This window comes from Bacillus cereus group sp. BfR-BA-01522 (assembly GCF_022662635.1).
Taxonomy (GTDB): domain Bacteria; phylum Bacillota; class Bacilli; order Bacillales; family Bacillaceae_G; genus Bacillus_A; species Bacillus_A cytotoxicus.
This window is the reverse complement of the sequence record NZ_JAKUDY010000002.1, coordinates 173,014-288,356: the sequence shown is the minus strand read 5'-3', so window position 1 is coordinate 288,356 and position 115,343 is coordinate 173,014. Positions and strand designations below refer to the sequence as shown.

The window sequence follows — 115,343 nt, the reverse complement described above, 5'->3', positions numbered from 1 at the left end:
AAAAACAGATGTATTATCCCTCAATGAACGTAGACAACGAGAGAAAGATATTGAAAACATCATATACCATTCTGAATCAACCATATATGATGTATTACAATCAGTATTACGAGAAGCTAATATTAATTTCAGCGATAAAGGAAAAGCAACTGCAACATATTGGTTTTCATATGTAAAACGAAAATCATCAAAAAGTAAAGCATCTAGCGCCTCAACGAAACAAGAAATACGCATGCTTTTTAACACTTCAATATTATTAAGTAAATTAACAGATTTAAAGGAAATTTTCACTTATACAGATAATGAATTAAATTTGGCAGTATTCAATTCAACCATAAACAAAACTGTACAAATCGAAATGTATAAATTTTTAAGACAACTATTTGAAACAAGAGAGATTGCGGGTTTATCTACTAATTATAAATTTAGTAAACTCAATAATATTTATAAGAAACCCAAACGTATACAAAGAGAAAAAACTATTTATTCACTCGAAGAATATATTAGTTTAATGGATTATACAAAAGATATTATAAAACATAAAAAACGAGCTATAGAAGATATTCGATTGCAAATCCAAAAAGAACTACATTTACACAGGGATTCTTCCTGGTTATATGTATTACTGCATTTGAACAATGCATGGCGACATTATGATGTAACCTCTTTTCCAAGAATAGACTTACGACAAACACAACTTGGAAATATGGAAACAATGGAGGCATTAGAGTGGATAGAACAGAATAGTTTAAGTGAACACGATGTTATAACTATTGTTAATCAAGTAAAAGCTATGTCTTTCGTACATTCAAAAACAAAGAAAAAACGTCATTTCTTTTGTTCATATGAACTTATGGCTGCCTTTGCGCATTCTACTGTATTATGTGAACTTCGCTGTCAGATTTGTCAACCTTTATCAGAAGTTCTAATTGATTTTAATAATCGCAAAAGAGATTTTACTGATAGACAAAGAAATGCTTTCTTCGAAAGTCATAACGATAATTTTATCTTTAAATCTAGACAAATGAATCGCACATTGATTAGCTACGTTTATAGTGTGATTAAAAAGACGACCAAACGCAATCCTTTGGAAATTACCAAATTCATACGGAGTCATAGTAACGAAGAAACAACGAACATTTATATTGATATACCACAAGAACAAATGGACTTCATAACAAAACAACTATTTGATCTCGGTCACTTTGGCTATGCATATGATGCTTTAAGTGAATTGATACTACAGGAACCTATTGATAACAGAGAAGAGCGAACTCACACTTCTCTAGCACTAAAAGAAGTATTTGGTGATGTACATCATATTGAACAAGTGGCCCGCTATTTAAATAGATTAAGTGAAGAACAACAAATTGTTTACAAAGTTATCAAAGGACTTTCGCTTGAAAAAAGAAAAGATATATACGATTCCATAAAGCTAGGACAACAACCCTCGAAAAAGGAATATTTCCAATGTATTTATCAAATCTGTAAATTTCCAAATCGAGATTGCGAAAAATGCCAGTTTGCGGTTCCAAATTTCTATGCATTGTCACAATTAGAAGAAGAATTCCAATTAAATTTCAGCGAATTTAAAGAACTATTTAATACAACAACTAAACAGGGTGAAAAAATTCGTCTTTCTAATACCTTATACAATTATCTATATTTAATAGAATCTGCTGTAAAAAATTTGGAAAGGACGAAGTATCTTCTTTCTTTAAAAATGGATTAGAAGAGTTTAAAAAAGATTTACAATCAATTCCTAATATCAAAGAGTATGTAACTATTCAACGTTAAGGTAGGCGATAAGCATGTCTGTAATAGAAGACAAAGCAATTGAAGAATCCCTTGAAGAATTCAATGATTTCCAGTTCAATGTAGATAATATGATTCAACAAGCAATTGAAATTTTAGAAGAGCAAAAGTCGAAAGGATTACTGATTGAAGGTACTTTCGAAAATGATGAGTGGCGCTTTATATGCGACACTCGTCATTCGAGTGTTTACTTTAATTTTGCAACTATGAGAGAAAGAATGATGTTCTGGAATGTAGATTCTATTCTTATCATTCAAGCTTTAAAATGTTGGATTGTTACTTTAATTCCCTATCGTTCCTTAGAATCCCTTAATAAATACCATAAATATGTTGAGAACTTTCTTACGCTATCTCATGCATGTAGCGAAGATTTATTAGAACAAACTAGCAATCACCTTCTTTATGAATACGATGATAGAACACGGTGGAATCTATGTATTCCTACCCTCAATTTCATTGATTTTTATGAAGAAATTGACGTTAAGCAAACTTATAAAAAAATACTTGTAGACATAAAAAAAGATATTGATATTCAGAAGGTTGGCGGAATGGTTCGAAAACTCCCTCCATCAAACGATGTATTAACATTTTCGTGGGTAATTGAAAGCTTCTTTAAAGAAATATCCAAAGAAGCGAAACATTTTTTTAGATACTATCCAATTTACTTGTGGTGGACACTAAGCAATTTGATTCCTATGCGCCCAACAGAATTTTGTGATATAGATAGAAATGCACTAAGCGCAGAAAATGGTAGACACTATATACGATTGCCTCGCTTAAAACAAAAGGCAAACCATCATAAAATTCAAATCATCGATAAAATCTCTATACCCCAAAAGTTGTATCAAGAAATAGAAAGTTACATCACAATGACAAATGCTTTCGGCCCATCAAAAACGTTAATTTCAGATGCATCCATTGGGATAAAAAGAAAACTTAACCATCCTGAATATTTCAAAAAGAGGTTCAGATATGATCATCTTAAATTTCTTTTAAATGACTTTTATGACCAAATTATAGAAAATGTGTACTAAGTAGAATATACTCATAGAATTCGTCTTGGAGATACACGTCATTTTGCGTTTTTAAATTTAATGCGACAGGGTTATCATCCCATTGAAATCGCTCGTTTGGGAGGGCATACTTCTGTTCAATCACAATATCATTATCAACAGCATATGGAATACTGGGTAGACGTTGAAATCCTTCAATTGATGCAAAAATTTAAATTTCAACAAGAAGTAAATAAGGAAAATCCTTCTGTTCCTGGTTCATATCATAACTACTTAGATGATGATTTTGTGCGAGAAAAAGTACTAAAAATTAATGATACGGGCTTTGAAATGGAGCTTGAAACAGGTTATTGTACAGACCAAAATGTCTTTTGCCAAGTAGATAAATGCTATTTTTGTGATTATTGGAAAATTAGTCCTGAAGAATTCCTATCAAAAAAAGAACAAATAGAACATGAACTACAACAGTGTAAAAACGAAGTAAGTGCACTTATAAAGACATTGAACAATTTATATAGCATAGCTTTAAACGAATCCTTTGAAGATGATTTTTCAGAATTCAACCAAGAATTTAATAGAGATTTACTCGTTACTAAAAATCAATTAGATACAAGTGTCCATAAAATGTTAAGTTTTTCATCCAAATTAGCAAATACGGTGAAGGGAACGAAATAAAAAATGAAACAAAGACGAGGCAGACCTAAAAAAACATTTCCTGCAGAACTCATACAAGATATCATCTATCGTTATACTAAAGAAAGAAAAGTTACTGGAAAAATAGCGTATATGGATGTATACCGTTATTCCAAAGAGTTGTTTGAAAATGGCGAGATTGAACACAACATTGGAGAGTTTTTTTGGCGTAAAGGTGAAGGACGCGACACAATTGACAAGACAAATCAAGTCATGCAACACCACATTCCTAATGAAGTTCAAGAAGATGAGTCCATTATTAACACAAATGATATCGTAAATAAGTTTTTCACAGAAAAAAATTCTGATAAAACTAAAATAATTGGAGCTTTAAAAATGAATGAATTAAAGCTCCAACAATATATTAAAAAGTGCAAGAAGTTGGAGAAAGAATTACTTGAAACAAAATTAGCTTTGGTACAAGCAAAAGAACAAAATAAAGACCTTAAAGATAATATAGAATCCTACCAAGACACCTTATTCCAATGGATGGAATTAAGCATGAACAAAGATATTCCACTAACAAATTTATTAACGGTAGGTAAAACACGAACACCAATCGCTGAAGAATTGTTAAAAAGTATGCTATCAGATAATCCTGTTGAGATTTTTAGTAAAATGAACGAACTCAAGAAAAATACTTCATTACGAGAAGTAAAGCAAAGTGAAGTAGTACCTTTAAATCCTCCAAAACAAAAAGAAGAAAGCATTTTGGATGATTTTGATTTCTAAATAGTTCTCCCCACCTATTCATAAATTGGTGGGGAGAACTATTTTTATTATTAATTTTGTTTTTTTAAATCCGTCAATCTCTGATAAATATGACCGAACTTTTTTTCTTCTCCCGCCGCTTTCGGTTCATAATATATCGTATTTTTTAATTCATTAGGCAAATACTCTTGCTTTACCCATCCATTTGGATAATTATGAGGATATAAATACCCTTGACCATGCCCTAGTTTTTCTGCACCTTGATAATGAGCATCTTTTAGATGTGCAGGTATGTCACCTGTACGCCCTTTTTTCACATCATCAATTGCTTTGTCCAAAGCTTTATAAGCTGAATTTGATTTAGGAGATAAACACAATTCAATTGTTACAACGGATAAAGGTATTCTTCCCTCAGGCAACCCTATTCGCTCTACTGATTCTATTGCAGGTAAAACCCTTGCACAGAGTTCGGGATTAGCTAACCCAATATCCTCATACGCCATAACAAGTAATCTCCTACAAATAGAAACCAAGTCTCCCCCTTCTAACAATCTTGCCAAATAATGAAGGGCTGCATTTACATCACTACCTCTGACACTTTTTTGAAAGCTGGATAGTAAATTATAAAAAATATCCCCTTTTTTATCATGAGAGAACCCTTTATTTTGAATACATTGTTTCACGGTATCTTCTGTCACAATAATTTTGTTATTTTCATCTTTTTCAGAACCAAATACAATATCTTCCAACAAATTAAGTGCAGAACGCGCATCTCCTGTTGTTTGAGCAATTAACGTTAGTAGCTCATCGGATATAGTAATATTCATTTTCCCTAAACCGTTTCCTTGATCTTCTAACGCCCTTCTTAATAGTTTTAGAATAGAAGACGGAGACAAAGTTTTTAATTGCTTTACTTGTCCAATTCTTGATAAAATCGCACCTCTCACACTATGATAAGGATTTTCTGTTGTTGCCCCAATTAGGGTAAATACCCCCTCCTCTAATGCCTTGAGCAGTGAGTCTTGCTGTGTACGATTTAACAAATGAATCTCATCTATAAAACAAATCGCATTACGAGTTAATCTTGCTTCTTCGATAACGGCTTCTATTTCTTTTTTTCCAGCACTAATGGCATTTAGTGCATAAAATTCTTTCTTTGCTGTATTTGCAATTGCAAAAGCGAGAGACGTTTTCCCTGTGCCTGGCGGCCCATAGAAAAGAAGGGATGGAATATGTCCATTTTGAAGCATACGGTATAAGGCTGTTTTGGGACCTATTACATCGTCTTGTCCAACTACTTCATCGATTGTTCGTGGTCTCATTCTATGTGATAAAGGTTCATTGTAAAACATTATATATATCTCCCCTTTAGTTTAAAGAACACTATTAAATTAATTATGTCTTTAATAAATTTATCATAAAGTAGAATGCGTGAAAAATTTATTAAATCCTTATTTAAGGCTAATCAAAGTTAAAAAACGAAAAAGACCTCTTCATATGCTTTTGTTCAAAACATATGAAGAGGACCTTTTTAGTTATTTTTTATGCTAATAACTTGTCCACTTCTTCTTTTGTTATCTTATTGTGTACGCATAAATCTTTAATTACTTTTAATGCCCATTTTTTCTTTTGTTCTTCTTGGCTTTCGCCCACTTGGCTAATCCTTTTTCTGCTACATAAAGATCAATTAACTTCGGAAAAGTTATACCATAAATAGCTCCTATAAAAAATGGTCTATCATCATCTATACCAATCATTTCTTCCTTTTCATTCGTATATAATGACCGATCAACATCTAATATACACTGACCTTCTGAATTAAAACGGAAAATCAATGTTAAAGAACCTATTTTACATTTTACACCCATTAAATAAACGTCATTATTACAGCCTAAACCCGACAAGGCGGTCAAAGACTCCGTTAATAAATCTGACCCCTCGTTACTGCTGTCATAAGAACTTCGATCTCCCAATAAAGAAAGTGCAGAAACATCCACAAGTTGCATGTTTACATCATTTTGTGAGTTTGTGTCAGTAAATTTAGCAAGAACAGATTCTTTTTTACCTAAAAGCCAATAAAAAAATTGACTACCAAAAGAAAATGGAGGAACCTTCTTATAAGTTATTTTCCCCCACGCCTCTATTTTATTACCTCGCTTTTGCCCCATTAGTACCGATCTAATACGACTCTCATTTGAAGCAGCGACTTCAAGTGTACAATATAACTGGTAACACATATACTGTGTTACTGGGTTGGTCGTCCTGCATGACTAGGAGGGACTTTTTATGTCTCTTAATGAAGAGGACAATTTTCTAGAAGAAGACGAGGATGAAGGAATTGAATTAAAAACAATCCCGATTGCAGAATATGTAAAACTGAGACGTGAACAACGAAAAAAAGAACAACAAGTATTTGAAGACAAACTAAAAGTCCTCCAAGAAAAAACAGATAGACTCAAACGAGAATTAGGATACAAAGATTAATATTAAAGGATTTAATATAATCCAGATAGTTCGCTTAATTTCAAGCGGGCTTATTTTCTCTGAAAGGAAAGTTTAAAATTTATGTTAAAACAAAATTAATATTGGGAATAGTCGTACTTATAATTCTCTTTAATAACAAATAACTTACTAAAAAGGAGATAGAAAGATATGTTAATACATAAGATTGATGAAGAAGTTACATTACGAACGTTTAATGAAAGTGACGCTGAAGAATTTTACAACTTAATTATTAGTTCAAAATCATATTTAAAGGAATGGCTTGGGTGGCTCGACTACATTGAAAAAGCAGAAGATGCTGCTCAAAATATTAAAACGAGACTAAAAGAATTTGCAGAAAACGGAGGATACCCAAAATCTTTCGCCATTATTTATAAAGGAAAAATCGCAGGAACAATAGGTTTTAATGACATCCATAAGACTAATAAAATTGGCATTGTCGGTTATTGGTTAGGAGAAGAATTTCAAGGTAAAGGTATTATGGCAAAAGCTTTGAAGTCTTTAATTGATTATGGATTCAAGGAACTTGGACTCAACAAAATTGAGATTAGTGTTGCTGTTGAAAACAAAAAAAGTAGAGCACTTCCTGAACGATTTGGATTTGTAGAAGAAGGTAAAATAAGACAAGCAGAGTGGTTGTATAACCATTATGTAGACCACGTTATTTATGGTCTTTTGGCTACGGAATGGAAATAGCTATTTAAGCGACTGAGACTTGTTTTAAAAACAAATAATAATACAATGAAAAACGCTTGGTAATCTCCAAGCGTTTTTATTACATTTAATTTCTGTTTTTTAACCAATATTCTTCATTTATTGTATAAGAAATTTCTAACTTTCTTTATCCTTTATAAAATGTATAAACCTTGGAAAGGTTACCTTTGATTCCGTTCACGCCTGTCCATTCCTTATATTTATTAGGTGTATCAAACTTTGAAATAAAGGTTTCTAATGATTGATTATTTTTTAGTGCTTCCCTAGATTTCTCAGTTAAAAATGTCAAATACTCAGACAATGTATATAACAATCCTTTGTTCCCAACGTTTCCGTGACCTGGTACAAAAGTTTCAATATCCATTTCCTCTACTTTTTCTAAAATAGAGCTAAATTCTTTAGGATTATAAATGGGTAAATGTAATTCCTCTGTTACTAAATCACCCATAAAGGCAATTTTTTCTTTGGGTAAATACATAAATGTATCACTAGGAGTATGCCCTCCGCCCAAACAGTATAATTCTACGCTTCTTTTCGAACCTTCTATAATCAGCTTTTCTTCAAAAATAACTGATGGCAGAACGATTTTCATACGAGGTAAGTCATCCAACACTTTTGACATTTCGTTAAATTGATTTGTCAGGCTATCTTTAATTATAATGTCCTGATTTTCCTCTATTTGATTTCTTAAACTATCTAAATAGCTTTCCATCTCTTCTATTTCTTTTTCTAAATCACCAATTTCATTTTTTTCTTTGCATAATTTCTTTGTTGTAGAAGTGGATATGATAGTAGCATCTGTAAATGCTTGATTTCCAAAAACATGATCCCCGTGAAAATGACTGTTTATTAAATATTTTATCTTTTTCCCTGTAATATCTTCAGCTTGTCTTCTTAATTCATAACCAGCAGAAGGAGTCGTAAATGAATCGAACACTAATAATTCGTCTCCCAAATCAACTACTCCCGCATTACTCCAAGCACCTTGACCTGGTTTTGAAATAGCAGCATATACTCCGTCGCATAAAAAATTCAAAGTAAAAAAATCGGTTTCTTTTATTAAACGAGTCACCTGTGTTTCCCCCTCTGTGAATATTTATCTTTTTAAAACAAGCATATATCTTTTCCATAATCTTGATTTTATTTTAACACAAATTTCCTATTTCCCTTTCAAAAAACAAGTTCACTCCATCTATAAAACTAATGCGGAAGTTATTTACGAAACTTACTTGCAAACGAAGACTTTACTGGCTTCTTATCGATTGGAAGAATATTCGGCCCTTCTTCCTCTTCTCTCTCTTTAAACCCTTCTAGAAAAACCGTAGGGTCGCTAAATGCCTGTTTCATGGCATAGTCCGTCTTTTGATTCACTTCTTCATTAGCGTGACACTTTAACGTCCTATATTGTGAACTAAAAATAAATGTACTATAGTACAAAAAAATACAGTCTAATTTTATCGGGCCATAATTTTATCCGTCGGAATTTGGATAAAAACCATACACCCCTTTTAAAACAACATTTAATAATTTCATCCACATAAAATAAGTTATACAAAGGTACACCGTCTAGATAAGGCGAAACAAGACTTTCTCTTACCGCATTTAGAAAGCGGGCTCCTTACTTTAATCGGCGCCACAACGAGCAATCCATTTCACGCCATTAACTCAGCGATTCGAAGCCGCTGTCAAATCTTTGAACTACATGCACTGACAGAAGATGATATTTTAACCGGATTAAAACGGGCACTAGCTGATAAAGAAAAAGGGCTCGGAGAATATCATGTAACAGTTACAGATGAAGCAATCCGCCACTTTGCAAGCGCTTCTGGCGGAGATATGCGCTCGGCCTATAATGCACTTGAACTTGCTGTTTTATCAAGCTTTGCAACAGATGAGCAAGCAGTCGAAATTACATTAGAGATTGCAGAAGAATGTTTACAGAAAAAAAGCTTTGTTCACGATAAAGATGGAGACGCTCATTATGACGTCTTATCAGCTTTTCAAAAATCAGTGCGCGGAAGTGATGTCAATGCCGCTCTTCATTACTTAGCTCGTCTAATTGAAGCAGGCGATTTACAAAGCATTTGCAGAAGACTTCTTATTATGGCATATGAGGATATTGGACTTGCTAGCCCGCAAGCTGGCCCTCGAACTTTGGCGGCCATTGAATCGGCGGAACGAGTTGGATTTCCAGAAGCCCGCATTCCACTTGCTAATGCTGTTATTGAACTTTGCTTATCACCAAAATCAAACTCAGCTTATAAAGCGCTTGATGCAGCACTCCACGATTTACGAAATGGACAAACTGGTGATATTCCAAACCACTTAAAAGATAGTCACTATAAAGGAGCTGAATCTTTAGGAAGAGGTATCGGTTATTTATATCCGCATGATTATCCAAACGGATGGATTGAGCAACAATACTTACCTGACAAAATAAAAAATAAGCAGTACTATCGACCAAAAACAACAGGAAAATTCGAACAGGCACTCTCGACTGTTTATGAAAGATTACAGAATTCGCATAAAACAAAGTCTAAAGGGTAATCTAAGCGAAAACGACATCATAATGGAGGTTTCGCTTATGAAAACGCGCCAAGATGCATGGACGAAAGAAAATGATTTCCTGTTAGCAGGAACCGATTGACGGTATTTTGCATAGCACCGTTAAAAACATTTGACGAAACAACAAACAAGCTACTCAAAACCTCCACTGCTTGTAGCTTCCAATTGAAGCAAGAAATATAAAGTGAAGGCTATTACGGACAGTAAAAACAACGAAAAGAGAAGGAATTAATTTGCTCCTCCTCTTTTCAAATCTCATCCTTATAAATCTATTAAAGCTGAACCCTTTCATTTGTCCATATTTTTATTTATGATTTCTCTTACGGAACAATAAAAATAACATTACAAACATCAACATAACACCGCTCGTATAAAATATTGTCGTCCCAGTACCGCCAGTATTGGGAATTGTCCAATCATCCTTCGTATTTTCTACTGTTATTTTTTGTGTTCCTTCCGTTTCTGTAACTTCTATCTCAATCGAATCCCTAAGCAACATGTAACCGTCCGGTGCTTTTATTTCTTTAATCATATATTTTCCAAGTGCCAATTGTTTAGAAATAGCCTTACCTTTTTCATCTGTCGTTAATATACCAACTTCTATCCCGTCTTTATTTAAAATTTGAAACATAGCCCCTTTTAATTTCATACTTGAATCCTCGGCATCCACTTTCTCAATCTCAATCTGTCCTACTGAATCAGGGGCTTTTTTATTTTTCACTATCATTTCTACTGTCTCTTTTTGTTTTACTGTTACTATTACTTTATCTTTTGATAATTCGTAGCCCACTGGTGCTTCTATTTCAACGATTTTGTATTCACCTATCGGTAAATCTTTTGATATTGCTTCCCCTTTTTCATCCGTCTCTAATTTTTCTACTACTTTTTCGTTCCCGTCTACAAGATTAAACTTCGCTCCTGCCAATGTTTTATCTACATTGTCCGTATCGGCTTTCTTCAGTTTCACTCTACCTACCGGATCGGGGGCTTTTTTATTTTTCACCACCATTTCTACTGTCTCTTTTTGTTTTACTGTTACTATTACTTTATCTTTTGATAATTCGTAGCCCGATGGTGCTTCTATTTCAACGATTTTGTATTCACCTATCGGTAAATCTTTTGATATTGCTTCCCCTTTTTCATCCGTCTCTAATTTTTCTACTACTTTTTCGTTCCCGTCTACAAGATTAAACTTCGCTCCTGCCAATGTTTTATCTACATTGTCCGTATCGACTTTCTTCAGTTTCACTCTACCTACTGAATCAGGAGCTTTTTTATTTTTCACCATCATTTCTACTGTCTCTTTTTGCTTTACTGTTACCGTTACTTTATCTTTTAATAATTCATAGCCCGCTGGCGCTTCTGTTTCAACAATTTTGTATTCACCTATCGGTAAATCTTTTGATATTGCTTCTCCTTTTTCATCCGTCTCTAATTTTTCTACTACTTTTTCGTTCCCATCTACAATATTAAACTTTGCTCCCGCCAATCTCTTATCGATATTTTTCGTATCGACTTTCTTTATTTTCACTTTTCCTGTGCCATGCTTGTTCCAGTTCTTCCAGTTTAATTGAAAGTTATGCCCTTCAAACCCACCTCTTTGATGTAGTTCACCCACAAATATTTGTCCATTGATGGAACCACCTTTCGCTTCTAGCACTGCATTTGGAGCAAATACACTTCCGACAACACCATAACCATCTGTTGTAATCTTTTTGGCATTAGGAAATGCCCAAATAACTTTCTCATACAGCTTATTAAACGGTGAATGAGGATTATAAGGTTGTGAAGTCTGTACTACATCGGTAGCTGTCCCAACATTGTTTGTATCATACAATATTGACCCGTTTTTAAAAGCAATCTCTGTTGCATCAGAATACATAACAATAAAATCTTTATTATCAGCATTCGGTAAATATACATCTCTCACCTCTAAACTTGATTTCCCTGTCATTTCTGATGAAACATATATATTTGGATTCTTCATATCTTCCCCAATACCATAACTCATTTTTGGTACCGGGTTATTTGTTTTGTATTGACTTGCGTCCCTATTGACCTGATCAACTATATTACGAAACTCATTAAATTTCGCATCAATTTCTGATTTTTCTTTATAAACAATACGATTATAAGATTGTAATATGTTATTTAAATCAGCCTCTTTTGTCATTACAACGATTCCGTGTTGAACTATAAAAGATTCTCCTCTAGATTTTTTCATTTTCCCTGACAATAACAAGGATGGATATCCTTCGTCAATCCATCTTTCACCAACTATGTTACCCCCTCCAGTTGCAGCACCTACAACGGTATAACCTGACGCATCCATATCACCTTGAATTGCTATCGCTCCCTCAATATCTCCACCTATCGCACTATGATTACCAAAAACGACTGCATTATAATGAGAGATATTACCTAACCCTTTTAATTCTACTGTAGATGCTTGTACTTCTTTCGGTAAATATATTACAAGATTCACACATGTAAGTAAAAAAACCATAAAATGAATACTTATCTTCTTCAATTGTGGTCTCAATTTCCCTGTCTCCACCTTCACGTTATTCTTTTTTAAAATTTTGTAAATTGAGCATATAGACAAGATTATGTTTTATCTACTTATTCTTCTCTTATAAATTGCGAATAGAGATGTACATAACAGTATGATTGGAACAATGATTATCCACTTATCGAACCATTTCCCATTACTCATTTCTTGTCGCTCTTTTTCTTTTTGACTATACTCTACACGCTCACCTCGAATAAGCAATCTATGTGTATTTGATCCATACGGCGTACATGTAACTAACGTTGTATAATCTTGATTTTCTGCAATTAGTAAATCATCCGTTTCATGTGGTAACACTACTTTTATTTGATCTACTTCATAAGCAAGAATATTATTTAAGGAATGAATATAGAAAAGATCTCCTTCAACTAACTTATCTAAATCTGTAAATAACTTTGCAGACGGTAAACCACGATGCCCCGTTAAAACAGTGTGCGTACTTTTCCCACCTACTGGGAGCGAAGATCTATCTAAATGACCTACCCCACGGCTTAATACTTCCTCAGAAGTTCCTTGATAGATTGGCAATTTTTCATCGATTTTAGGTATTTCAATATATCCCATTACATCGCCCAAATTTAAAGCATCTGCGTACGATTTTTGATTACTTTTTTGTTCTTCAGCAAACGGATCTGAGAATGTTTGCGTAGAGTTTTGAACTTGTTTGTTATACTCAGCTGCTTCCATTTTCCTACGTTCAATTTCTTTCTTTTGCAATGATTTTATTTTCTTATCATAAGAGTTAATCTCAGAATAATGTGCCCTCGTCGCCAACCAATTACTGATAGTAGGATATAGGAAAATGCTAAGGCCTAATACAAAAACTCCAAAAACAATATTTCGCTTCATAGTTCTCCCCTCTATACGTACTGAAATGTCGAAAAGAGGAAAGCAAATCGCTTCTCCTCTTTTTACATTACGTGGTCAAACCTCTCTAAAAACTTAATTATTCGCAGATTTTTTTCTAAAGAAAGCAAATACTGCCACAGCCATTAGCACAAGGCCTAGTACAGTAAAAATAGCTGTGCCCATGCCTCCTGTTGCCGGAAGAATCCAGCCGCTTTTATTATTTTCCACAGTTAATTTAATCGATTGTTTATTTTCATTAACAGTCACATCAATTGGTTCCTTTAATAATTGATAAGAACCTGTTGTACCATCTTCTTTTGTATATGTTGGTGCTTTCGTTTCAACAATTTGGTAGTCTCCATACGGAAGGTTACTCCATATAATGATACCATTTTTATCTGATACACCTTTTACTTCTCTTCCTTCTACAATGACTACCTTTCCATCGTTATCTCTTAATTCAAACTCAGCACCTTGTAATTTTTTACTATTAGCCCCATCAATTTTTGTTAACTCAATCGTTCCAGTTGTCGGAACAACAATTACTGGTTTAGATTCCTTATCGCCCGTCACATCGTTTTTGTTCGTAAACCCAATGGTCGCTTTATTCAGAATTTCCGTCCCAGCTTTTACACCTTCTTTTATTTGTGATTTAATTTGTAAATGAAGTTCTTTTTTCTTATGTAACTTTACAAAGTCTTTCACAGTAGCTATCACTTTTTGACCTTCCACAACTACTTCTACAACATTTGAATCTACTTCTTTTCCATCGATTTTCACAACTGGCTTACCTTGAATCACTAAACGATTGTCTAACACGTCTGTTACAACGTACTGTTTATACTCTTTAATATCTTCTGGAATTAATGTTTTAATATCATAATTGTAATCTGTTAGTGGGTTAATTGGTAAAGCTTCTAAGTTTCCATTAATCTTTTTGTCAATTGTTGGCTCTTCATAGTTTTTCACCGCTACTTTTACTACTTCACCGGAAGTAATTGTTCCATCTTCATTAATTGTTCCAGAGTTTGCAATTAAAAACTTATATTTTGTTGGATCATTCATATATCCTTCTGGCGCTTTTGTTTCTTGAAAATAGTATTTTCCATACTCTAAGCCTTGTACGCGAATATAACCATTCTCATCTGTTACTAAGCCCTTTTTAAATTCTGTTCCATCCTCTTTAAATAAAGAGAATTCCGCCTGTGCTAGCGCTTTATTGCCTGCGCCTGTCTTCGTTAATTCTACTGCACCGCGCTTAATTTCATTCTTTGGATACATATGAACATCATAGTTTAATACATTTCCATCTTTATTTGTCAGCGGAATATCGACTGTATACGTATTTGGGTTTAAGTTAACATGCGGAGGCCCTGCTACTTCTTTCACTTCATAACGTCCTAATGGAAGCTCTTTTAATACCGCTTCTCCTTTTTCATTCGTTGTTACTTTAACCGGAGTTGCAGTCTCTACAGGTTTCACTGCTTCTTTCACAATCTTTCCATCACTCGAAATTTTCTCAAAGGATGCCACTTGTTTCACCTCAAACGTTACACCTTTTAATGGCTTGGCATCTTTCGGCACATCTTGCTTCGCAGAACCATCCCCTTCAGCCCCTGCTATTTTGTCTTTCTCTTGTTCATACTTATGAATTGTTAAAGAGCCTTTTGTTTTTGAAGCTGCATTTGCAAATAAGCTAGGCAATGTAGAAAACATTAGTACAAAGACTAAAATCATACTCAATAATTTTTTCATTTCTCTTTTCCCCTTTGCTACTTCTATCATTTTTTCAATCTATTTACCGCTATTCTTCTTAGAAAAATTAACAATGGTACTACAAGTATCAGTATTGAACAGATAACATAAAACATAGTTGTTCCAATATCCCCAATGTTTACAATTCCCCAGTTACTCTTCTTATTTTTTACTATTACATTTTCTGCCCAAATCAGATTCCTCAGTAATCTTTATTTTTATATAAATATATCCATACACTTTTTATGAATTATTGTAAAAACAAACGCTATCTCATATATCTTTGTTCCTTGTGTTATATCTCAATTCATTCCTTCGAAAATTATCCATTGACATCTCTCCCTTTTTTCCATTTGTAAGATCATATACTTTTCAAATCTAAATAGTTTTCTTGGCAGATAACATCAACAACTATGAAACAAATATAATAATTCTCAGCTTTTACGCTACCTTCAATAGCTGTTACTCACCTATTAAATAATATGTGCTATTTTTGAGAAATTATGGTATTATTCTTAGAAGTTTGGTATTTTTACTAAAAAATACCTTTTTGTTACATGTAATGACATTTACAATGCTTTATGATCAAATAAGTAATTGTCATTACGCATCTAGTACATACAACTGTAAGGAGGAAAAGAAAATGACTAAATCAATCAATCTAGTCGATATAGAATACACTTGCAATGTATTTTTTCAATCTTTCAAAATCCCAGTTTGTTTTTTAGATACTAACAAAAATATTCTTCTTAAATTTACATCACAAAATCTTTCTAACCCTCTCTATACCTCAAAGGAGGAAGAATTATATACACTTTATCAGAAAGGTGATCCATATAATGTTCCTATCTTCAGAACCACTCAATATCTAGAGCATTTCATTTTAATTCACATAAGGAACGATTACATAGTTAATGGTACGGTTATTATTGGCCCTGCAACGCATATACATTTTTCAGACGAGATAATTGACAACATGCTAAAAGATTTGAATTCCTCTACAAGTCCCAAAAAACTAAAGAACTACTTTCTTTCATTACCAGTCAAAGATAAATGGTTCTTAGTGAATATAGCATGTCTATGTTATAACTTAATCTATAAAAAGAGATTAGATACAAATACCTTTTTAAATAAGAACAACTCACTTGATGAGATAAATACAAATATCTTCAATAAATATTCATATATTCCAATAAAAAAGATGACTGAATCTATTAATTTTAATTTTTCATTAGAACAACGGTTACTTGTGGCTATCAAAGATGGGGATAAAGAATCATGTCTCAAATATTATGATGCATATTCACAAGAAACAATTAAATCCATGTCTTCACTTAATCAGTTGCGATACCAAAAAAATAAAGGGATTTCTTCCATCACACTTGTTGCTAAATATGCGATAAAGGGTGGTCTTCCTTCTGGAATCGCTCGTACACTTGGTGAGATGTATATACAAAATATTGAAAAATCAAAAGATATAAAAACCATTGATAAATTGCTAAAAGTTGCTCTGTGTACATTTGCAGATCGTGTAAAGGAACATAAAGCGCAGCACCATTCAAAAGCTATCACTACTTGTCAAAACTATATTTTTAAAAATATTTACCAAAAAATATCTGTTAAGCAACTTGCTCGTATGGTCAATATGAATCCAAATTACTTATCTATATTATTCAAAGAAGAAGTCGGAATCTCATTAAATGAATATATTCAACGCGAGCGCGTAGAAGAAGCAAAAAAATTACTAACTTTAACGGATTATTCTTTATCCGACATTTGTGCTTGGCTCAATTTTAGTGACCAAAGCTACTTTACTAAAGTTTTTAAAAAGTTCACTAATAAAACACCTGGAAAATATCGAAAACACTTCACCATAATATAAAACAAATAAAAATAGTAATTAATATAAGTGAAAACAGTTCAAAATACATCTATGAATGATCAGAAGTATTACATGTACCATCCTTACATTTGTTTAATAATATAAAACGTAATACAAATTTTATTTACAAGAGGTACAAGTAAATAGCAAAATATGCAAACTAGTATAAAAGCAAACTAAAAGGGTAATCTAAGCGAAAACGACATCATAATGGAGGTTTCACTTATGAAAACGCGCCAAGATGCATGGACGAAAGAAGATGATTTCCTGTTAGCAGAAACCGTATTACGACATATTCGTAGCGGAAGTACACAGTTGAAAGCGTTTGATGAAGTTGGAGATCAGTTAAACCGAACGTCCGCAGCGTGCGGATTTAGATGGAATGCAGAAGTTCGACAAAATTATGAAGAGGCCATACAACTTGCAAAAAAACAAAGAAAAGAATTAAAACGTTCGGAAGCTAGAATAGAAAAAGAAAAATATCTCAAAACAAAAGAAGAAAAGCAACTTAAAATCACTTACAATGCAAGATGTCATTTCATTTTTACAAAATATAGAACAACATCAACCTTCACTTACAAAGTTACAAAATGAAAATAAAATATTGCAAACAAAGCTTACTTCTTTACAAAAAATAAATGATGAGCTTGAAACAAAATTAGTTGCTCTAACAAAGCAACAACAAACGATTGAGAAAGATTACGCAATGCTTGTAAGAATTATGGATCGCGCACGTCATCTCGTTTCAAAAGATCAACAAACAGAACAAATCGCCCCTATTTTTAAAACGGATCAAAATGGAGATTTAGATATTATATGTTCGGCCGAAAACTAAAAGCCTCCCCGCCATTTACTATGAGGTGGGGAGACTTTCTTATTTGCTGAAAAAAATCATAAATATGATTTTTAATCGCAACTATATCTATCCTTGTTTCTCTTTAATCTTGCCCTACACGCTTCACTTCGATATTTTTGATGCGTTCGCGTACAACGTGACTAGCCATAATTAGACCTGCTACAGATGGTACGAATGCGTTAGAAGAAGGTGGTAATTTCGCTTTACGAATTTTTGCATTTTCATCTGGAACAATCTCTTTACGTACATCCTCACGAATGACAATTGGATTTTCATCAGAAAATACAACTTTCACACCTTTTTTAATCCCTTCTTTACGAAGTTTCGTACGAATTACTTTCGCAATTGGATCCGTATGCGTTTTTGAAATATCTGCGATACGGAAACGAGTTGGATCCATTTTATTCGCCGCGCCCATACTTGAGATTATCTTAATTTTACGACGTAAACATTGCTTAATTAAATGAATCTTGTACGTAATCGTATCGGAAGCATCTACGACAAAATCTAATCCATATTGAAAGAAATCTTCATACGTTTCTTCCGTATAAAACATTTCTAATGCGATAACTTCACAGTCTGGATTAATATCAGCGATGCGTTCTTTCATTAGTTCTACCTTTGAACGTCCTACAGTAGAAACTAATGCATGAATTTGACGGTTTACGTTTGTAATATCAACAACGTCTTTATCTACTAATACAAGACGTCCTACACCAGAGCGAGCTAACGCTTCAGCTGCAAATGACCCTACGCCGCCAATCCCTAGAATACCGACTGTACTATTTTTTAATATTTCAAGTCCTTCTTTTCCAAAGGCTAATTCATTTCGTGAAAATTGATGTAACATTCAGCTCTACACTCCTATTACAAAAATGGTCTACCATGAAGTATTCTAGCGTTTTTCCGACTATTTGTATAGAAAAAGTTACACAATCTTTAAAAATACATATTGAAATAGACTGGCCATCTAACAAACATGCGAATGCCATCAAAATTTTGTTTACTCTAAAAAAGCTAGACGGAGTTAGTATACCCCATCTAGCTTCATTCTTATTTCTATTCTTTTACATTCAATTTCAAATGTAACTCTTCCAGCTGCGCTCCAGCAACCGGGCTTGGCGCATCTGTTAATAAGCAGCTTGCACTTGCTGTTTTTGGGAACGCGATTGTATCGCGAAGGTTTGTACGACCAGCAAGTAACATCACTAGACGGTCTAAACCTAATGCGATTCCGCCATGTGGTGGTGTACCATATTCAAACGCTTCTAATAGGAAACCGAACTGCTCTCGCGCCTCTTCTTGTGTGAATCCAAGTGCTTTGAACATTTTTTCTTGTACATCACGCTCGTAAATACGAAGGGATCCACCGCCAAGTTCATAACCATTTAATACAAGGTCGTACGCTTGTGCACGCGCTTTTTCAGGCGCTGTTTCTAATAGCTCAACATCTTCACGGAACGGCATTGTGAATGGATGGTGCGCCGCAAAGTAACGATTTGCTTCCTCATCATATTCAAGAAGCGGCCAATCTGTTACCCATAAGAAATTGAATTTATTTTCGTCAATTAGTTCCAGCTCTTTACCTAAGCGTAAACGAAGTGCACCTAAGCTATCTGCCACAACACTTTTCTTATCAGCTACGAATAGTAATAAATCGCCCGCAGAAGCTTCTAATGTAGTCATTATTACATTTGCTTCTTCCTCATTAAAGAACTTCGCAATCGGTCCTTTTAAGCCATCTTCTTCCACTTTTAACCAAGCTAAACCTTTTGCACCGTATACTTTTACAAATTCAGTTAATGCATCGATATCTTTACGAGAATATTTGCTTGCTGCACCTTTTGCATTAATCGCTTTTACTTGTCCACCATTTTCTACAGCACCTGTAAATACTTTAAAACCGCAGCCCGCTGCAAATTCAGATAAATCCGTTAGTTCCATTTCAAAGCGTGTATCTGGTTTATCAGAGCCATAGCGAGCCATCGCATCAGCATATGTCATACGAGGGAATGGTACGCTAATTTCTACCCCTTTTACATCCTTCATCACTTTCGTCATCATGCGTTCCATCATGTCTAAAATTTCTTCTTGCGTTAAGAAGGAAGCTTCGATATCGATTTGTGTAAATTCTGGTTGACGATCCGCACGTAAATCTTCATCACGGAAACAACGTGCTACTTGATAATAGCGCTCAAATCCACCGACCATAAGAAGCTGTTTAAATAGTTGCGGAGATTGTGGTAATGCATAAAACTCACCGTCATGTACACGACTTGGTACTAAATAGTCTCGAGCACCTTCTGGTGTACTCTTTGTTAAAATTGGTGTTTCCACCTCTAAAAATTCTTCTGTATCTAAGAAATTGCGAATTGTTTTCGTTACATCGTGACGCATTTTGAATGTATTGTACATAACAGGACGACGCAAATCTAAATAACGATATTTTAAACGAACATCTTCTGATGCATCTGTATCATCTGCAATAATAATCGGAGTTGTTTTCGCTGCATTTAAGACCGTTACTTTCGTCGCTTGCACTTCAATTTGGCCAGTTGCCATATTTTCATTAATTGCACCAGCTCCGCGCGCAACAACTGTACCTTCTACATGTAATACGTATTCACCACGAATTGTTTCTGCTACTTCTAACGCTTCTTTTGATGTTTCTGGACTAAAGACAACTTGTACAATACCTGTACGGTCACGTAAGTCGATAAAGATTAGCCCACCTAAATCGCGGCGCTTTTGTACCCAACCTTTTAATTGAACGGTTTGTCCAATTGCTTCTACTGTTACTCTTCCACATGCATGTGTTCTTTCAGCCATTACAAGTTCCCCCTATATTAATTTCTCTGCGATATATGAAGCAAATACATCTAATGCTACTTCTTCTTGCTCGCCTGTCGCCATATCCTTCAAATTAATCACACCTTTATCTAGCTCATCTTCACCTAATACCGCTACATATTTCGCATTTAGACGATCCGCTGATTTAAATTGTGCTTTCATTTTACGATTTAAATAATCTTTTTCAACTGATAGGCCAGATTTACGAAGGTCAAAAGCAACTTTTGCAGCATGATCCTTCGCCTTATCACCAAGTGCAACAACGTAACAATCAATTGTATTTTCAATTGGCAACTCGATATTTTCAGCTTTTAGTGCCATAATTAAACGTTCAATACTCATCGCAAAACCGATACCAGGCATTTCTGGGCCACCGATTTCTTGAACAAGTCCATTATAACGTCCACCACCACTTAATGTTGTAATGGCACCAAATCCTTCCGCTTCACTCATAATTTCAAAAACAGTGTGTTGATAATAATCTAAACCACGCACTAAGTTTGGATCTTTTTCAAATGGAACGCCCATCATTGTTAATAGCTCTTGAACCTTTTCATAATATGCCGTTGATTCTTCGTTTAAATAATCTGTAATAGATGGTGCTGTATTCATTAATTCATGATCACGATCTCTCTTACAGTCTAAAATACGAAGTGGGTTTTTCTCTAAACGAGATTGGCAATCGGAACAAAACTCACCGATGCGCGGTTTAAAGTGAGCGATTAACGCTTCTCGATGCGCTTGACGGCTCGCTGGATCTCCTAAGCTATTTAATACAACTTTAATATTTTTTAAACCCATACCGCGGTAAAATTCTACCGCAAGTGCAATTACTTCGGCATCAATTGCAGGATCGTTACTACCGATTGCTTCAATACCGAATTGGACGAATTGACGATAACGACCTGCTTGCGGTCTTTCATAACGGAACATTTGACCGATATAGTATAATTTCGTTGGCTGTGTTGCATCACCGAACATTTTATTTTCAACATAAGAACGCACAACAGGTGCAGTACCTTCTGGACGAAGTGTTAAACTGCGGTCTCCGCGATCTTGGAATGTGTACATTTCTTTTTGAACAATATCTGTTGTATCACCAACGCCGCGTAAAAACAGCTCTGTATGTTCAAAAATTGGTGTACGAATTTCTTTATAATTGTAACGACGGCAAATTTCGCGCGCTTGTCCTTCGATATATTGCCATAATTCTACACTACCTGGAAGAATATCTTGCGTTCCGCGTGGGATTTGAATAGACATATTCAGTTCCTCCTCAAATTATTTTAATCTTAATAAAAATAAAAAAACTCTCGACTCTACTGATTATCCAGTAGGGACGAGAGTATAATACCCGTGGTGCCACCCTAATTGAAGCAACGTATGCTTCCACTTTTTTTAATAACGCTTAAAGTTTGCGTTCAACTCTACTAAGCATACGCCTTTCAAGCTAAAACCTCCAGAGTGTCATTCAATAAGTCATCATGTAGAAATGCTTTCAGCCTAAGACATTTCCTCTCTTTCCATGTGTATCTCATTTACTCTTCTCGATCAACGGTTCTGTCCATATGTAAATATAAAATTACTATACGTTTGTTAAGAACGATTGTCAAGTGCTCTAGGAACGTTCCAATTGCTTCTTTAAACGTCTTACATCTTGAAGGGAAATCCCAAACTCAGAAGCAAGCTCCATCCCAGTATTCGTTTGTTCTTTTGAAATAAAATCATGGAAACTCACATTAAATAATTGATTTGCACCATTTGTAACAGAATGTCCCTTTTCATTCATACGCATATATGTATCCCTCACATTCAATATGGATGTATTTATGTTTTATTGTTCCATATTGATTGGATGGTTATACGTATAAAGGAATCACGTTATTCCATGTCACTTTTATATAAGTAATCTGCTCTTTGAAACATAAAAAATGTTACAACACTTGCTGCTATTACAAATATTACCCAAGTACTGTAACTTAAGGCTACGAGAGTAACTCCTACTGCATGTAAAAAAAGAGCCAAGCTGAACCACAAGAAAAATTTAGAATCTTTGAATATAGACCAATTCATACACTTTCTCCCCCTGACCACACATATATTCGAATATTTTTACTATTGCTTACATTATACTATATCATTAATTTATTGCTTCCAAACAAACATTAGCGTTCGATTCACAACAATAATGATAGCCAGTATTTCTTCTGCTCGAAATCCCCAATCTCCTACAACTCCAAGAATACATAACTTCATCATGAAATATAGGGCGATATTAAATACTGGCAGTACCCAAATCTATCTCCTACTTTTGCTTTCCCTTCTACCATAGAAAGTAAACTCATTCTACACACTTATTCAATATATGGACTAATGCCTCTGGATTTGTTTCCATTATCCAATGTCCACCAGATTCAATGGAAAAAACATTCCATTTTCTATCTCTTGCTTTTTTTGCTGACGCTAAGAAGATAGGTGTCATTGGCCAATACTCTGGATGATCCTGTATTTCTACGTATATATGCGGTATATGTTGAACAATAGGATTTTTTATTTCAACAGCTTGTGTAAAAGCCAACAATGACATAGCTGATTTTCTTTCATCGAATGTATTTCTAGGTAGAACACGCCATCCTTCCCCGTATGCTTTTACTTCTTCTATAAAGTGTGCAGCCATTTTTGATCCAGAAATGTCCATGACAGAATCACCGTCGTCCGGAATCATTGCATCCACATATACCATTTTCTTAATAAATTCTGGAATTACTTCCGCCACACCTGTAATCACCATACCAGAATAACTATGCCCCACTAAAATTACGTCTTTTAACTCCTCGTATCGAATGACATTAACAATATCTTGAATATATGTATTTAATCCGATACTAGGTTGCATAAGATGTGTTCGTTCTCCAAGCCCCGTTAATGTAGGAGTATATACACGATGGCCATCTTTCCTTAAAAGTGCAGCCACTTTCCCCCAGACATAACTACCATCCCATGCACCATGAACAAGTACAAACGTTTCCATCAAATTCTCCTCCCATAATCCCCCAAAATATATTATGTATTTTCACAAATATCATAACAATAATTAGAAAAATATACCATTAAAAGAAATTATAAAAAAAGAGAGGCTCACATACTCCTCTCTTCTTCCAAAACACTATTTACTTTCTACAATTAAGGTCACCGGACCATCGTTTACTAAAGAAACGTCCATCATTGCTCCGAATTTACCTGTTTCTACGTGCAGCCCTTGTTTACGAATTTCTTCGTTAAAGAAATCGTATAAGCGCTCTGCATAGTCAGGTTTCGCAGCATTCATAAAGTTTGGGCGTCTTCCTTTACGACAATCCCCGTATAATGTAAATTGCGAGATGGATAAAACTTGTCCTTTTACATCGAGTATAGAATGGTTCATTTTGCCGTTCTCATCTTCAAAAATACGTAAGTTCGCAATTTTTTCAGCAATGTAAGCTGCATCTTGTTCTGTATCTTCATGCGTAATGCCAACTAGTAATGTTAAGCCAAACGGAATTTGTCCCACAATCTCACCATCTACTGTGACGGACGCTTCCTTTGATCGCTGTAAGACAACTCTCATATGTTATACACTCCCTATTAATGCATCATACGGCGTACTGCATAAATTTCTGGAACTTGTTTAATACGCTCTACTACCTTTTTCAAATGTTGTAAGTTACGAATGGAAATCGACATGTTAATGGTTGCCATTTTATTGCGGTCACTTCGACCCGAAACAGCCGAAATGTAAGTTTTCGTCTCTGTAACAGCTTGTAGCACCTCATTTAACAAGCCGCGACGATCGTAACCAGAAATTTCAATATCAACATTATACTCAATTTCTTTTTCAGGACTACCTTCCCACTCGACCTCTAATAAACGCTCTTTCGCTTCTTCCGTGTGCACATTCACGCAGTCACGACGATGAATAGAGACACCGCGGCCTTTCGTAATATATCCGATAATATCGTCACCGGGAACTGGGTTACAACATTTTGATAAACGAATTAATAAATTATCTGCACCACTTACTTTTACACCAGAGTCCCATTTTCGAATTTTCATTGGTTTACGAACTTCTTTAACCTCAACAATATCTTGCTCTTCTTCACGTTGTTTGCGGAACTTGTCCGTTAATCGCGTTACAATTTGCGCAGCTGTAATCCCGTTGTATCCTACCGCTGCAAACATATCTTCTTCATTAGCAAAATTAAATTTCTCCGCAACGCGTTTTAAATTATCTGGTGCGAGTACTTCTTTCATTTCAAACTCTGAGCTACGCACTTCTTTTTCAACAAGTTCGCGTCCTTTGTCAATATTCTCTTCACGACGTTGCTTTTTGAAAAATTGACGAATCTTATTTTTCGCATGAGAAGTTTGTGCAAGTTTTACCCAATCTTGACTTGGTCCATATGAATGTTTAGAGGTTAAAATTTCAATAATGTCACCTGTTTTTAACTTATAATCAAGAGTGACCATTTTACCATTTACTTTTGCGCCAATGGTCTTATTACCGATTTCTGAATGAACACGGTATGCAAAATCAATTGGAACCGAACCCATTGGCAATTCCATTACATCACCTTTTGGTGTAAAGACAAACACCATATCGGAAAATAAATCAATCTTTAATGACTCCATAAACTCTTCCGCATTAGAAGCTTCGTTTTGCCATTCTAATATTTGTCTAAACCATGTTAATTTTTTCTCAAGCGTTCCTGTCGCTGCTGCTTTTCCTTCTTTATATGCCCAGTGTGCCGCAATTCCATATTCAGCAATTTCATGCATTTCCTTCGTACGAATTTGCACTTCAAGTGGATCGCCCTTTGGACCGATGACAGTTGTATGCAACGATTGATATAGGTTTGCTTTTGGCATTGCGATATAATCTTTAAAACGTCCTGGCATCGGTTTCCAGCACGTATGAATAATTCCTAATACCGCATAGCAATCCTTAATACTATTGACAACAACACGCACAGCTAACAAATCATAAATTTCATTAAACTGTTTATTTTGAAGTGCCATTTTACGATAAATGCTATAAATATGTTTCGGTCTTCCTGAAATATCTGGATGAATAGAAACCTCATTTAATTTCTCTTGAATACTTGTCATAACCTCATCTAAATATTCTTCACGTTCCGCGCGTTTTCGCTTCATCAAATTCACAATACGATAATATTGTTGTGGATTTAAATAACGAAGTGATGTATCTTCAAGCTCCCATTTAATCGTATTGATTCCGAGCCTATGTGCTAAAGGTGCAAAAATTTCTAACGTTTCATTTGCAATGCGACGCTGCTTTTCTTGAGGCAAATGCTTAAGCGTACGCATATTATGAAGCCGGTCAGCTAATTTAATTAAAATGACACGAATATCTTGCGCCATTGCAATAAACATTTTGCGATGGTTCTCTGCCTGTTGCTGTTCATGAGACTTATATTTAATTTTCCCAAGTTTTGTAACACCATCAACAAGCATTGCAATTTCTTTACTAAATTCCCGTTCAATATCCTCTAATGTAACTTCTGTATCTTCTACTACATCATGTAAAAATCCAGCTGATACTGTAGAGGGATCCATGTGTAAATCAACTAAAATACCTGCAACTTGAATCGGATGAATAATATATGGTTCGCCCGATTTTCTATACTGTTCGCTATGTGCATCACGTGCATATTCATAGGCACGCGCCACCAGTTCTATATCATCGTCCGCTAAATATTGTCCCGCTTTTTCGAGTACCTGTTCGGCTGTTAGTACTTGCTCATTTGCCATCGAATCACCTTTTATTGAAAATTGTCTTTCCCTTGTCAGTAGAATAAATTTTATTCTATCATTATAACCTAATGATTGTGAATTGTGAAAAGGAAAAGATTTTACTGATATTTCGCCATACTTTTTTATACAATTATACAAAAGTACCCGCTCCTCTCCAAGAGATTCACGGGTACTTTTTATCGCCGTAACTTCACCTATCTTATCATTAGTATTTTTCTAATACTAATACATCGTAACCTTCTAATTTTTCACGACCTTCTAAATAAGTAAGCTCTACTAAAAATGCAATACCAGCTACAATTCCACCAAGTTCTTCAACAAGTTGAATCGTTGCTTCAATTGTTCCGCCTGTAGCTAATAAATCATCTGTAATTAATACTCGTTGACCTGGCTTAATAGCATCTTTATGAATTGTTAGAACATCTTTACCATACTCTTTACCGTAATCAACTTTAATGATTTCTCGTGGTAATTTCCCTAATTTACGAACAGGCGCAAATCCTACTTCTAACGCATAAGAAACTGGGCAACCAATAATAAACCCACGCGCTTCTGGTCCTACTACAAGATCAATATTTCTTTCTTTTGCATAAGCAACGATTTCATCTGTTGCCGCTTTATATGCTTTCCCATTGTTCATTAAAGGTGTAATATCTTTAAATACAATTCCTTCTTTTGGATAATCTGGTACAATTGCGATATGTTGCTTAAAATCCATATTTCTGAATCCTCCTCAGATATGAAAGGCTTGTAAATAGCAAACCCCTTATCTTAACTGTTCTATTTCTTTATGATTACGAATCGTTTCAAACCATGTGTACAGCTGTTGATATGTGCTATATACTAATTCTTTTTCAAGTTGTAAATGGTTCATTTTCTCACGATATGTGTTCGATTCAGTTAAATCACGCTTTTGAATTTGTTCGGCCATAAAAATGACACCGTCTTTTATTGTAACAAATTCTAACTCAAAAAACACCTGTGTCATGAAATTTACTGTATCTTTTGACCACCCTTTATGACGGCATAGTTGCTCGCCATATTGCCTTAAAGAAAATGGGGCTTTTTGATGTAAGAAAGAGTAATACCATTTAAAGTGTTCTCTCGTTGGAACTGTGCTAAACAAATGATTATTTTCTTGATAAAATAACGTATAAATACGAGCCGGGAAGCCAACTTGAAATATATTTCGCAACTCTTCTATCCCTTTTGGTAAGTCAAGTAAAACAATATACTCACCATCTAAACGAGTGACTGCTGATGCATGCACAAGTTGCTCTTTATAACCTTCTAAAGAAAATTTATTCAATACATCTTCAGAAAAATACACTATAATTATTTTTTCTTTTGGAAGTTCTGCTAAATTCACTTCTACATTACGCATGCTGCGCCAATCAAATAGTTGCCACGCTTCTACTGCGATATCTTGCATCATTAACTGCGGTTTCTTAAAATTATTCCATTCGTTAATAGATACTTCTCCTACAACAGAAACTTTCGCAACTGGAGAAATCTCTTTTGCATAGGCACCAAATCCAAAACCAATTGTATCTAGCGTAGCTTGTCCATCCCGAAGAGCCATTTTTAAATGAGAGCCATCTGATCCGATTGCGCGAATACTTTCTAAATCAGCATCTTTCACTGCGATACATGGTTTTGGATTTCCAACACCAAATGGTGCCAACTTCTGCATATCTTCAATTGCTGAAAGAGTGACATCCTCTACTTTACAAACGGCATCTATAGTTGTAATCGGAATAAAATCTTCCTCTACTAAGACTGCATTCGCTTGTTCATTCAAACGGCGTCTCAGTTCATCTACATCATTCATATGAAGCGTCATCCCTGCTGCCATTGGATGACCTCCAAAATGAGGTAATAAATCTCTACAATCCGATAAATTAGCAAACAAATCAAACCCTTCAATACTGCGCGCAGATCCCTTGGCAATTTGTTTCTCAGAATCAATACTTAACACAATCGTCGGACGATAAAAACGTTCTACCAATTTAGAAGCAACAATTCCAATTACCCCCGGGTTCCAGCCTTCTTTCGCAAGAACAAGCACTTTATTCTCCTCTGGTGGATATTTACATTCCACCTCAATAATTGCTTCCTCGGTAATTTGTTTCACAATATCTTTTCGTAGTTTGTTTAATTCATCAATTTCTTCTGCCAGCTCTTTTGCTTCTTCTGGATCTTCTGATAGCAGAAGATGAACTGCCGGAGCAGCATCTTCTAAACGTCCAACCGCATTAATACGAGGCGCCAACAAAAAACCAATACTTTCTTCTGTAATTTCACTTTGCGAGACATTCGCCACTTTAAAAAGTGCTTTTAAGCCGATGTTTTTTGTCATTCGCATATGTTTTAATCCGCGCTGTACAATTAATCTATTCTCACCATGAAGTGATACTAAGTCAGCTACTGTACCAATAACAGCAATTTCTAGCAAATGCTCCGGAACACGCCCTAGCAACGCATGCGCTACTTTAAAAGCAACACCAACCCCTGCTAAATAGTGAAACGGATATACACCACCCTCAAGCTTCGGATGAATAATCGCAAGTGCTTCTGGCAGTTCTGGCGGTGGCTCATGATGATCTGTAATAATTAAATCAATTCCAAGCTCTTTTGCCACTTGCGCCTCATGTACTGCTGCTATTCCTGTATCAACCGTAATAATTAAAGAAAAACCGGCTTGGTGCGCCCAACGAAACGCCTCTTCATTTGGTCCATATCCTTCCGTAAAACGGTTTGGAATATAAAATTCCACATCTGCTCCTAATTCTTGAAGCGCTAAAAATAGTACGGTCGTACTACTGACTCCGTCTGCATCATAGTCACCAAATATTAAAATCTGCTCTCCATTTTGGATCGCCTGTTTCACACGCTCTACTGTCCGATCCATGCCTTCTAATAAAAATGGATCATGAAATTCTTGCTCTGCTGTATTAAAAAAATCCATAATCTTATCTTCTGTATCTAAACCTCTACCGAGGAATAAAGAAACAACAAGTGGTGATAATTGCAATTTACTTGCTAATTCCCTCACCAGTTCTTCATTATATGTTTTTTCTTTCCAACGCGTTTTCGGTTGTAACACGAAATCACCCCTTAACCTGTTCATTATACAAGACAGATTAAGGGGTGACAATATCATTCACCATTCCACAACATTCGTATTAATCTGGCGAATACGGATTAATATGAACAAACACATTTTGGACATTATCTTGCTTCATTAATACTTCTTTTACACATTTCCCAATACGATGCCCTTCTTCCACTGTAATATATGGGTCAACAGACACTTTAATATCAACAATTACATAATGTCCATGCTCACGCGCATATAGAGAACCTATTTTCTTCACGCCTTCTATTTGAAGAACTGCTTCCCTTAATGGAATGACATGTTCTTCATGCAGAACATGATCAAGTGTCGTATGAATCGCCTCTCCACCAATATCCCATGCCATCTTTACAACAAATAATGAGACAAATAGCCCTGCAACAGGATCAGCATACACAAGCCAACTAGCATCTATTTGATTTCCAATAATTGCTGCACAAATTCCGATTAAAGCTGTAATTGAAGAAAACACATCTGAACGGTGTTCATATGCATTTGCAATAATTGCATCACTATTTACCCGTTTCCCTAACCGATACTTATATTGAAACATCCCTTCCTTAACAACAATAGAAAGGATAACAGCAAAAATGGCAATCCCTTTCGGCGGATCAAGTTCCTCAGTAAAAGCTTTAATCGAAGATATAGCAATTTCAATTCCAACAATAAATAATAAAACGGCAACAATAATCGCTGAGATCGATTCCGCTTTCCCATGACCATAAGGATGATCTTCATCAGGCGGTTGCTTAGCTGCACGCAGCCCAAAAAAGACAGCCAACGAACCAACTACATCCGATGCTGAATGAACTGCATCTGCTAAAAGCGCTTTACTATTTCCCATATAGCCGATTACTGCTTTCACAATCGCTAGCACAATATTCCCAACGATTCCGACAATAGCTCCAAACTCCGCCTGTTTAAAACGTTCATCTTTTTCCATAACTGAAGTCCCTTCTTTTCTCAAAAATACCTTTTCATTGTAGCAAAAATGCTAACAATAGTATCACTCCCTTCTCGTTTATCCATTACTACTTTCATAAGAAAGAGCATCACTTAATCCTATTCCAACAGTTTCCTAACCTAAAGAAGAAAGCTTCTCTTCAGACCCCAATTGGTTCTACTTCCTTTAGCTAGGTACATAAAAGGAAATATCTCTTTATTGTATCCATAGACGAAAAAAGAGATGCCTCGAAAGAGACATCATCTTTTATTTTTCTCATTTTAAACTTGTGGTTTAGATTCTTCTGCTACTATCTTTTTCTTTCCTTTTTTCAAACGGCGCTTTTCAAGCATAAGCCAAATTTGGGATGCAACGAAAACAGAAGAATACGTACCTACAACTAATCCTATCATTAATGCAAACGAGAAGTTTCGTAACGATTCACTACCGAAAATCATCAGTGCAATCACAGGGAATAGCACAGTTAATACTGTATTAATAGAACGACCAATTGTTTGACGAATACTCGCGTTTACAATTTCTTCTAGATCTTTTGAATCGCGAATACGTTTTTTCTGTTTGTATAACTCACGGTTTCTGTCAAATGTAACAATCGAGTCATTGATAGAATAACCAATAATGGTTAAGACAGCTGCAATAAATGTTAAATCTACTTCCAAACGGAAAATACTAAACACCACAATCATTACAAATGCATCATGGAGTAATGCAGCGACAGCAGATACCGCATATGTAAATCGGAAACGAATGCTTACATATAGTATGATAACCGCTGAAGCAATCAGAACTGCGATGAAGGCATTTTGTGCAATTTCCTTCCCGATTGTTGGCGAAACTGTGCTTACATTTGGTTCTGTACCATATTTATCATGGAAGAATGTTTTCGCTTTTGCGATTTCCTCTTTTGATAAAACACCAATTGTACGAACAGCGAATCCTTTATTGTCATCACCTGTTGGTACAATATCTTCTTCTTTCACATCAATTTTCAATTCATGTAAATCCTTATAAACTTGAGAAACACTAATTGTTTGTTTTGATTGCAAGTCCATACGTGTACCACTTGCAAAGTCAATACCTAAGTTCAGTTTGAAAATTGGTAGTATAATTGCTCCTGCAATAACAACTACAATTGAGAATAATAAAAATTTGTGACCGATACTTACAAAGTTAATGCGGTCAAATTTTGTTGGTGCATGCTCAACGCCTTTTGACAATGGAATAATTTCTTTTTGTTTCACACCAAAGTAAGCTGGTTTTTTATCAAAATAACGGCTCTTCACAAGTAATCCTAGTAAGAAACGAGTACCGAATACGTTCGTAATAAAACCAACAAAAATACTTACAATCAAACTTGTTGCAAACCCTTGTACAGAGCTTGTACCATATACAAATAGCACGCCGGCTGCTGCAAGGGTTGTAATATTTGCATCCAAAATTGTCGCTAAGGAACGATGGTTACCTGAGCGATATGCTGACATCATGGATTTACCAATTCGCAATTCTTCCTTCAATCTCTCGTACGTAATAATATTCGCATCAACAGCGATACCAACCCCGAGCACTAAAGCCGCAATACCTGGCAATGTAAGAACAGCATGCATCCAGTTAAAGACAAGAAGCGTCATAAAAATATACAGCCCTAGCATAATCACTGCGATAAATCCTGGTAAACGATAGAATACAAGCATGAATAAGAAAATAAGAGCTATGCCAATCACACTAGCAAAAATTGTTTCTTCTAATGCTTGTTGACCAAATTTCGCCCCAACAGATGTTGAATACATTTCTTTTAAATCAACAGGAAGTGCCCCTGCATTTAATAAAGATGAAAGCTGCTTTGCACTTTCAACTGTAAAGTTTCCACCTACAATAGAAACTTCCGTTTGATTAAATACTTGATTTACTGTTGCTGCTGATAAAAATTTTGGATTTGGTTTTGTAGATTCCGCTTTATAAGAATCCTTACCTTCTTCAAAGTCAAGCCAAATTACCATCAAGTTTGTTGGTGGTGGCATTTTAGAAATTTTTTCTGTTACTTCGCGGAATTTGTCAGCACTTTTTAATGTAAGTCCAACGCTTGGTCGTCCTTGTTCATCAAATGTTTGCTTTGCTCCTCCGCCTTTTAAATCTGCCCCATCCATAAGAAGATTATCATTCACATCACGGAATGTTAACTTTGCTTGGGTAGATAAAATTTCACGTGCTTTTTGTTGATCTTTTACACCAGCAAGCTGAACACGAATTCGATCTTTTCCTTCGATTTGAATGTTCGGCTCACTTACACCAAGAACATTGACGCGGTTATTCAAAGCACCTACTGTACTCACAAGTGCATCGTGATCAATTTTATCCCCTTTCTTTGCTGGTTTTACTTGATACAAGATTTCAAAACCACCGCGAAGGTCTAACCCAAGACTAATGCCTTTTGTTATGTTTTTTCCTGTCGCACCAATAATCCCACCGATTAATAAAACAGTGAGGAAAAAGGCGACAATTCTTGTACTACGCTTTGCCATATGTACCTTCTTTCTGCTACTAACATCATAAAGAAATGTAATCTTATATGGAATAATATTCACATATATATTTGTCCAGTTAGTAGACTTCCTTTCTGTAAATTTTTCAATGTTTGACTAGCTCATCGCTAGTATATTAGGTAACGTTTCATTCGATTGAAGAATAATATCACCTACATATATCAATGATTGTGTCTATATCCTACCTCCTTTTATATAAAATCTTAGACAATAATAAACTCCTCTTTATCAATACCTATCATTATACTGCAAAAGGAAGAACAAACCAATTGCAGTCAGTTATTTATTTTCATACTCTTCAAATGACGAAAGCGGTGCTTGATATGCTTCCACAGTTAAATACGTCATATACTCATTTGCAGTTAGCGTTAATATATCATTTACTAATTCATATAATCTAACATTGCTATCTACCTTTTTCCATTTTTTAAATTTCAAGTACTTCCAAATATCTTCTATTGTGACTTGATCATACCCGATCATTCGGAACTCTTCTATCTTACTTTGTAAAACGACTTGTAACTGTCCGCGGTAAGCTTCTACAATATCTTCTTTTTCCAATTTACATCACATCTCCTTCTTATCTCAGCACGAAAAGTCGCTTAAGATCCCGCTCTAATGGACAGCAATAACTGCATTTAATCATTTTATTTCTTTCTATTCTTCTTAAATGCTTGTCATTCTTGTCTCATACGTGCATATAAATTATTGTAAATCATTCCATTGATTTTGAGAAGGTAGGAGAAAAAGATCATGACAAGACAAAGCTTTTTACGAGGTGCATTTATTTTAATGCTAGCTGGCTTGATTACAAAAATCCTTGGGTTTATTAACCGTATTGTAATGGCACGCATTTTAGGGGAAGAAGGTGTCGGTCTTTATATGATGGCTGTCCCTACTTTCATCTTAGCCATTGTTTTAACACAAATCGGCCTTCCCGTTGCTATTGCAAAATTCGTTGCAGAAGCGGAGGCAATGAATGACCGGCAAAAGGTCAAAAGAATTTTAACCGTATCATTAGCAGTCACATCTGTTATTAGCATTATTTTAACGATTGCTATCATGCTGCTCACACCTATTTTAGCTGAAACACTTTTAACTGATGAAAGAACCTATTATCCGTTAATGGCTATTTTACCTGTCGTTCCTGTCATTGCTGTTTCATCTGTGTTGCGAGGGTATTTCCAAGGAAAACAAAATATGAAGCCAGGTGCTTATGCACAAGTACTAGAACAAGTGGTTCGCATCACAATTATCGCTATCTGCATTCGGCTATTTTTACCTTATGGCGTTGAATATGCAGCAGCAGGTGCTATGCTCTCAGCTGTCCTTGGTGAGGTTGCTTCTTTATTATTTCTACTCACATTATTCCAGCATGAAAAACATATTTCCATACGCAACGGTTTTCTAAACACTGTGAAAGAGAGTAAACATACGTTTCATTCGCTTATGGAAATTGCACTGCCAACGACAGGAAGTCGCTTAATTGGATCGATTTCTTATTTTTTTGAGCCGATTGTCGTCATGCAAAGTTTGGCAATTGCTGGTGTTGCCGCTTCCGTCGCCACACAGCAATACGGCATCTTAAATGGCTATGCCTTCCCCCTCCTATCGCTACCTGCATTCATTACATACGCCCTTTCTACAGCACTCGTACCATCTATTAGCGAAGCGATGGCGAAAAGGCAACATCAGTTAGTAGAATATCGCCTGCAACAAGCATTGCGAATTTCTTTAATTACAGGCGGTTGGTCTGTCATTATTCTTTATGTATTTGCTTCACCCGTATTAACTCTTATGTATGGTTCTGACAGTGCCACTGCATTTATACGACTACTTGCACCTTGTTTTTTATTTCATTACTTTCAAAGCCCGCTCACATCCGTTTTACAAGCTTTAAACTTAGCTAAAGCTGCGATGATGAATACATTTGTTGGTGCGATTGTAAAATTACTTGTTATCTTTATTCTCGCCTCAAGACCAGAATTTCAAATGATGGGAGTTGCACTTGCTATTGCTGCTAATATTATTACAGTAACATTTCTTCATTATGCGACCGTCTTAAAAAAAATTACATTCACCATTTATTTAAAAGACTATCTTTATGGGGGAATTGCCATCCTAGCCGCAGGTACGTTTGGATTTTATCTTCATAACCATGTTGTATTTTCTCAATCACTCGGCATACAAACATTATGGGAAATTACATTAACTACACTCATCTACATCGTTCTCCTGCTCATCTTTAAGCTCATTCGGAAAGAAGAATTACGAAGAATCCCTTTCCTTCGTAAACTATTTATATAGCAAGAATGCTCTCTATGTACAAGAAACTAGTCTAACTTATCAAATTTTGAAATATGTTTGTATTAAAAAGGGGGCATGCACAATGGATGGATCAAAAAAGTTCTCTATCGCCATCGGAGCTGGCATTATCACAATCTTGATTCTTGCTTCTATAACAAGCATGATAATCGCTCTTTTATTAAAGTTCACAAATATTAACGAAGGAACATTAGCAATTACAATTTTTATACTCGCTCTTCTTTCTATGCTCATTGCTGGTTTTATTGCTGGCAAAAAAGCGCAAGGGAGAGGGTGGCTAGTCGGGGTTACAACTGGATTTACTTTTACAATTCTCGTATTTCTCGTTCATTACTTAGGTTTCTCCCAAACTTTATCTAACTCTCAGCTTCTCTACCAGCTTGCTTTAATAGGAGCTAGCACACTTGGAGGGATCTTAGGAGTGAATACGGCAAAGCAAAAATAAAAACAAAAAATATGCGCTCATCATACATGGAAATAACGGATTACCATAACGAAGAAAAGCCCTGCGTCTGCAGGGCCTTTTATCCAGAACGTATTCCGTCTAACAAAAAAAACTTCCGTATGCAACTAGATTATTTGTAAAATTTCATGTGATTTTCTAATGCCGGGAATTCTTTTTCTCCAGCTGGTGCTACCGGTTTACCTAATGACATTTACGCAATGATTTCCCAGATTTCTGGGACATTCCATTCTTTTTTCACTTCATCATCAATTAATGGATTATATTGCTGTAATGTTGCACCGAATCCTTCGATTTCTAATAGTGTCCAAATTACAAATTGTAACATACCTAATGATTGCTCAGATCATCTTGGGAAATTCTCTTTAATATGATGCAAATTGTTCTTGAAGCCCTTCTACTACTTTGCTGTCTTCAAAGAATAAAACTGTTCCATAACCACTTTTACATGCATTCATTTTTCTTCATTTGAACCAAAGTTATTTTTAGGAACAATTTTTCGTAATGTTTCTTTTGTCATATCCCATAAATTATCATGTTGTTCTCCTAATACAACAACATGGCACTTTGAGCGTTGAAAGCTGACGGTGTATGCTTTACAACATGCTGAATTACCTGTTGAATTTTTTCATCAGAAACTACTTGTTCTTTACTAATTCCATAAAACCCATAGAGAAAAGAAATCCTCTCCGCAGGCTTGTTATGGAAAAAATTAAGAACCTCTCTTTTGCTTCCTATATGGATTTAAAATTAGCCACGTCCAGCTTGGAATGATGGATATAAAGTCATTCCGCCATCAGCAAACAATGTAATTCCTGTTACATAACTTGCTTGCGAGGAAGCAAGCCATGCTGCTACCGCCGCAATTTCTTCTGGCTTTCCGATGTATCCCATTGGAATCATACTTTCAACATCTGCACGTTTTTCTGGGTCCGCAAATTTTTCCGCATTAATTGGCGTATTGATTGCGCCCGGTCCAATATTGTTTACACGAATTCCTTTTGGTGCATATTCTAACGCTAATGTTTCAGTCATTAACTTCATACCACCTTTACTTGCCGCATAATGTACAAATAATGGCCATGGAATTTTCTCATGAACACTAGACATGTTAATCACGCTACCTTTAATATCATTTTCAACAAAATATTTAATTGCTTCTCGACTTCCTAAAAAAGTACCTGTTAAATTTGTTTCGATAACTCGATTCCAATCACTTAATGACATTTTATGTGAATCTACCGGATTTTCAATACCAGCATTATTAATCATGACATCTAGTGTACCAAACTCTTTCACAGCTGTCTGAACTAGATTGATTACATCTGCTTCTACCGTGACATCTCCTTTTACCGCGATAGCTTCTCCGCCTGCCTTTTGTATTTTTTCTACGATTTCTTGTGCTTCCGCTTCATTCGAACGATAATTCACTACAACTTTCGCTTTTTCCTCTCCAAAGCGAATCGACATCGCTTTTCCTATTCCTTTTGATGCACCTGTAATAACAACAACTTTTCCTTTTAAATCTGGATACATACCATCGTCCTCCTTTTATCCTACAATACGAGTTGTGATAATAAAGATGGTTTTAATAATCATTGCAATGAATTGAAGTCTTGCTTTCTTCTCACCTAAAGTTGAGATTACAATTCCCATTTCGGAAAAGCTTGTTACAACCTCTACAAGCGGTTATGAAATAAACAAAAACATATCGATTCTATTTTGTCCCAATTCAAGCTTTTTATAGCCGATTTAGAAACGTACGAACCCGCCTCCCCTACTTCCCGAATAGTCAACTTGCTCTCTATTCTCCAAATATACGATTCATCAGCATTTACCTTTTCAAGTCACGGTTGTAATTGTACCGATATAAAATTTATTAAAAGTACAAATCGCCTTCTGTTGAAAAATCAGTCTAATTCTCTTACTTCAAATGACAATAATAATCGTTCAACCTGTTTTCTATAAGGTTCCTATTGTTCAGGTAACATGAATTGCTCTTCCATCGCTTTTTATTACATATAATTCTGAATTTTCAAAAATACAAACCCTTTCTCAACTATGTATCTAGGCAAACAAGGTGACACATTAGGGTTGTAGGCTAAACACTACATATGTTTATATCTTCTACAAAATTAATTTACTTCAAATTCGAGATAATATAATAATAGGTCATTTGGGTTGGCAACATGTTGACACGAACTATTTATCGACCTTTTTTAGAAAAGTAATGACTGAAAATGATACATCACATCAAATGAAAAAGTAACAACATTTCTTGTACAAAACGCCTATATTATATACAGATACGCTTCTCATAAGTAAAAAAACATAAACAATGCAAAATTAAAAGGGTTGCAAAGATAATGTATCCTTATCATTATGTACCTTAGAAACAATGACATCCACAGTTCCCAGCACCTTACCATCGTTAAACATAAAGTAAAACTTTAATCAGTGAAAGCTTTCTTCATCCTCACTAATTATGAGCCCTTACCAATCAGTCTGTTAGTCTCCCCCCTATCTTCCTTGTTTCTAGATGGGCGTCTAACTGCCTAAAATAGCGGGATAAATAGTAAATCTGTAACTTTAGCAAAAAAAAAGAGCCTATTTAGGATAAAATAGGCTCTTTTCCAAGCTGTGCAAAACTTTTCATGATTATTTCTTTACAACTTCACGAACTGCATTGCGATCAAACGTTAAGTGTGAACCACCAGATTTAATCACAATTGTCGTATCGTCTACTGACTCAATGGTACCGTGTAAACCACCGATTGTTACGATTGCATCACCTTTTTTTAGCTCGCTTTGCATTTGAGCTACTGCCTTTTGGCGTTTTTGTTGCGGGCGAATTAATAAGAAATAGAAAATCGCAAACATCGCAACAATCATGACAATATTCATCATACCAGGACTCATTTTTGTTCCTCCTTTAATATTATGTATTAAAAGTTTTTAGCATTCGGTTTATTAAAGCCATACTGTTCAAAGAACTCTTCGCGGAAATCGCCAAGACGATCTTCACGAATGGCTTGTCTCACCTGCTCCATTAAGTTTAACAGAAAATGCAGATTGTGATAAGATGTTAAACGAATTCCGAACGTTTCATCACATTTCATTAAGTGACGAATGTATGCACGAGAATAATTTTTACATGTGTAACAATCACAATTTGGATCAAGTGGACCAAAGTCTCTTGCAAATTTCGCATTTTTCACAACGAGACGACCTTGACTTGTCATACAAGTACCATTTCGAGCAATGCGAGTTGGCAGTACACAGTCAAACATGTCAATACCGCGAATTGCACCATCAATTAATGAATCAGGAGAACCGACTCCCATTAAATAACGAGGTTTATTTTCTGGAAGAAGCGGTGTTGTAAACTCAAGGACACGATTCATGATATCTTTCGGCTCCCCTACTGATAAACCACCTACAGCGTAACCAGGGAAGTCCATTGAAACAAGGTCTTTAGCACTTTGGCGACGAAGCTCTTCAAACTCCCCCCCCTGTACAATACCGAATAACCCTTGATCTTCCGGGCGCTGATGCGCGTTTAAACAACGCTCTGCCCAACGGCTTGTACGCTCTACAGACTTTTTCATATATTCAAAAGTAGCCGGGAATGGTGGGCATTCATCAAATGCCATCATAATATCTGAACCTAAAGCATTTTGAATTTCCATCGCTTTTTCTGGCGATAAAAATAGCTTGTCGCCATTTAAATGATTGCGGAAATACACACCTTCTTCTTCAATACGACGGAAGTCACTTAAACTAAATACTTGGAATCCACCAGAATCCGTTAAAATAGCACGATCCCAGTTCATAAATTTATGCAGTCCACCTGCTTCACGTACAATTTCATGACCTGGACGCAGCCATAGATGATACGTATTACTTAAAATAATGCCAGAATCCATCGCTTTTAATTCTTCTGGTGACATTGTTTTCACTGTTGCTAATGTACCAACTGGCATAAAGGTCGGTGTATCAAAAGATCCATGTGGCGTATGCACACGACCTAAACGTGCGCCCGTTTGTTTACATTTCTTAATAAATTCGTAACGAATTGCTGTCATACATTTACTCCTTCTTTATTTCATTCTCTCTTTAGCATGAGATGCAAGGAACATCGCATCACCAAAACTAAAGAAGCGGTATTTTTCTTTCACTGCTTCATTATAGGCATGAAGTACATTTTCTCTACCTGCAAATGCACTCACAAGCATAATTAATGTTGATTTTGGTAAATGGAAATTTGTAATTAAACCATCAATTGCTTTAAATTCATAACCTGGATACATAAAGATATCCGTCCATCCAGATGCACCGCAAAGTTTACCATCATGCTCTGTAGCAATTGTTTCAAGTGTACGTGTTGATGTCGTACCAACTGTAATAATACGGCCACCATTTACTTTCACGTCATTTAATAAGTCAGCCGTTTCCTGCGACATATGATAATACTCAGCATGCATATGATGATCTTCAATTTTATCAGTCGAAACTGGTCTAAATGTTCCAAGACCAACATGAAGTGTAATGAATGCTAATTTCACACCTTTTTGTTGCAATTTCTCCAGCAACTCTTCTGTAAAATGCAGACCCGCTGTTGGTGCTGCTGCAGAACCAATTTCCTTCGCATATACAGTTTGGTAACGATCGCGGTCTTCTAATGTTTCTTTAATATAAGGGGGAAGTGGCATTTCTCCCAGTTCATCTAAAATCTCATAAAAAATACCGTCATAAGAGAATTCAAGCTGACGACCGCCTTGATCAGCAGTTCCTACACATGTTGCTTTTAGTTTTCCTTCGCCAAAAGAAATAACAGTTCCTTCTTTCACACGTTTCGCCGGTTTTACAAGTGTTTCCCACGTATCTCCCTCTTCTTGTTTTAAAAGAAGCACCTCAATATGTGCACCTGTATCTTCTTTTACACCATGCAAACGAGCAGGCATAACTTTGGTTTCATTTAAAACTAAACAATCTCCCTCATGTAAATACGCTAAAATATCGCTAAAATGCTTATGCTCGATATCACCTGTTTCACGATCTAACACCATTAACCTTGATGTTTCACGCTTTTCAAGCGGCGTTTGCGCAATAAGTTCTTCTGGTAAATGAAAATCAAACAGATTAATATCCATAACTATATCCACCTATTTCTATTTAAGTCGATTTATTATATACATAATAAAAGATAATACAATACTTAACACAATACATGTAATGATCGGAAAATAAAAGGTAACATTTCCCTTTTTCACAAAAATATCGCCTGGAAGCCTTCCGATAAACTTCCAAGCTAATCCAATCACAATGAGAAGAATACCAGCTGTTATAAGAAGTTTTGACATATCTGTCATATTTTTGGCATCTCCATTCCGAAATGTTGGTATGCAAGTGGCGTAACAATTCTTCCTCGTGGCGTACGCTGTAAGAATCCAATTTGCAGTAAATATGGCTCATATACATCTTCAATTGTATGAGATTCTTCACCAATTGTCGCTGAAACTGTCTCTAATCCAACTGGACCACCGCGGAATTTTTCAATAATACCAAGTAGGAATTTATGGTCAATGTGATCCAGACCTAATTTATCTACTTGCAAGAGCTCTAATGCCATTTGTGTAATTTCCATTGCGATTGTTCCATCGCCTCTTACTTGTGCGAAATCACGTACGCGTCTTAAAAGACGGTTCGCGATACGCGGTGTACCACGAGCACGTCTTGCAATTTCTAAAGCAGCTAAAGAATCAATTTCCACTTCAAACACTTCTGCTGTTCTTTCTACAATCGCTGATAATTGATCTACTGTATAATACTCCAGTCTTGATAATACCCCAAAACGATCACGAAGCGGCGCTGATAGTGCTCCCGCACGCGTTGTTGCACCTACTAATGTAAAAGGTGGCAAGTCAAGCCTTACTGACCGTGCAGTCGGCCCTTTACCAATGACAATATCAAGACAAAAGTCCTCCATTGCTGGATATAAAACTTCCTCAATTGATCTATGCAAACGATGAATCTCATCAATAAATAGTACATCACCAGGCTGAAGAGCCGTTAACACTGCTGCTAAATCTCCTGGCCTTTCAATTGCTGGACCTGATGTCGTTCGAATATTAACTCCCATTTCGTTTGCGATAATATTAGCAAGCGTTGTTTTCCCAAGTCCCGGTGGTCCATATAATAAGACGTGATCCAATGTTTCCTCACGCATTTTTGCAGCCTCAATAAATACCTCTAAATTATGTTTTGCCTTATCTTGGCCAATATATTGACGGAGTGTCTGTGGCCGCAACGAATATTCTAAGTCTGCATCTTCATATGCAGATTCCCCTGACAGGAGACGTTCGTCCATTCTACTCACCTCTTACCATTTAGTAAAAGACTAAGCGCCTTTTTAATATACTGATCCGTCGTCAATGACTCTTTTAATAACTCTGGCAAGACGCGATTGATTTCGCGTTCTGCATAACCAAGTGCACGGAGCGCTTCAAGCGCCTCATCCAGTTCAGTTGATGAACCTTTTTTCTCATCAAAGCGCTCTTCGTCTGAGAATAAATCCACGAATACATCTGGTACAACATCAGCTAATTTTCCTTTTAAATCTAAAATCATTTGACGCGCCGTTTTCTTTCCAACACCTGGAAACTTCACTAAAAACCTCTCATCTTCGTTCTCAATCGCTTGTACAACCTGCCCTGTTTGACCTGAGGCTAAAATGGCAAGCGCACCTTTTGGCCCAATTCCCGATACACCCAAAAGTTTTGTGAATAGTAAACGCTCTTCACGTGTCTTAAAACCGTAAAGTGCCATTATATCTTCTCTTACATAGTGATATGTGTATACCCGAATTTCTTGCTTACTTCTTTGGAATACATATGGGTTTGGCGTAAAAATTTGGTAGCCAATTCCATTATGGTCAAGAACGATATATTCCGGTCCTACGTACTCTACATAACCTGTAACATACTCAAACAAAATACGATCTCTCCCTCTCAAATCATGTATTCCATTTTAACATACTTAGCAATAGAAAAGCGAGACTACCCCAACAAATGTTCTCTATTTTAAATTTCTCTTTTTTATATTGACAGATTGCTATCATGCAATTACTATTACATAGTCGATAATGATTATCAATATTAAATAAAGGAGCTACATGACGATGAAGCATAAACTATTTATTTTATTTACTCTCATCTTTGTTGTCTTAGCCACTGTCGGCTGTTCTTCTAAAAAAGAAGAAACTCGTGCGACAGAGCAAAAAACGAAAGTTGTGAAACACGCAAAAGGCGAGGCTACAATTCCAGTAAATCCAAAAAGAATCGTTGACTTATCTGGATCATCTGAAGAACTATTACTACTTGGACATAAACCAGTTGGTACGGCGAATACATATAAGGATAAAATCCAAGGTCATTTGCAAGAAAAACTAAAAGGTGTAAAAGCAGTTGGATGGTATTGGGCTCCTAAAGTTGATTTAGAAGCAGTTACTGCTTTAAAACCAGATTTAATTATTTTAAACAATCGTCAATTAAAAATTTATGACCAACTAGCAAAGATTGCACCAACAGTCGTTTTAGAAACAAACTTAGAAAACTGGCGCGATAAATTTAAAGAAGTCGGTAAATTATTTGACGAAGAGAAAAAAGCAACTCAGTGGATTGTCAACTACGATAAAAAAGCCGCTTCTTTATCTAAACAAATTAAAGAGAAAACAAAAGATGAAAACTTTATGTTCCTTGCTATAACACCACAAAATTTCCGTGTGTATGGCAATTTTGGATATGGAGATATTCTCTTTAACGATTTAAAACTTCCTGCAACAAAAGGAACAGATTTAAAACAAACAATGGCACAAGTATCATTAGAAGGACTTGTTGCATTCCAACCTGATCAAATGTTTATCGTAAACTTTGGTGGCGAAGCAGATAAAGTTTACGAGGATTATAAAAACAGTGCTATTTGGAAAGATAACAAAGCAGTTAAAAATAATCACGTTTATGAAGTAAGCAATGAAGTCTTTAACACAAAAGCATTCAATCCAATTGGAAAAGATATGTTAATTGATGAAATTGCAAAACAAATTTTAGATAAAAATAAATAAAACAAACTAGCAACTCATTTCGAGTTGCTAGTTTGTTTTTGCATATTGCTTCATCTTCTCCATCGTCTTCACAAAACGTTCTTTTGATTTAATCCGAATGCCTCGCTTTAACTTTGCCCGTTCATAACTTTTTAATTTTTTCATATCAATTTGAAAAAACGAGTGAATTGCATTATCGTTTTTTGGTACACCATTAAAAATTTGTAATATCCCCTCATCTGACACTCCAAAATAACCGCTCGTCTTCAATAAAGGTGAAATATCGTCTATTTTCTTTTGCAATATAATTTGTACATCATCACGATCTACAAGTTGCCAATCTTTATATCGCTGCAAAAGCTGTTCTAAATTCGCTACTTTTTCCGTAAGAATTTCCTCACTCACTTCTCCGTCCAAATACATACGTTCTAGTAACACTGTCACTTGAGGTTCTTTTTCCGTTACATTTGGCGTCGTAACTGCAGCTCTAACATTCGATTCGTAAGATAAACAAAATAGAACAAGCAAGACTTGAACTGCAATCATGATAAATTTCATTTCTGTTCACCTCTTCCGAGCAAAATAAAGTAAAACTTCCCATTCTAGTTTCTCCGGAAATGAGAGTTTTATCCAATGCCCTTATATAAGGTTGAACAGCACTTGTTCCTATTTATCGAAAATTCATATCTTTTGGCCGCATTATCGATATGATTTCATTTATTTTCAAAATAAAAAAGACGCCTGAAATTAGCAGGCGTCTTGATGCGTTTTACGGCGAGAGACCAGGCGGCCACATCCGCGTGTTTAGCACTTAAGCATATCTCTCGTCTTACGTAAATTAGCTCATCGCTTTGTTAATATAACATTAATACAACATAAACACAAGCTAAATATGAAAGATATACATTGCATATATAAAATAAAACTTTAATCAGCAGGGGTTTGCTTTATCCCTGTCCTCACCAATCGAGCTGTTACGGGCTAAGAGTTCCTCCGGTCTTCCTTGCTTCACTTTGAATCTTACTACCCTAAAATAGAGAGGAAGGCATAAGCCCCCCTCTTTTTTCGTTATCGCACCGTACCAGTTAGACTAGCTCGAATATCGCGGAATAAATCTGTAATATCACGATTTAACTCATTCGTAACTGTTCCATTTCGCAAACGTGTATTCATTGTATTTACACGATCAAACATATCGTTTCTAACCGTCACGTACACGTTACGAGTTCTTACATCATCGACAACAGCTCGACGAATTTCATTTGCCATTGCCGTTTCATTTGTTACTGTATGACGCGGTTTCACAGCGATTACTACATCATTTCCATATACAACAGTAGAAACTCGATCCACATTATTCATACGCTTAACACGATTCGTAATTCTTTCAGCTGTTTTTCCATCATTGTTCATGTATGAATTATTCATTGTAATGTTACGAGTTGGATGAGGGTTTACAATTTGACCATGATAATTTACATCTCGATAATAGTTATACCCTACATCATTACGACGATCATATACACGATCTGTAATTCTATTTCCGTTTCTATACGTTACATAATCTGTATATCGATCTGTGCGCGTTACATTATCTCTATATGGATTTGTACCATAATAAGATGTACGTTCGTAATTATCATTCACATTACGCTCATCCATCGCATTATTATTAGGTGTACCACATGCTGCTAACGCACTGGTAACTAACAAAGAAGCGGCAATTACTTTCACTTTTTTATTCAATCCAAAAACCCCCCTTGTTAGAATGAACTTTTCTCTCGAAAAGCTCCTTCTTATCATGAGTAACAACGGAGGTTTTTACACTGTTAATATTTCACTAAGAATCCATTAAAACGTTTTACTCTTCTTCTTCAATTGGACTTCCAAACATATCAGGCGGATCTGGTTGATAATACATCGTACCTGGCTGTGGTGCATACGCAGTCTGATGTGGCTGATAATATAAAGGACTTGCCGATTGTGGTTCCCCCGGTTGAGGGCTATACAAAATTCTTCCCTCATCACATCCGCAGTCCTCTTCTTCTGACATAGATGGTGGCATATTGTTCTCCATTGGCATCGATGTATATTGTGGTGCTATAGGTGTAAATTGTGGATACGACATATTATAATGCAGATTTTGATACTGCTGGTATGGATACTGCTGTGGCATCAGCTGTGGATGATAAGGCATTGGTTGCGACATGATATTTGGCGGTTGATTATTTTCCATCATCGGCATAATGTTTGGCATTGGACTATTTTCCGTCATCGGCATAATGTTTGGCATTGGATTATTTTCCGCCATCGGCATGATGTTTGGCATCGGATTATTTTCCGCCATCGGCATAATGTTTGGCATCGGATTATTTTCCGCCATCGGCATAATGTTTGGCATCGGATTATTTTCCGTCATCGGCATAATGTTTGGCATTGGACTATTTTCCGTCATCGGCATAATGTTTGGCATTGGATTATTTTCCGCCATCGGCATGATATTTGGCATTGGATTATTTTCCGCCATCGGCATAATGTTTGGCATTGGATTATTTTCCGCCATCGGCATGATATTTGGCATTGGATTATTTTCCGTCATCGGCATAATGTTTGGCATTGGATTATTTTCCGTCATCGGCATAATGTTTGGCATTGGATTATTTTCCGTCATCGGCATAATGTTTGGCATTGGATTATTTTCCATCATCGGCATGATTGGTGGCTGAATATTATCCATAATTGGCATTGTGATAGTTGGTGGTAAAATTTGCGGAATCACCTTTTTATCTTTTGCTACATTTGGCGATGCAATATTCCCCATATTTTCTTTTTTCACTTGTGATGATACGTTATTCTCTATATTTTCTTTTTTCACTTGTGGTGCTGCGATATTCTCTATATTTTCTTTTTTCACTTGTGATGATACGCTATTCTCTATATTTTCTTTTTTCACTTGTGGTGCTGCGATATTCCCCATATTTTCTTTTTTCACTTGTGGTGCTGCGATATTCTCTGTATTTTCTTTTTTCACTTGTGGTGCTGCGATATTCTCTGTATTTTCTTTTTTCACTTGTGGTGCTGCGATATTCTCTGCATTTTCTTTTTTCACTTGTGGTGCTTTCATATGATTTGGTTTCACTTTATGAATTTGAGGAGTAATCAATTCACTCCCCTTTTTAATTATATCTGAAATTTTATATTCCTTGGCAGGTTTAATAGGCGGCTGCGGTGGTTGTGGTAATATATTTATTGAAAATTTCGTACTTTCTTTCGCAGCTTTTTGCCCTTTCTCTTCAATAACAGGCGGTTTTTCAATCACTACTGGCTTTTCAATTGACTTCTCCTTTTGGATTGCCGCTTCCTTCTGAATCGGTGCTTCTTTTTGAGGCTTTATTTGCATTTCTTTTTGCGTTTGCTGCATAGCTGGTTGTTGCGTAATTGGAGCAGATTCATATGTGATTTCTTCTTCCTCTTCTATAGTAAGTGGCGTTGGTGTTGCCGCGAACTCTTTTTGTTGTACTTCTTTGACATACTCTTTCGGAGGGACTGAACCAGCACCCGCATTTTTCTTTACATGAACGCTACCTGATGGTACTTTAATCTTCATACCTGGCATAATAAGATCCGGGTTACTAAGTTGTGTATTTGCTATTTTTAACGTTTCCAAATCCACTCCGTACTTTTTCGCAATCTTCCAAAGGGTATCCCCTTTTTGCACGATATGAATCTTCAAATTTTCCCCCTCCTGTATATCTTATCTATGAATCAAAACACTTTGGAATGACTCCTCTCTACTAAGCATACCTAATGATTGATACGTTGATAAATACTGCTTTCTAGTTCGGCTGTTCTTCAAAGTGATACACTCTCTAGTTGCACAAATAAACAAAAAAAGCACAATGATTCTCTCAACACAATGTATGTCATTTGCCTCATAATTATGATTATATGCAGGAAAAAAGCAACGGGAACCCCGCTACTTTTAAACGCGCTCTAACATACGATTTAATGCCAACACTGCATCTTTTGTTACTTGCTTATCCACTTGAATTACATTCACCTGTTCACCACGTTCTATTGATTCTAGCGCCCAAAGTAAATGTGGTAAATCAATACGATTCATCGTTAAACATGGACACATAAAAGGATTTAGTGAAATAATCTCCTTATCAGAATGTTTTTGAATCAGCCGATTTACTAAATTCATTTCTGTACCAATGGCCCACTTACTACTAGATGGTGCTTGTTCAATCGTATCAATAATATATTTTGTCGATCCCGCATAATCAGAAGCTTGAACCACTTCATAACAACACTCTGGATGAACGATAATATTCATATTAGGATGACTTTTGCGCAAGCTCTCAATATTCTTCACTGTAAAGTTTTGATGCACGGAACAATGACCTTTCCACAAAATCACCTTTATATCCTCTAGATTCCCGCTATATTCTAATGAGTCTGTATTCGGATTCCAAACAGCCATTTGATTAAGTTCAATCCCTAAATCGTACGCTGTATTTCTTCCCAAATGCTGATCTGGTAAAAAAACTAATCGTTCTTTCTGCGTAAATGCCCAAGATACCATTTTTTTTGCATTCGAAGACGTAACGGTTGCCCCGCCATTTCGACCGCAAAAAGCTTTAATTGCTGCCGTCGAGTTTACATATGTTAACGGAATCATTGTATCTCCAAATAATGTTGTAAGCTCTCGCCACGCTCGTTCTGTTTGTTCAATATCCGCCATATCTGCCATCGAACAGCCGGCTCGCATATCAGGCAATATTACAACTTGCTCGTCCGTCGTTAACATATCCGCTGTTTCTGCCATAAAATGCACACCGCAAAATACGATATATTTTGCCTCTTTATTGCGCGCTGCAACTTGTGCAAGTTGCAATGAATCCCCTATAGCATCTGAAAACTGCACCACTTCATCCTTTTGATAATGATGACATGGGATACATAACATTTTTCCCATTTTTTCTTTAATTTCACGAACACGCTTTTCCATATCTTCCGTTGACATCGTGTAATAACGCGCTGGTAACATCGTTTCAATTGGCTGTACTTTTTCTAAAATACTCATATACGTCTCTCTCCCTCTAAGTCACTTTTCTTACGATTCAATATTGAAACTAATATCGAGTGCTTTCACTGAATGCGTTAATGCTCCAAGTGAAATATAATCCACCCCTGTTTTTCCGTATTTCGATAAATCTTCAATTTTAATTCCACCTGAAGCTTCCGTAACAATAGCGCTTGGCACAATCTTTGAAAACTCTCGAATCTCATCTGGCGTACGATTATCGAACATAATAATATCCACACCAGCAGCTACAGCCTCTCTCACTTGCTCCTCAGTTTCTGTTTCCACTTCTACTTTCACCATATGCCCTAATTTTTCTTTCACTGATGTAACAGCTTTTGTAATAGAACCAGCAAAAGCAATATGATTGTCTTTAATCATGACCCCATCATATAAACCGAAGCGATGGTTAAATCCACCTCCACACACGACTGCATACTTATCAAACATACGTAGTCCAGGCATTGTCTTTCTCGTATCACAAATGCGTGTATGACTACTATCTAAAGCAAGAACCGCCTTACGTGTCATCGTTGCTATTCCGCTCATACGCTGGATGACATTTAATATAACGCGCTCTGCCGTTAATAGTGATGCAATTGGCCCTTGCACAGTTGCTATTATTTCGCCTTTCTCTACAAGATCCCCATCTTTTTTATGAAGCTCAACTGCAATTCTTTCATCAATTAATTGAAATCCTGCTTCGATTACTGAACGTCCCGCAAAGACCCCTGCTTCTTTTATAAGAAATGTTCCTTTTGCCTCTAAATAATCTGGAAAGATACACTGAGATGTTATATCCCATTCCCCTATATCTTCTAGAAAAAATTGTTTTAATGCTTCCTGTACTTTTAATATGTTCATTATCTTCTCTCCCTCATGCAAACGTGCTTGTCATTTTATTAACATCATTTCTTTTGCTACTGCACTTCTTTTTGGATCATCACTGCGATAATGTCCACCTATGCTTTCTTTCCTTTGCAAAGCCGCATCTACCATTAGCCAGCAAACTGTTAACATATTGACAATCGTAATTTCTTCATTTGTAAGAGCCTCGTATTGTAATACAAAATGAGGCGCACCATAATGCTCAAACCATTTTTTCGCTTGCAATAACCCTTGCTCTGTACGCACAATTCCAACATACCTCATCATCTGTTCTTGTATTTCTCTTTTGGTTGGTAAATATAAGATTTGATGACTTTGATCCCGCTCTGCTCTATCAAACTTTTCCCTTGTTACCGAATTGTGTAAAATATGCTGTCCAATTCTTTTCCCAAATACAAGACCCTCAAGCAACGAATTGCTCGCTAGTCGGTTTGCACCATGAACACCATTACAAGCAGTTTCTCCTATAGCATATAGACGTGGAATGGATGTTTCCCCATCACAGTTTGTTTTGACACCCCCCATATGAAAATGTGCACCCGGTACAACTGGAATTCGATTTTGTTTTAGATTCACACCATGTATCCGACATAATGAAGAAACAGTTGGAAAACGGTCTTCAAAATGTTGAATAGATGAAATATCTAAATATACTTCTTCACCAACGAGAAGCTGACTATGGATCGCACGGGCTACTACATCACGCGGTGCTAAATCTTGCTGCGGATGTATTCCGGTCATGAAATGTTCTCCTTTCCCATTTACAAGAATAGCTCCTTCGCCTCGTACAGCTTCAGAAACAAGTCCACAGCACCTACCATCTACATGTAACATCGTAGGGTGAAACTGCATAAACTCTAAATCTTGAAGCTCACCACCAGCTCGATATACCATTGCAATTCCATCACCTGTTATCGTTTCATCATTGGAAGTAAACGTGTATAATCCCCCTATGCCTCCTGTTGCTAATACTGTATATTCAGCAAAATAACGATGCATATGTCCTTTTTGATCACGTGTTAAAACGCCTCTACACGTCCCATTTTCTATGATGAAATCGAGTACTCTTTCTTGTTCTATCACTGTAACATGCGGTGTTATTTCTTGAATGAAATGCTCTAATAAATATTTCCCTGTCGTATCTCCTCCCGCATGTAAAATCCGTCGTTTTCGATGCGCACCTTCTTTCCCGAGGTGGAGTCCCTTTTCATCGCCATCAAACTGCATACCAGCTGCAAGGAGCTCGTGAATTTCTTTTGGTCCATTCTCCACTAAGTAACGCACAGCTTCTGTATTGTTATAATGACAACCTGCTTTTAACGTATCTTCATAATGATGATTTGGATTGTCATATGTAGCAATTGCTGCAGCAATTCCTCCTTGCGCTAAATATGTATTGTTATTGCGACGCGTTTTCTTTGTAAGGATTATCACATTTTTTTTACGACAAATCTCTTTTGCAACACGGAATGCCGCAATGCCACTTCCAATAATTAAAACATCTGCACTTGGCATAATTATTGCCTCCTAATTTACACATTACAATTGTCTTGACACCTATATTTACATAATTTTAAAATAATGACAAGAGTTTTTTCGAAGTTATTCATAACAACGTGGATGGATACTTTTTACATAAATACAAAGTATGTGTAATCCTGCCATGGAGAGGACGAAATATGATGATATATCTTGATTATGCAGCAACAACACCTATGAGTAAGGAAGCGATTGAAACGTATGCAAAGGCGGCAGAACAATATTTTGGAAATGAACAAAGTTTACATGATATTGGTGGAACATCTTCTTCTCTACTACAAGTTTGTAGAAAGTCATTTGCACAAATGATTCACGGTAAAGAGCAGGGAGTCTTTTTTACAAGTGGTGGTTCAGAATCCAACTATTTGGCGATTCATTCGCTCTTAAAGGCGCGAGAAGGAAAACATATTATTACAACTCCTATAGAACACGCATCCATTCGGAATTATTTTCAAAGTTTAAAACAACAAGGGTATACCATTACAGAAATTCCTGTTGATTCATATGGAATGATTGACATGTATGCTTTGGAAAATTCCATCACAGAAAATACTGTACTAGCAAGCATTCAACACGGAAACTCTGAAATTGGAACTGTTCAGCCGATAGCTGAAATAGGAAAACTTTTAAAGAAACATCATGTTATATTTCATACAGATTGTGTACAAACATTCGGCAAACTCCCAATCGATGTAACAGAGATGCAAATAGATAGCCTTTCTGTTTCAGCACATAAAATCTATGGACCAAAAGGAGTCGGCGCTTGCTATATAAACCCACAAATTCGCTGGGAACCATTGTTCAAAGGGACAACCCATGAAAAAGGATTTCGTCCTGGTACGGTCAATGTTCCTGGTGTCGCTGCCTTTTTAACAGCAGCAGAGCATATCTTACAGAACCGAGCTAAAACACAAGAACATTTTAAACAGTTGCGCTCTTACTTCGTGAATCAATTAAAATCACTTTCTCTAGAAATTCAAGTAGAGGGACATTCTACTGCTTGTTTACAACATATTGTTGGGGTTACAATAAAAGGAATAGAAGGTCAGTACACAATGTTAGAGTGTAATCGTCACAAAATTGCAATTTCAACTGGAAGCGCCTGTCAAATCGGTAAATATGAACCTTCACAAACAATGCTCGCCCTTGGGAAAACAGCTGAAGAGGCCAAACAATATGTACGTTTTTCATTTGGGCATCAGACAACAAAACAACAACTTGATGCGACCACCCATGCATTAGAGACAATTGGAAATCATTTTTATAGAGGTGTTAAATCATAATGAAACAAAATGAACAGAAGAAGATTTTAGGAGAAGAAAGAAGGCAGCTTATCTTACAATGGCTTTTCGCTGCTAATAAACCGTTATCTGGAAGTGAATTATCAAAGAAAACAAATGTTAGCAGACAAGTGATTGTCCAAGATATTTCCTTGCTAAAAGCACGAAATGAACCGATTATTGCAACTGCACAAGGATACTTATATTTAAAGCCACATGCAAAACAACAAGCCCTTGAACGCGTTATCGTCTGTCAACATAAGCCAGAAGAAGTACGTCAAGAGCTTACTATGCTTGTTGATCATGGTGTAACAATTAAAGATGTAAAAGTAGAGCACCCTGTATATGGAGATTTAACAGCTTCTATTATGGTAAGCAATCGCTTTGATGTTGAACAATACTTACAAAAGATTCAAGAGACAAATGCCTCTTACCTCTCACAATTAACAGATGGAGTTCACTTGCATACTATTGAGGCAGACTCTAAAGAAAAATTAGATGCAGCTTGTGACGCACTAAATAGAGCCGGATTTCTTGTTTATTCATAAAAAGCACAGAGGCTTGTATGATCCTCTGTGCTTTTTTACAAAAAATGATATATATTAACACTAGCGAACAAAGGAGAAATGATATATATGGTGATGGAACTTGTTCACTTTAGCATAGGAAAACCGAAGCAAATGAAGTACGGTGAAAATAAAGAAATGGTGACAGGTATATGTAAGGAACTTACAGAAGAAGCGTTTCTTTCGAAAGATGGCTTCCGCGGTGATGATGTAGCTAATTTACGTTATCACGGTGGTCCTGATCGCGCTGTTTGTGTTTATCCATACGAGCATTACAAGCAATGGGAAACAGAATTTCAAATACCCTTTCCCTCTTCTGCATTTGGTGAAAACATTACCGTCACAAATATGTTAGAGCGTGACGTTTGTATTGGGGATACATATCAATTAGGCGATGCTATTATTCAAGTTACACAAGCTAGAATACCATGTAGTACAATTTCAAAACGGCTCGGGCTTCCTGGTATCTTACCCCGTATTGTAGAAACCGGTTATACCGGTTATTTATGCCGCGTTCTTCAGGAAGGTGTCGTACGACAAGATTCCAAAATTTCATTACTTAAGCCTCATCCAAGTCGCGTCTCTGTTTTATTCACCAACGACATTTACTTTCATAACCGACAAGATAGAGCCGGAATCGAAAAAATCCTTGCTGTTCCCGAACTAGCGAATGTTTGGCGTGAACAGTTAACAGATCGTCTTGCGAAGTTAAAGTAAGCTAAAAAAACGCTTTTTAAGCGTTTTTTTAGCTAGATTGGCAATTCCCACCTTTAACAGGTGGGATTTTTATTAGTCTATCACCAAATGTATGATCCAATGAAGTTATATCGGCGATTTTCAAAATATATCAGCGATTAGAAGGGAAATATCGATTTACCGACAAATATCGACAGTCCATCCCTCACCTCTTACAACCAATAAGAAGAATAGCTCCCTAACACCGTGACTGAAAATCCAAGCGCTTCCAGCTCCATTGTTACACTTGGCAATAATACGTCATCATATGCTCGATCTACATCGATTAAGAAAAAGTAATTTCCAAGCCCTGTTTTCATTGGACGAGATTCAATTTTAGATAGGTTTAAATTCCTCCATGCAAAGGCTGATAAAACTTGATACAGTGCTCCTGCATAATCAGCAGGTAACGTTATCATAAGGGTCGTTTTTTTTCCGCGATGTTCTCCGTTGCTTGGAAGTGATGCCTTCTTTTTCTTATGCAACACAATAAAGCGAGTATGATTATTTTTATGCGTATGTATATTGTGCCGCACAATTGTTAATCCATATTTTTCAGCAGCTGCTTCATTTGCAATAGCTGCGATTTTTTCTTCTGGGTGTTCTTTCACATATTGCGCCGCTGCACTCGTAGAAGTCATATCTCGAACTGTTATTCCTTTTAATTTTTCATTTAAAAATTTATGACATTGTGCAATAGCATGTGGATGGGAGCATACAGCATATACATCTTTCCATGTTTCTTCATAATTTGGATGCACAAGTAAATGTTGCTGAATCGGTACGGTAATTTCTCCTACAATAAAGAGCGGCTGCTCATGTACAAGATAGTCAATGGTAATATTAACAGAACCTTCTATCGCGTTTTCTAGTGGCACAACAGCGCAATCTACATTTTCATTTGCTGCTGCATCCATACAATCTGGAATTGTTCTATATGGTATATGCTCTGCTTCTGGAAAAAAACGACTCACCGCCATATTTGTAAATGTTGCTTCTGGTCCTAAATATCCTACTCGAATCATCGTCTTTTCCCCTCTTTTTCGTTTTCTTACTGTTATACCATACTTTTTTATATTCTTCTATGTAAATTTTGAATATTTAAAAAAGACTAGCATTCGCTAGTCTAAATGTTTCCTATATTCTCTTTGAGCGAAAAAGAAATACATGATGCATGCAGCGATATAAAATAGAATAAACAAGCCTACTTTTCTTAATGAACCATCCATAAAAATCGTATTATGAAACGTATATAACGCAACCGCACTATGCATACTTCCTACTATAATTGGCGCAAAAAATAGCATACATAATTGCCAACGGGAAATTCTCCATACTTCTTCTTTCGTCATTCCAAGTTTAGAGAGTGCCCCGTATTCTTTACGATCTGATGCAATATTATGAAACCATTTAAAATATACGATGCTACATGAAGTAAGAAAGAATAATATACTAATGAATGAGCCTACAAATAGAGTAATGTCGCCGAAAGCTTTCATATTCACATATAACTCCATATTACTTCGAAATGCATTATTATCATCTTGTTTCATATGTTTCCGTAAATCTTCATTTAATTCTTTCGTATTTTCGATATTTGGTAATGTATAGCCTCTATATATCATTTTTTCAGAATCAGGAACCTTATTTGCTATACCGTCAAAGTCTTCATCATGCATGACGAAGAACAGACCATTAATTTGTGAAGGGTGATAGTTAAATTGTATCCCTTCCTTCTGACCGTTAAATACGAATGAATATGTTTGGTTCATTACTTGTAATTGAATCTCTTTTTGATCATACATATTCGGATGATTGTATTTATTATAATAAACAAGTGTAACGGATCCTTTTTTAGGATGATACGTTTTCTGTCCTTGTTTTCTTGCCTCTTGATTGTATTCACTTTCCTTCATCAGCGTTGCTATTTCTGTTTCTCCCTTACTAGACTGAAAGGATGCATATACTCCAACAAAACTCATAGATTGAAAATCATCATATCCATATTGGTGCAATAATTGTTCAACCATACCTTCCGCAAAGACTTCATGAGAAGAAGTACCTTTTTCTATGTAAGAAAATGAGTGTACACCCCCGCCCCGCCACATATCTTGCATACCAGAAAAATATAAGAACACCGTACCTGTTGCCGTAACTACAAACGTCGTTGCCATTGACATTAGAAAGAAAAAACGACCATTTTCCTTCATTCGATGTGACAATTGATTCACTATAAATAAATACGGATATGTATACATAATCTTTTTATTTCGTTTTATCAATTCTAATATTTGAGCAGTGCCGTGTGTAAAAGAAAAATACGTTCCGAAAAAGACAAGTATAGACACAGGAAAAAAATAGAATGCTATCGTTGGCATCGTAGTTTGTAATGCTAACGCATATCCTATCCCTAAGCAAATAAGCCCGAATATACAAAGCCGCATTGATGTTTTCTTCTCTTTTTTATCCGTGCGAAATTCTTTTAATAACCGAATGATTTTTATATTCCATATACGTAAAGCACTTATAAAAGATAAGACAACAAATACGACCATATATGCAATAAACGTTCCCCCAATTGCTCTCACGTCAAATATGATAGGGAGTTCTTTCGGAAGCCCCAGTAACATACTAAATACCATAAAGAAGAGCTTTAAAAAGATTATACCAAGCCCAATGCCGAAAATATTAGCAAATACCCCAATCAACATTTGCTCGGTCATAATTACTCCAATTACGTTAGATTTCGTTGCCCCCATTAACATATATAATCCTAATTCTTTCTTACGTGCCTCTATGAAAATAGAAGTAGAGTACAAAATAAATATGATAAAAAAAGAAATAATTATAATATTACATATAATAAGTCCCCAGCGTACGTTTTGATACCACATCGTCTCTTTCATATACGGATGTACAATAACAGACATGTATGCAAAAGATGCAAATATCGCAAAACAACTACTTAAGAAAAACACTTTATAATTACGCCAATTTCCTTTTATATTTTGCAGCGCTAGTTGCTGAATGTTCATCTATCGTCCTCCTGTAACTTACTACATAGGCAAAAAGCTAGAGGTTTCTCTAGCTTTGCACGTGTTTCAAATATCCTCTTTGCGCGATTATAAAGTAAATCGCAGAAGCTAAAATGTATGAACCAATTACAATCGCACCTGATTTCCATAAATCAATATAAAGCATTTTCCCTAACGTATGAAGAGCAAATCCACTATGAATTGCACCAATTAAAATTGGAATAAAGAAGATAACGCCCATTTGTCGAATTGCAATTTTACGAATTTCTTTATCTGTCATACCAATTCTCTTTAACGATTTAAACTGAATACGATCTTGCTCTTTATCATTAAACCACTTAAAGTATGTCATGCTACAAGCGAAGAAGAAGAACAGTACTGCTACAAAGAAACCGATGAACATTGTAATTGCTCCACCTTCTCTTATATTTTTATAAGCAAACACTGAGTTTTTCAATTCTCCTTGCTTTTCTGGCGCAATTTCCTTTTTTAAATCTAATACAAGATCTTCTGTATTTTTCCAATCTTCAATATAATAACCATAATATTTCGTCTTTTCTTCATCTGGTACAAGCTTTTCATATTTCTCAAAATCTTGATCATTCACAATGAGATATTCACTATCATTAAAAACAGAAAATGAAGTTGGGCTATTTAACTGAACAGACTGTTTTTGTCCGTTAATTGTAAATTCATACGGTTTCGTACGATCTATCTTCATCATATCGTTCGCCATATCCATTATGACCATCGTTGCACTACCTGGTGCATTATGAACTTCTCTAACTTGCTCTCTCTTTTGTTTACGTACTTCCGCGTTATATTCTTTTTCTGAAATAATCGTCATCGGTACTTTATGTTCTTTGTTAAACATCGTTACTTTCTGTGTTGCCGGTAGTTTTACGTAGGTTACTTTTCGTGCCTCTTCAAACCCATGTTTTTTTACAAGCTCTTGTACTTTTTCATCATTAATAAGGCTATGCGTATTTAATCCTTTTTCCTCATACGAAATAGCATGCGGGGTACTAGTTACTGTCTTATAACTCATATCCTCAAAATATACGTAAAGCGTACCAACTGCTGAAGATACAACCGCCGTAATAATAGAAATTACAAATAGAAAACGAGCATTATCTTTCATTTTATAAATAAGATTGCTAAGTACGAACATATTTGGATATGTATAAAAAGATTGTTTTCGTTTTTGCAACGCTTTTAATACAACTGTACTTCCTTGTGTAAATAGTAAATACGTTCCGCCAATTGTCAGTCCTACAACCGGTAAAAAGAGAATGATAAAATTCAGAACCGTTACTTGGAAGCTAAGTACATATGCAGTAATAATACACCCTATACCAACTACACATAACCATGTAAATGCAAACGGCTCTACTTTTTGTTTTCTTGCTTCTCTTAATAAATCAATAATTTGCAAGCGCCCTACTGTCCAAACACTAAACAATGATAATATTAAAAATAGAATAAAGTATACACCCGCTGTAATCACAACTGCTTTACTATTCCATACGAGTGGAAGTGTTTTATCTATTTTTAATAATACGCTTAATGCTTGAAAAAATAATTTTGAACAAAGCATTCCAATCCCAATACCTATTACAATTGCGATACTACCTAACATAAGTTGCTCTAATATAATCATTCGGCCTAGTTGGGATTTTGTTCCACCTATTAATGTTAATAGACCAAATTCTTTTTTTCTTGCTCGTAAAAATGTTGAATTTGCATATAAAATAAAGAGTGCTGAGAAAATGACTACAATATAGTTCATCGATTCTAACCCTTTTGTAATCATCGTTCTCATACTAATATTACCGCCTACGACATCTGGATGATAAATAAAGGAAGCATACATGAAAAATACGATAATCGATAAACAACTACTTATAAGAAACGCTTTATAATTACGCCAATTTCCTTTTACGTTATTAAGCGCGAGCTGGCGAAAGTTCATGATATTCTCCTCCTAGCATCGCGAGTACGTCTAGAATTTCTTGGAAAAAGGCTTGTTTCGTTCTTCCTTTATGTATTTCTGAGAAAATCTCTCCATCACGTATGAAAAGGATACGTTCACAATAACTAGCAGCTACTGGATCATGCGTTACCATTGCAATCGTTACTTTCTTGTGCTCATGTAAATCTTGCAATGCACTCATTAATGATTTCGCTGACTTCGAATCTAAGTTTCCAGTTGGCTCATCTGCTAAAATTAACGTCGGTTCATGAATGATTGCTCTCGCAGCCGCTGCACGCTGTTGTTGTCCGCCTGATACTTCATATACTTTTTTATTTAAAATTTCTTCGATGCTTAAAAACTTCGCAATTTCAAGTACTTTTGCATCAATTTCATTTACGGATTTCTTCGCCATTACAAGTGGTAAAATAATATTTTCTTTAATCGATAACGTATCAAGTAAGTTAAAATCTTGGAAGATGAATCCTAAATGTGTACGGCGAAATTCTGCTAACTTTGCAGCACGCATTTGATTAATTTCTTCCCCATTTACAAGCACATGACCTGAAGTTTGCTTATCAATTGTCGCTAATAAATTTAAAAGCGTTGTTTTCCCGCTTCCTGAAGGACCCATAATCCCTACAAATTCGCCTTCTTCTATTTTAAAATTTATATCATTTAAAGCAGTCGTCGCTACTGAGCCTTTCGATTGGTACACCTTCGTTACCCCTTTTACTTCAAGAACACTCATTTCTAATCCCCCTATATGTTTTCTTCTTACATTTACTATAAGAAAAAGAAGAAAAAAAAACGAGTGATTTCCCTTACAAAACATTTTGTTATCTTACAGTTTTGTCATTTTTCTCATTAATGTATGATATTCTTCATCTTTTGCAAATTTGAACGTAAATGTCGTTCCTTCCCCTTCAGCAGATTGCACATAAATACCATGATGCAAATTATCACAAATTTCCTTCGTAATATATAAACCCATCCCAGTCGCTTCTCTCGTTTTCCGTCCATTTATTCCCGTAAAGAATGGATCAAATATGCGCTTCACGTCTTGCTCTGGAATACCGATTCCATTGTCTTTAATATGTAATAACACCTTTTGATTTTTCTCTTCAATTTGAAATTGAATTTCTTTTTTCTCTACTTCTGAAATTTTTGTATATTTCATTGCATTTAAAACAATTTGACCTATAGCAATGCTTAGCCATTTTCTATCAGATGCAATCATACAGGTATCTTCCTCAAACATCACTTTCGGAAATACAGACGATTGAATGAAGGATTTTCGATTTTCATTAATAATACCTCGCACGACCTCTATAACATTTACTACTTCTACTTTATAATCTTTCGCAAACTGTTCTAGCCTTTCCATATGTAACGCTAAATCTAAACCATTTAGTATGCGGTTATTTTCCTCACGAATACTTTCAACTGTTGCTCTCGCTTCACGATGCTCTTTACCAAACTTCTGCAACAATAATTCAATAACAGATACTGGTGTTTTCATTTGATGAATCCATTGGTTCATAAATATCATTTGCTGCTCTTCTTTCGCATGCTGTTTATGAACTTCATTCATATATTGCTGTCTGAGCAAAGTAAAGGCTTCAACGACCATCTCTTGCTCTGACGTATAAGATTCATCAATAAGTAAAGAATCATGTAATGTATTTCCGCCAGCAACATATTTTTCAATTCTCTTTAAAAACACACTTCGTTTTCGATAATCGTAAATGAGGTATACAGTAAACACAACAGTACCTAATAAAAGCCCATATAACCACGTACTCCAGTCAATTGATCTTTTTTCTAACAGACTTTGCAACTGCAATACGAGTCCAAATAAACAAAGGCTTACAATATAAGATAAAATTAAAGAAAAGCGATCTATTAGGTACGTTTTAACCTTCATGTCCTTCGCTCCACTCTGTAAGAAGCGCATAACCATATCCACGTTTCGTTACAATTGCATTTTTAATGCCTAACTCCTCTAATTTCTTCCTTACTCGCTTTACATTTACTGTTAATGTATTATCATCAACAAAAGCTACTTCATCCCATAGAGCTTCTAACAACTCTTCACGCGTTACATATTGATTTGCTTGTTTCATTAAACACTCTAATAAGTAAAATTCATTTTTTGTCAGTTCCGTTTGTTGCCCCTGCCACTCTATAATGTGCTGAGATGGGAATAACAACAGTCCATTTACACCTAAACAATCATTCTCTGCCGCAGAAGCATACTCCCCATACCCACGGCGAAGTGCACTTTTTACCTTTGCCATGACGATATCTAAATGAAATGGCTTTGTAATATAATCATCCCCGCCATTCTCAATCGCCATTACTTGATCCATTTCTCCTGTTCTCGCAGAAACGAAAATAATCGGTGCATTCGATACACTGCGGATTTGCCGACACCAATAGAAGCCATCAAAATAAGGTAAATTAATATCCAGTAATACAAGATGTGGATTTACTTTTACAAACTCATCTTTTATATGACGTAAATCATTTGCTCTAAATGATTGATAGTCATATCTTTTTAAATGTTCCTCTAATATTCCCGCAATTTTCTCATCATCTTCTACAATTAATATTTTATACATGTTCTTTTTCTCCCCATAAAAGAATTGTTCTAAAATTACTCCTTTTTCCATTATAAATTGAAAATTTATTTGGTGGGGATTTTTTCCTTTATAAATCTTACTATCGCAATAAAAAAAGACTGCCATATTTCGGCAGTCTTAGTCGATAAATTCAAATTCATATTCAAGAATTTTTACAATATCTCCATCTTTTGCACCACGTGCACGAAGCGCTTCATCAATACCCATTCCGCGCATTTGACGAGCGAAACGACGTACAGATTCATCACGTGAGAAGTCTGTCATTTTGAATGTTTTCTCGATATCATAACCAGAGATAACAAACGTGCCATCACTTTCACGTGTAATTTCAAATTTAACACCTTCCGTCTCAAATTTGTACATTACACTTGCTTCCGACTCATCCACAACTTCATGTACTGGAAATTCTGGTGTTGTTTCTAATAAGTTCGCTACTTCAAACAGTAAGTCACGAACCCCTTGTTTTGTTACAGCTGAGATTGGGAAGATTTTTACTTCGTCTCCCACTTTCTCTTTAAATGCTTGTAAGTTTTCTTCTGCATCTGGCATATCCATTTTATTTGCAACAACAACTTGTGGACGCTCTGTTAAACGCAGATTATATTCTTTTAATTCATTATTAATTGTGACATAATCCTCATATGGATCGCGCCCTTCTAAACCAGACATATCAATGACATGTACGATAACGCGTGTACGCTCAATATGACGCAAGAACTGATGCCCAAGTCCAACACCTGCATGGGCACCTTCAATGAGCCCTGGAAGGTCAGCCATAACGAAGCTGCGATTATCACCTGTTTCGACAACACCAAGGTTTGGCACAATGGTTGTAAAGTGATATTCTGCAATCTTCGGACGCGCTGATGATACGACAGATAATAGCGTTGATTTCCCAACGCTAGGGAATCCAACAAGTCCAACATCGGCTAACACTTTCAGTTCTAAGATAACATCACGTTCTTGGCCCGGTTCACCATTCTCAGCAATTTCTGGAGCTGGATTTGTAGGAGTCGCAAAACGTGAGTTACCACGACCACCACGGCCACCTTTAGCAATAACTGCTGATTGTCCATGTGTGACTAAATCAGCAAGAATATGACCCGTTTTCACATCTTTCACAACTGTCCCTGGCGGAACTTTTACGATTAAATCATCAGCTTTACGGCCATGTTGGTTTTTGCTCATACCATGTTGCCCGCGGTCAGCCTTGAAATGACGTTGATAGCGAAAATCCATTAATGTACGTAATCCTTCATCTACTTGGAAAACAACATCTGCACCTTTACCACCGTCTCCACCTGCTGGACCACCTTTTGGAACATACTTTTCACGACGATACGCAACCATCCCGTTTCCGCCGTCTCCAGCTTTTACGTATATTTTGACCTGATCTACAAACATTATTTCACCACACTTTTTCAATTGGTTGTAATATAACCGAGACTTCATCATCTCGGACTGTATAGAAAATGGAACACCATTCATTTTTTTCATTTGCAAGCCACGTTTGTAACCTCTCTACATTCGTTAGCTTGCCACGAAAATCAAAAAAGAAACGAGCATTCTCCGCGTTACATTCAATTGTAATACAAACATAATTTTCAACATAAACGTCTAAACTATGCTGAAGCATTGAGAAAAATTCTTCCGTCCATATGCACACTACCTCATCAAGATGAGATAAGTTATGTAGTTCTCCTAATACTTCATACTCCAATAAGCACGGTTGCTGTTTCCAATTATATGTTAAAATCCATTCTGAAAATAAAGGCATAGATAACCCTATCAGATTAGATTCTTGTCTCGCTTCTTGGACAAAATGATCGATGAGCCTATGAATCTCTTCCACTCTTCCAAGGGAAAGGTTTCCTTTAATCATTTGGATGCGATTGAGCCAATCATGTCTTGCATGACGCAACGCATCTATAATTGTCCATTTTTCTTTCATTCAGATGCTCCTTAATATAGAAAAACTCTAACCTGCACTCAGGTTAGAGTTTTCCGTGAGTTTCTTATGCTTCTTGAGCAACAGGATATACGCTCACTTGTTTGCGGTCACGGCCAAGACGCTCGAAGCGTACTACGCCGTCAACTTTCGCGTATAAAGTGTCATCGCCACCACGACCAACGTTAACACCTGGGTAAATTTTTGTACCGCGTTGACGGTAAAGAATTGAACCACCTGTAACCATTTGACCATCTGCGCGTTTAGCACCAAGACGTTTTGACTGAGAGTCACGACCGTTCTTTGTACTACCTACACCTTTCTTAGATGCGAAAAACTGAAGATCTAATCTTAACATATATTACACCTCCCGTACTTTTTCTATTAATCGGATATATTTTCCGTAATCAAGTTCAATCGTCTTAAGTGAAACAACTAATCCCTCTAACAGTGTTTGTGCCTTTTCCATCGTATGAGCGTCTAAATCATTAGGCAGTTCATACGTTAAAAATCCACCATCACTTCCAAGTTCAATCGTTGCCTCTACATTACAAAGGACTTCCACAGCATTTATAGATCCGAACACAACCGCAGTTGTTCCAGCGCAGACAAGATCTTGTCCATGCGGCGCATAATCGGCATGCCCAGTCATTTTAAATGATTGGATATTTCCTAATTTCGTACGATTAATCGTAATTTTAATCATCTTAACCAGAATTAAGCGTTGATTGCTTCAACAACTAGCTTAGTGTAAGGTTGACGATGACCTTGTTTTTTACGATTGTTCTTTTTCGCTTTGTATTTGAAAACGATGATTTTCTTAGCGCGACCGTGTTTTTCAACTTTCGCAGTAACTGTTGCACCTTCTACAACTGGGCTACCAACTTTTACGTTTTCGCCACCAACGAAAAGAACTTTGTCAAAAGTAACAGTTTCACCAGCTTCAACATCTAATTTTTCAATGTAGATTTCTTGACCAGCTTCAACTTTGATTTGTTTGCCACCTGTTTCGATAATTGCGTACATACTTGCACCTCCTCATAATTACTAAGACTCGCCAACACGAGGTAGACATAGACTGTCATTTGTACACCTGCATTGTGCGGTTGTAGTATATAGCCATTTAGGTGCTATAAACTATAACATAAAGATGTTACCACGAATCATTGACTATTGTCAACAAATGTTCTACTAACTATTTTTCCTATCTATCATCTCCTGCTTCGTTCCAAACCTAATAAGTGCGTACTTTTCCATTTCTTCCTCTTTAAAATAAATTTGAAATGGAATATTTTTTTGCAATTCTTTTTGTAAAAATATTTTTTGCACAGCTTTCGGCGCTGCAATAAGCACCGCTTCATCTTCCATGTGACTATACGAGAGCAGTTCTCTTTCTAGTTCATACGCAATTGTTTCATTTGAAATACTATACCCTGTTGCCATGCATTTCGCACAATCTTCTAATAATATATCACGCAGTGACTGTTTCTTGCGCTTACGTGTCATTTCTAAAATGCCGAGCTCGGTAAATCCAAGAACCCTCGTATATGTACGGTCATCCTGCAAAGCTATTATTAATTTCTCGCGTATTCTCTCCTGATCTTCTTCTTTTTTCATATTGATAAAATCAATTAATATCATTCCCCCAATATCACGTAGTCGTAACTGACGAGCAATTTCTTCAACAGCTATTTCATTTGTTCGTACAACTGTATCTTGTAAATCTTGTTTCCCAGTAAATTTCCCAGTATTTACATCAATAACTGTCATTGTCTCCATCTGTTCTATAATTAAATAGGAGCCATTTTGTAACCAAACAATTTTTTGTAATGCTTTTTCGATCTCTCTCTCGATACCATAATGACTAAACATGGATGACTTTTCACGATAGAAAAATACTTTTTCTTTACCTAGCTTATTTTCTAACTCCCTTACCGGTTCTCTTGAATCTACAACCACTTTCTCAATTGATTCAGTAGGGTTTTCTTGAAATATACGATCTAAAAAAGTAGCTGGGCGATGAACTAATACCGGTGCCTTTCCACACCTTTCTTTTCTTTTTAGTTCTTCAAATAATTGTTGAAAGTGTTCTATTTCAGCTTTTATATCAGCCGTTGTTCCTTTCTCACATGCCGAGCGAAAGATATATCCTCCTAACCCTTCTACCTCAATTGCAAACAAGTCTTTCCGTTTTTTTTGACTTTTTATTTTCCGGGAAACGGCACGCATTTCATCATAAGGCATATAAACAACATATTTCCCGGTAAATTCTATATTCGCTGTTAATTTAGGACCTTTTGTGTCGATTGCTTCTTTTACTACTTGTACAAGTATAGCTTGCCCCTCATGAACTCGGTACGCCTTTGGAACATCATCGTAAGAAAGATAAGCATGTTTTTCTAAACCGATATTTACAAATGCCGCATTCATACCAGCAATCGTTCTGACAACACGTCCAACATAAATGTATCCAACAATTTCTTCGTCCCCATTGCGGTGCCACGAAAGTTCAACAATCTTTTGTTTTTCTTCTATTGCCACTCTCTTTTCCGAACCTGTATAGTTAATATATAACGTCTTCAAAATACCTTCCTCACTTTTTCATTTTTTCTTCTTACATTATAAAAGGTTAGTGTCATCGTCAACACTAACCGATTAACTCTTCCACAGATGATGTTGTGCGCTTTTCAGTGAAATATGCATACAGCAATTCATTTTCATCCAGTGTATAATGCTCTTTATATTTACCATGTACAATAATTGAATGTTTATAACCCCTTCGAAACTTTGTAAAAATCGTATATAACCGATCCTCTCTATTTACTTCAATAGGAGAAATCTTTTCAATTTCGCGCTTATTTCCATAGTAACGTTCTAATAAAAAGCGTATAAATGCATATCTTCGTTGCTTCCATTCTTGATACAACGAAATCGCTAAAAAGAGAAGAAGTACCCACATCATAATATTATTCTTATTCCAAATCAGTTGCCACCCTAATATTACGCTAAAAAAAACACATGATATTTTCATCATTTTGTCATGTGCTTGTAAATAAGGAAATTGATGCGATAATATATTAAAGACAATTTTCCCACCATCAAGTGGCCAAATAGGAAGTAAATTAAAACTTAAAATAATGACGTTATTCCACACAAAAAATTGATACAAATCTTGAGGAACCCACCCAGTTTTATAATAAACATATGCCATGCCAATCATCCATGCATGTTGAATTGGCCCTGCTATCATTACAACGAGCTCTTCCTTCAAAGGTTTATTTCCATGCTCTTCAAGTTCTGCTACACCACCAAACGGCAAAAGCTGTATTTGCTTAATTCTCCATTTGTAATGAGCAGCCGCAAAGGCATGGCCTAGCTCGTGAATGAGAACAATAAAAAACAAAAGTAATAATTCTTTAAAACGTGCCGTAAAAATACCAACTGCTATAACTACCCAAAACAATGGATGTATTGTAATTTTAGACAGTACTTCCCTATATTTAATCAAATGAAATCACCTGAATTGGATCAATAAATTTTTCATTCTTTTTGATTGCAAAATAAAACTTACCATTTTTATTTTTGTCATCATTACTCACTGTTCCAATTTTTTGTTTCTTTTCAACATAATCATATAATTTCACTGACATTTCTCCTAAATTGCCATACCAAGATTCCGTACCATCTGCATGTTGGATTTCAATCGTATTCCCAAGACCCTCTTTTTTTCCAGCAAAAATAACGACTCCTTCATTTACCGACTCAACCGTTGCACCTGTAACTGTTTGCACAAGTACACCTTGCCCATTTTTTTGAAATCCTTCTGTCACTTTTCCTGAAGCTGGAACTGCATAGTTTTTTTGTTGTGTATTTTGCTTCTTCTCACTCGCAGGTAAGAAAGCTAGTGGCTTTCCAAAATGGGCCTCGTACCATTTTGACACGGCAGCGAACTGAAATTCCTCCTTCATTACTTTCGTTACAACGACTCGCGCTCCATCAAAAGACGGAGGGGCATTTTTAAATAAGATGGCCACTGATAACACCAATATAGCTGCTAATAACACTTTAAATAAAAAGATATCCTTACGAAATAGAGGGTGAAATTCCTTCTCTCCCTCTTCAATTAACAGCGTTTCCCCATTAAAATCTTCACCTGAAAAATATTGTTCTTCCTCTAACCGCTCTTGTTCCTCTTTCCTTTTTGCAATCCGCTTTCGAATTTCTTCTATACGTCTATTTTTCATCTTTTCTCCTTCCTTTTCGACCTTTTGTTCAAACTGCAAAACAGCTACTATCGTGCAGCCATATAATTTTATATAGTTTGTACATATGTATGAACGCTAAAAGAAAGATATTCATGAGAAGAAAAAAGAAAGCACTCCGCATATATACGAAGTGCTTTTAACGAATTCCGAAGAAATTCTTTACTTTTGTAAAGACAGATACCTTTTCTTGCTCGAGCGTTTGTAACGGGACATTTTCCCCTAACAAACGTCTTGCAATATTCCGATAAGCTAATGCTGCTTTTCCGTTTGGTTGCAGCGCAACAGGTTCACCTGTATTCGTAGCTCGAATGACATCATCATCATCTGCAACAACCCCGAGAAGCTCAATTGATAACATACGTACAATTTCGTCCACATCTAGCATATCTTGCTCATGCAACATGTGACTGCGTACACGGTTAATGATAAGTTTCGGCGGCTCAATATCTTCTTTTTCTAAAAGCCCGATAATACGATCGGCATCGCGCATAGAAGATACTTCTGGTGTAGTGACAACAATCGCTTTATCTGCACCTGCCACTGCATTTTTGAATCCTTGCTCAATACCAGCAGGACAATCAATTAATATGTAATCATAATCTTGACGTAATACTTGTATCAATTCATCCATTTGTTCAGGTGTTACCGCGGATTTATCACTCGTTTGTGCTGCAGGTAATAAATAAAGCTCATCAAAGCGCTTATCTTTAATAAGAGCTTGAGGTAAGCGACAACGCCCTTCAACGACATCAACAAGATCAAATACAATCCGATTTTCTAGCCCCATGACTACATCTAAGTTTCTTAGTCCAATATCCGTATCAATTAAACATACCTTTTTTCCGGATAATGCCAAGGCTGTACCAATGTTTGCAGACGTTGTAGTTTTGCCTACCCCGCCTTTTCCAGATGTAATTACTATTGCCTCTCCCACAGCTATACAATTCCCCTTTCTAACTTTGTTAAATTAGGTCTAAGATGAGTGAGAAGTTGCAGGCGATCGACAACAATGTGATTGTCCTCATTAATATATGCACATTCTGCCGTCTCTGCTCCGTCTTCTTTCTCTTCCGGAGCCCGCGTTGTCACATCACTTATTCGGAGCTGCATCGGATTCATGACGGATGCCGCAATAACAGCATCTTTATCTCCATAATATCCAGCATGTGCAATTCCGCGCAAGGAGCCAACGACAAAAATATTCCCCCCAGCGATAACCATTCCGCCTGGATTAACATCTCCAATTAATAATAGATTACCTTTTACATGCAAAACTTGACCTGAGCGAACAATTTTGGAAATAGGGACAATTTCTGTTTCTTCTTTCCAAGCGATAGCTTCTGCCTTGGTGATTACATCACTTTCAATGGAATCCACAACAAGGTTTTTCTTATTGCGAATTAAGGTACGAATTTCTTCTTGTTGTACCTCTGTTAAATATCGATTCCCTACCTTAACATGTACTTCAATTAATGAACGCCCATCACCATCATAATAATGAGTAGATAGTTTTTCGTCTAATTCTTGCAGTAATTCAGTAAATGAACAGCAATCATCTAAATGAAGTGTTAGTCCATCTTTCGTCCCTTTTATTGTTATGTTCTGTTGCTTTTTTTCGTCCACTAAAGTTCACCCCACCGATTCAATTCGACATAAACTCAGAAAATCCTTTTTTCTCTTTCTTCCATCGCTTTTGATAGACGTACAAGATATCGTCTCAGTGGGAAACAAACTATCAATAAGAAAATTCCATTTAACAATACGGTAGCAAGGAGACGATCTGTGAAAAAAATATTTGCTGGCACATGAATACGTCCTAATAACGATAAAAATCCATATACATAATACTCTAATGCTACTATTCCTGCCAATACGATAAAAGAAACAATAAATAGATTCAACTGTAAGATCCTCATCGTACTATAAACAAGATACGCTAAAATCGGATAAGCAAATATGTATACACCAACTAGCTCTGTATATACAATATCAAATAAAAAACCGAATAACAGCCCATAATAAACACCTTGAAGAGGGCCGTAATAAACAGTAATAAAACATAGGATAATCATAAAGAAATGCGGTACTGCTATCGAATTTTTCCAAAATAGTTCCGTTGGCACAACCGTAGCAAACATATTTTCAAATAAAAAGAAAAAAAGAAGCAGAAGAGGAAGAATTGCTCGTTTTAAAATCATCATCTCTTCTCCCCCTTACTGTTCTAATTCTGCTGAAGGTTTCACTCTTTTTGCAACCATTACTTGGTTCACATTATTTAAATCCGCAGCAGGCTTTACATAAGCTGTTTGAGTTAATCCGTATGCATCCGGTTCTACTTCTACAATTTCCCCAATAAGCAAGTTTTCAGGGAAAATATCACCAAGACCAGATGTGACAACCATCTGTCCTTTTTCCACTTGTGCACTTGATGAAATCTTTGTAAAAAGAAGCAATTGCTTTTCTTTATCGTATCCTTCAATTAACCCAGAGATGTTCTCTTTTTGTCCTTGAACAACAGCTGAGACACGATTGGTACGGTTCATAGAACTTAGCAATTCGACTGTTGACGTAAATTGAGACGCGCTCTTCACACGCCCTACTAAGCCTTTGGCAGTTATAACTGCCATATCTTTTTTAATTCCTTGCTGAGCTCCTTTATCGATGCCAATTAAATCATACCATTTGTCTGGGTTACGAGAAATAACAGTTGCATGAGTTGGCTTATAGTCTCTAAGCGAATCTTTCGCACCAATTACTTCACGTAACTCTTTATTTTCTTCTTCAATCCTCTTTAAATCTGTAGATAAAGTCGCATACTTATCTAATTTTTCTTTTAACTGTTTATTTTCTTCATACGTGCGCTTTATATCCTCTACATTTTCGAAGAATCCGGCAACATAACTCGCTGGCTTTTGGAATACACGTTCTACAACACCGACAGTATCTTTTACAAACTGCTCTGGCCATGTTAGACTCTTCCGTTCTTTCAATGAGATTCCAATCAATGCCACGAGGAGAATAATACTAACTAGCAAAACAATTAATCTTTTGTTCAAGAAAAACTGTGGCACGTTCACACCCTCTTAATTTCATTGATTTTGTATTTGAAATATTAACGAGCAGTTTTGAAAAGGTCAATATTATCTAACGCTTTACCTGTTCCAATCGCTACGCAATCCAACGGATTTTCCGCAACTAAAACTGGCATTTTCGTTTCTTCACTAATTACCTTATCCAAATTACGAAGCAATGCACCGCCACCTGTTAATACGATACCACGATCCATAATGTCCGCTGCTAACTCAGGTGGTGTTTTTTCTAATGTATTTTTAACTGATTCTACAATTGCATCTACTGTATCTTTTAAGGCTTCTGCAATTTCTTCCGGCTTAATTAACACTGTTTTTGGTAAACCGCTTACTAGGTCACGACCACGGATTTCCATTGGTTCTACCCCTTCTGGTTCTCCAGCAGATCCAATTTCCACTTTTAAAGCTTCCGCTGTTCTTTCTCCAATCATTAAATTGTAGTTCTTTTTAATGTATTGAATGATAGAATCGTCCATATCATCACCAGCGACACGAACAGATTGGCTTGTTACGATACCACCTAGTGAAATGATTGCAACTTCTGTTGTACCCCCACCGATATCAACAACCATACTACCAGTTGGTTCCCAAACAGGTAGGTTAGCACCGATTGCTGCTGCAAATGGTTCTTCAATTGGATATGCATCACGTGCACCAGCTTGGCGAGTTGCATCGATTACCGCACGTCTTTCAACCGCTGTAATACCAGATGGAACACATACCATTACATAAGGCTTACGAGAGAAAAATCCATTTGATTTTTGTGCTTGTTGAATATAATACTTCATCATTGTTGCTGTCGTTTCATAATCAGCAATTACACCATCTTTCATTGGTCGCAAAGCTACGACATTACCTGGTGTACGACCAATCATTTGTTTTGCGTCACTACCAACCGCAACGATTTGCTTCGTATCAGTTTGCAATGCTACAACTGAAGGTTCGCGTAATACAACACCTTTTCCTTTTACGTATACAAGCGTATTCGCTGTTCCTAAGTCTATTCCAAGATCACGAGTAAAACCACCAAATCCAAACATGTCATCTATCTTCCTTTCTCATCTTCACGGACTCATTTTCTTACTTTATATTTATAATAAAACAGTACGTTTTTATATTTTTCATTCTTTACTATAGACGTTTATCTACAAAAAACTCATAAAACACATTATAAAACAAAATAAGTAAAAAGAATAGTCTTAAATATGACCTTTTTCCCTTAAACTAACAAATTTATGGTCACCTATAATAATATGATCGAGGACTTCAATTCCAATAATCTTACCGCATTCTACCAATCGCTTTGTTACTTCAATATCTTCACGGCTTGGTGTAGGGTCGTAGGGTAGGGAGCATGCGCCTTACTTTGTTCCCAAAGCAGATTTCATAGTCCCCCCCTCAGAACCGTACGTACAGCTTTCACTGTATACGGCTCGCCAGTTGATTAATCGGAATTTGCTTCTCATGATGGTCATGATAGCATTTAAAGCATAGGACGATTGTTTTCCTTTGGCATTCAATCATCATCTCGTCCAAATACTTTAAATTTCGTTCTTTTTCCAGTTCTTTAGCTTTCTAATGTAGTGAACTTCCATCTGACCTTTTGTTGTACCGCACGCTTCACATCTATTTGCCAACAAACGCTTTTCAAAATCCGTTCACCCAAAATATTTCATTGTATTCACGTATGAGTCTATTTCTGGTGTATCAACTTTAATCGCACCCTTATGTTTAGGCAGGTCTTTTAATTTCACAAACTGATAAAGTTTTTCATTGTTATGTTGATCTTTTCTTACTAGACAAAGTACTCCTTGTTTGTGGGTTCTCATGCTTGTAGCCACTTTCATTGAGGTGCTTCTACGTTTATTAGCTATGGTTTTGATGAAACTACTCTCCGCTAAATAAAACAACTTATCTAAATGATGGTAATTATTCGCTAGCTTGTAGTAGTTTGCAATTCCTCGCAGTTCAGCGTTATAGGTACACAGAATCTCCAACTCTGAATTATTAAGCAGCTTTGCTCGATGTATACTTTTGAAATTATCAAGATTACCATATCCGTTTTTTATAGCAAATTCTTTCATTTTCTTTTTGGGAATTTCCAACTTAATTGCTCTTGAGAGAGCCCTCTGTTTATGGTTTTTATACAAGACCCTAGTCCTTTTTATTTCATTCCACTTACGAAATTCATATCCAAGAAAGGAAATTGGATTCTCCAAGTGGTTGATAAGTGTTTTTTCTTCACTTAATTCAAGATGCAGTTCTTGTTTTAGAAAATTCTTTATCGTTTCTTTTATATTCACTGCACAATCTTTGGAACCAGCTATCCCTATTACAAAATCATCAGCATAACGAACATACTTCATTTTTTGATAGTCATTATCCATAGGATTGACAGAGGAAATACCAATCTGTTTGCGCTTTAACTCTGCGATAGTTTCTATCACTTTCTCTCTGCCTTTCCATAATCGATGCCCTGTTCTGTCATCTAAGCTTTTGACTTTTCGAGAAAGCGAACGGATTTCCGAGTGTATTTTAGTATATTCTTTATTTCTCGCCCTTAATTTCTCTTTATCAAACTTCTCTATTTGCTTTTCCAAAAATATGTCAAACTCATGAAGATAGATATTAGCTAATAAGGGGGAGAGAATACCGCCCTGTGGTGTACCGCTGTATGTTTTTTGATAAGTCCAGTTTTCCATCACACCACTTGCAAGTGCATTGTGGATAAGTAGAAGAAAACGATGGTCATTCATTCTTTTTGAAATAAGATTTATGAGTACAGAATGGTCAATATGATCAAAGAAGCCTTTTATGGCTCCTTCTATACACCATGTTAATCCCTTCCATGTGTTCTTGATTTGGGATAATGCTGTGTGACAGCTTCTCCCTTCTCTAAATCCATGAGAGTTATCTGAGAATGTTGGTTCATAAACATTTTCCAAAATCATTCTCATTACTTCTTGTACCAACTTATCTTTAAAGTTCGGAACTCCTAGAGGTCTCTTTTTACCGTTTGCTTTTGAAATATAAGCTCTTCTTACAGGTGCAAAACGAAACATCCCCTTCTTGAGTTGGTCAATGATTTCATCAATCTTTTGTAAGTAAAAACCATCGATTGTTTCTTCAGACGTTCCTTTTGTTAGATTCCCTGCATTCGGATATAGCTTTACGTATGCTTTAATCCATAGTTCTCTTTTATACATCAGACGGTAACAATCTGTTATTATTTTACCATTTTGAGAAGCTTTCCTTATAACGTCCAACTGATGAAATGGATTTGTTGCCATATTCATGACTCCTTTCTCATTGACGTTAACATCAACCTGTCTCCCTTCCCCTTGCTAAACTCATTACAAGCAAACGTTGAGTACTATGGAGACTCCGTTACCGTATGCAATTTTCATAGACCTATGTCTAATAGCCAATTGGCGCTTGCACTTAGGCAATCCCTGCATTATGACGTAATTTTAGATACGTGATGATTAGGTATCCCTTTCGACGGTTTCTTCTAGTGGAAGATTGAAGGACAAACCTTACTATGGGCAGGGCTCAGGCGATACCCAGCAGACATAGCGAAGAAATGTCTCCCATTTTGTCCTCATTGCCTGTTAACTATCGTAGACAACGGCGCACCCATCGCTCATTCGTCTAGGATTCAAGCAGTGTAGCTTTTACCATGCATCACTTGGTCTGAAGAACTGACTCGACATTAGATAGTTTTGTCGTCTTTTCTCCTTTTCACATCATGCTATGTTCCCTCTATAGGTTTCCCCTCAAGGTAAGATGCTGACCATAGAACATTGTAAGGAGTTCTAGTTTTCTAAGAAAACGCTAAAATTACGCACCTTGCAGGCGCACTCCTGAAGGATGATTATGCAGACATATAATAGAGGCAGCTGCGCGGCGAAAAGCTTCTTTAAACACCTCACGCGGATGAACAATTGAGGCATTTAAGCTGCCAATAAACACCGTCTGCCGATGCATGACTTGATTCTTTGTATTTAAATATAAACAAACGAAATTCTCCTGCTGTAAAAAACGCATTTCTTCCATCATATAACTTGCACAATCTTCCGGACTTCGAATGCTATACCGATGCTGGTACTCTAAACGCACCATTCTTCTCCCGAGTTCGAAGGCGGCGATGAGTTGAGAGGCCTTGGCTACTCCGACACCATGAATACTTGTTATTTCTTCCATCGTAGCATCTCTTAACATTCGCAAACCATCAAAATGGCGTAAAATTTTGTCTGCCAATGTTAATACCGATTCCTCCTTTGATCCTGTTCTTAGTAAAATCGCCAGAAGTTCCCGGTTTGATAAACTACTTGCTCCTTCCGAAATTAAACGTTCACGTGGTTGTTCTTCCTTCAAAACATCACGAATACCGTTCATCTTGTCACTCCTTCTTATTTTTTCCGCAAAGAAAACCCCATGCAAATTCACGCATGGGATGCACCGCTATCAAACTGTTTCAATTCGCGAACGAGACGTGCAATCGGCAAACCTACTACACTGTAGTAGTCCCCTTGAATATGCTGAACAAAAATAGCGCCTTTCCCTTGAATACCATAACTTCCTGCCTTATCAAGCGGCTCTTTTGTTGCAATGTACACATCAATTTCTTCTTCTGTTAACTCCCAGAATGTAACTTCTGTACGCTCATAGAAAGTAACTGTTTTCTCCTTCGACATAAGGGCAACACCTGTATATACTTCATGTGTTTTCCCAGATAAAAGTTGCAACATCTCTTTTGCTTCTGCTGCATCCTTAGGCTTTCCAAGAATACGCGAATCATATGTAACAATTGTATCTGCACCTAGTACAATACTTTCTTCATGTGTTTCTGCTACGGCAGATGCTTTTTGTAAAGCTAGCGCCATTACAATATCAGCTGGTGATGAATATGCTCCTATTGTTTCTTCCACCTCGCTCACAACAACCTCAAACGGAACATTTGCAAGTTCAAGCAGTTCTTTTCGACGAGGTGATCCAGAAGCTAAAATAAATTTTTTCATATTTTCTCCTTTCTGTCTTACATACAGCAGAACCATATAAAGTGAAACTTTAATCAGTGGGGATTTTCTTCATCCCCTACTGATTATGAGCCCTCACCAATCGGGCTGTTATGGGTAGCCCTACTCCCACCCATCATTCTTGCTTCTTTCTGAATCTTGAGGTGGGAATCTTACTGCCCTAAAATAGCGGGATAAATTAATCGTATCAAATGAATATCATTCCCACAAATTATAAAAAAACACTTTCTTTTTGAAACATACATACTTCTACTAAATTAAATTATTATGTTCCCCGCAGTAATAAAGCGCTTTTACCTATTATGACATCCAAAAAGAAAAGAAAGAAGCATATATGCACTTCTTCCATTCTATTATCATAATTATTTCGCTTTTTGGGAAACAATTTTTTCATAGGAAAGCAAACCATCAATCACAACTTGATTCAGTTTTGCTACTGTCGATTTATTTTGCTTTCCTTCCTTAATTGTCTGCACTGCTACAGATGTATACGTATATAATTTCTTTACATCATTCCGTTTTATTTCCGCCCCTTCCTTTTCAAGCCCTTTCCATTCTTTTTCGATGGCAGCGATTTCTGCTTGATTTCCTTTCTCCCCAATTTGGGTACTGGATACATATTTTATAAAATGACTATATAAGGACTGTAACTTACTAAGAAAAATACCAAGCTCTTTATCATTTTTCAACAACGCCTTATCTGTAATTTCCCAATTCTTTTTCAAAACAGGTATACCGTCATTCTTATATTGTTCCATTAACTTACCTGCAGCTTTTTCATCACTCATAATCCCTGCAACGAGTGCATATTTATCTCCATTTGGCTTAAGAGCAGCGATGCGACCATTCTCTTTCCACTCTTTCACAGCAGCCTGTCCTTTTTCTTCTGACGAATATAGCCCCCCTTGTACAAAAAACAATGTAATTGGCGCTAATGCTGCATTTGTATTCTCGACTTTTGAAGCACCTTCTTTCTGTTCTTCCATACTTGTTTCTTTAGGCTTTGTTTCCGCCGTATATTGTTGTGAGGTCATTGCAGTGTGTTCTTCCCTTGCGCCTTTTCCCGTTAATAAATGAAGCATTCCCATCCCTAGCGCTGTCCCCATGATAATTGCAGTCGCGATCGTAAAGACCAGAACATTGCTCCATTTTTCCCGAAATGTCTTGATCTTCGAAGACTTTACTTGTTGAAAAGGGACTACATTTTGCGGCGTTTGACTTTCCACTACCTTCCAATCAAATTCATCCACTCCCTTTTGCTTTTCTTCATACTTTGCTTCTGTTCCGTTCACTTTAATAGAGATTTTCCGTGATTGCTTGTCCATACTATCACACCTCGCCTCTTATCATTGTCCGCATCATATCATATTCCATTTACAAATAAACAAGATATTTGTCAAAAAGATTCGTCAAATTGCCCTATATAGTTACTTTATGTATATGTATTTGACTTCATTTGTAGCACAAAAAAAAACTAGGATAGCTATCGCTATCCTAGTTTTTCTCAACAATATATTTTCGAGCTTCTGAGATGAAATAAAGAGAACCTGTTATGATAAACACATCATTTTCTTGCAACTCTAGTAACTTTTGATCAATTGCCTCTTTCCAATTCTCAACTACTTTTTTTGTTTCCTTAGTTGCATAATTTGCTAATTCTTGAGCAGAGATTGCACGATTAAAATCAAAAGTTGTAAAAATCATTTCATCCGCTACCGCTTCCAATTGTCCTACCATATGACTTAGTTCTTTATCACCAAGAGCCGTAAATAAAATACTCACATTCTTGTCACTGTAATGCGCTTTTGCCGTTTGAACAAGGCTTGCTATGCCTTCTGGATTATGTGCGCCATCTATAATCACATCTGGATTACGTCTTAATCTTTCGAATCGACCAATCCAATACGTTTCACTTAAACCTATGCGAATATTTTCTTCTTCCACTAAAAATGACATGTATGTTTTCAAATATAACACCGCCATTAACGCAAGTGCTGCATTTCTTACTTGATGATCTCCTTTCATAGAAATTTGTATATCTTTAAATGAAGCAAATGGACAAGAAAAGTCAAAGTGCTCTCCCTCTTCATTAGAACGCTGGTGCACGACTGTAAATTGTTTTCCTATCTCATAAAGGCTAGCATTCTTTTCATTTGCAACCTTTTGAATCACCTGAAGTGCTTCTCCATCTTGCACTCCCGTAATTACCGGTACCCCTGATTTTATAATTCCCGCTTTTTCATATGCGATTTCTGCTAATGTATTTCCTAGAATATGCATATGGTCATGACCAATATTTGTAATGATTGTTAAAACGGGATACACAACATTAGTAGAATCGAAACGCCCACCAAGACCTGTTTCAAATAAAACGAGATCGCAAATGTTCACTTTTCCGAAATAATACATTGCCATGACTGTAATAATTTCAAACTCCGTTGCTTCTCCAAACTCTGTCTCATCCAACTTTTCTACAACAGGCTTTACTATATTGACAAGGTCAGTAATCTCTTGATCTGAAATTGGCTTTCCATTCACACTAATCCGTTCATTAAATGTTTCAATATACGGAGATGTAAATGTTCCTACTTTATATGTCTCTGCCTCTAGCATATAGCGCATATATGTTAAAGTCGAACCTTTACCATTTGTACCTGCTAAATGAATACATTTTATATGCCGCTCTGGATTGTCAAGCTCTCCAAGCATCCACCGCATTCTTTCTAATCCCGGTTTAATCCCAAATTTTAATCGGCTATGAATCCAGCCAATTGCTTCTTCGTATGTATGTACCACGCGAGTCAATCCCCTTTCCAATCAACGAGCAAACCAATATCACAAATGAACTGTAACTCTATTATACGCAAATAAAAGAGACTCACCAAGATAGGGAGTCTCTTTTCAATATTTTTATTTTTCAAGGTCTGCTAAGCGTTGACGAACCGCTTCACGTTTTTCTAAGTAATCTTTTTCTTTCGCACGTTCTCCTTCAATCACTGCCGCAGGAGCTTTCGCTACAAAACCTTCATTTGCAAGTTTCTTCTGCACACGTTCTACCTCTTTATTGAACTTCTCAAACTCTTTTTGTAAGCGAGCTTTTTCTTCTTCAAGATTAATAAGGTCAGCTAACGGTAAGAATAACTCTGCACCTGATACGATAGCGGTCATCGCTTTTTCTGGCGCTTGTAAATCAGTCTTAATGATTAATTCACTTGGATTACAGAAACGCTCAATGTAAGAACTATTTTTTGTAAGTTGAGCAAGCACCGCTTCGTCCTTCGCTTTAATTTGCAGTTGAACCTTTTTGCTCATTGGCGTATTTACTTCGGAACGAATATTACGAACAGAACGAATGATATCAACAAGAAGGTGCATTTCTGCTGCTGCTTCTTCATCCTGTAAATCTTCACGAACTGTCGGCCATGCCGATACCGTAATCGATTCGCCTTCATGCGGTAAGTGCTGCCAAATTTTCTCTGTTACGAACGGCATGAATGGATGTAGTAAACGCATCGTTTGATCTAGTACATATGCTAACACAGAACGAGTTGTTTTCTTCGCCGCTTCATCTTCACCGTATAGCGGAAGTTTTGCCATTTCAATGTACCAGTCACAGAAATCATCCCAAATAAAGTTGTATAATGAACGGCCAGCTTCACCAAACTCATATTTATCCATGTTGCGCGTTACACTTTCAATTGTTTCATTTAAACGAGTTAAAATCCACTTATCTGCAACGGATTTTTCACCAGTTAAATCGATATCTTCATATTTCATATCATCCATGTTCATCAATACGAAGCGCGATGCATTCCAAATTTTATTAATGAAGTTCCAAGTAGATTCTACTTTCTCCATGCTAAAGCGTAAGTCTTGACCTGGCGCACTTCCTGTTGATAAGAAGAAGCGCATTGCATCCGCACCGTACTTATCAATAACATCCATTGGATCAATACCATTACCAAGAGATTTACTCATTTTACGACCTTGTTCATCACGAACTAAACCGTGAATTAATACATCTTTAAATGGGCGCTCTCCTGTGAACTCTAAGCCTTGGAAAATCATACGAGATACCCAGAAGAAGATAATATCATAACCGGTTACTAAAGCATCTGTTGAATAGTAACGTTTGAAGTCTTTTGCATCTTCATTTGGCCAACCAAGTGTAGAGAATGGCCATAATGCTGAACTAAACCATGTATCTAGTACGTCGTTATCTTGCTCCCAGTTTTCAATATCTGCTGGCGCCTCTGTACCTACATATACTTCACCAGTTTCTTTATGATACCAAGCTGGAATGCGGTGTCCCCACCATAATTGACGAGAAATACACCAATCATGAATATTTTCCATCCAGCGTAAATATGTGTTTTCAAAGCGCTCTGGTACAAATGTCACTTTTTCTTCTTCTTTTTGCTGAAGTGCCACTGCTTTTTCGGCAAGTGGTCCCATTTTTACAAACCATTGTGTTGATAAGTATGGTTCAACAACTGCTCCACTTCGCTCACTGTGCCCTACAGAATGCATATGAGGCTCAATTTCTATTAATACACCAGCTTCTTGTAAGTCTTTCACTAACGCTTTGCGACATTCAAAACGGTCCATACCGTTATATTTACCAGCTTTTTCATTCATTGTACCGTCTTCGTTCATTACAAGAATACGTGGTAAATCATGACGGTTACCTACTTCAAAGTCATTTGGATCGTGAGCTGGTGTAATTTTCACAACACCTGTACCGAACTCTGGATCTACATAATCATCCGCAATAATCGGAATTTCGCGACCTACGATTGGAAGTGTAACTGTTTTTCCAATTAAATGTTTATAGCGCTCATCTTCTGGGTGAACCGCAACCGCTGTATCACCAAGCATTGTTTCTGGTCGAGTTGTTGCAAGACGAATGTGACCAGAACCATCAGTTAACGGATAATTCATATGGTAGAATGCACCTTGAACATCTTTATGAATTACTTCAATATCAGAAAGTGCAGTACGCGTTGCTGGATCCCAGTTAATAATATACTCCCCGCGGTAAATTAATCCTTTTTCATACAATTGAACGAATACTTTCTTAACCGCATCAGATAAACCTTCATCTAAAGTAAAACGTTCACGAGAATAATCTAGCCCTAAACCAACTTTTCCCCATTGTTGGCGAATGTGAGAAGCATACTCTTCTTTCCACTCCCATGCTTTTTCAAGGAACTTTTCACGTCCAAGATCGTAACGTGAAATTCCTTCTTCGCGAAGTTTCGCTTCTACTTTTGCTTGTGTCGCAATACCTGCATGGTCCATACCTGGAAGCCATAATACATCGTAACCTTGCATGCGCTTTGTACGTGTTAAAATATCTTGAAGCGTTGTATCCCAAGCATGCCCTAAATGCAATTTACCTGTTACGTTTGGAGGCGGAATTACAATTGTGTATGGTTGTTTCTTCTCATCTCCTGTTGCTTCGAAATATTTACCTTCCAGCCACCATTGATAACGTCCATCTTCAACGGACTTATGATCATATTTAGTCGGTAAATTCTTTTCCGTATTTGACATTACTTTCCCTCCTTAAAATAAAAATGCCCCTCATCCAAAAAAGGACGAGGGACATCGCGGTACCACCTTTATTTACAAACAAATGCAAAATTTGTTTATACTCTTCATTTGATAACGGTCTAATCCGTCTTTTCCTAATGAGAATACATCCGTTCAGAAAAGATGCTCCAGGGCTACCTTCTAACATGACTATCTAGAGAATCTCCCAGCTAATAATTCTCCTCTCTGAAGACGTTTTATGTTATACTCTTCCCCTTCAATGCATTTATATAATTGTTATTTATTATATACAATAGTGTAAAAAACGAAACCATATTCGTCAAGATAAAAAATTTTTATCTTAAATGATTACTCAGTCTTCTCTTTATTTGCACTACAAAGAGATAACATGAAATGTTACTCAGTCGTATTTCTTCATCCCTACCGATTATTCCCCTTCACGAATCAAAGTAAAAATAGGATAAGCACATTCAGCACTTATCCTACATACTGTATTCATAGACTACAAAATAGAGTGGCTTCCTAGATGGAGGAATCATTATGATGAAACGTTATCGGCGTTCCTATAATTTTTCTACCCCCTCATGGGTTAGAAGTTTACAAACAATGTTTTCTGATTTCGCAATACCACTGACTATTTTTCAGGGCATTCGTACCTTATTGCTACCAACATTTTTAGATTTTATCATTTTGATTATTTTTGTTATAGCGACGATTCGCTTACATTTTCAGCCGTAGTTTCAAAACTGCGGCTATGATCCGTTTTCCTGCTGCGCAGCTTGTAGTTGAGAAAGAAAATACTCAATATTACTTACAAGCCAATGAGATTGCTGCAACATTTTCACATTTTTAAACTCTTTTTGCTCATTGCGAACTTGTTTCTTATTTACATACGAACGGATTTGGCGAATAAATGGAGAGGGATACGTTAAATAAGCAAACATTAGAAGTTGTTCTTCTTTTGTAAATGGAAAATGTTTTTGATATTCCTGATACCATTCAAAACGGTCACTTCTAGCAATTGGATAGGTGTTTAAAGAACGTGTATAGAAACCTACAATATCTTGAATAGGGGTCGCAAATTGTGATCTTTCTAAACTAATAAAATAGCCATTCCTTTCATAATCAAATAAAAAATGATTGAGTGATACATTTCCATGCACTAAAGCAATGCGTGTTTTTTCTTTTTCTTTCATCACTTCATACCAATCGGTAAGCTGCTTTGTCGCAAAATCCCACGCTCTCATCACATGATGAAAATACGTACAATACTGCAATTCAAATGGTGACATATACCACTTTGATTCTGATTGAACAAGAAATTTTTCTAATAGTTCACCATCTTGTTCCCAGCGATCCGATATATTTGTATAATGATTTTCTAACGCCTCTTCTGTATACGATTCCTCTCGCACTGTTTTTTTATGAAGCATCGCTAACGTTTGAAACATTTTATGATATTGACCATTATCCTCGTCATTCCCATCCACTTTCTCAAGCCAAGGCATTAAATAATAACTATATGTTGCGTCACTCAAAATATAATTCCCATCCATCGCGTGATAGATGGGAACATAGTTGGAAAAACCTTTTTCTTTTAAAAATTGAATATGATGCATAAAGTGATTGCGCTCTAGCCGTTGATTCGGCAATTTTTTTAATGCATACGGACCTTGATTCGTATAAATCTTCATTACATTCCCGTATTCTTCGATGTGCTCTACATTCAATTGATATCGTCTTACAATTGGTTCATAGCGGTTGCGTAATTCTATATCCATCTGCCTAATCCTTTCTCATCCACAAATTCAAATGTAAGAAAAGAGATGAGTGAAGAATAGTCTTCACTCATTTTGACTTCGCTTTTGGAACAGGTATATAAATGACTTGACCTGCTGTTAAATAAATGTCATCCGTTCGGTTTATACGATGTAAATGTTGTACAGATGTCTCATAACGCTCTGCTACCGACTCGATTGTATCTCCCTCTTGTACAAAGTACATTCTCACCTTTGTAAATTCTTCTTCTGCTTCTTTTGTAAACAATTTTGTTAAATATAAGGCATTTTCATCTCTTTGAGAGTATACAGGTTCTTCTTGTTCTTCTGTTTCTTTCTTCGTTTCTTTTTCTTTAAAACCTGTTCGTCCAAACAATTCAACTTGTGGCATCATTTCCTCTTTATCTCGATCTTCTACATCATGTTCTTCTAATTCTTCTTCCTCTATTAACTCTTGTTCTTTCCGTTCTTCTAATTGAAACGGTTCAAAGGCATAATCTTGCCATCCGTTTGATTCTGATTGAAGAATGATTTCTGCTGTTTCTTCCGGCTCTTCCAGCTCTTTTTCCTCTTCAACTGCTTCTATCCCTTCTTCTCTTTTACCGTTGGTATGCTCACTTTCTAGCTCTTCCTCATCATCCAACTCACGCCCAGCATCATTTAATCCATATATAGAAATGTCAGCTAATAATTGTAAGCATCCATTTTCTTTTAACTCATAATCAAATTCCTCGATAGAAACATACAATTCTTCAATTACCTTTACCCGATTTCTTGGAATGGAAATTTCTAGTGGGAACGAATGAACAAGTTCATGAATACCATCTTCTCTCTCTTCCACATAATCAATTGATTTCGCTGGGGATAATTCACTCGTTGAAAACTCAGACTCCTCTTTCTTCGCAATATATTCCCCAGTTAAATCTAACTGCCCTCGCACAATCACTTCATGTTCAAGCTCTTCTATCTCAACGTCTGGATCTAACGAAATTGACAAAAGTTCTTCGACTTCCTGTCCTTTTTGGAACCAAACCGATTCTTTTAGTGAAAAACGTAATGAATGATCTGTTGCCACTCCTTTTCCCCCTCTCAAACTGTATGTCATTACAGATTTATGTGTCTTGGAGACATTTTATGAGTAAAAAAATCGCACATGTGCCCTTTTCATTTCTTATAAATGAAAAAGGTTGCCTGGAAAATTCCAAACAACCTTTTTATTTATGCTTTTAATTTCGCCATTGCAATTTCTGCCGCAGCAATTGTCGCTTCAATATCAGCATCACTATGTGCTGTTGATAAGAATAATCCTTCAAATTGAGATGGTGGTAAAAACACCCCTTGTTCTATCATTTCACGATAATAAGCCGCAAAAAACTCTAAATTCGATGTTTTTGCTGCATCATAGTTAATCACTCGTTCATTCGTAAAGAAAATACCAATCATTGAACCTGCTCGGTTAATATGGTGCGGTATTCCATGTTTTTCAGCAGCTTGGCGCAAACCATTTTCTAACATTTCCGCTTTACGTTCAAACTCTTTATAACATTCTGGTGTTAGCTGTATTAATGTTTCATATCCTGCTGTCATGGCAAGTGGGTTACCAGATAACGTACCCGCTTGATAAATCGGTCCACTAGGCGCAACTTGACGCATAATTTCTGCTTTACCACCGTATGCTCCTACCGGTAGACCGCCACCGATTACTTTTCCTAAGCAAGTTAAATCAGGCGTTACACCGTAATATCCTTGTCCACAGTTATATGCAACGCGGAATCCAGTCATTACCTCATCAAAGATAAGCAGCGCCCCATATTGCTGAGTTACTTCACGAAGTCCTTCTAAAAATCCTGGTATAGGTGGTACAACTCCCATATTTCCTGCTACAGGTTCAACAATTACACAAGCAATATCATCTCCAAATTGTTCAAAAGCATATTTTACACTTTCTAAATCATTATAAGCTACTGTAATTGTATTTTGGGCTACACCTTCTGGTACACCAGGGCTATCCGGTAAACCAAGTGTTGCAACGCCAGAGCCAGCTTTAATTAATAGAGAATCACCATGACCGTGGTAACAACCGATAAATTTCAAAATTTTATTACGTCCTGTATAGCCACGTGCTAAACGAAGTGCACTCATCGTTGCCTCTGTTCCAGAGTTTACCATGCGCACAATTTCAATAGATGGCACGCGCTCAATCACAAGCTGAGCTAACTTATTTTCAATTTCTGTTGGCGCTCCAAAGCTTGTTCCTTTTTCAGCAACAGCTTTTAACGACTCTACAACACGCTCATTGGCATGTCCATGAATAAGCGGTCCCCATGATAATACGTAGTCAATGTACTCATTTCCATCAATATCATATACTTTAGAACCTTTTCCTTGCTCCATAAATAATGGATTCATCCCAACCGATTTAAATGCACGAACTGGACTATTTACACCACCAGGCATTAAATCTTGTGCTTCTTCAAACGCTTTAATCGATTTATCAAGCTTTTTCATTATTGTGCGCCCCCTTCTCGTAACCATCTTGCGGCATCTTTTGCATGATACGTAATAATTAAATCTGCTCCCGCACGTTTCATACTTAATAATTTTTCAAGGACAATCTCTTTTTCATTAATCCAGCCATTTTGAGCAGCTGCTTTAATCATCGAATATTCTCCGCTCACATTATATGCAACAATCGGTAAATTAAAGTTATTTTTCACATCGCGAACAATGTCTAAATAAGAAAGAGCTGGTTTTACAATTAAGAAATCTGCTCCTTCCATTACATCTGATTCAGCTTCTCGGAATGCTTCCATTCGATTTGCTGGATCCATTTGATATGTTTTGCGATCTCCAAATTGCGGTGCACCATGCGCTGCATCACGGAATGGCCCATAAAATGCAGATGCATATTTCACTGCATAAGACATAACCGGCACATGTGAAAAACCATTTTCATCTAAAGCATGACGAATAGCCGTTACAAATCCGTCCATCATGTTAGAGGGAGCAATAATATCTGCTCCTGCTTTCGCTTGACTTACAGCTGTTTTTGCAAGAATTTCTAACGATTGATCATTTAAAATAATACCGTCTTCAATTACACCGCAATGACCATGGCTTGTATATTGACATAAGCATGTATCCGCAATGACTACTAACTCTGGAAATTGCTCTTTCATTTGTTGAATCGCACGTTGTACAATGCCGTGTTCACAAAATGCAGAAGATCCAATCTCGTCCTTCTCAGCAGGTACGCCAAATACGATAACAGAACGAATGCCTAAATCAACCACTTCTTGCATTTCAGCTTGCAATAAATCTAAAGAAACTTGATATACGCCTGGCATAGAAGGAACTTCATTACGAATATTTTCACCTTCAAGTACGAAAATTGGGTAAATAAAGTCTTCCGTATGTAAAAATGTTTCACGTACAAGTGCACGCATATTTCCACTTTGTCTTAAACGACGATGACGATTAAATTGTAAAGAGTTCATAGAATTCTATCCCCATTCTTTTATTTTCATTATGCATTCACATAAAATTTGGAAATGCATTGTATCAATGATTCTATCGTATATTCTTCAGGAACAAGCACATTTTTAAAATACTTTCTTGCCTCTTTTTCTGTTATTGGTCCTATACAAGCAATTGTACATTTTTTTATCCATTCTCTCCAGTTTGTACCCTCAAGTAACTTTACAAAGCTGTCAACTGTAGAAGGGCTTGTAAATGTAATCACATCAATTTGATTCGATTGTAAAGCTGCGATTAGGTCTTCTTTTTTCTCATCATTTAGTTTCGTCTCATAGACAACCAACTCTTCTACAAGTATATGAGCTTCACGAAGCTTCACTGAAATTACATCTCTTGCTAAATTCCCTTTTGGAAATAAAATACGCTCTGTCCCATTTAATGTTTGCACAAATTCCATCGCAAACGTTTCAGCAACAAACGCTGTTGGAACAAAATGAACTTGATATCCTCTTGCTTCTAGTTCTTGAGCTGTTTTTATACCGACTGCAGCAATTTTTACAGCAGGCGGAAGTTTCTGATGGATTGCCTCCAAAAAGAACCTTACCCCATTTTTGCTCGTAAAAATTATCCAATCGTATACATGCAACTGTTTGGCTACACTTTGAAGCTTTTCTTGAGATACCCCATCCATACGCAAAAGCGGAATTTCCATTGGAATTCCGCTCTCTTTTCTTACTGCTGCGCTCATTTGCCCAGCTTGATGCCGGGCACGTGTAACGAGTACTTTTTTTCCAATAAGGGCATTCATAGTTATTGTTGCTCCTTATTTGCAGCTGAAATGAGCTCTTTTGCACCTTGATGAATCAAGCGCTCTGCCGCCTCTAACCCTACTGTCTCGGGATTTGTACCTACTACTGTTTCTTTTAATAAGACAGAGCCATCCGTTGATCCAACAAGTGCATGTAATTTAATTTTTCCATTTTCTTGAAGGGTTGCATATCCTGCAATAGGTACTTGACATCCTCCTTCAAGCTTATGAAGAAACACTCTTTCTGCCGCTACTGTTCGTTCTGTTGCTGCATCGTTCATATGTGCTAATAACTGTAATAAGTCCTTATCATCTTCACGACATTCAATAGCTAAAGCACCTTGTCCTACAGCTGGTACACATAAAGATTCGTCCAGATGTTCTGTAATTACATCATTATCCCAACCCATCCGCTTTAGTCCAGCTGTTGCTAAAATAATTGCATCATAGTTTTCTTCTTGTAATTTACGTAATCTCGTATCGATATTTCCACGAATCCATTTCACTTGTAAGTCAGGTCTAGCAGCTAATAATTGTGCGCTACGTCTTAAACTGCTCGTACCAAGAGTTGCACCCTTTGCTAACTCCTTAAACGATTTCCCATTCTTTGAAATAAATGCATCACGCGGATCCACACGCTTTGGTATACACCCAATTGTTAAACCAGCTGGGAGCACAGCAGGCATATCTTTCATACTGTGTACAGCCATATCGATTTCTTTTGTAAGAAGAGCATGCTCAATCTCTTTTACAAACAACCCTTTACCGCCTACTTTAGAAAGCGTAACGTCTAAAATGACATCCCCTTTTGTAACAATTTCCTTTACTTCAAATTCATACGGTAAGCCAAGCGCTTGTAATTGATCAATAAACCAATTCGTTTGCGTTAATGCCAGCTTACTCTTTCTTGAACCTACAATAATTTTGCGCATAACTTTCTCTCCTCATTATAAATACCAAAAATGGAAGTTGGATAAACTGCTCAATAGGAAAATATTAACTAGCATAACTAGAAATGCACCAATATTCCATTGGATAATCTTTTTTCCGTGCAATGCATCTGCTCCTCGTAAATATAAACCTGCACAATACATAAATAAAACAACAAAAGACCCGATTACTTTCGTGTCATACCAATGAAAATTATCTAACTTCGTATATCCCCATATACATCCGAGTAAAATCGCCAATAAGAAAAATGGTACAGAAAACAAATTTAATCCATAAGACATTGACTCAAGTTTTGGTAAATTCCCTAATCTTCTTAATCTAGCATTCCATTTTTTCTGTTTTAAAAGCCGGTACTGAAGTAAATACATAATAGAAAAAATGAATGAAACGGTAAATGTTGCATAGGAAATAATCGCCATACCTACATGCACATAAACAAGCTCTGAGACTAATTGCTCAGCAAGTACAGGCGCCATCTTTCCAAGTGGCGTAAAAATAGACAACGCACTTACGCCAAAAGCAACAACATTTGTAAAAAAAACTAAGAAGTCAATTCGCATAAACCGATTGATTATTAATGACATTGTAATCAATAGCCATACATAAAAATAAATCCCAGATAGCAAGGTTAGAATCGGATTCGTTTCTGACTCTGTAGCTCTTAGCAACATAAAAACAGACTGCAACACCCATACAATGGAAAGTAACCAAAAAGCAAAGCGATTCGCCTTTCGGTTACTTTGAAAATAATCTATAAAATATAAACTAATGCTACAAGCATATAAAATAATTGTGATATGATAAATAATACTATTATTTAAAAAGCTCATCCGATCATCCTTTCGTATTATAAAGATGAAACGGATGGTGTCCACGCTCGTTTATGTTCCAGTTCTTCCGTATGTTCAACCTCTTCTTGTACTTCTAAATCAAAAATTTTCGCAAATAAAGCAAGCTTTTCCGTTGCTTTCTCTTCTGCAGCTAGCTCTTTTGCTACCAAGATTGGATCCTTCAGCAATTGATTAATAATACTTTTTGTATGCTTACTAATAACCTTTTTCTCCCGATCACTTAACGTTGGAATTTTTCGTTCTAAACTTCTCATCGTCTCACTTTGAATTCCTAGCGCTTTCTCTCGAAGAGCCGATATTAAAGGTACAACACCTAGCGTGTTTAACCAATTTTTAAATAAAACGATTTCTTCTTCAATCATAAATTGAATCTTTTCCGCTTCTTTTAAACGCTCAGCACGATTCGCTTCCACTACATCTTGTAAATCATCGATATCGTACAAGAAAGAACCCTCTAATTCATTGATTTCTGGATCAATATCACGAGGTACCGCAATATCAACCATAAATAATGGGCGACCACTGCGCATGCGTTCTACCTTTTTCATCATTTCTTTCGTAATGACATAATTCGAGGATCCTGTTGAACTGATCAAAATGTCCGCTTCTAACAAAGCACATTGTAGTTCACTTAACGGCTTCGCATGTCCCATATATTTTTCTGCCATTGTTTCCGCTTTTGTAAATGTACGATTCATAACAGTAACTTTTTGAACTCCACTTCCATATAAGTTTTGCAGTGCAAGCTCCCCCATTTTTCCAGCACCAAGAATTAAAACGTGACAGTCTGTTAAATCACCAAAAATTTTCTTTCCAAGTTCAACAGCAGCATAGCTAACGGACATTGCACTTTCACCAATTGTCGTTTCTGAATGTGCACGCTTTGCTAACGTAATAACCTGTTTCAACAATTCGTTAAAAATGGTTCCTGTTGTCTTTACCTCCTGGGCTGTTAAAAAGCTATTTCGAATTTGACCTAAAATCTGTGTTTCCCCAACTACCATAGAATCTAATCCGCACGTAACACGGAATAAATGCTCAATTGCACCATCTTGCTCAAAAATAGACAAGTATGGTGAGATTTCTTCTATCTCAAGCTGAAACCAATCAGCTAAAAATTTCTTAATGTAATATCGTCCCGTGTGTAATTGATCAACAACAGCATAAATCTCCGTACGATTGCACGTTGATACAATGACATTCTCTAACACGCTTTTTTGACTTTGTAATGTCGTCATTGCTCGTTTTAGTTCTGTTTCCTGAAATGTGAGTTTCTCACGAATCTCTACAGGGGCTGTTCGATAATTTACACCAACAACAAGAATATGCACGCAGCATGTCCCCCTTCACCCGTTTTATCACCTTATCTACTATCATAATACAACTTTCCTCTTATGAATCTAACAATCGTGTGAACAACGAAATTTTTTATCGTTTTTCCTCAAATTCACAAAATAGTGAGGAAATCTCCCTATAAAACGCTCTACTTTATAATCATTATAAAATAATAACTCTATTTGTACGTTACCAAAAAAATCTGTCAGAATCAAGTAGTGGAAACTATTCCATATACATTGAAGCACTATCCTTCTCTATCTTCTTTCATTATCACATAAAATATGTATGATTGTTCCATAATGTTACATAAAATAGCTTTCCTATTTCAAAATCCCCCGCATCCTTTTTAAGCTACTATAATTGTCAAAAAACAAAAAACGCGTGACGAATTCGTCATGCGTTTTTTGTTTTTGTAAACTTATGAATCGCTTTCCACGCTTCTTCTTTTCCAAGCCCTGTTTCAGAAGAAAATAAAACTACTTCATCACCGGCTTCTACATCAAGTGTTTCCTTTACAACTTTCAAATGCTTTTGCCATTTCCCTTTTGGAATTTTATCAGCCTTTGTTGCAATAATAATTGTTGGAATTTCATAATGCTTTAAGAAATCATACATCATTACATCATCCTTTGTTGGAGGATGGCGTAAATCAATTACTAGCACAGTCGCATCTAATTGTTCACGTGTTGTAAAGTAAGTTTCAATCATCTTACCCCAAGCTGCACGTTCTGATTTCGATACCTTCGCATAACCGTATCCCGGAACATCCACGAAATGCATCATATCATTAATGATGAAAAAGTTTAATGTTTGCGTTTTTCCAGGTTTAGAAGAAATGCGGACTAACTTTTTACGATTTAAGATTGTATTAATAAAAGATGATTTTCCAACATTCGAACGACCTGCTAAAGCAATTTCCGGCAAGTCACCTCCTGGATATTGGTCTGGTCTAACAGCACTAATAACAATCTCTGCTTTTGTTACTTTCATTGTTTCACTCCTACTAAGGCATGCTCTAACACTTCATCTAAATGAGATACAAGCACAAACGTAAGATTTTCCTTTACGCTTTCTGGAATATCATCTAAATCTTTTTCGTTTTCTGCCGGCAAAATAATTTTTGTTAAGCCTGCGCGGTGAGCACTTAATGTTTTTTCTTTCAAGCCACCGATTGGTAATACACGGCCGCGAAGCGTAATTTCACCCGTCATCCCTACTTCTTTACTTACAGGAATACCTGTTAGGGCAGAAATAAGTGCTGTTGCCATCGTAATACCTGCTGATGGTCCATCTTTCGGAACTGCCCCTTCTGGAACGTGAATATGGATGTCATTTTTTTCATGGAAATCCGGGTCAATATGAAGTTCCTCTGCGCGAGAACGAATATAACTAAAAGCTGCTTGCGCAGATTCTTTCATCACATCTCCAAGCTTCCCTGTTAAAATTAATTTCCCTTTCCCAGGAGATACAGCCACTTCAATTGCAAGGGTATCGCCGCCAGCAGATGTATAAGCTAATCCTGTTGCCATACCAACTTGATCGATCTTTTCAGCCTGACCATATCGGAATATACGCTTTCCTAAAAGGTCCGTAATGTTCTTCTCTGTAACAACAACGCGCTTACGTTCCCCTGTAACGATAATTTTCGCTGATTTACGACAAATCTTAGCAATTTGACGTTCCAACGTACGTACACCCGCTTCACGTGTATAATAACGAATAATTTCAAGAAGAGCCTCATCGCGCACCTGTAAATTTCCTTTTCGTAAACCATGCTCTTTTAATTGCTTCGATAATAAATGTTCACGTGCAATATGCACTTTTTCAATTTCTGTATAACCAGCAATTGATATGATTTCCATCCGATCAAGAAGCGGCCCAGGAATGCTAGCAAGCGTATTCGCAGTTGCCACAAACATAACCTTTGATAAATCATACGGTTCTTCAATATAATGATCGCTAAAATTATGATTTTGTTCTGGGTCTAACACTTCAAGTAACGCCGCAGATGGATCTCCACGGAAATCATTGGACATTTTATCAATCTCATCTAATAAAAAGACCGGATTGATTGTCTTTGCTTTTTTCATGCCTTGTATAATCCGCCCTGGCATAGCACCAACATATGTACGACGATGCCCTCTAATCTCAGATTCATCCCGAACACCGCCAAGGGAAACACGGACAAAATTACGATTTAGCGATTTTGCAATCGAACGTGCTAATGATGTTTTTCCGACCCCAGGAGGCCCTACTAGACATAAGATTGGTCCTTTTAGTGAATTTGTTAATTTTTGAACAGCTAAATATTCCAATACACGTTCTTTCACTTTCTCCAGCCCATAATGGTCTTTATTTAAGACCATTTCAGAATGAGCAAGATCAATCTTATCATCTGTTGCATCTGTCCATGGGAGCGCTAATAACCAGTCAATATAATTGCGAATCACACCGCTTTCCGCAGAACTTACTGGTAATTTTTCATAGCGGTCTAATTCTTTTAAGACAGCTTCCTTTGTCTCTCCTGGCATTCCTGCCTCTTCAATTTTTTTACGAAGTTCTTCAACTTCCCCGCCTTTTCCTTCTTTGTCACCAAGTTCTGTTTGAATAGCCTTCATTTGTTCCCGCAGAAAATATTCTTTTTGCGTACGTTCCATCGAACGTTTTACTTTTTGTCCGATTTTCTTTTCTAAACTTAATAGCTCTTGTTCATCTTGAATAATAGAGATTAAAGTATGTAATCTTTCGTTAACAGATACGATTTCCAAAATTTCTTGCTTTTGTTTCGTTTTAATTGGTAAATGAGAAGCGATTAAATCCGCTAATCGTCCAGGTTCTTCCACATCGGCTACCGTTGCGAATGTTTCATTTGATATCTTTTTGGAAACTTTAATATACTGTTCGAAATGCTCTAGCAATGTGCGCATAAGAGCTTTTTCTTCTAAGTCGCCTTCCTCTTCTTCTACTATCGTTTGAACAGAAACTTGTATTACGTTTTCTAATTCTGTAAATTCTACTACTTTTGCTCTATGTAAACCTTCTACCAGGACACGAAGCGTACCGTTTGGCAGCTTTAACATCTGCTTTACCTTCGCCACTGTACCTACACTATATATGTCATCTTCTTTCGGATCATCAATATTCATTTCTTTTTGCATTGCTAAAAAGATAATATTTTCATCCACTGCTGCCTGCTCTAGTGCTTGTATCGACTTATCACGTCCTACATCAAGATGCAGAACCATCGTCGGATATACGAGAACGCCTCTTAATGGTAGGAGGGGCAAGATTCTTTCGTTCGTATTCATACTAGACATAGCACCTCCATAATAAATTAAACTCCTGTTCAACTATTTTATATTACAATACACCCTGATGCAATTACAGAGATTCTGTATCATCGCAATTTCACGACTTTTTTTCCTCATAAAAGAAAAATGGACTCCGCTTAAGCATACAAACTTAAACGAAGTCTGGCAAATATTTCTCTTACCATTGTGCGCAATATGCTTCTTATTTCTACAAAAATCCCTACCGAACAACGCTCTGATTCGTATGTAATGAAACGCGTTACCGAAAGCTTCACCCTATTTACATAGATTGTACATCGCCTTCTTCTAAATCGTTACGCATATCCAGTTCACGATGTAAATTTTCCTGTACGAATGCCAATTCAAACACTTCTTTTAGCTTGCGAACAGGAATAATTTCAATTCCTTTTATCGTATACAAAAATGGCTGCATATTTTCAGCAGGAATAATCACTTTTTTTGCCCCTGCCTTTTTTGCCGCTTTCACTTTTGCATATACACCACCCACTGGTTTCACTTCTCCGTGAATACTAATCTCCCCTGTCATCGCAATTTCGTTACTTATATATACGCGATGTAAAGCGGAATACACTCCCGTAGCCATTGCAATTCCAGCTGATGGACCATCAACTGGAATCCCTCCAGGAAAGTTAATATGTATATCATATCCTTCTGGCAATAATTCTAAAGAACGAAGTACAGTTAATACATTATCAACCGATCCTTTCGCCATGCTTTTACGACGAATCGATTTCGTTTGACTCCCGATACTCTCTTCCTCTACAATACCTGTCACATTTACTGTCCCCTTACCCTGAGAAGGAATAGCTGTAACTTCAACTTCTAATAATGCTCCTGTATTAGGCCCATATACAGCCAGACCATTCACTAAGCCAATTCGTGGAATGGGGTATATTCGCCGTTCATACGTTGGAGTAAGTTGACTAGCATGAATCACCCATTCAACATCCTCATTCTTAATAAAGGAACGCTCTTCATTAATTGCCATCCCAGCAGAAATTTGCACAAGATTAATGGCTTCCCGGCCATTTCTTGCATACATTCCTATCATTTCAATTCCTTGCTCGTCAATTTCCATCTCTATTTTTTCCGCTGCATTCTTTGCCACTTTTTGAACTTCTTCCGTATCCAATTCACGGAAGAACACCTCTAAACAACGAGAACGAATCGCAGGTGGAAGTTCTTCTGGCGAGCGCGTTGTTGCTCCAACAAGACGAAAATCAGCCGGTAAACCTTTTTGAAAAATATCATGTATGTACGTTGGAATCAGCGTGTTTTCTTCACTGTAATATGCACTTTCCAAAAATACTTTTCGATCTTCTAACACCTTCAACATTTTATTCATTTGAATAGGATGAAGTTCTCCAATTTCATCAATAAATAAAATACCGCCATGTGCATCTGTGACAGCCCCTTTTTTAGGTTGCGGAATTCCTGCTTGTCCCATCGCTCCTGCCCCTTGGTAAATCGGATCATGTACTGAACCGATTAAAGGATCAGCAATGCCGCGCTCATCAAAACGTGCGGTTGTTGCATCCAGTTCAATAAATGCTGCGCTCTTACGAAATGGAGATTTTTGATTTTTCTTTGCTTCTTCTAACACAAGACGCGCCGCCGCTGTTTTCCCTACTCCAGTAGGTCCATATATAATGACATGTTGCGGGTTTGGTCCACAAAGTGCCGCCTTTAATGATCGAATCCCATCTTCTTGTCCAACGATATCTGAAAAAGATGTGGGACGTACTTTTTCCGCAAGTGGTTCTGTTAAAGAAATCTCACGCATGTTACGAAGTTGCTCTAATTCTTTTTTCGATTCTCGATCAATGGAAACTTTTTGCGTTCGCTGATTTCGGAGCAAATGCCAGAAATATAAACCGACAATAACACCAAAAACAAGTTGAACGAGTAAGAATATGTTTGTCCAGCTCATGATTCATTTCCTCCCGCTACGTTTTTACTCTTTAGTATTTCCGGAGAGGAATCGCGCTAAACATAAGAAGAAACAGCAATTACAAAAATTGCTGTTTCTTCCTTTAAACATTATGCAGATGTTTTTGTATCGAGTACAGTACCATCTTGTAACACCAATTTTGGTGGTGCATTATTTGCTACTGTCTCTCTTGTTAAAATACACTTCTCGATATCTTTACGAGATGGAAGTTCAAACATGACGTCAAGCATTAAGCCTTCAATAATAGAACGAAGTCCACGAGCACCTGTTTTACGTTCAATTGCTTTTTTCGCAATCTCAATTAGTGCGCCTTCTTCAAACTCTAATTCAACGTCATCAAGCTCCAGTAATTTTTGGAACTGCTTTACAAGTGCATTTTTCGGTTTTGTTAAAATATCAACAAGAGCATCTTCATCAAGCGGCTCTAGGTTTGCAATAACTGGTAGACGACCGATAAATTCTGGAATTAAACCAAATCGTAACAGGTCTTCTGGCAATACGTGAGATAAAACATGCTTTTCATTTACTTCCGCATTTTTCTTCTCAGAACCAAATCCAATTACTTTCTCACCAAGGCGACGTTTAATAATTGGCTCAATACCGTCAAACGCACCACCGCAAATAAATAGAATATTCGTTGTATCAATTTGAATAAATTCTTGATGTGGATGTTTACGCCCCCCTTGAGGCGGAACGCTCGCTACAGTACCTTCTAAAATTTTCAGAAGTGCCTGTTGCACACCCTCACCAGATACATCACGCGTAATGGATGGATTTTCTGACTTACGTGCCACTTTATCAATCTCATCAATGTAAATAATTCCTTTTTCTGCTTTCTCAACATCATAATCAGCAGCTTGAATGAGTTTAAGCAAGATATTTTCTACATCTTCCCCTACATATCCCGCCTCTGTTAAAGATGTTGCATCCGCAATCGCAAACGGAACATTTAAAATACGCGCCAATGTTTGAGCTAATAACGTTTTACCGCTACCTGTCGGCCCAATAAGTGCGATATTACTCTTCGCCAATTCTACATCATCGATTTTACTGTTAGAATTAATGCGTTTGTAATGATTATATACCGCTACCGCTAGTGCTTTCTTCGCATTATCTTGCCCGATGACATACTCATCCAAAATTTCACGAATCTCTATTGGTTTCGGTACATCTTTGAATTCTACTTCTTCGTCTTTCGCAAGCTCCTCTTGTACAATTTCCGTACAAAGCTCAATACACTCATCACAAATATAGACACCTGGTCCTGCAACAAGCTTTCGAACTTGCGTTTGTGTTTTACCACAGAAAGAACACTTCAATTGTCCTTTCTCATCGTTAAATTTAAACATATTTTCACACCCCTTACAAAGTGCTAATATCTTGCCTTCGTATGTACACGATAAATGTATCGTATGTAAATACATATTATGTCACTACGTGGCGAGAAATACAAATAATATGATTAGTTATGTACAAATAAAAAGTTTTTAAAACTTTTGAAATATGTATATTCGACTTTTAAAGGTTCTTTTCCTTCCTCACCAAAAAGTTTTACAAATATATTCATATTTATAAAACAAGGCACGATTAAAATCGCGCCTTGTTATTTTATTATGCAGCTTTGCTATTGTCTACTAAGAAGTCTACAGCTTTACGAACTTTAAGATCTTCAGCTAGAGCTTCTGCGCTTCCAAGAGCTTGCTTAATAGCATCTACTGGCATATTGTACATTTCAGCCATTTTTTCAATTTCTGCATTTACTTCTTCTTCAGCAACTTCGATGTTTTCAGCTTTAATGATTGCTTCAAGAACAAGGTTGATTCTTACACGTTTTTGCGCATCTTCTTTCATTTGTTCTTTTAGCTTGTCAGCATCAGTACCTGTGAATTGGTAGTAAAGCTCAAGGTTCATACCTTGTTGGCTTAAACGTTGTTCAAATTCACGAACCATACGATCTAATTCTGTTTCGATCATAGCTTCTGGAATGTCGATTTCAGCGTTAGCAGCAGCTTTTTCTACCACTTCGTCACGCACTTTGTGTTCAGCTTCATGCTTTTTGCCTTCTTCTAAGTCTGTGCGAAGTTTTGCTTTTAACTCATCAAGAGTTGCAACTTCTTCGTTCACATCTTTAGCGAACTCGTCGTTTAACTCAGGAAGTTCTTTTGCTTTGATTTCATGAACTGTTACTTTGAATGTTGCTGGTTTTCCAGCAAGTTCTTCTGCATGGTACTCTTCTGGGAATGTTACTTCAACATCTTTAGACTCACCTGCTTTAAGACCAATTAATTGCTCTTCAAAGCCTGGGATGAATGTACCAGAACCGATTGCTAGAGAGTAGTTTTCACCTTTTCCACCTTCGAATGCTTCGCCATTCACGAAACCTTCAAAGTCGATTACAGCTGTATCACCGTTTTCAACAGTTCCATCTTCTTTCACAACTAGTTCAGCTTGACGCTCTTGTAAAGCTTTTAATTCGTTCTCTACATCTTCGTCAGTTACAGTTGTGTCGATTTTTTCTACTGCTAAACCTTTATACTCGCCTAGTTTCACTTCAGGTTTTACAGTAACTTTCGCAGTGAAAACAAGGTTTTCATTTTTTTCGAACTTCTCGATGTCAATCTCAGGATGAGCAACTGGGAAGATACCAGTTTCATCGATTGCTTCACTGTATGCTTTTGGTAAGATGATGTCTAATGCATCTTGGTATAAAGATTCTACACCAAAGCGTTGTTCGAATAACGGACGAGGCATTTTACCTTTACGGAAACCTGGTACGTTAATTGTTTTTACTACTTTTTTGAACGCAGCGTCAAGAGATTTGTTAACTTCTTTAGCATCAACTTCGATTGTTAATACGCCAACGTTACCTTCTAATTTTTCCCATTTTGCAGCCATTTATTCTTTCCCTCCAACTATAATAATGTATGCACATACCTCTATAGATTAAAATTCCATTATTCCTTTCTTTAGAAACAACGAGAGCGCTACACCCAATGAGTGCAGGCATTTTTATCTTCGAGCAAAAGCTTTCAGATACATCGCTCTAATCTATTCGTTGTTTACAAAAAACAACTAAGGTATATTTTGTTCGAGAATAATATGAGACATATTAAGTAAGAGAAGTATCCTTCTCTCCTCTTACAAACAGGCAGACTTCAGCCTTTTGCAACCCTTACATTATAACATAGAATATTCTCGTTTCAATAACTGAACAATTCTTTTTCATAATTATACAGGGAAATATCCTTCCTTCTCAACACGTAAAAACCATTGATAGGCAATATGAAATTCCTCTAAATGAATATGATACACTTTCATGAGTTCCTCTTCATCGACGATTAACCCGAAACGTTTTCTTCCTATTCTCTCTAAAACAGCTGCCCAAACTTTTGGGTTATTCATTAATAGAGGGAAAGGAAAAATGCTCGTTTGCATCTCTCTCCAATATGTAATAATTGTCTTAAATATATCAGGGTAATCATTTTCTAATCGATTCGATAATATATGTATAATCTTTTCAGATTGCTCTTCATCATGACCTACCTGTGCCGGAATAACTGTAATTGTTTCACCGAATTTCTCTACTTCTACCTCTTTTTCCATTTTATTTTCTACCATCTTATATAAAATAGAAGTTTTCAAATAAGGGTGCTGCTTGTCATCCAAAAGAAACTTCTGTAAAGCAGGTAGCGCCTTATCAAGATCCTTTAATAAAAGACCATTAATCGCTCGCAACTGCTGCCCGAAGTTATCTGAAAATAGTTCATTTGCAAATTCGTTCAATTCAAAATTAGAACCTATCGGAGGCAGTTCTTCCCCACCAAGCATACCTTGTGCAAATAAAGCAAGCTGCGCTAATTTCTCTTTTTGTTCCGGGAGCAGTTCTTTCGTCTGCAGCACTTCTTCAACCGTTTGAATGACACCTTCATAATCATTTGTTTGCACTAAAATCGTTACATATGTTTCAAGGATATCCCCAAACAAAACTGTTCCTGTTTCCAGCAACTTCTCACATTGTTTTTTAGATTCTTCGATTCGTTTTAATTCTAGTAAACAAATTACCGAGGCCAATTCTGTTTGTTCTGTTTCTGCATTATACTGACGTAATATTTCAAAACAACGCAACGCCTCTTCAAATTCCCTTTCTTTTAGCGCCAAAAAACCTTGATCAATATAGCGCTCTGACAACTGCGGAAACAATACGACCGTATTTTCTTTTTTATCCATACGTTCGCCTCTTTTTTTTTAGATTTTTAGTCTCTTCAAAGTAAATATATCAAATGAAGAATCAGAACACAACATTCGAAACCTCTTTGTTCGAAATATAAAAATATTCTTTTTTTACATTTAAATCTACTAAATAAACAAAAGAAATACTGATTTTTCATGCGGTAAACATCCTCAACAACTACCGCAGAAGATTTTAAATTACTGGAAAGCACGAGTAATTGTAGGATAGATAAAAAGAAGAATGACCTGAAGAGCAATAACTGCCATCACAATTATGCTAAAAAAGAAGATCGGTTTACTTTGCTTCACTAAAAACATAATAATCAGCATAATGAAAGCAAGCAAACATAGAAAAAATAAACTTGTGGTCGAACTTAATATACCAACTGGAACAAATAACAATAATATAACACTACCAATACCTATCATTCCAAATAACCATTCCATTCATCTACCCATTCCCTTCCCCTTCTCATATAAACATATTTCTTCTACGCTACTAAATGTTTCACAACCTCAATGACACTCATTAACTTTTCATACGCAACAAAGCCAAATGCCACTGTTAAAGTCGTTACGATTAATCCTTTCATGTTTTTTCCTCCTCGATTCATCTTTGTTACCTTTATTATAAAAAGACTGACAATTTGTTACCATCGAACTTCCTTACACTTACCTTACAGAAGTGTAAGATTTCATCATGTAACCGATAGAAATGATAAAAAAGGGAAACTGCTACCCTTCATTTGTTTACAAGCATTTTATGTATACTTACTTTGTTATGCGATTCATCACGTATGATAACACTTCATCATACACTTGTTTTTCCTCTCGTATCATTATATCTTCAGGAAATGACGCATTTTTCGTACATAGTGTCACCTTATACTGTAGGTCGAGTTCATACGACTTCAGCATCCAATCTTTTGATTCTGTTTCCTCAGCAATAATACTCGCCCGTTCAAAATCAATTGTAAAAGAGTTTAAAGGAATAGACAGTCCCTTTCCAATAGCCTTTATATAACTTTCTTTTGCTGTCCAATATTCAAAAAAACACTCTAATTGTTTCTGTTCATTTTGTAACATCAAATTTTCGTATTCCTTTTTCGAGAAAACATGTTTTGCTATATCAAGATCAATCCGCTCAACTTTTTCAATATCCACTCCGATAGACATACCATCAAATGCACATACCACCCATTCACCAGCATGGGAAATATTAAAATGGAAAAAATCTAGGCCTTGTAAAAACGGTTTTCCATAGGCATTATTTAAAAATATAATCTCATCATTATTCATTTCTACTTGTTTCAGAACTTCTAATCTAATAATTAACTCCGCTACAAGAGATCTGCGAACATCTTTCATATTTCTATATTGTTTCAATTTACTGCGCTTTTGTTGATTTACAAAAGACAAAATAATCTCTAAATCTATCATAGGAACATCTTCAGTTAATTGAACGGCTATTAATTTAGAAAGTTTCAACAGTAACTCCTCCCTACTATCGGATCCACTCTTTTATTTGTTCAACACAAACAGCATTCTGATAAGGCTTCATAAGAGGGAAACTATGATAAGAAGTATTTTGATTTCCTATATATCGCAATGAATTATGAAGCGTCCCCCCTGGACCTAAGTCAAGAAATACGGCATCAGAACATATTTTCTGCAGCGTACATATCGCTTTACAAAAATAGATTGGCTTTCTCGTAACCTCCCATAAGTAATCAGATGATATTTCTTTCTTCATTTGTCCATCTACCGAAGAAACTAACGGAATATTCACTTTATTATATTTTATTTTGCTCAAGAATTTCTTATATTCATTTGCTATTACCTCCATGGAAGTCGAATGAAATGCATGAGAAATAGGTAACTTATAATAGTTTATATTATGTAATCTTAAAAATTGTTCTATCTCTTTCATATTCTGTTTCACTACAGATATGACAAAATGATGATTCGATTGTATTCCTGCCAAATCACTTCGGCAATATAAATAATCTGTCTCGTAAAACAAACTCACATCTTCTTGAATCAACAACATATTTCCTGGTTCACAATCTCTTTCTACCAGTTGCGCCTGTTTTAACACACATGCTAGCGCTGATTCTGGTGTCATTACTTGAGATACAGCCAATGCAGTAAATTCACCTAAACTCGTTCCCACTACATAATCAGGCTTAATACCACTTTCGATTAAAAAGCGAGCTAACGCATATTCCACTATGAATATAGACGGATGCGTCAGCATTGTTTCTGTAAACGAATGTGCTACTTGCTTTGTACCATATAATTCTTCTACAGCTGATTTCCCAATCCAATCTTGTACAATTCGATCGAAGTCCATGACGATTTCTTGAAAGCGATTAAAACGAAAAAATAATTCCTTTCCCATTTGATAGTATTGAGAGCCTTGTCCTGAAAATAGAAAAACAACCTTTTTTTTTATCTTCTCATCTAAATTATAAATCATATTATCGTTTCCTTTCTCCTTACCGCTCTATGAAATAAAACTGCTATCATTCCAGGTGACTTTGTATTCTAGAATATAAATAATGAATAGCAACATAGGTACTATTCTATATACGCTATGTCGCTATCCAATCACAATATTTGATCCTTATTGAATTATGTTTCCAAATAACATGACTAAGTCATGATTGAGCTGTTTCATATTTTTACTTTTTTCAGAATCCTGTACAGTTTCATCTAGATGAAGTGGAACTAATTTATGCACATCTCTTTCAACTAGATTACTCTTTTGGTGTAACTCCGTATTAGAAAGTGCTTCTTTATATATGTTTTCATCTTCGAACGTAACTTTGTACATTTTATTTTCGAATGGATATGTTGGTAACGGTATTCGGTTCTCATTTCCTTCAAAAAATGCAACTGAATTATAGTTCACACCTAACGTATAAAGTTTAGCCATACACAAAAGAAGCTCATGTACCGAATCAGAAACTTTGCCTATATCCATTGATATTAATCTTCCTTGCAAATCACTCTTACTTATTCCGCATTGAATCACAACATCATTCTTATCTACATATTCGGCAATATCCTTTGTCGTTATCGTATACTGCATATCTGTCATACATAAAGATTTTAAAATATCCGTATGCTCTTTATGGATAATTCCCATCGGAGTTATAATCGTATATTTATATTCTGTATCGTTTCTATTTTGCAAAATTTCACTTGTTAGATTTTTATTCCCTTTAATAAATTGGATTGCCGCTTCTACCGTAATGATTCCTGTGCACGCAGCCCCAACAAGAATCCCAATTCCTTCACACACGAAACTTTTAGGCTGTATTCCAGAATGCAACAACAATTTTCCAATCGCATATTGACACGAAAAACTTTGTATTTGTCGATAAGAAGTACTATTTTCATTCTCTTCCGTTTCAAACACATCTAAACACTTTTTATACGCTGCGTGAAAAATAGAAAATGTATCATTCAATTGCTTTATATGTGCTTTATCCAAGCATAATGTACCATCAAATAGAAAATGAGTTGTCATTCGTTTATTTGGATTTGAACGACCTTTTATCACTTCAGAGCGTTCTCTTCCCATTTCAATCGCTTCTAAAACGGAATAAAGATGTTCCTTCGATTTAATCACCGTTGCTACTTTGCACGATAACTCTTTTTGCGAACTATTCATAGAATAACAAACTTCGGGAACACAAAGATCTGGATTCTGCTTTATATGTTCTTTTAAACGCATTGCAACGTTTTGGATTACCTTCTCTGTTCTTCCAGTAAGCAGCAATAAAGAAGGCCTTTTCATTTCAGGTACAGAATGATTCACTTTTCTTTGCAAAATTGGTGCCTCTTCAAGGATAACGTGAGCATTTGTCCCACCAAACCCAAAAGCATTTACACCCGCTCGTAGCGGATGATTTTGTTTCTCGTCACCCCAAATTTGAGGTTGTTTCGCTACTACATAAAACGGTGAATGTTGAAAATCTAAATTTGGATTTGGCGTATCATAATTGACTGTATGCGGAATCACTTTATGTTTCATCGCAAGCGCTACTTTAACAAGGCTAACAATCCCTGCTGCTGAAAGCATATGACCGATAGATGATTTGACAGATCCAATCCCACAAAAACCTTCTTTATCTGTAAAAGTACGAAAAGCGCGAGTCATCCCCTCTACTTCAATTGGATCTCCTAATGGTGTTGCCGTTCCATGCGTCTCAATATATGAGACTGTTTCTGGATGAACATTCGCATTCAAATATGCGCTTCGAATCACTTCTGCCTGTCCTTGAGGTCTCGGTGCTGTAATGCCTTGAGAACGTCCATCGTTATTAATAGCCGATCCTTTAATAACAGCAAATATATGATCCCCATCTTCCATTGCCTGCTCTAATGATTTCAGAAGAACTGCCCCTGCTCCTTCCGATAAAACCATACCATTTGCCCTTGCATCAAAAGGATAACAGTTTCCATTGGATGATAAGGCTGTCACTCTACTCAAACTAACAAATGGCGTAGGTGATAAGTTTAAATTCACACCTCCTGCTATCGCCATATTCGTTTCACCTTGTCGTATACTTTGACATGCATGATGAAGAGCAACAAGAGAAGACGAACAAGCGGTATTTACAATCATGCTTGGTCCCGTTAAATTTAAACAATGGCTAACCCTTGCAGCGACCTCATTCAATCCATTTCCTGCAATTGCATCTGCCACTAGTTGTCCAGGCTCTAATATACGTACCATCTGTTTAAGAAGATTTTGGCGATCTGACAGAGGAAGATGTGCAAAAGTGTTCTCTTTCTCTAATACATCTTTCATCATCATGTAATAACGATATCCAATAAAGTGCTCCATATACGTATTCTGTTCGCATCCGACAAACACACCGATCTGATTTGTTCGATGCTTTCCACCATAACCCGCTTGTTGCAAAGCTTCCCAAGCAACTTGCATAAAGATTCTTTGTTGTGGATCAGTTGCTTCCGCTTCTTTCGGGGACATGCCGAAGAATAACGGATCAAAGTCATATGGTCTCTCAATAAACCCACCGTGTTTAGAGTAAGTTTTATGCAATATCCCTTGATCTGAACTATAATGATATTCTTTTCTCCAACGATCCTCTGGAACCTCTTGAATCATACATTCCCCTTCTCGTAATATCTTCCAGTATTCTTCTAAATTATTTGCCCCAGGTATTCGAACACTCATACCAATAATTGCGATATCTTTTACCGATTCTTCATCTTTACCTATCTTTTCTTTCTGCCTCACTTCTACCTTTTCTTGACGATTTACTGCATACGTTTTTTCAATATATTCAGCTAGTGCTTCTGGGGTTTGATATTCAAATAATAAAGTAGGATATAATTCTGTATTTAATTGTTTTCCAATTTCCGCAATCACTTTCGTAGCTTTTAATGAATCAATCGATAACTCCAAGAAATTCTTTGTAACTTCAAGACTTTCAGCATCACAATTTATTTCTGCCGCAATTACTTGATACACAATTTCTTTTATTTCTTTTGCAGTTTTATAGCGAACAGGATGTGCAGGCTCATTGGAAGGAGATAATACGACCACCTTTTCTGCTACATTGTTTGCTACACAATCTTCCTGCCGATCGAGAATATGAACAACACTTTTCCCCTCATATTGCAGCACTTCAAAAAATGCTTGCGTTCCGCCTTCTGATGAAAGCGGATTTAGTTTTTGCGCTTTTACTGCAAGAGCAGATAAATCCCCAAACATTTCTGACAACCCTTTATCAGCCCATAAAGAATAATTTATAGATAACGAACGACCAGGTGCACCAGTATTCTTTCTATACTGACTATAACCATTTAAAAAAGCATTCGCTGCTGCATAGTCCCCTAAATTTGCCGCCCATATCTTTTTAGATGCTGAAATAGAAGATAGTGTTACAAAAAATTTCAATGGTTCTTGTCTTGTTACCATATCGGCTATGATTGTGCCCTGTACCTTTGAAGACATCACTTGCTGGATGTCGTTTAAATCTTTACTTAAAAGTTTACCTGCAGAATGATGAATAGTTCCCGCAGCATGTACAACACCATGTATAGAACCATACAGTTGCTTAACAGCTTGTATCATTTCTTTCATTTTTTGTTCATTTGTAACATCTACTGCAAAGTATTCAACTTTCGCTCCTTGATTTTCTAAATCTTGTATTACATTTATTTTACTTACTACTTTCGAACTCAAATTTCCCTTCTTCCACTCTTCTCTAGAAGGCAGTTGCTCTCTTCCTGTTAAAACCAAATTCACTTTTGCTTTTTTAAAAAAAGCGCGTGCAATCTCTCCACCAATATGCCCCGTTCCTCCAGTAATGACATATGTTTCATTATCTTGTATTGTAATTTCCTGTTTCTTACTAGGCACAATTCTTTCTAGTTTTCGAACAAAGCGTTTACCACCTCGAATCGCAACAATCGCTTCTTCCTGTCTACCCATACTTAATTCGCGTACAATGAGTTCTGCTAATTCTGCAAATTTATTCTCATATGCCCTGTTGTCTACATCCAATATACAACTGCTAAATTCACTATTTTCTTGATCAATTACCTGCCCAATTACCGCAGATATAGATTGCTGCGGTTTTTGAATTTCCTCATCCTGTAACACGGCAAAGGCTCTATCTGTAACAACTATAAATTCTACATTCTTATATGCTTTTATCTTTAAAGCTTTTGCCATCAATATAATGCTATAAGATGTTTGAAATAACGCACTTTCATCTTGAAGAAATAATGTTGGAGTTACACTTTCTTTTGTACCATTCCATAAATGAATAATAGAGATACTATCCCCTTGTATATGCTGTAACATCATCATATAATCTTCGATGCTTTCAGGACGAATTGTAAAACGTGTATCTCCATCATAGTGAAATTCATTACCAGGAATGACCACATAAACCGAAGTATTAATCTGCTCCAAAATACCACATACTTCTTTTCCTACCTGTTGTTCATCGTCGAAAACAAGAATAGAGCCTCGTTTGTCATTTTCTATATAAAGAGGTGTTTCCATCTCCCATTTCCATTCATAAAGCCAGTCCATAAAACGAAGTTCTTCTCCAAAATCCGGTTTAAAAATCTTGTGTTCAAATGGATAAGATGGCAATATAACCCGTTCATTCCCATAATCCTTCATAAATGTTTTCCAGTCTATATTTACACCTAGCGTGTACAATTTACTCACTGCATTGACATATACATCCCAATTTTCTTTTTTTCGTTCAATCATCGAAATAAGACATTTGTCTTTATAAGAAATAAGGCCGTTTGCCATACTGGTCAATACTTTATCAGGACCTGCTTCCACAAAAATATTAATTCCTTTATCAAGGACATATTTCATACTTTGCTCAAATTTCACAGTTCCAAGAATATGCTCTAGCCAATATTCCGGATGAATTGGTTGGCTTATATACTCCGCTGTAACATTAGAAACAATAGGAATTTTCGGTTTATTAAATGTAATTGCACTTAATTCCTTTTTAAATGGCGCTAGCATCGTTTCCATGAGCGGTGTATGAAATGCCTGTGAAACTTTTAATTTTTTAAATACAATCCCTTTCTTCTCAAGCAAACTTAAAAACTTCTCCATCGCTTCCGCTTGTCCTGAAATGACTTGATGCGTAATATTATAGCCAGCAAACCATAAAGAATCTTTAAATGGTTCTAGCAACGGTTCAATTGTAGCGATTGAACTAAATATAGCTGTCATTGCGCCAGTTGTTTGAATTTCATTCATCAACTCCCCTCTAATCGCTACAAGCCTTGCTGCATCTTGCAACGTAATCATTTCTGATAAACAAGCAGCCACCCACTCACCTACACTATGACCTAACATACACGCAGGCTTCACACCTAAATCTAAAAGTAATTTTCCAAGAGCATAATCGATTGTAAATACAACTGGTTGCGTAATATGAGTTTGAGCAAGTAGAGACTCATTTGCTTCTACATATAATAAGTCCACAATACTTTGATTTAAAATAGGATAAAATGCTTCCGAACAATCATCTACATATTTTTTAAACCGTGGAACAAGTTTATATAACTGTCTCGCCATTCCTGCATACTGTGAACCTTGACCAGTAAACATGAGCGCAACTTTAGGAGATGCTTGCACCATCGTATTGTCTAATGAACTATTTTTCAATTTCTCTATTAAATCATCTATTGAACTTGCGATTACAGAATAACGATGCTTCAAAGGTGTCCTTGTTACATTTTCTGTATAACATACGTCCCCTAAAGAATATTCGTAAGAGTCTTCTAAACACGCAATAAGGTTTGTCACTTTTTGTTGTAATGCAGATTCACTATGAGCAGATAAACATAATACATGTTTTGGAAGCTCTATCGCTTGATTTACTTTCACTTCTTTTGTTTCTGATGCTTCCTCTACAATTAAATGACAATTTGTTCCACCAAATCCAAACGAGTTAATTGCAGCTCTTCTCGGAACCCCTTTTTCCTTACTCCATTCTTTCGGCTCATCTAATAAATAAAATGGCGTTTGTTCTAATTTAATCATCGGATTTGGAGTAAAGATATTTATATTCGGTGGCATTTTGCGATACAGTAGTGACATAATCACTTTTATGAAACTTCCAATTCCTGCTGCTCCTAGCAAATGTCCGATATTTGCTTTTACAGAGCCGATTGCAATGGATTGTTGGCCTACATTCCATTTACGAAATGCAGTATCAATCGCACGCACTTCACTCGGATCACCAACCCGTGTCCCTGTACCATGTGCCTCAACATATTGAATTGTTTGAGGACTGATTTCATTTTCCACATACAACGACTCAATAACTTCTCTTTGTCCATCTGGATTTGGCGCCATAACTCCAATAGAACGACCATCGTTATTAATCGTACTCGCTTTTATAGTCGCTAATACTTTATCTCCATCTGCCTTTGCTTTCTTTAAAGTCTTTAACATAACAAGACCCGCTCCCTCACCAGGAACAAATCCGTCCGCTTGTTCATCAAACACCATGGAACGCCCGCTGGAAGATAATGCTCCTGCATGGCTAAAAAATATATATGGAGCTGGCGTTAACAATAAATTAATACCACCAGCAATCGCAACTTCACATTCCCCTCTTTTTAACGACTCATATGCCATATGAAGAGTGACTAATGATGAAGAACACGCTGTATCAACAACCATACTTGGACCTTTAAAGTTAAATTCTTGCGATGTACGTGCTGCAATCATATTTAAAATGTTATCTACTAAAATATTAGGATGCGCTGCCATGATTCCAAATTTCTTTTTCCACTCATTCATAATAGCTTCTTGTTGCACTTTCGGAAGAGCCTTAAAACTATCGAACGTTTGTAAGTTTTGACGATTTAACGTACTTAAATGGTATTCATAGTAAGAATTCATACCTGCTCCAATAAAAAGCCCCACTTTTTCTCCATCAACCATCTGCGTCGTATAACCAGCTCTTTCTATCAATTCATATGTGAGTTCAAGAATCATACGTTGCTGCGGGTCCATAATAGCTGCCTCTTCTTCTGATATGTTAAATAAACTCGCATCAAATGCATACGGATTTTGAATAAAGGCCCCTTTACGGCAATACGTCTTTCCAAATTGAGGAATTTGATTATAATAATCCTTTACGCTCCATCGATCAGATGGTATTTCTTTAATGCTGCATTTCCCCTGAACAAGGTTTTCCCAAAAAGCTTCTGGAGTTGAAGCATCCGGAAAACGACACGATAGAGCAATAACAGCAATATCACCTTCATATTCTTCTGACATTTTCCGAGAAGAAACCTTTACCTTTCCACTCTCAATCCCTTCATTCCCTTGTACAACTTTCACAATATACTCATCCATTTCATTCACTGTACGACAATTGATTAAAATATCATGGCTGAGAGTTAATGATAATTCATCTTCAAGATAGCCTAGTATTTGAATAGCTTTAATAGATGTACCACCTAATGATAAGAATGATTCATTATACGGCGTATGCTCCAAAGGAATCTCTAAAACTTCCGACCATATTTCTCGAATTTTCTCTGCATACTTACCAAACTCCATAGTCTTTTGTTTCTCTTTCTTTTCTTGTTTTTCTACTATATTTTCATCTTGTAATCCGACACTTAAATCCGTTCTACTAAGCACTTTCCCTTCGTATTTATTGTTTTTAAATGCGTCAATTAATACGAAACGTTGTACTTTACCGCTGGTCGTTTTCGGTATAGAAGGCGTTAAAACTACGTAGTCAATCGGGATTCCGATCAGTTCATTCACACGACTAACAATTTTAGAATATATTTTGTTCGTGTCTTTTTGTTTAATAGGAAGACTCGAAAAAAGAGCCACTTTATCTTTCTCTTCTTTTTCATCGTGCCAGCCGCAAATTGCAATGCGACCAGGTTTAACCCCTTCTATCTTTTCAATTATTCCCTCTATATCATGAGCGTAAAAATTTTGACCATTCACAAAAATAATATCTTTAATTCGTCCTACTATTGTAAGTCTATCATTCAGTAGAAAACCCGTGTCCCCCGTCTTTAACCATCCATCCTGGATTGATTCTTTTGTAACACGATCATTATATATATACCCATCTGTTACATTTTCACCATATATTTGCACTTCGCCCACTATTCCTTCTGGGACAACATTTCCAACTTCATCCACAATACGAATTTTCATTCCTGCTACAGGAGAACCTTCTTCAACTAACAACATCGCTTGCCGATCTGTTTCTAGACATTTCTCTACCCTCGATTCTGAAACTAGCGTTTTACGGTTTATACAATTCACGAAAGGTTCATCATTCCACTTTGGAAAACTGACAGCTAAACAAGCTTCCGCCATCCCATAAACTGGAAACATTGCTTCTTTTCTTAAATGACATTGTTTCAATTTACTCATAAATTCACGCATTAACGAAACGGAAATAGGCTCTGCTCCATTAAAAATTAATCGCAAAGATCGTAAATCCCACTTCTTAAACTGCTCTTCCTTTGCTCTACTTAACAGTAAACGATATCCAAAATTAGGAGAACCAGTGAGTGTAATACGATGTTTTGTTATATAATCCAGCCATAAATTTGGTCTTTTGACGAATTTCATCGGACTCATATTAAACTGATGAATCCCTTTTGCTGTTGGTACTAAATGAAAACCAATTAACCCCATATCATGATGATAAGGCATCCAACTAAACGATTTATCTTCATGATTGAGATGAATTCCTGCTATCATTGCCTCTATATTTGTTAATAAATTTCGATGCGTTAAAATAACACCTTTCGGTACACTCGTACTTCCCGAGCTAAATTGAATAAAGGCAGGTGTATCAGAAGGTGCAAGATTGATTTCTCCTCCTTCATTCGCACTATACAATGTTGATATCGAAAGAAATTCCATTCCTTTTACCGCTAGAAGCGATTCAATCTTTTCATGATGATTCACGACATGATCATCCGATAAAATAACCGGTTTCTCTAATAAATTCCATACAACAAATAATTTATCCAAAATCGAATTTTTCATCTTCAGCGAAGTCGGATAAACAAGTGGTACAGGTATAATCCCTCCGAGTATACATGCCCAAAATGATATAATAAAATCACGACTATCTTCCAATACCAGCATGACATGTTGTCCTTGCTGAATCCCTTTTTTCTGCAATCCACCAAGGCATCGTACCGCACGATTTAAGAGAGATTCATAGGATAAAAAATCCTCAACTCCATCGTTTTGAATAAAGGTAATTCCACTATCTTTTCTTTCATCTGCTGCTTCCATTAACAATCGCCCAATATTTTCTTTTTTATATAATTCCCCTTCGATATTTTTTCCAATTGCTATAGATAACTTACAATTCTTCTCCCTTTTAACTCGCTTCATTATGATTCGCTCCTTCTGATCAACCATTTTTATTTATATAGAACTCAAAAATCTTTCATAAATATATGACTGTTTGTATCTTTCTTCATCGTAACCACCCAAATAAGAAGCACTATAAAAAGCAATAAACATAAACTAAATATATGCTCGTTCCCAAGCACTCTCATAATAACCGCTGAAAGAAACGGTCCAATTGTAGAACCTAAACCATATGTGATATTAAATAGAGCTGTCCCCGATGGCAACTCCCGTTCATTCAAACGTTGAATAGATAAAGCCCACGTTAATGGATATAAAGGCCCTATCGCAAACCCTGCAAGAAATGAAAATATTAATTTACTCACTAAATCATCGTAAACAAGAATTCCTAACACAACAAAAATTGCAATAAACAGACAAATCGCCAAACATTTTCCCCTTCCTATTTTGTCTGCGACATATGTGATTGGAATTGCACCAATAATACCTCCAACTACAAAAACACCTAATGCATATCCTATTTCAGAGAGGTTAAAGCTTTGGGATAACAAAAACATTGGATATAAAGTAATCAATGTCGTTTCAGAAAAACCATAAGTAAACGCTCCCAATAACGGTAATTTAATTCTTGACATCACCTTTTCTTCTGGATAAGCTGCTAGTAAAAAGAAACCCTTCAGCTTGCTATAGATGAGCAACGCTCCCATCCCTAAGGACATGCTACCAATTAGAAACGGCAACCATGCTTTATATTGATACATAATCGGCCCAAAAACTGAGCTAACAACCAATCCCATAGCAAAAGAGAATGTATACAATCCACTAACCGCTGCACGAATATCTTCTTTTGTTACTTTTTGCAAACCTGTTTGTATACCAACTAGATTGAAGCTAATCCCCATCCCCATAATGGACATCAATAGAAACCATAGAAACACACTTGTTACAAAAGGAAATAAAACTGATCCTACACTGGCACATAATAACCCTATCACTATCGTAAAGTGAATGTCTTTCCCTCGCATCTTACGGTCTAAATAAAGCGAACCAAGAGCAATGAATAGAAAAAAAGAAGAGGACACTGCTCCAACCCCTATATTCCCTATATGATGGTGTACCATATGTGTAGTAGCAAGGGGAGAAATCATCCCCATGGCTACACCTATAAACAAAGCTATCCCATAAATCAACCATTTTTTCTCATCGAAAAACCTACTATATTTCTCTCTCATTTTGAGTATTCCCCTTTTATTTCAAATAAGTTCCTCTCTCACACCGTATACTCATAAACTTTGAGATTATTTATTCAATATCGCTTTAAGCATTGGAATTTGTTCCGATCCAAACCAATACATATCTTGTTTCCCATAAACTCGAATGGATTCTCCCGTAATACAATCTGATTGTGCAGATGCTAAGAACTTTACTGTTTCAGCAACCTGTTCAGGCGGTATCGCTTTATTTTTAAATGCTTTCGGTGCCATATCTGTATTCACTAAAGATGGACAAACCGCATTCACCTGAATATTATATGGCTTCATTTCTTCCGCTAACGATTTCGTTAATCCTAGGACACCATGTTTCGAAGCTGCATATGCACTCATAAACGGATAACCAATAAAGGAGGAATCAGATCCTATATTAATGATTTTCCCGCATTTTTGTTCTATTAAATATGGGATAGTTGCTCTGCACATATGGTACGTTCCAAAAACATTGACCCGAATAATTTCTTTCCACTCTTCAGATGTAACATCTGTTACACTTCCTACTTTTGTAATACCAGCATTATTTACAACAATATCTATTTTTCCAAATTGCTTACTAACCGTCTTTACAATATGTTGAACATCATTCCATTCACCAATATCTCCCGGGATAACAAGCGGTTCTATACCCAGCTTCCGAATTTCACATGCTGTTTCATCAAGCTGATGCTCCGTTCGAGATACAATTGCAACACTTGCACCTTCCTGAGCCATTGAAATAGCAATAGCTCGCCCAATTCCTCTTCCACCACCTGTAACAATCGCCACTTTATCTGCTAATAACCTTATTTCCCCAGAAGAATTACTCATAACCATAGGTGTTTGGTTTACCTTCGTTCCCGTATCTATCGTTGCTAGCATCATATCTAGCTGTTTCATATATTCTTCACCAAGTTTTCGAATCGTAGAAGAATGATACAAATTTTTCGAATATTCAATACAAACTTGTAATTTTCCTTCCACAATAGAAAAGAAAAATTCAATCATAGATATTCTTTTTTGCCCCGGCATTGAAAAGCGACGATCCATATTCTCTTTAGAAAATTCGAACACTTTAAAATCTGGCATATCCCGGTTTCCTAAATAGTTTGCTCGGATTGGTGTCAATTTCGTATCCGGATACATATAGGAAGGTAAATAAGGCGCAACGAGGTCATAACTAATTCCTCCCATTGGAACTTCATTCATATTATTTTTTATATTGTGGACAACTTCTAACCAAGTATCCTCTTTATTAATAGTTATACTTAGCGGATAATTGATAGCAAAATTACCAGGTGTATCAAAAAATATTTGTTGGTTTTCAACGTTTCTACCATGTGTCCGGTGACTTACAACAACTTTTGATTGATTATACAAACTGCTAAGCATTTTATATAATGGTGCAAGCAACATAGAATAAACGTTACTTTTAAAATAATCTTTTGCTTTTCCTAATAAGATAGCTGTCGCTGATTTCTCTATCAAAAAACTTTCCATACAAGTCGATTGTTCATCGTTTGTCCCTAAATTCAAATCTGCCGGAATATAAAAGGAATGTTCATGCATTGGGAATTGTCCTTTCCAATACTCCACATACTCTACAAGGTTCTCTTTCTTTTTCTCTTCTACTAATAAAACAAATTCTTTGTATGACTTTACAGTAGGCAGTTTCACTTCTTCATTACTTGATAAAAGTTGCCCATAAATTT

89 protein-coding genes, 8 pseudogenes and 3 other annotated features (2 of these 100 only partly in view) are annotated in these 115,343 nt (G+C 36.3%); of the genes and pseudogenes, 16 read left to right on the top strand and 81 right to left on the bottom strand.

Annotation, left to right across the window (positions count from 1 at the left end; genetic code table 11):
• The 4 genes from MR059_RS04050 to MR059_RS04035 form a co-directional block, all read left to right on the top strand.
• Positions 1–1,732, top strand: the 3' portion of a protein-coding gene (locus MR059_RS04050; protein WP_242161559.1) for a hypothetical protein. Its footprint begins 995 nt before the window's first position; only the last 1,732 of its 2,727 coding nucleotides appear in the window; its start codon lies beyond the left edge, outside the window; the stop codon is at positions 1,730–1,732.
• A 79-nt stretch (positions 1,733–1,811) separates the two neighbouring features.
• On the top strand, positions 1,812–2,849 hold the full coding sequence (locus MR059_RS04045; protein ID WP_242161557.1) for a hypothetical protein: 1,038 nt from the start codon (positions 1,812–1,814) through the stop codon (positions 2,847–2,849).
• 96 nt (positions 2,850–2,945) lie between these two features.
• Positions 2,946–3,503, top strand: a complete 558-nt coding sequence (locus MR059_RS04040) for a hypothetical protein (protein WP_242161555.1) — start codon at positions 2,946–2,948, stop codon at positions 3,501–3,503.
• 3 nt (positions 3,504–3,506) lie between these two features.
• Positions 3,507–4,253, top strand: coding sequence for a hypothetical protein (locus MR059_RS04035; protein WP_242161553.1), 747 nt, complete (start codon positions 3,507–3,509; stop codon positions 4,251–4,253).
• A 50-nt stretch (positions 4,254–4,303) separates the two neighbouring features.
• Here the strand turns inward: MR059_RS04035 and MR059_RS04030 are convergent, their stop codons facing one another.
• Positions 4,304–5,584 carry a replication-associated recombination protein A gene (locus MR059_RS04030; protein WP_242161551.1) on the bottom strand — a complete coding sequence of 427 codons (1,281 nt, stop codon included), beginning with the start codon at positions 5,582–5,584 and terminating at the stop codon, positions 4,304–4,306.
• Between the two features lie 258 nt (positions 5,585–5,842).
• Positions 5,843–6,400: a hypothetical protein gene (locus tag MR059_RS04025; RefSeq protein WP_242161549.1), complete on the bottom strand. Its 558-nt coding sequence runs from the start codon at positions 6,398–6,400 to the stop codon at positions 5,843–5,845.
• A gap of 118 nt (positions 6,401–6,518) precedes the next feature.
• Here MR059_RS04025 and MR059_RS04020 point away from each other — a divergent pair, with 118 nt between their 5' ends.
• Both MR059_RS04020 and MR059_RS04015 read left to right on the top strand, forming a co-directional pair.
• Positions 6,519–6,716, top strand: a complete 198-nt coding sequence (locus MR059_RS04020; RefSeq protein WP_242161547.1) for a hypothetical protein — start codon at positions 6,519–6,521, stop codon at positions 6,714–6,716.
• A gap of 168 nt (positions 6,717–6,884) precedes the next feature.
• The gene (locus tag MR059_RS04015; RefSeq protein WP_242161546.1) at positions 6,885–7,430 is read left to right on the top strand and encodes a GNAT family N-acetyltransferase; all 546 of its coding nucleotides are present in this window, start codon (positions 6,885–6,887) and stop codon (positions 7,428–7,430) included.
• Between the two features lie 145 nt (positions 7,431–7,575).
• Here MR059_RS04015 and MR059_RS04010 read toward each other — a convergent pair whose 3' ends face one another.
• Together MR059_RS04010 and MR059_RS21775 are read right to left on the bottom strand one after the other, a co-directional pair.
• The gene (locus MR059_RS04010) at positions 7,576–8,520 is read right to left on the bottom strand and encodes an MBL fold metallo-hydrolase (protein WP_242161544.1); all 945 of its coding nucleotides are present in this window, start codon (positions 8,518–8,520) and stop codon (positions 7,576–7,578) included.
• Between the two features lie 140 nt (positions 8,521–8,660).
• Positions 8,661–8,795: a hypothetical protein gene (locus tag MR059_RS21775; protein ID WP_277927653.1), complete on the bottom strand. Its 135-nt coding sequence runs from the start codon at positions 8,793–8,795 to the stop codon at positions 8,661–8,663.
• Between the two features lie 207 nt (positions 8,796–9,002).
• On the opposite strand from MR059_RS21775, the pseudogene MR059_RS04005 reads away from it, so the two are divergent.
• Positions 9,003–9,995: pseudogene (locus MR059_RS04005) on the top strand (replication-associated recombination protein A); the annotation flags it as partial.
• A 322-nt stretch (positions 9,996–10,317) separates the two neighbouring features.
• On the opposite strand, the gene MR059_RS04000 reads toward MR059_RS04005, so the two are convergent.
• From MR059_RS04000 to MR059_RS03990, 3 genes are all read right to left on the bottom strand, one after another.
• Positions 10,318–12,555 carry a SpaA isopeptide-forming pilin-related protein gene (locus tag MR059_RS04000; protein WP_087099233.1) on the bottom strand — a complete coding sequence of 746 codons (2,238 nt, stop codon included), beginning with the start codon at positions 12,553–12,555 and terminating at the stop codon, positions 10,318–10,320.
• Positions 12,556–12,627: 72 nt separating this feature from the next.
• The gene (locus MR059_RS03995) at positions 12,628–13,434 is read right to left on the bottom strand and encodes a class C sortase (RefSeq protein ID WP_242161542.1); all 807 of its coding nucleotides are present in this window, start codon (positions 13,432–13,434) and stop codon (positions 12,628–12,630) included.
• A gap of 93 nt (positions 13,435–13,527) precedes the next feature.
• Positions 13,528–15,189, bottom strand: a complete 1,662-nt coding sequence (locus MR059_RS03990) for a SpaH/EbpB family LPXTG-anchored major pilin (RefSeq protein ID WP_242161540.1) — start codon at positions 15,187–15,189, stop codon at positions 13,528–13,530.
• A 643-nt stretch (positions 15,190–15,832) separates the two neighbouring features.
• Here MR059_RS03990 and MR059_RS03985 point away from each other — a divergent pair.
• Together MR059_RS03985 and MR059_RS03980 are read left to right on the top strand one after the other, a co-directional pair.
• Positions 15,833–17,071, top strand: coding sequence for an AraC family transcriptional regulator (locus MR059_RS03985; RefSeq protein WP_087095367.1), 1,239 nt, complete (start codon positions 15,833–15,835; stop codon positions 17,069–17,071).
• Between the two features lie 225 nt (positions 17,072–17,296).
• Positions 17,297–17,906, top strand: a pseudogene (locus tag MR059_RS03980) (RsfA family transcriptional regulator).
• A gap of 103 nt (positions 17,907–18,009) precedes the next feature.
• Here the strand turns inward: MR059_RS03980 and MR059_RS03975 are convergent.
• From MR059_RS03975 to MR059_RS03915, 13 genes are all read right to left on the bottom strand, one after another.
• Positions 18,010–18,777, bottom strand: coding sequence for a tRNA threonylcarbamoyladenosine dehydratase (locus MR059_RS03975; protein ID WP_012095578.1), 768 nt, complete (start codon positions 18,775–18,777; stop codon positions 18,010–18,012).
• A 209-nt stretch (positions 18,778–18,986) separates the two neighbouring features.
• A complete protein-coding gene (gene aspS / locus MR059_RS03970) occupies positions 18,987–20,756 on the bottom strand; it encodes an aspartate--tRNA ligase (RefSeq protein WP_012095579.1) in 1,770 nt (589 codons plus the stop codon).
• Positions 20,757–20,768: 12 nt separating this feature from the next.
• Positions 20,769–22,040 (bottom strand): histidine--tRNA ligase, encoded by a 1,272-nt coding sequence (hisS, locus tag MR059_RS03965; protein WP_012095580.1) that lies wholly within the window; start codon positions 22,038–22,040, stop codon positions 20,769–20,771.
• Between the two features lie 69 nt (positions 22,041–22,109).
• Positions 22,110–22,341 (bottom strand) — a binding site (T-box leader).
• Between the two features lie 54 nt (positions 22,342–22,395).
• Positions 22,396–22,572, bottom strand: coding sequence for a hypothetical protein (locus tag MR059_RS03960; protein ID WP_012095581.1), 177 nt, complete (start codon positions 22,570–22,572; stop codon positions 22,396–22,398).
• An 86-nt stretch (positions 22,573–22,658) separates the two neighbouring features.
• Complete coding sequence (locus tag MR059_RS03955; protein WP_041810042.1) at positions 22,659–22,850, bottom strand: hypothetical protein; 192 nt, start codon at positions 22,848–22,850, stop codon at positions 22,659–22,661.
• A 268-nt stretch (positions 22,851–23,118) separates the two neighbouring features.
• Entirely contained in the window at positions 23,119–23,808 is a 690-nt protein-coding gene (locus MR059_RS03950) for an alpha/beta fold hydrolase (RefSeq protein WP_012095582.1), read from the bottom strand.
• A gap of 135 nt (positions 23,809–23,943) precedes the next feature.
• Positions 23,944–24,384, bottom strand: a complete 441-nt coding sequence (dtd, locus tag MR059_RS03945; protein ID WP_012095583.1) for a D-aminoacyl-tRNA deacylase — start codon at positions 24,382–24,384, stop codon at positions 23,944–23,946.
• Positions 24,385–24,401: 17 nt separating this feature from the next.
• Positions 24,402–26,585, bottom strand: a complete 2,184-nt coding sequence (gene relA, locus MR059_RS03940; protein ID WP_087095370.1) for a GTP diphosphokinase — start codon at positions 26,583–26,585, stop codon at positions 24,402–24,404.
• A 208-nt stretch (positions 26,586–26,793) separates the two neighbouring features.
• Positions 26,794–27,306, bottom strand: a complete 513-nt coding sequence (locus MR059_RS03935; protein WP_012095585.1) for an adenine phosphoribosyltransferase — start codon at positions 27,304–27,306, stop codon at positions 26,794–26,796.
• 48 nt (positions 27,307–27,354) lie between these two features.
• The gene (recJ, locus tag MR059_RS03930) at positions 27,355–29,694 is read right to left on the bottom strand and encodes a single-stranded-DNA-specific exonuclease RecJ (RefSeq protein WP_087099239.1); all 2,340 of its coding nucleotides are present in this window, start codon (positions 29,692–29,694) and stop codon (positions 27,355–27,357) included.
• A 79-nt stretch (positions 29,695–29,773) separates the two neighbouring features.
• A complete protein-coding gene (locus tag MR059_RS03925; RefSeq protein WP_012095587.1) occupies positions 29,774–30,667 on the bottom strand; it encodes a cation diffusion facilitator family transporter in 894 nt (297 codons plus the stop codon).
• A 281-nt stretch (positions 30,668–30,948) separates the two neighbouring features.
• Positions 30,949–33,207: a protein translocase subunit SecDF gene (gene secDF / locus MR059_RS03920; RefSeq protein ID WP_012095588.1), complete on the bottom strand. Its 2,259-nt coding sequence runs from the start codon at positions 33,205–33,207 to the stop codon at positions 30,949–30,951.
• 300 nt (positions 33,208–33,507) lie between these two features.
• Complete coding sequence (locus MR059_RS03915) at positions 33,508–33,789, bottom strand: post-transcriptional regulator (protein ID WP_012095589.1); 282 nt, start codon at positions 33,787–33,789, stop codon at positions 33,508–33,510.
• Positions 33,790–33,981: 192 nt separating this feature from the next.
• Here MR059_RS03915 and spoVB point away from each other — a divergent pair, with 192 nt between their 5' ends.
• Both spoVB and MR059_RS03905 read left to right on the top strand, forming a co-directional pair.
• A complete protein-coding gene (gene spoVB, locus MR059_RS03910) occupies positions 33,982–35,535 on the top strand; it encodes a stage V sporulation protein B (protein ID WP_012095590.1) in 1,554 nt (517 codons plus the stop codon).
• An 82-nt stretch (positions 35,536–35,617) separates the two neighbouring features.
• Complete coding sequence (locus MR059_RS03905) at positions 35,618–35,998, top strand: TIGR04086 family membrane protein (protein ID WP_012095591.1); 381 nt, start codon at positions 35,618–35,620, stop codon at positions 35,996–35,998.
• Between the two features lie 130 nt (positions 35,999–36,128).
• Here MR059_RS03905 and MR059_RS03900 read toward each other — a convergent pair.
• From MR059_RS03900 to ruvA, 9 genes and pseudogenes are all read right to left on the bottom strand, one after another.
• Positions 36,129–36,700, bottom strand: a pseudogene (locus MR059_RS03900) (nitroreductase family protein).
• A 66-nt stretch (positions 36,701–36,766) separates the two neighbouring features.
• Positions 36,767–37,552 carry a glucose 1-dehydrogenase gene (gene gdh, locus MR059_RS03895; RefSeq protein ID WP_012095592.1) on the bottom strand — a complete coding sequence of 262 codons (786 nt, stop codon included), beginning with the start codon at positions 37,550–37,552 and terminating at the stop codon, positions 36,767–36,769.
• Between the two features lie 15 nt (positions 37,553–37,567).
• Positions 37,568–37,729: pseudogene (locus tag MR059_RS21970) on the bottom strand (glucose transporter GlcU); the annotation flags it as partial.
• A gap of 945 nt (positions 37,730–38,674) precedes the next feature.
• Positions 38,675–38,935, bottom strand: a complete 261-nt coding sequence (yajC, locus tag MR059_RS03885) for a preprotein translocase subunit YajC (RefSeq protein WP_012095593.1) — start codon at positions 38,933–38,935, stop codon at positions 38,675–38,677.
• Between the two features lie 26 nt (positions 38,936–38,961).
• Complete coding sequence (gene tgt / locus MR059_RS03880; RefSeq protein WP_012095594.1) at positions 38,962–40,101, bottom strand: tRNA guanosine(34) transglycosylase Tgt; 1,140 nt, start codon at positions 40,099–40,101, stop codon at positions 38,962–38,964.
• A 15-nt stretch (positions 40,102–40,116) separates the two neighbouring features.
• Positions 40,117–41,169, bottom strand: a complete 1,053-nt coding sequence (queA, locus tag MR059_RS03875; RefSeq protein WP_012095595.1) for a tRNA preQ1(34) S-adenosylmethionine ribosyltransferase-isomerase QueA — start codon at positions 41,167–41,169, stop codon at positions 40,117–40,119.
• Positions 41,170–41,187: 18 nt separating this feature from the next.
• Entirely contained in the window at positions 41,188–41,388 is a 201-nt protein-coding gene (locus MR059_RS03870) for a DUF2905 domain-containing protein (protein ID WP_012095596.1), read from the bottom strand.
• A complete protein-coding gene (gene ruvB, locus MR059_RS03865) occupies positions 41,385–42,386 on the bottom strand; it encodes a Holliday junction branch migration DNA helicase RuvB (protein ID WP_012095597.1) in 1,002 nt (333 codons plus the stop codon). The genes MR059_RS03870 and ruvB overlap by 4 nt, the downstream gene beginning before the upstream one ends.
• A gap of 5 nt (positions 42,387–42,391) precedes the next feature.
• Positions 42,392–43,009, bottom strand: a complete 618-nt coding sequence (ruvA, locus tag MR059_RS03860) for a Holliday junction DNA helicase RuvA (protein WP_012095598.1) — start codon at positions 43,007–43,009, stop codon at positions 42,392–42,394.
• A gap of 187 nt (positions 43,010–43,196) precedes the next feature.
• On the opposite strand from ruvA, the gene MR059_RS03855 reads away from it, so the two are divergent.
• Positions 43,197–44,138 (top strand): iron-hydroxamate ABC transporter substrate-binding protein, encoded by a 942-nt coding sequence (locus MR059_RS03855; protein WP_041810044.1) that lies wholly within the window; start codon positions 43,197–43,199, stop codon positions 44,136–44,138.
• Between the two features lie 27 nt (positions 44,139–44,165).
• On the opposite strand, the gene MR059_RS03850 is transcribed toward MR059_RS03855, so the two are convergent.
• The 6 genes and pseudogenes from MR059_RS03850 to nadB all read right to left on the bottom strand — a co-directional run bounded on the left by MR059_RS03850 (position 44,166) and on the right by nadB (position 51,609).
• Positions 44,166–44,675, bottom strand: a complete 510-nt coding sequence (locus MR059_RS03850) for a BofC C-terminal domain-containing protein (RefSeq protein ID WP_012095600.1) — start codon at positions 44,673–44,675, stop codon at positions 44,166–44,168.
• Between the two features lie 510 nt (positions 44,676–45,185).
• Positions 45,186–45,863, bottom strand: a complete 678-nt coding sequence (locus MR059_RS03845; protein WP_048724179.1) for a YhcN/YlaJ family sporulation lipoprotein — start codon at positions 45,861–45,863, stop codon at positions 45,186–45,188.
• Positions 45,864–47,681: 1,818 nt separating this feature from the next.
• Positions 47,682–47,850, bottom strand: a pseudogene (gene safA / locus MR059_RS22160) (SafA/ExsA family spore coat assembly protein); the annotation flags it as partial.
• 249 nt (positions 47,851–48,099) lie between these two features.
• Positions 48,100–49,206, bottom strand: a complete 1,107-nt coding sequence (nadA, locus tag MR059_RS03835; RefSeq protein WP_012095603.1) for a quinolinate synthase NadA — start codon at positions 49,204–49,206, stop codon at positions 48,100–48,102.
• Positions 49,207–49,236: 30 nt separating this feature from the next.
• Positions 49,237–50,070: a carboxylating nicotinate-nucleotide diphosphorylase gene (gene nadC, locus MR059_RS03830; protein ID WP_012095604.1), complete on the bottom strand. Its 834-nt coding sequence runs from the start codon at positions 50,068–50,070 to the stop codon at positions 49,237–49,239.
• A gap of 30 nt (positions 50,071–50,100) precedes the next feature.
• Positions 50,101–51,609 carry an L-aspartate oxidase gene (gene nadB, locus MR059_RS03825; protein WP_012095605.1) on the bottom strand — a complete coding sequence of 503 codons (1,509 nt, stop codon included), beginning with the start codon at positions 51,607–51,609 and terminating at the stop codon, positions 50,101–50,103.
• 164 nt (positions 51,610–51,773) lie between these two features.
• Between nadB and MR059_RS03820 the strand changes: the two genes are divergently transcribed.
• From MR059_RS03820 to MR059_RS03810, 3 genes are all read left to right on the top strand, one after another.
• Positions 51,774–52,916 carry an IscS subfamily cysteine desulfurase gene (locus MR059_RS03820; protein ID WP_012095606.1) on the top strand — a complete coding sequence of 381 codons (1,143 nt, stop codon included), beginning with the start codon at positions 51,774–51,776 and terminating at the stop codon, positions 52,914–52,916.
• Complete coding sequence (locus MR059_RS03815; protein ID WP_012095607.1) at positions 52,916–53,461, top strand: transcription repressor NadR; 546 nt, start codon at positions 52,916–52,918, stop codon at positions 53,459–53,461. Before MR059_RS03820 ends, MR059_RS03815 begins: the two co-directional genes overlap by 1 nt.
• Positions 53,462–53,548: 87 nt before the next feature.
• Complete coding sequence (locus MR059_RS03810; protein ID WP_012095608.1) at positions 53,549–54,196, top strand: MOSC domain-containing protein; 648 nt, start codon at positions 53,549–53,551, stop codon at positions 54,194–54,196.
• Between the two features lie 191 nt (positions 54,197–54,387).
• Here MR059_RS03810 and pheA read toward each other — a convergent pair whose 3' ends face one another.
• From pheA to MR059_RS03680, 26 genes and pseudogenes are all read right to left on the bottom strand, one after another.
• On the bottom strand, positions 54,388–55,239 hold the full coding sequence (pheA, locus tag MR059_RS03805) for a prephenate dehydratase (protein WP_012095609.1): 852 nt from the start codon (positions 55,237–55,239) through the stop codon (positions 54,388–54,390).
• A 96-nt stretch (positions 55,240–55,335) separates the two neighbouring features.
• Positions 55,336–57,249 (bottom strand): ABC transporter permease, encoded by a 1,914-nt coding sequence (locus tag MR059_RS03800; protein WP_012095610.1) that lies wholly within the window; start codon positions 57,247–57,249, stop codon positions 55,336–55,338.
• A 49-nt stretch (positions 57,250–57,298) separates the two neighbouring features.
• Complete coding sequence (locus MR059_RS03795; protein ID WP_012095611.1) at positions 57,299–59,221, bottom strand: ABC transporter permease; 1,923 nt, start codon at positions 59,219–59,221, stop codon at positions 57,299–57,301.
• The gene (locus tag MR059_RS03790) at positions 59,196–59,972 is read right to left on the bottom strand and encodes an ABC transporter ATP-binding protein (RefSeq protein ID WP_012095612.1); all 777 of its coding nucleotides are present in this window, start codon (positions 59,970–59,972) and stop codon (positions 59,196–59,198) included. The genes MR059_RS03795 and MR059_RS03790 overlap by 26 nt, the downstream gene beginning before the upstream one ends.
• 93 nt (positions 59,973–60,065) lie before the next feature.
• The gene (locus tag MR059_RS03785; protein ID WP_012095613.1) at positions 60,066–61,148 is read right to left on the bottom strand and encodes a HAMP domain-containing histidine kinase; all 1,083 of its coding nucleotides are present in this window, start codon (positions 61,146–61,148) and stop codon (positions 60,066–60,068) included.
• Positions 61,138–61,845 (bottom strand): response regulator transcription factor, encoded by a 708-nt coding sequence (locus tag MR059_RS03780; RefSeq protein ID WP_012095614.1) that lies wholly within the window; start codon positions 61,843–61,845, stop codon positions 61,138–61,140. The genes MR059_RS03785 and MR059_RS03780 overlap by 11 nt, the downstream gene beginning before the upstream one ends.
• Positions 61,846–61,983: 138 nt before the next feature.
• A complete protein-coding gene (gene obgE, locus MR059_RS03775; protein WP_012095615.1) occupies positions 61,984–63,270 on the bottom strand; it encodes a GTPase ObgE in 1,287 nt (428 codons plus the stop codon).
• Between the two features lie 4 nt (positions 63,271–63,274).
• Complete coding sequence (locus MR059_RS03770) at positions 63,275–63,817, bottom strand: Spo0B C-terminal domain-containing protein (protein WP_012095616.1); 543 nt, start codon at positions 63,815–63,817, stop codon at positions 63,275–63,277.
• Between the two features lie 64 nt (positions 63,818–63,881).
• The gene (rpmA, locus tag MR059_RS03765) at positions 63,882–64,172 is read right to left on the bottom strand and encodes a 50S ribosomal protein L27 (protein WP_012095617.1); all 291 of its coding nucleotides are present in this window, start codon (positions 64,170–64,172) and stop codon (positions 63,882–63,884) included.
• Positions 64,173–64,175: 3 nt separating this feature from the next.
• A complete protein-coding gene (locus tag MR059_RS03760; RefSeq protein ID WP_012095618.1) occupies positions 64,176–64,520 on the bottom strand; it encodes a ribosomal-processing cysteine protease Prp in 345 nt (114 codons plus the stop codon).
• A gap of 11 nt (positions 64,521–64,531) precedes the next feature.
• A complete protein-coding gene (gene rplU, locus MR059_RS03755) occupies positions 64,532–64,840 on the bottom strand; it encodes a 50S ribosomal protein L21 (RefSeq protein ID WP_000270908.1) in 309 nt (102 codons plus the stop codon).
• A gap of 14 nt (positions 64,841–64,854) precedes the next feature.
• Positions 64,855–64,932, bottom strand: a sequence feature (ribosomal protein L21 leader region).
• Positions 64,933–65,005: 73 nt separating this feature from the next.
• Positions 65,006–66,397, bottom strand: coding sequence for an Rne/Rng family ribonuclease (locus tag MR059_RS03750; RefSeq protein WP_012095619.1), 1,392 nt, complete (start codon positions 66,395–66,397; stop codon positions 65,006–65,008).
• A gap of 64 nt (positions 66,398–66,461) precedes the next feature.
• Positions 66,462–67,322, bottom strand: coding sequence for a M50 family metallopeptidase (locus tag MR059_RS03745; protein ID WP_012095620.1), 861 nt, complete (start codon positions 67,320–67,322; stop codon positions 66,462–66,464).
• The gene (locus MR059_RS03740; RefSeq protein ID WP_012095621.1) at positions 67,315–68,058 is read right to left on the bottom strand and encodes a M23 family metallopeptidase; all 744 of its coding nucleotides are present in this window, start codon (positions 68,056–68,058) and stop codon (positions 67,315–67,317) included. The genes MR059_RS03745 and MR059_RS03740 overlap by 8 nt, the downstream gene beginning before the upstream one ends.
• A 157-nt stretch (positions 68,059–68,215) precedes the next feature.
• A complete protein-coding gene (minD, locus tag MR059_RS03735) occupies positions 68,216–69,013 on the bottom strand; it encodes a septum site-determining protein MinD (protein WP_012095622.1) in 798 nt (265 codons plus the stop codon).
• Between the two features lie 2 nt (positions 69,014–69,015).
• Entirely contained in the window at positions 69,016–69,702 is a 687-nt protein-coding gene (gene minC, locus MR059_RS03730) for a septum site-determining protein MinC (protein WP_012095623.1), read from the bottom strand.
• A 35-nt stretch (positions 69,703–69,737) separates the two neighbouring features.
• Entirely contained in the window at positions 69,738–70,280 is a 543-nt protein-coding gene (mreD, locus tag MR059_RS03725; protein WP_012095624.1) for a rod shape-determining protein MreD, read from the bottom strand.
• A 12-nt stretch (positions 70,281–70,292) separates the two neighbouring features.
• Positions 70,293–71,150 carry a rod shape-determining protein MreC gene (mreC, locus tag MR059_RS03720; protein WP_012095625.1) on the bottom strand — a complete coding sequence of 286 codons (858 nt, stop codon included), beginning with the start codon at positions 71,148–71,150 and terminating at the stop codon, positions 70,293–70,295.
• Positions 71,151–71,191: 41 nt separating this feature from the next.
• Entirely contained in the window at positions 71,192–72,208 is a 1,017-nt protein-coding gene (gene mreB / locus MR059_RS03715; RefSeq protein WP_012095626.1) for a cell shape-determining protein MreB, read from the bottom strand.
• Between the two features lie 159 nt (positions 72,209–72,367).
• Positions 72,368–72,508 (bottom strand): annotated as a pseudogene (locus MR059_RS03710) (JAB domain-containing protein); the annotation flags it as partial.
• Positions 72,509–72,587: 79 nt separating this feature from the next.
• Positions 72,588–74,458, bottom strand: a pseudogene (locus tag MR059_RS03705) (reverse transcriptase/maturase family protein).
• A 571-nt stretch (positions 74,459–75,029) separates the two neighbouring features.
• Positions 75,030–75,566, bottom strand: a pseudogene (gene radC / locus MR059_RS03700) (RadC family protein); the annotation flags it as partial.
• Positions 75,567–75,613: 47 nt separating this feature from the next.
• Complete coding sequence (locus tag MR059_RS03695; protein ID WP_012095630.1) at positions 75,614–76,189, bottom strand: Maf family protein; 576 nt, start codon at positions 76,187–76,189, stop codon at positions 75,614–75,616.
• 380 nt (positions 76,190–76,569) lie between these two features.
• The gene (locus tag MR059_RS03690) at positions 76,570–77,532 is read right to left on the bottom strand and encodes a stage II sporulation protein B (RefSeq protein ID WP_012095631.1); all 963 of its coding nucleotides are present in this window, start codon (positions 77,530–77,532) and stop codon (positions 76,570–76,572) included.
• Positions 77,533–77,701: 169 nt separating this feature from the next.
• Entirely contained in the window at positions 77,702–79,003 is a 1,302-nt protein-coding gene (locus MR059_RS03685; protein WP_012095632.1) for a bifunctional folylpolyglutamate synthase/dihydrofolate synthase, read from the bottom strand.
• Between the two features lie 114 nt (positions 79,004–79,117).
• Positions 79,118–81,763, bottom strand: coding sequence for a valine--tRNA ligase (locus MR059_RS03680; protein ID WP_012095633.1), 2,646 nt, complete (start codon positions 81,761–81,763; stop codon positions 79,118–79,120).
• 37 nt (positions 81,764–81,800) lie between these two features.
• Positions 81,801–82,032, bottom strand: a binding site (T-box leader).
• A gap of 271 nt (positions 82,033–82,303) precedes the next feature.
• On the opposite strand from MR059_RS03680, the gene MR059_RS03675 reads away from it, so the two are divergent.
• Complete coding sequence (locus MR059_RS03675; protein ID WP_235436507.1) at positions 82,304–82,501, top strand: hypothetical protein; 198 nt, start codon at positions 82,304–82,306, stop codon at positions 82,499–82,501.
• Between the two features lie 14 nt (positions 82,502–82,515).
• Here MR059_RS03675 and ysxE read toward each other — a convergent pair whose 3' ends face one another.
• From ysxE to MR059_RS03575, 20 genes are all read right to left on the bottom strand, one after another.
• Entirely contained in the window at positions 82,516–83,544 is a 1,029-nt protein-coding gene (gene ysxE / locus MR059_RS03670) for a spore coat protein YsxE (RefSeq protein WP_012095634.1), read from the bottom strand.
• A 67-nt stretch (positions 83,545–83,611) separates the two neighbouring features.
• On the bottom strand, positions 83,612–84,646 hold the full coding sequence (spoVID, locus tag MR059_RS03665; RefSeq protein WP_041810050.1) for a stage VI sporulation protein D: 1,035 nt from the start codon (positions 84,644–84,646) through the stop codon (positions 83,612–83,614).
• A gap of 113 nt (positions 84,647–84,759) precedes the next feature.
• The gene (gene hemL / locus MR059_RS03660) at positions 84,760–86,049 is read right to left on the bottom strand and encodes a glutamate-1-semialdehyde 2,1-aminomutase (protein WP_012095636.1); all 1,290 of its coding nucleotides are present in this window, start codon (positions 86,047–86,049) and stop codon (positions 84,760–84,762) included.
• Entirely contained in the window at positions 86,049–87,038 is a 990-nt protein-coding gene (hemB, locus tag MR059_RS03655) for a porphobilinogen synthase (RefSeq protein WP_012095637.1), read from the bottom strand. Before hemB ends, hemL begins: the two co-directional genes overlap by 1 nt.
• Positions 87,039–87,067: 29 nt before the next feature.
• On the bottom strand, positions 87,068–87,826 hold the full coding sequence (gene hemD / locus MR059_RS03650; RefSeq protein ID WP_012095638.1) for a uroporphyrinogen-III synthase: 759 nt from the start codon (positions 87,824–87,826) through the stop codon (positions 87,068–87,070).
• A 2-nt stretch (positions 87,827–87,828) separates the two neighbouring features.
• Entirely contained in the window at positions 87,829–88,758 is a 930-nt protein-coding gene (hemC, locus tag MR059_RS03645; protein ID WP_012095639.1) for a hydroxymethylbilane synthase, read from the bottom strand.
• A 15-nt stretch (positions 88,759–88,773) separates the two neighbouring features.
• Positions 88,774–89,607 carry a cytochrome c biogenesis protein gene (locus tag MR059_RS03640; RefSeq protein WP_012095640.1) on the bottom strand — a complete coding sequence of 278 codons (834 nt, stop codon included), beginning with the start codon at positions 89,605–89,607 and terminating at the stop codon, positions 88,774–88,776.
• A gap of 17 nt (positions 89,608–89,624) precedes the next feature.
• The gene (gene hemA, locus MR059_RS03635; protein ID WP_048724145.1) at positions 89,625–90,959 is read right to left on the bottom strand and encodes a glutamyl-tRNA reductase; all 1,335 of its coding nucleotides are present in this window, start codon (positions 90,957–90,959) and stop codon (positions 89,625–89,627) included.
• 400 nt (positions 90,960–91,359) lie between these two features.
• The gene (gene yihA, locus MR059_RS03630) at positions 91,360–91,956 is read right to left on the bottom strand and encodes a ribosome biogenesis GTP-binding protein YihA/YsxC (RefSeq protein ID WP_012095642.1); all 597 of its coding nucleotides are present in this window, start codon (positions 91,954–91,956) and stop codon (positions 91,360–91,362) included.
• A complete protein-coding gene (gene lon / locus MR059_RS03625) occupies positions 91,953–94,283 on the bottom strand; it encodes an endopeptidase La (RefSeq protein WP_041810052.1) in 2,331 nt (776 codons plus the stop codon). Before lon ends, yihA begins: the two co-directional genes overlap by 4 nt.
• A 274-nt stretch (positions 94,284–94,557) precedes the next feature.
• On the bottom strand, positions 94,558–96,228 hold the full coding sequence (lonB, locus tag MR059_RS03620; RefSeq protein WP_242161536.1) for an ATP-dependent protease LonB: 1,671 nt from the start codon (positions 96,226–96,228) through the stop codon (positions 94,558–94,560).
• Positions 96,229–96,338: 110 nt separating this feature from the next.
• A complete protein-coding gene (gene clpX / locus MR059_RS03615) occupies positions 96,339–97,598 on the bottom strand; it encodes an ATP-dependent protease ATP-binding subunit ClpX (RefSeq protein ID WP_012095645.1) in 1,260 nt (419 codons plus the stop codon).
• A gap of 262 nt (positions 97,599–97,860) precedes the next feature.
• Positions 97,861–99,144 (bottom strand): trigger factor, encoded by a 1,284-nt coding sequence (gene tig, locus MR059_RS03610; RefSeq protein ID WP_012095646.1) that lies wholly within the window; start codon positions 99,142–99,144, stop codon positions 97,861–97,863.
• Positions 99,145–99,477: 333 nt separating this feature from the next.
• Complete coding sequence (locus MR059_RS03605) at positions 99,478–100,476, bottom strand: hypothetical protein (protein ID WP_012095647.1); 999 nt, start codon at positions 100,474–100,476, stop codon at positions 99,478–99,480.
• Between the two features lie 201 nt (positions 100,477–100,677).
• Positions 100,678–100,926 carry a hypothetical protein gene (locus MR059_RS03600; RefSeq protein ID WP_012095648.1) on the bottom strand — a complete coding sequence of 83 codons (249 nt, stop codon included), beginning with the start codon at positions 100,924–100,926 and terminating at the stop codon, positions 100,678–100,680.
• A 324-nt stretch (positions 100,927–101,250) separates the two neighbouring features.
• The gene (locus tag MR059_RS03595) at positions 101,251–101,967 is read right to left on the bottom strand and encodes a 4'-phosphopantetheinyl transferase family protein (protein WP_012095650.1); all 717 of its coding nucleotides are present in this window, start codon (positions 101,965–101,967) and stop codon (positions 101,251–101,253) included.
• Between the two features lie 16 nt (positions 101,968–101,983).
• Positions 101,984–102,958: an acyltransferase domain-containing protein gene (locus MR059_RS03590; RefSeq protein WP_087095386.1), complete on the bottom strand. Its 975-nt coding sequence runs from the start codon at positions 102,956–102,958 to the stop codon at positions 101,984–101,986.
• A 147-nt stretch (positions 102,959–103,105) separates the two neighbouring features.
• Positions 103,106–112,405: a type I polyketide synthase gene (locus tag MR059_RS03585; protein WP_012095652.1), complete on the bottom strand. Its 9,300-nt coding sequence runs from the start codon at positions 112,403–112,405 to the stop codon at positions 103,106–103,108.
• Positions 112,406–112,449: 44 nt separating this feature from the next.
• Positions 112,450–113,616, bottom strand: coding sequence for an MFS transporter (locus MR059_RS03580; RefSeq protein ID WP_012095653.1), 1,167 nt, complete (start codon positions 113,614–113,616; stop codon positions 112,450–112,452).
• 66 nt (positions 113,617–113,682) lie between these two features.
• On the bottom strand, positions 113,683–115,343 hold the 3' end of the coding sequence (locus MR059_RS03575) for a non-ribosomal peptide synthetase (RefSeq protein WP_242161534.1). Its footprint extends 4,435 nt past the window's final position; the window shows 1,661 of its 6,096 coding nt (coding positions 4,436–6,096); its start codon lies beyond the right edge, outside the window; its stop codon occupies positions 113,683–113,685.

What these genes read in the sequence shown, in the direction of transcription:
- MR059_RS04045 (WP_242161557.1), top strand. Translation starts at nt 1,812, where the DNA reads ATGTCTGTAATAGAAGACAAAGCAATTGAAGAATCCCTTGAAGAATTC.
- MR059_RS04035 (WP_242161553.1), top strand. Translation starts at nt 3,507, where the DNA reads ATGAAACAAAGACGAGGCAGACCTAAAAAAACATTTCCTGCAGAACTC.
- MR059_RS04030 (WP_242161551.1), bottom strand. Translation starts at nt 5,584, where the DNA reads ATGTTTTACAATGAACCTTTATCACATAGAATGAGACCACGAACAATC.
- MR059_RS04025 (WP_242161549.1), bottom strand. Translation starts at nt 6,400, where the DNA reads ATGGGGCAAAAGCGAGGTAATAAAATAGAGGCGTGGGGGAAAATAACT.
- MR059_RS04020 (WP_242161547.1), top strand. Translation starts at nt 6,519, where the DNA reads ATGTCTCTTAATGAAGAGGACAATTTTCTAGAAGAAGACGAGGATGAA.
- MR059_RS04015 (WP_242161546.1), top strand. Translation starts at nt 6,885, where the DNA reads ATGTTAATACATAAGATTGATGAAGAAGTTACATTACGAACGTTTAAT.
- MR059_RS21775 (WP_277927653.1), bottom strand. Translation starts at nt 8,795, where the DNA reads ATGAAACAGGCATTTAGCGACCCTACGGTTTTTCTAGAAGGGTTTAAA.
- MR059_RS03995 (WP_242161542.1), bottom strand. Translation starts at nt 13,434, where the DNA reads ATGAAGCGAAATATTGTTTTTGGAGTTTTTGTATTAGGCCTTAGCATT.
- MR059_RS03990 (WP_242161540.1), bottom strand. Translation starts at nt 15,189, where the DNA reads ATGAAAAAATTATTGAGTATGATTTTAGTCTTTGTACTAATGTTTTCT.
- MR059_RS03985 (WP_087095367.1), top strand. Translation starts at nt 15,833, where the DNA reads ATGACTAAATCAATCAATCTAGTCGATATAGAATACACTTGCAATGTA.
- MR059_RS03975 (WP_012095578.1), bottom strand. Translation starts at nt 18,777, where the DNA reads ATGTTACATCAATTTTCACGAAATGAATTAGCCTTTGGAAAAGAAGGA.
- aspS (WP_012095579.1), bottom strand. Translation starts at nt 20,756, where the DNA reads ATGGCTGAAAGAACACATGCATGTGGAAGAGTAACAGTAGAAGCAATT.
- hisS (WP_012095580.1), bottom strand. Translation starts at nt 22,040, where the DNA reads ATGTCTATTCAAATCCCACGCGGAACGCAAGATATTCTTCCAGGTAGT.
- MR059_RS03960 (WP_012095581.1), bottom strand. Translation starts at nt 22,572, where the DNA reads ATGCGTATGAATGAAAAGGGACATTCTGTTACAAATGGTGCAAATCAA.
- MR059_RS03955 (WP_041810042.1), bottom strand. Translation starts at nt 22,850, where the DNA reads ATGAATTGGTCTATATTCAAAGATTCTAAATTTTTCTTGTGGTTCAGC.
- MR059_RS03950 (WP_012095582.1), bottom strand. Translation starts at nt 23,808, where the DNA reads ATGGAAACGTTTGTACTTGTTCATGGTGCATGGGATGGTAGTTATGTC.
- dtd (WP_012095583.1), bottom strand. Translation starts at nt 24,384, where the DNA reads ATGAGAGTTGTCTTACAGCGATCAAAGGAAGCGTCCGTCACAGTAGAT.
- relA (WP_087095370.1), bottom strand. Translation starts at nt 26,585, where the DNA reads ATGGCAAATGAGCAAGTACTAACAGCCGAACAGGTACTCGAAAAAGCG.
- MR059_RS03935 (WP_012095585.1), bottom strand. Translation starts at nt 27,306, where the DNA reads ATGGATTTTAAGCAACATATCGCAATTGTACCAGATTATCCAAAAGAA.
- MR059_RS03925 (WP_012095587.1), bottom strand. Translation starts at nt 30,667, where the DNA reads ATGGAAAAAGATGAACGTTTTAAACAGGCGGAGTTTGGAGCTATTGTC.
- secDF (WP_012095588.1), bottom strand. Translation starts at nt 33,207, where the DNA reads ATGGCAAAGCGTAGTACAAGAATTGTCGCCTTTTTCCTCACTGTTTTA.
- spoVB (WP_012095590.1), top strand. Translation starts at nt 33,982, where the DNA reads ATGACAAGACAAAGCTTTTTACGAGGTGCATTTATTTTAATGCTAGCT.
- MR059_RS03905 (WP_012095591.1), top strand. Translation starts at nt 35,618, where the DNA reads ATGGATGGATCAAAAAAGTTCTCTATCGCCATCGGAGCTGGCATTATC.
- gdh (WP_012095592.1), bottom strand. Translation starts at nt 37,552, where the DNA reads ATGTATCCAGATTTAAAAGGAAAAGTTGTTGTTATTACAGGTGCATCA.
- yajC (WP_012095593.1), bottom strand. Translation starts at nt 38,935, where the DNA reads ATGAGTCCTGGTATGATGAATATTGTCATGATTGTTGCGATGTTTGCG.
- tgt (WP_012095594.1), bottom strand. Translation starts at nt 40,101, where the DNA reads ATGACAGCAATTCGTTACGAATTTATTAAGAAATGTAAACAAACGGGC.
- queA (WP_012095595.1), bottom strand. Translation starts at nt 41,169, where the DNA reads ATGGATATTAATCTGTTTGATTTTCATTTACCAGAAGAACTTATTGCG.
- MR059_RS03870 (WP_012095596.1), bottom strand. Translation starts at nt 41,388, where the DNA reads ATGACAGATATGTCAAAACTTCTTATAACAGCTGGTATTCTTCTCATT.
- ruvB (WP_012095597.1), bottom strand. Translation starts at nt 42,386, where the DNA reads ATGGACGAACGTCTCCTGTCAGGGGAATCTGCATATGAAGATGCAGAC.
- MR059_RS03855 (WP_041810044.1), top strand. Translation starts at nt 43,197, where the DNA reads ATGAAGCATAAACTATTTATTTTATTTACTCTCATCTTTGTTGTCTTA.
- MR059_RS03850 (WP_012095600.1), bottom strand. Translation starts at nt 44,675, where the DNA reads ATGAAATTTATCATGATTGCAGTTCAAGTCTTGCTTGTTCTATTTTGT.
- nadA (WP_012095603.1), bottom strand. Translation starts at nt 49,206, where the DNA reads ATGAGTATTTTAGAAAAAGTACAGCCAATTGAAACGATGTTACCAGCG.
- nadC (WP_012095604.1), bottom strand. Translation starts at nt 50,070, where the DNA reads ATGAACATATTAAAAGTACAGGAAGCATTAAAACAATTTTTTCTAGAA.
- nadB (WP_012095605.1), bottom strand. Translation starts at nt 51,609, where the DNA reads ATGCCAAGTGCAGATGTTTTAATTATTGGAAGTGGCATTGCGGCATTC.
- MR059_RS03820 (WP_012095606.1), top strand. Translation starts at nt 51,774, where the DNA reads ATGATGATATATCTTGATTATGCAGCAACAACACCTATGAGTAAGGAA.
- MR059_RS03815 (WP_012095607.1), top strand. Translation starts at nt 52,916, where the DNA reads ATGAAACAAAATGAACAGAAGAAGATTTTAGGAGAAGAAAGAAGGCAG.
- MR059_RS03810 (WP_012095608.1), top strand. Translation starts at nt 53,549, where the DNA reads ATGGTGATGGAACTTGTTCACTTTAGCATAGGAAAACCGAAGCAAATG.
- pheA (WP_012095609.1), bottom strand. Translation starts at nt 55,239, where the DNA reads ATGATTCGAGTAGGATATTTAGGACCAGAAGCAACATTTACAAATATG.
- MR059_RS03800 (WP_012095610.1), bottom strand. Translation starts at nt 57,249, where the DNA reads ATGAACATTCAGCAACTAGCGCTGCAAAATATAAAAGGAAATTGGCGT.
- MR059_RS03795 (WP_012095611.1), bottom strand. Translation starts at nt 59,221, where the DNA reads ATGAACTTTCGCCAGCTCGCGCTTAATAACGTAAAAGGAAATTGGCGT.
- MR059_RS03790 (WP_012095612.1), bottom strand. Translation starts at nt 59,972, where the DNA reads ATGAGTGTTCTTGAAGTAAAAGGGGTAACGAAGGTGTACCAATCGAAA.
- MR059_RS03785 (WP_012095613.1), bottom strand. Translation starts at nt 61,148, where the DNA reads ATGAAGGTTAAAACGTACCTAATAGATCGCTTTTCTTTAATTTTATCT.
- MR059_RS03780 (WP_012095614.1), bottom strand. Translation starts at nt 61,845, where the DNA reads ATGTATAAAATATTAATTGTAGAAGATGATGAGAAAATTGCGGGAATA.
- obgE (WP_012095615.1), bottom strand. Translation starts at nt 63,270, where the DNA reads ATGTTTGTAGATCAGGTCAAAATATACGTAAAAGCTGGAGACGGCGGA.
- MR059_RS03770 (WP_012095616.1), bottom strand. Translation starts at nt 63,817, where the DNA reads ATGAAAGAAAAATGGACAATTATAGATGCGTTGCGTCATGCAAGACAT.
- rpmA (WP_012095617.1), bottom strand. Translation starts at nt 64,172, where the DNA reads ATGTTAAGATTAGATCTTCAGTTTTTCGCATCTAAGAAAGGTGTAGGT.
- MR059_RS03760 (WP_012095618.1), bottom strand. Translation starts at nt 64,520, where the DNA reads ATGATTAAAATTACGATTAATCGTACGAAATTAGGAAATATCCAATCA.
- rplU (WP_000270908.1), bottom strand. Translation starts at nt 64,840, where the DNA reads ATGTACGCAATTATCGAAACAGGTGGCAAACAAATCAAAGTTGAAGCT.
- MR059_RS03740 (WP_012095621.1), bottom strand. Translation starts at nt 68,058, where the DNA reads ATGAAAAATAGACGTATAGAAGAAATTCGAAAGCGGATTGCAAAAAGG.
- mreD (WP_012095624.1), bottom strand. Translation starts at nt 70,280, where the DNA reads ATGATGATTTTAAAACGAGCAATTCTTCCTCTTCTGCTTCTTTTTTTC.
- mreB (WP_012095626.1), bottom strand. Translation starts at nt 72,208, where the DNA reads ATGTTTGGATTTGGTGGTTTTACTCGTGATCTTGGAATAGACTTAGGA.
- MR059_RS03695 (WP_012095630.1), bottom strand. Translation starts at nt 76,189, where the DNA reads ATGAAAAAATTTATTTTAGCTTCTGGATCACCTCGTCGAAAAGAACTG.
- MR059_RS03690 (WP_012095631.1), bottom strand. Translation starts at nt 77,532, where the DNA reads ATGGACAAGCAATCACGGAAAATCTCTATTAAAGTGAACGGAACAGAA.
- MR059_RS03680 (WP_012095633.1), bottom strand. Translation starts at nt 81,763, where the DNA reads ATGTCAAATACGGAAAAGAATTTACCGACTAAATATGATCATAAGTCC.
- MR059_RS03675 (WP_235436507.1), top strand. Translation starts at nt 82,304, where the DNA reads ATGATGAAACGTTATCGGCGTTCCTATAATTTTTCTACCCCCTCATGG.
- ysxE (WP_012095634.1), bottom strand. Translation starts at nt 83,544, where the DNA reads ATGGATATAGAATTACGCAACCGCTATGAACCAATTGTAAGACGATAT.
- spoVID (WP_041810050.1), bottom strand. Translation starts at nt 84,646, where the DNA reads ATGACATACAGTTTGAGAGGGGGAAAAGGAGTGGCAACAGATCATTCA.
- hemL (WP_012095636.1), bottom strand. Translation starts at nt 86,049, where the DNA reads ATGAAAAAGCTTGATAAATCGATTAAAGCGTTTGAAGAAGCACAAGAT.
- hemB (WP_012095637.1), bottom strand. Translation starts at nt 87,038, where the DNA reads ATGAACTCTTTACAATTTAATCGTCATCGTCGTTTAAGACAAAGTGGA.
- hemD (WP_012095638.1), bottom strand. Translation starts at nt 87,826, where the DNA reads ATGAATGCCCTTATTGGAAAAAAAGTACTCGTTACACGTGCCCGGCAT.
- hemC (WP_012095639.1), bottom strand. Translation starts at nt 88,758, where the DNA reads ATGCGCAAAATTATTGTAGGTTCAAGAAAGAGTAAGCTGGCATTAACG.
- MR059_RS03640 (WP_012095640.1), bottom strand. Translation starts at nt 89,607, where the DNA reads ATGAGCTTTTTAAATAATAGTATTATTTATCATATCACAATTATTTTA.
- yihA (WP_012095642.1), bottom strand. Translation starts at nt 91,956, where the DNA reads ATGAAAGTAACAAAAGCAGAGATTGTTATTAGTGCTGTTAGACCAGAC.
- lon (WP_041810052.1), bottom strand. Translation starts at nt 94,283, where the DNA reads ATGTCTAGTATGAATACGAACGAAAGAATCTTGCCCCTCCTACCATTA.
- lonB (WP_242161536.1), bottom strand. Translation starts at nt 96,228, where the DNA reads ATGAGCTGGACAAACATATTCTTACTCGTTCAACTTGTTTTTGGTGTT.
- clpX (WP_012095645.1), bottom strand. Translation starts at nt 97,598, where the DNA reads ATGTTTAAATTTAACGATGAGAAAGGACAATTGAAGTGTTCTTTCTGT.
- tig (WP_012095646.1), bottom strand. Translation starts at nt 99,144, where the DNA reads ATGGCTGCAAAATGGGAAAAATTAGAAGGTAACGTTGGCGTATTAACA.
- MR059_RS03605 (WP_012095647.1), bottom strand. Translation starts at nt 100,476, where the DNA reads ATGGATAAAAAAGAAAATACGGTCGTATTGTTTCCGCAGTTGTCAGAG.
- MR059_RS03600 (WP_012095648.1), bottom strand. Translation starts at nt 100,926, where the DNA reads ATGGAATGGTTATTTGGAATGATAGGTATTGGTAGTGTTATATTATTG.
- MR059_RS03590 (WP_087095386.1), bottom strand. Translation starts at nt 102,958, where the DNA reads ATGATTTATAATTTAGATGAGAAGATAAAAAAAAAGGTTGTTTTTCTA.
- MR059_RS03585 (WP_012095652.1), bottom strand. Translation starts at nt 112,405, where the DNA reads ATGAAGCGAGTTAAAAGGGAGAAGAATTGTAAGTTATCTATAGCAATT.
- MR059_RS03580 (WP_012095653.1), bottom strand. Translation starts at nt 113,616, where the DNA reads ATGAGAGAGAAATATAGTAGGTTTTTCGATGAGAAAAAATGGTTGATT.